Annotated in this window: 87 protein-coding genes and 1 tRNA gene (2 of these 88 cut by a window edge); 51 read left to right on the top strand and 37 right to left on the bottom strand. The window is 67.4% G+C overall.

Annotation, left to right across the window (positions count from 1 at the left end):
- From ON34_RS32440 to ON34_RS32485, 10 genes are all read left to right on the top strand, one after another.
- Positions 1 to 25, top strand: the 3' portion of a protein-coding gene (locus ON34_RS32440; protein WP_040787083.1) for an MlaD family protein. It extends 944 nt beyond the left edge of the window; 25 of the gene's 969 nt are visible here — the last part of the coding sequence; its start codon lies off the left edge, out of view; its stop codon occupies positions 23 to 25.
- Between the two features lie 39 nt (positions 26 to 64).
- Positions 65 to 682, top strand: coding sequence for a hypothetical protein (locus ON34_RS32445; protein ID WP_051023454.1), 618 nt, complete (start codon positions 65 to 67; stop codon positions 680 to 682).
- A gap of 30 nt (positions 683 to 712) precedes the next feature.
- Positions 713 to 1,690, top strand: a complete 978-nt coding sequence (locus tag ON34_RS32450; protein ID WP_245548304.1) for an alpha/beta fold hydrolase — start codon at positions 713 to 715, stop codon at positions 1,688 to 1,690.
- Positions 1,687 to 2,583 carry an alpha/beta fold hydrolase gene (locus ON34_RS32455; protein WP_040787084.1) on the top strand — a complete coding sequence of 299 codons (897 nt, stop codon included), beginning with the start codon at positions 1,687 to 1,689 and terminating at the stop codon, positions 2,581 to 2,583. The genes ON34_RS32450 and ON34_RS32455 overlap by 4 nt, the downstream gene beginning before the upstream one ends.
- Positions 2,580 to 4,166, top strand: a complete 1,587-nt coding sequence (locus ON34_RS32460; RefSeq protein ID WP_051023456.1) for an FAD-dependent oxidoreductase — start codon at positions 2,580 to 2,582, stop codon at positions 4,164 to 4,166. Before ON34_RS32455 ends, ON34_RS32460 begins: the two co-directional genes overlap by 4 nt.
- A 199-nt stretch (positions 4,167 to 4,365) precedes the next feature.
- Positions 4,366 to 4,569 carry a hypothetical protein gene (locus tag ON34_RS32465; RefSeq protein WP_157172563.1) on the top strand — a complete coding sequence of 68 codons (204 nt, stop codon included), beginning with the start codon at positions 4,366 to 4,368 and terminating at the stop codon, positions 4,567 to 4,569.
- Positions 4,570 to 4,917: 348 nt separating this feature from the next.
- Positions 4,918 to 6,075, top strand: a complete 1,158-nt coding sequence (locus ON34_RS32470; RefSeq protein WP_281032477.1) for an MFS transporter — start codon at positions 4,918 to 4,920, stop codon at positions 6,073 to 6,075.
- A 435-nt stretch (positions 6,076 to 6,510) separates the two neighbouring features.
- The gene (locus tag ON34_RS32475) at positions 6,511 to 7,146 is read left to right on the top strand and encodes a 1-acyl-sn-glycerol-3-phosphate acyltransferase (RefSeq protein WP_245548305.1); all 636 of its coding nucleotides are present in this window, start codon (positions 6,511 to 6,513) and stop codon (positions 7,144 to 7,146) included.
- A gap of 181 nt (positions 7,147 to 7,327) precedes the next feature.
- The gene (locus ON34_RS36660) at positions 7,328 to 7,561 is read left to right on the top strand and encodes a transposase (protein WP_083889966.1); all 234 of its coding nucleotides are present in this window, start codon (positions 7,328 to 7,330) and stop codon (positions 7,559 to 7,561) included.
- The gene (locus ON34_RS32485; protein ID WP_157172564.1) at positions 7,558 to 7,875 is read left to right on the top strand and encodes a hypothetical protein; all 318 of its coding nucleotides are present in this window, start codon (positions 7,558 to 7,560) and stop codon (positions 7,873 to 7,875) included. The genes ON34_RS36660 and ON34_RS32485 overlap by 4 nt, the downstream gene beginning before the upstream one ends.
- 87 nt (positions 7,876 to 7,962) lie before the next feature.
- On the opposite strand, the gene ON34_RS32490 is transcribed toward ON34_RS32485, so the two are convergent.
- Positions 7,963 to 8,036, bottom strand: a tRNA-Pro gene (locus ON34_RS32490).
- A 302-nt stretch (positions 8,037 to 8,338) separates the two neighbouring features.
- Here ON34_RS32490 and ON34_RS32495 point away from each other — a divergent pair.
- From ON34_RS32495 to ON34_RS32525, 7 genes are all read left to right on the top strand, one after another.
- On the top strand, positions 8,339 to 9,991 hold the full coding sequence (locus ON34_RS32495; RefSeq protein WP_051023459.1) for a S8 family peptidase: 1,653 nt from the start codon (positions 8,339 to 8,341) through the stop codon (positions 9,989 to 9,991).
- Between the two features lie 150 nt (positions 9,992 to 10,141).
- Positions 10,142 to 10,549: a hypothetical protein gene (locus tag ON34_RS32500; protein ID WP_085997180.1), complete on the top strand. Its 408-nt coding sequence runs from the start codon at positions 10,142 to 10,144 to the stop codon at positions 10,547 to 10,549.
- A 147-nt stretch (positions 10,550 to 10,696) separates the two neighbouring features.
- On the top strand, positions 10,697 to 11,047 hold the full coding sequence (locus ON34_RS32505) for a hypothetical protein (RefSeq protein WP_040787087.1): 351 nt from the start codon (positions 10,697 to 10,699) through the stop codon (positions 11,045 to 11,047).
- 557 nt (positions 11,048 to 11,604) lie between these two features.
- Positions 11,605 to 13,269: a fatty acyl-AMP ligase gene (locus ON34_RS32510; protein WP_040787088.1), complete on the top strand. Its 1,665-nt coding sequence runs from the start codon at positions 11,605 to 11,607 to the stop codon at positions 13,267 to 13,269.
- A 30-nt stretch (positions 13,270 to 13,299) separates the two neighbouring features.
- Positions 13,300 to 13,566, top strand: a complete 267-nt coding sequence (locus ON34_RS32515; protein WP_040787089.1) for an acyl carrier protein — start codon at positions 13,300 to 13,302, stop codon at positions 13,564 to 13,566.
- Positions 13,563 to 17,852: a type I polyketide synthase gene (locus tag ON34_RS32520; RefSeq protein ID WP_040787091.1), complete on the top strand. Its 4,290-nt coding sequence runs from the start codon at positions 13,563 to 13,565 to the stop codon at positions 17,850 to 17,852. Before ON34_RS32515 ends, ON34_RS32520 begins: the two co-directional genes overlap by 4 nt.
- A 146-nt stretch (positions 17,853 to 17,998) precedes the next feature.
- Positions 17,999 to 19,606 (top strand): carboxylesterase/lipase family protein, encoded by a 1,608-nt coding sequence (locus tag ON34_RS32525; protein ID WP_040787093.1) that lies wholly within the window; start codon positions 17,999 to 18,001, stop codon positions 19,604 to 19,606.
- 24 nt (positions 19,607 to 19,630) lie between these two features.
- On the opposite strand, the gene ON34_RS32530 is transcribed toward ON34_RS32525, so the two are convergent.
- The 5 genes from ON34_RS32530 to ON34_RS32550 all read right to left on the bottom strand — a co-directional run bounded on the left by ON34_RS32530 (position 19,631) and on the right by ON34_RS32550 (position 22,199).
- Positions 19,631 to 20,044, bottom strand: a complete 414-nt coding sequence (locus tag ON34_RS32530) for a hypothetical protein (protein WP_040787094.1) — start codon at positions 20,042 to 20,044, stop codon at positions 19,631 to 19,633.
- Between the two features lie 31 nt (positions 20,045 to 20,075).
- Positions 20,076 to 20,588, bottom strand: coding sequence for a DUF2231 domain-containing protein (locus ON34_RS32535; RefSeq protein WP_040787097.1), 513 nt, complete (start codon positions 20,586 to 20,588; stop codon positions 20,076 to 20,078).
- 152 nt (positions 20,589 to 20,740) lie between these two features.
- The gene (locus tag ON34_RS32540; RefSeq protein WP_040787100.1) at positions 20,741 to 20,923 is read right to left on the bottom strand and encodes a hypothetical protein; all 183 of its coding nucleotides are present in this window, start codon (positions 20,921 to 20,923) and stop codon (positions 20,741 to 20,743) included.
- Between the two features lie 53 nt (positions 20,924 to 20,976).
- The gene (locus tag ON34_RS32545; RefSeq protein ID WP_040787103.1) at positions 20,977 to 21,189 is read right to left on the bottom strand and encodes an Rv3202a family protein; all 213 of its coding nucleotides are present in this window, start codon (positions 21,187 to 21,189) and stop codon (positions 20,977 to 20,979) included.
- Between the two features lie 590 nt (positions 21,190 to 21,779).
- Entirely contained in the window at positions 21,780 to 22,199 is a 420-nt protein-coding gene (locus ON34_RS32550; RefSeq protein WP_040787442.1) for an Hsp20/alpha crystallin family protein, read from the bottom strand.
- A 170-nt stretch (positions 22,200 to 22,369) separates the two neighbouring features.
- Here ON34_RS32550 and ON34_RS32555 point away from each other — a divergent pair, with 170 nt between their 5' ends.
- Complete coding sequence (locus tag ON34_RS32555; RefSeq protein WP_051023460.1) at positions 22,370 to 23,197, top strand: SDR family oxidoreductase; 828 nt, start codon at positions 22,370 to 22,372, stop codon at positions 23,195 to 23,197.
- 205 nt (positions 23,198 to 23,402) lie between these two features.
- Complete coding sequence (locus ON34_RS32560; RefSeq protein WP_051023461.1) at positions 23,403 to 24,089, top strand: PAS and ANTAR domain-containing protein; 687 nt, start codon at positions 23,403 to 23,405, stop codon at positions 24,087 to 24,089.
- A gap of 31 nt (positions 24,090 to 24,120) precedes the next feature.
- On the opposite strand, the gene ON34_RS32565 is transcribed toward ON34_RS32560, so the two are convergent.
- Entirely contained in the window at positions 24,121 to 25,197 is a 1,077-nt protein-coding gene (locus ON34_RS32565) for an Rv2629 family ribosome hibernation factor (RefSeq protein WP_040787105.1), read from the bottom strand.
- 318 nt (positions 25,198 to 25,515) lie between these two features.
- Between ON34_RS32565 and ON34_RS32570 the strand changes: the two genes are divergently transcribed.
- The 3 genes from ON34_RS32570 to ON34_RS32575 all read left to right on the top strand — a co-directional run bounded on the left by ON34_RS32570 (position 25,516) and on the right by ON34_RS32575 (position 29,207).
- Positions 25,516 to 25,716 (top strand): hypothetical protein, encoded by a 201-nt coding sequence (locus ON34_RS32570; RefSeq protein ID WP_040787107.1) that lies wholly within the window; start codon positions 25,516 to 25,518, stop codon positions 25,714 to 25,716.
- Positions 25,717 to 26,043: 327 nt separating this feature from the next.
- Entirely contained in the window at positions 26,044 to 26,202 is a 159-nt protein-coding gene (locus ON34_RS36665) for a hypothetical protein (RefSeq protein WP_157172565.1), read from the top strand.
- A gap of 245 nt (positions 26,203 to 26,447) precedes the next feature.
- Entirely contained in the window at positions 26,448 to 29,207 is a 2,760-nt protein-coding gene (locus tag ON34_RS32575) for a hypothetical protein (RefSeq protein WP_040787111.1), read from the top strand.
- Here the strand turns inward: ON34_RS32575 and ON34_RS32580 are convergent.
- Positions 29,186 to 30,661 carry an MFS transporter gene (locus ON34_RS32580; protein WP_040787114.1) on the bottom strand — a complete coding sequence of 492 codons (1,476 nt, stop codon included), beginning with the start codon at positions 30,659 to 30,661 and terminating at the stop codon, positions 29,186 to 29,188. The two genes, ON34_RS32575 and ON34_RS32580, sit on opposite strands and share 22 nt — an antisense overlap.
- Positions 30,662 to 30,776: 115 nt before the next feature.
- Here ON34_RS32580 and ON34_RS32585 point away from each other — a divergent pair, with 115 nt between their 5' ends.
- Positions 30,777 to 31,433 carry an EthD domain-containing protein gene (locus tag ON34_RS32585; RefSeq protein WP_040787117.1) on the top strand — a complete coding sequence of 219 codons (657 nt, stop codon included), beginning with the start codon at positions 30,777 to 30,779 and terminating at the stop codon, positions 31,431 to 31,433.
- A gap of 3 nt (positions 31,434 to 31,436) precedes the next feature.
- On the opposite strand, the gene ON34_RS32590 is transcribed toward ON34_RS32585, so the two are convergent.
- Complete coding sequence (locus tag ON34_RS32590) at positions 31,437 to 32,315, bottom strand: LysR family transcriptional regulator (RefSeq protein ID WP_040787120.1); 879 nt, start codon at positions 32,313 to 32,315, stop codon at positions 31,437 to 31,439.
- Between the two features lie 70 nt (positions 32,316 to 32,385).
- Here ON34_RS32590 and dapA point away from each other — a divergent pair, with 70 nt between their 5' ends.
- Together dapA and ON34_RS32600 are read left to right on the top strand one after the other, a co-directional pair.
- A complete protein-coding gene (gene dapA / locus ON34_RS32595; protein ID WP_051023462.1) occupies positions 32,386 to 33,321 on the top strand; it encodes a 4-hydroxy-tetrahydrodipicolinate synthase in 936 nt (311 codons plus the stop codon).
- Positions 33,318 to 34,856: a DHA2 family efflux MFS transporter permease subunit gene (locus ON34_RS32600; RefSeq protein ID WP_040787122.1), complete on the top strand. Its 1,539-nt coding sequence runs from the start codon at positions 33,318 to 33,320 to the stop codon at positions 34,854 to 34,856. The genes dapA and ON34_RS32600 overlap by 4 nt, the downstream gene beginning before the upstream one ends.
- 408 nt (positions 34,857 to 35,264) lie before the next feature.
- On the opposite strand, the gene ON34_RS32605 is transcribed toward ON34_RS32600, so the two are convergent.
- Positions 35,265 to 35,696 carry a type II toxin-antitoxin system Rv0910 family toxin gene (locus tag ON34_RS32605; RefSeq protein WP_040787123.1) on the bottom strand — a complete coding sequence of 144 codons (432 nt, stop codon included), beginning with the start codon at positions 35,694 to 35,696 and terminating at the stop codon, positions 35,265 to 35,267.
- Between the two features lie 451 nt (positions 35,697 to 36,147).
- On the opposite strand from ON34_RS32605, the gene ON34_RS32610 reads away from it, so the two are divergent.
- The 7 genes from ON34_RS32610 to ON34_RS32640 all read left to right on the top strand — a co-directional run bounded on the left by ON34_RS32610 (position 36,148) and on the right by ON34_RS32640 (position 43,316).
- Positions 36,148 to 37,518: an ATP-binding protein gene (locus ON34_RS32610; protein ID WP_040787125.1), complete on the top strand. Its 1,371-nt coding sequence runs from the start codon at positions 36,148 to 36,150 to the stop codon at positions 37,516 to 37,518.
- Entirely contained in the window at positions 37,518 to 37,943 is a 426-nt protein-coding gene (locus tag ON34_RS32615; protein ID WP_040787126.1) for a roadblock/LC7 domain-containing protein, read from the top strand. Before ON34_RS32610 ends, ON34_RS32615 begins: the two co-directional genes overlap by 1 nt.
- Positions 37,944 to 38,096: 153 nt before the next feature.
- Positions 38,097 to 38,447, top strand: coding sequence for a DUF742 domain-containing protein (locus tag ON34_RS32620; protein ID WP_040787128.1), 351 nt, complete (start codon positions 38,097 to 38,099; stop codon positions 38,445 to 38,447).
- Positions 38,422 to 39,027 carry a GTP-binding protein gene (locus ON34_RS32625; protein ID WP_040787131.1) on the top strand — a complete coding sequence of 202 codons (606 nt, stop codon included), beginning with the start codon at positions 38,422 to 38,424 and terminating at the stop codon, positions 39,025 to 39,027. The genes ON34_RS32620 and ON34_RS32625 overlap by 26 nt, the downstream gene beginning before the upstream one ends.
- A 290-nt stretch (positions 39,028 to 39,317) precedes the next feature.
- A complete protein-coding gene (locus tag ON34_RS32630; RefSeq protein WP_051023463.1) occupies positions 39,318 to 40,616 on the top strand; it encodes a cytochrome P450 in 1,299 nt (432 codons plus the stop codon).
- Positions 40,617 to 40,817: 201 nt separating this feature from the next.
- Complete coding sequence (locus ON34_RS32635) at positions 40,818 to 42,077, top strand: cytochrome P450 (RefSeq protein ID WP_040787133.1); 1,260 nt, start codon at positions 40,818 to 40,820, stop codon at positions 42,075 to 42,077.
- 9 nt (positions 42,078 to 42,086) lie between these two features.
- Complete coding sequence (locus tag ON34_RS32640; RefSeq protein WP_040787135.1) at positions 42,087 to 43,316, top strand: cytochrome P450 family protein; 1,230 nt, start codon at positions 42,087 to 42,089, stop codon at positions 43,314 to 43,316.
- 42 nt (positions 43,317 to 43,358) lie between these two features.
- Here ON34_RS32640 and ON34_RS32645 read toward each other — a convergent pair whose 3' ends face one another.
- Entirely contained in the window at positions 43,359 to 44,306 is a 948-nt protein-coding gene (locus ON34_RS32645; RefSeq protein WP_040787137.1) for a pyridoxamine 5'-phosphate oxidase family protein, read from the bottom strand.
- 307 nt (positions 44,307 to 44,613) lie between these two features.
- On the opposite strand from ON34_RS32645, the gene ON34_RS32650 reads away from it, so the two are divergent.
- Entirely contained in the window at positions 44,614 to 45,114 is a 501-nt protein-coding gene (locus ON34_RS32650) for a flavin reductase family protein (protein ID WP_040787140.1), read from the top strand.
- An 18-nt stretch (positions 45,115 to 45,132) separates the two neighbouring features.
- On the opposite strand, the gene ON34_RS32655 is transcribed toward ON34_RS32650, so the two are convergent.
- Both ON34_RS32655 and ON34_RS32660 read right to left on the bottom strand, forming a co-directional pair.
- Positions 45,133 to 45,993 carry a TIGR03619 family F420-dependent LLM class oxidoreductase gene (locus tag ON34_RS32655; protein WP_040787453.1) on the bottom strand — a complete coding sequence of 287 codons (861 nt, stop codon included), beginning with the start codon at positions 45,991 to 45,993 and terminating at the stop codon, positions 45,133 to 45,135.
- The gene (locus tag ON34_RS32660) at positions 45,990 to 46,379 is read right to left on the bottom strand and encodes a MerR family transcriptional regulator (RefSeq protein WP_051023464.1); all 390 of its coding nucleotides are present in this window, start codon (positions 46,377 to 46,379) and stop codon (positions 45,990 to 45,992) included. Before ON34_RS32660 ends, ON34_RS32655 begins: the two co-directional genes overlap by 4 nt.
- Before the next feature lie 151 nt (positions 46,380 to 46,530).
- On the opposite strand from ON34_RS32660, the gene ON34_RS32665 reads away from it, so the two are divergent.
- A complete protein-coding gene (locus ON34_RS32665) occupies positions 46,531 to 48,783 on the top strand; it encodes a hypothetical protein (RefSeq protein ID WP_245548306.1) in 2,253 nt (750 codons plus the stop codon).
- A gap of 130 nt (positions 48,784 to 48,913) precedes the next feature.
- Here ON34_RS32665 and ON34_RS32670 read toward each other — a convergent pair whose 3' ends face one another.
- Complete coding sequence (locus tag ON34_RS32670) at positions 48,914 to 49,774, bottom strand: alpha/beta fold hydrolase (protein ID WP_040787147.1); 861 nt, start codon at positions 49,772 to 49,774, stop codon at positions 48,914 to 48,916.
- A 63-nt stretch (positions 49,775 to 49,837) separates the two neighbouring features.
- Between ON34_RS32670 and ON34_RS32675 the strand changes: the two genes are divergently transcribed.
- Positions 49,838 to 50,422: a TetR/AcrR family transcriptional regulator gene (locus ON34_RS32675; protein ID WP_040787456.1), complete on the top strand. Its 585-nt coding sequence runs from the start codon at positions 49,838 to 49,840 to the stop codon at positions 50,420 to 50,422.
- Positions 50,423 to 50,606: 184 nt separating this feature from the next.
- On the opposite strand, the gene ON34_RS32680 is transcribed toward ON34_RS32675, so the two are convergent.
- On the bottom strand, positions 50,607 to 51,203 hold the full coding sequence (locus tag ON34_RS32680; protein ID WP_040787150.1) for a TetR/AcrR family transcriptional regulator: 597 nt from the start codon (positions 51,201 to 51,203) through the stop codon (positions 50,607 to 50,609).
- A gap of 65 nt (positions 51,204 to 51,268) precedes the next feature.
- Here ON34_RS32680 and ON34_RS32685 point away from each other — a divergent pair, with 65 nt between their 5' ends.
- Together ON34_RS32685 and ON34_RS36670 are read left to right on the top strand one after the other, a co-directional pair.
- Positions 51,269 to 52,567, top strand: a complete 1,299-nt coding sequence (locus ON34_RS32685; RefSeq protein ID WP_040787153.1) for a YhgE/Pip domain-containing protein — start codon at positions 51,269 to 51,271, stop codon at positions 52,565 to 52,567.
- Positions 52,568 to 52,841: 274 nt separating this feature from the next.
- Positions 52,842 to 53,828 carry a TrbL/VirB6 family protein gene (locus ON34_RS36670; RefSeq protein WP_157172566.1) on the top strand — a complete coding sequence of 329 codons (987 nt, stop codon included), beginning with the start codon at positions 52,842 to 52,844 and terminating at the stop codon, positions 53,826 to 53,828.
- A 5-nt stretch (positions 53,829 to 53,833) separates the two neighbouring features.
- Here ON34_RS36670 and ON34_RS32695 read toward each other — a convergent pair whose 3' ends face one another.
- The gene (locus ON34_RS32695) at positions 53,834 to 54,742 is read right to left on the bottom strand and encodes a tetratricopeptide repeat protein (RefSeq protein ID WP_040787157.1); all 909 of its coding nucleotides are present in this window, start codon (positions 54,740 to 54,742) and stop codon (positions 53,834 to 53,836) included.
- 176 nt (positions 54,743 to 54,918) lie between these two features.
- Positions 54,919 to 55,533, bottom strand: a complete 615-nt coding sequence (locus ON34_RS32700) for a TetR/AcrR family transcriptional regulator (protein ID WP_040787458.1) — start codon at positions 55,531 to 55,533, stop codon at positions 54,919 to 54,921.
- 105 nt (positions 55,534 to 55,638) lie between these two features.
- On the opposite strand from ON34_RS32700, the gene ON34_RS32705 reads away from it, so the two are divergent.
- Positions 55,639 to 56,175 (top strand): maleylpyruvate isomerase family mycothiol-dependent enzyme, encoded by a 537-nt coding sequence (locus ON34_RS32705; protein WP_245548307.1) that lies wholly within the window; start codon positions 55,639 to 55,641, stop codon positions 56,173 to 56,175.
- Between the two features lie 2 nt (positions 56,176 to 56,177).
- Here the strand turns inward: ON34_RS32705 and ON34_RS32710 are convergent, their stop codons facing one another.
- From ON34_RS32710 to ON34_RS36675, 6 genes are all read right to left on the bottom strand, one after another.
- Positions 56,178 to 56,519, bottom strand: coding sequence for an ArsR/SmtB family transcription factor (locus ON34_RS32710; protein ID WP_040787160.1), 342 nt, complete (start codon positions 56,517 to 56,519; stop codon positions 56,178 to 56,180).
- The gene (locus ON34_RS32715) at positions 56,506 to 56,937 is read right to left on the bottom strand and encodes an SRPBCC domain-containing protein (RefSeq protein ID WP_040787162.1); all 432 of its coding nucleotides are present in this window, start codon (positions 56,935 to 56,937) and stop codon (positions 56,506 to 56,508) included. Before ON34_RS32715 ends, ON34_RS32710 begins: the two co-directional genes overlap by 14 nt.
- A gap of 205 nt (positions 56,938 to 57,142) precedes the next feature.
- Positions 57,143 to 57,553 (bottom strand): RNHCP domain-containing protein, encoded by a 411-nt coding sequence (locus tag ON34_RS32720; protein WP_040787165.1) that lies wholly within the window; start codon positions 57,551 to 57,553, stop codon positions 57,143 to 57,145.
- A 10-nt stretch (positions 57,554 to 57,563) separates the two neighbouring features.
- On the bottom strand, positions 57,564 to 57,947 hold the full coding sequence (locus tag ON34_RS32725; RefSeq protein WP_051023490.1) for an RNHCP domain-containing protein: 384 nt from the start codon (positions 57,945 to 57,947) through the stop codon (positions 57,564 to 57,566).
- 244 nt (positions 57,948 to 58,191) lie between these two features.
- Positions 58,192 to 58,755, bottom strand: coding sequence for a TetR/AcrR family transcriptional regulator (locus ON34_RS32730; RefSeq protein WP_040787169.1), 564 nt, complete (start codon positions 58,753 to 58,755; stop codon positions 58,192 to 58,194).
- Between the two features lie 40 nt (positions 58,756 to 58,795).
- Entirely contained in the window at positions 58,796 to 59,281 is a 486-nt protein-coding gene (locus ON34_RS36675) for an OmpA family protein (protein ID WP_157172568.1), read from the bottom strand.
- A gap of 322 nt (positions 59,282 to 59,603) precedes the next feature.
- On the opposite strand from ON34_RS36675, the gene ON34_RS32740 reads away from it, so the two are divergent.
- A complete protein-coding gene (locus tag ON34_RS32740; protein ID WP_040787170.1) occupies positions 59,604 to 60,149 on the top strand; it encodes a potassium channel family protein in 546 nt (181 codons plus the stop codon).
- 57 nt (positions 60,150 to 60,206) lie between these two features.
- Here ON34_RS32740 and ON34_RS32745 read toward each other — a convergent pair whose 3' ends face one another.
- The 3 genes from ON34_RS32745 to ON34_RS32755 form a co-directional block, all read right to left on the bottom strand.
- A complete protein-coding gene (locus ON34_RS32745) occupies positions 60,207 to 60,605 on the bottom strand; it encodes an NUDIX hydrolase (RefSeq protein WP_040787172.1) in 399 nt (132 codons plus the stop codon).
- Between the two features lie 53 nt (positions 60,606 to 60,658).
- Entirely contained in the window at positions 60,659 to 61,426 is a 768-nt protein-coding gene (locus tag ON34_RS32750; protein ID WP_040787174.1) for a glucose 1-dehydrogenase, read from the bottom strand.
- Between the two features lie 75 nt (positions 61,427 to 61,501).
- Positions 61,502 to 62,356 (bottom strand): helix-turn-helix transcriptional regulator, encoded by an 855-nt coding sequence (locus tag ON34_RS32755; RefSeq protein WP_040787176.1) that lies wholly within the window; start codon positions 62,354 to 62,356, stop codon positions 61,502 to 61,504.
- A 92-nt stretch (positions 62,357 to 62,448) separates the two neighbouring features.
- Here ON34_RS32755 and ON34_RS32760 point away from each other — a divergent pair, with 92 nt between their 5' ends.
- Positions 62,449 to 63,174: an MBL fold metallo-hydrolase gene (locus ON34_RS32760; RefSeq protein WP_040787177.1), complete on the top strand. Its 726-nt coding sequence runs from the start codon at positions 62,449 to 62,451 to the stop codon at positions 63,172 to 63,174.
- A 76-nt stretch (positions 63,175 to 63,250) separates the two neighbouring features.
- On the opposite strand, the gene ON34_RS32765 is transcribed toward ON34_RS32760, so the two are convergent.
- Positions 63,251 to 63,667, bottom strand: a complete 417-nt coding sequence (locus tag ON34_RS32765; RefSeq protein ID WP_040787178.1) for a hypothetical protein — start codon at positions 63,665 to 63,667, stop codon at positions 63,251 to 63,253.
- A 171-nt stretch (positions 63,668 to 63,838) separates the two neighbouring features.
- Between ON34_RS32765 and ON34_RS32770 the strand changes: the two genes are divergently transcribed.
- The 3 genes from ON34_RS32770 (at position 63,839) to ald (ending at position 66,068) form a co-directional block, all read left to right on the top strand.
- On the top strand, positions 63,839 to 64,246 hold the full coding sequence (locus tag ON34_RS32770; protein WP_040787464.1) for a TIGR03668 family PPOX class F420-dependent oxidoreductase: 408 nt from the start codon (positions 63,839 to 63,841) through the stop codon (positions 64,244 to 64,246).
- A gap of 79 nt (positions 64,247 to 64,325) precedes the next feature.
- The gene (locus ON34_RS32775) at positions 64,326 to 64,757 is read left to right on the top strand and encodes a nitroreductase family deazaflavin-dependent oxidoreductase (RefSeq protein WP_040787180.1); all 432 of its coding nucleotides are present in this window, start codon (positions 64,326 to 64,328) and stop codon (positions 64,755 to 64,757) included.
- Positions 64,758 to 64,961: 204 nt separating this feature from the next.
- Positions 64,962 to 66,068, top strand: a complete 1,107-nt coding sequence (ald, locus tag ON34_RS32780) for an alanine dehydrogenase (RefSeq protein ID WP_040787467.1) — start codon at positions 64,962 to 64,964, stop codon at positions 66,066 to 66,068.
- Positions 66,069 to 66,089: 21 nt separating this feature from the next.
- Here ald and ON34_RS32785 read toward each other — a convergent pair whose 3' ends face one another.
- From ON34_RS32785 to pruA, 5 genes are all read right to left on the bottom strand, one after another.
- The gene (locus ON34_RS32785) at positions 66,090 to 66,575 is read right to left on the bottom strand and encodes an Lrp/AsnC family transcriptional regulator (protein WP_373291999.1); all 486 of its coding nucleotides are present in this window, start codon (positions 66,573 to 66,575) and stop codon (positions 66,090 to 66,092) included.
- 85 nt (positions 66,576 to 66,660) lie between these two features.
- A complete protein-coding gene (locus ON34_RS32790; protein WP_040787185.1) occupies positions 66,661 to 68,064 on the bottom strand; it encodes an amidase in 1,404 nt (467 codons plus the stop codon).
- A gap of 197 nt (positions 68,065 to 68,261) precedes the next feature.
- Positions 68,262 to 69,716: an amino acid permease gene (locus ON34_RS32795; protein WP_051023466.1), complete on the bottom strand. Its 1,455-nt coding sequence runs from the start codon at positions 69,714 to 69,716 to the stop codon at positions 68,262 to 68,264.
- 407 nt (positions 69,717 to 70,123) lie between these two features.
- Positions 70,124 to 71,083: a proline dehydrogenase family protein gene (locus tag ON34_RS32800; RefSeq protein WP_040787188.1), complete on the bottom strand. Its 960-nt coding sequence runs from the start codon at positions 71,081 to 71,083 to the stop codon at positions 70,124 to 70,126.
- Positions 71,083 to 72,720 carry an L-glutamate gamma-semialdehyde dehydrogenase gene (gene pruA / locus ON34_RS32805; RefSeq protein WP_040787190.1) on the bottom strand — a complete coding sequence of 546 codons (1,638 nt, stop codon included), beginning with the start codon at positions 72,718 to 72,720 and terminating at the stop codon, positions 71,083 to 71,085. The genes ON34_RS32800 and pruA overlap by 1 nt, the downstream gene beginning before the upstream one ends.
- Positions 72,721 to 72,871: 151 nt before the next feature.
- Here pruA and ON34_RS32810 point away from each other — a divergent pair, with 151 nt between their 5' ends.
- Complete coding sequence (locus ON34_RS32810; protein WP_051023491.1) at positions 72,872 to 74,131, top strand: PucR family transcriptional regulator; 1,260 nt, start codon at positions 72,872 to 72,874, stop codon at positions 74,129 to 74,131.
- 1,024 nt (positions 74,132 to 75,155) lie between these two features.
- Here the strand turns inward: ON34_RS32810 and ON34_RS32815 are convergent.
- Complete coding sequence (locus ON34_RS32815) at positions 75,156 to 75,629, bottom strand: hypothetical protein (protein ID WP_040787196.1); 474 nt, start codon at positions 75,627 to 75,629, stop codon at positions 75,156 to 75,158.
- Between the two features lie 35 nt (positions 75,630 to 75,664).
- On the opposite strand from ON34_RS32815, the gene ON34_RS32820 reads away from it, so the two are divergent.
- Together ON34_RS32820 and ON34_RS36680 are read left to right on the top strand one after the other, a co-directional pair.
- Complete coding sequence (locus ON34_RS32820; protein WP_245548308.1) at positions 75,665 to 77,446, top strand: ABC transporter ATP-binding protein; 1,782 nt, start codon at positions 75,665 to 75,667, stop codon at positions 77,444 to 77,446.
- Positions 77,447 to 77,755: 309 nt separating this feature from the next.
- Positions 77,756 to 78,121 (top strand): hypothetical protein, encoded by a 366-nt coding sequence (locus ON34_RS36680; RefSeq protein WP_157172569.1) that lies wholly within the window; start codon positions 77,756 to 77,758, stop codon positions 78,119 to 78,121.
- A 268-nt stretch (positions 78,122 to 78,389) separates the two neighbouring features.
- Here the strand turns inward: ON34_RS36680 and ON34_RS32825 are convergent, their stop codons facing one another.
- The 4 genes from ON34_RS32825 to ON34_RS32840 all read right to left on the bottom strand — a co-directional run bounded on the left by ON34_RS32825 (position 78,390) and on the right by ON34_RS32840 (position 82,711).
- Entirely contained in the window at positions 78,390 to 79,028 is a 639-nt protein-coding gene (locus ON34_RS32825) for a DUF4241 domain-containing protein (RefSeq protein WP_051023467.1), read from the bottom strand.
- A 795-nt stretch (positions 79,029 to 79,823) separates the two neighbouring features.
- Positions 79,824 to 81,371, bottom strand: coding sequence for a hypothetical protein (locus tag ON34_RS32830; protein WP_157172570.1), 1,548 nt, complete (start codon positions 81,369 to 81,371; stop codon positions 79,824 to 79,826).
- A 275-nt stretch (positions 81,372 to 81,646) separates the two neighbouring features.
- Entirely contained in the window at positions 81,647 to 82,126 is a 480-nt protein-coding gene (locus ON34_RS32835; protein ID WP_157172571.1) for a hypothetical protein, read from the bottom strand.
- A gap of 171 nt (positions 82,127 to 82,297) precedes the next feature.
- Positions 82,298 to 82,711, bottom strand: a complete 414-nt coding sequence (locus ON34_RS32840; RefSeq protein WP_157172572.1) for a peptidoglycan-binding domain-containing protein — start codon at positions 82,709 to 82,711, stop codon at positions 82,298 to 82,300.
- Positions 82,712 to 83,869: 1,158 nt separating this feature from the next.
- Between ON34_RS32840 and ON34_RS32845 the strand changes: the two genes are divergently transcribed.
- The 5 genes in view from ON34_RS32845 to ON34_RS32865 are tightly spaced (at most 41 nt apart) and all read left to right on the top strand, a layout consistent with a single transcriptional unit that may run on beyond the window.
- On the top strand, positions 83,870 to 84,643 hold the full coding sequence (locus ON34_RS32845; protein ID WP_245548317.1) for an ESX secretion-associated protein EspG: 774 nt from the start codon (positions 83,870 to 83,872) through the stop codon (positions 84,641 to 84,643).
- Positions 84,644 to 84,684: 41 nt separating this feature from the next.
- Positions 84,685 to 86,760: a hypothetical protein gene (locus tag ON34_RS32850; protein WP_040787204.1), complete on the top strand. Its 2,076-nt coding sequence runs from the start codon at positions 84,685 to 84,687 to the stop codon at positions 86,758 to 86,760.
- 15 nt (positions 86,761 to 86,775) lie between these two features.
- Entirely contained in the window at positions 86,776 to 87,081 is a 306-nt protein-coding gene (locus ON34_RS32855) for a WXG100 family type VII secretion target (protein WP_157172574.1), read from the top strand.
- Positions 87,082 to 87,108: 27 nt separating this feature from the next.
- Positions 87,109 to 87,678, top strand: coding sequence for a YbaB/EbfC family nucleoid-associated protein (locus ON34_RS34080; protein ID WP_083889970.1), 570 nt, complete (start codon positions 87,109 to 87,111; stop codon positions 87,676 to 87,678).
- A gap of 6 nt (positions 87,679 to 87,684) precedes the next feature.
- On the top strand, positions 87,685 to 115,343 hold the beginning of the coding sequence (locus tag ON34_RS32865; protein ID WP_157172575.1) for an alpha/beta hydrolase. It continues 56,101 nt past the right edge of the window; only the first 27,659 of its 83,760 coding nucleotides appear in the window; the start codon lies at positions 87,685 to 87,687; the stop codon falls past the right edge of the window.

The raw sequence follows: 115,343 nt of genomic DNA on the forward strand, positions 1-115,343 counted from the left end.
GCGCTTGCAGATCAACGTCAAATAGCGGACTCGCACAGATCGAAACAACACCGCAGGAGTGCACATGACCATCGAGACCAACGACCGAATCGGCGAGGAAACGACAACCGACCGGCCTGCACCGGCAGGCGACCGATCCGTAGCGGCTGGGCGGGCATCGTGGACGGTGTCGATACGGCCGTCCGGAATCGCACTCGCAGCCGCGTTCATCGCCGTCGTAACGGCGATGGGCGTCTTCGCCGCGCTGTGGCTTTCGACTCGTAGCCAGCTCAGCGACCGCGACGCCGCAGCCGCGGCCCACCGCCGTGCCGAGCAAGTCGCCACGGATTACGCGGTCGGCGCCTCCACCATCAACTTCCAGGACTACAACGCGTGGATCACCAAGCTCAAGGCGAACACCAGCGCGCCGCTGGCGAACAAATTCGACGCCACCGCTCCGAAACTGCAGGAGATCCTGGTGCCGTTGAAATGGTCCTCGACCGCCACACCGATCAATGCCGTCGTCGCCTCCGAGAACGGCGGCGTGTACAAGGTGAACGTCTTCTTGAACGTCAACTCCACCAGCGCCCAAACTCCTGACGGAGGCCAGACGACGGTGACCTACAACGTCACGGTCGACTCGGGTGCGGGATGGAAGATCACGGATGTCGGAGGTATGGACGGCGCTCTGCCGTTGAAATGACCACTCCTGGCGACCTCGTTCTGGTTCATCATGCTGCCGCCGACGATGGTCGCTTCGGGATGGGCGGGCTGGACATGCGATCACCATATAACGGTCACAATGTTGCCATTATCACTTGACCGGAAGGCGTATATCGGCAACACTGTAACCATTATGAGTAGACGAGTAGCTGTCGATGACTACATCGATCCTGATTCGCGCTTCGTGAGCGTCGAGGGCCACAACGTTCACTACAAGCGGGCGGGGTCGGGGCGATCGGTACTGCTCCTACACGGCAGCGGCTCGTCGCTGCACTGTTTCGACCAGGTGGCCGCGACCTTGTCGTCGTCTTTCGACGTGATTCGCCCCGACCTGCCCGGGTTCGGTCTCACGGGTCCGCGCACCGACCGCGACTACCGGGTGCAGACATATGCCAAGACCGTCGCCGCCTTCTTGAATTCCCTCGGAGTGGTCAATGCTTCGGTGGTAGGCAATTCGCTCGGCGGCAACATCGCTTGGAATTTCGCACTGGATTACCCGCAGCGTGTGGATCGGCTCGTGCTGATCAATGCCACCGGCTATCCGGGCAAGTCGCTGCCGTTGGCGCTGCGGCTGGCACGCAATCCGATCGGTCGAGTGTTGTTGCCCCGCTTGGCTTCTCGGTCGGCCACCGCACGCAATTTGCGCTCGGCGGTCGGGTCACGATCGTCGGTGGTGGACGACGAGATGATCGACCGGGTCTACGCGATGCTGACCAGGCCCGGCAACCAACAGGCATTCATCGACTTCGCCAATACCGACCAGATCGACCGCACCGCCGAGATTCCGTCCATCACTGCGCCCACTCTCGTGTTGCGTAGCGCGTCTATCGACGGCCAGCACTTCACCCGCGATATCCCCGGCAGCCACGAACGAGTCCACCCCGGCGGCGGCCACCTGCTCCCCGATGAAGATCCGGCGTGGGTGGCAGGCGCGGTCCTGGACTTCCTGACCACCGAGGTGACCGCACAGACGAAGGAAAAGCGATGAAGTACTTCGTGGCCCGCGGCGAGACCCGTCGCTTGGACGGGCTTACCCGGCATGAGCTACGCGGTGAGTTCCTCCAATGCGGCGATGGAATCAGTCACTACGAGCTGAGCGGGCCCGCCGGGGCAGAAACCGTCGTCTTCGCGGGCGGTCTCACTGTCCCCCTGTTCTACTGGGATGAACTCGCCGCCGAACTCCACCGGCGGGGATTCCGCACGCTTACCTACAGCGCCTACGGACGGGGCTATTCCGATCGGGTGCAGGCACGCTACGACGAGGCGCTGTTCGTGCGGCAACTCACCGACCTGACCGAGCGCCTGGAGTTGTCCGAGCCGTACCACCTCGTCGGAACTTCGATGGGTGCGCTGGTGAGCATGGCTTTCGCCGAGCGGCACGTCGACCGGTTGGCTACCTTGACGTTGGCGGGCCCCGCTGGGTTGCAGCCCGCACCTGCCGCCGCACGGCTGTTGCGCCACGAGTTCTTGGGAACCGTCCTGGCCAAGAGTCTGGGTAGCAGAATGCTCGACCGGCACCTCTCGCACAACGTGCGCGATCCGCAGCAGTCCGCGGCACTCACCGCAATGGTGCGGGAGTGCTACCAGTTCGAAGGCTCGATCTACGCGTTGGCCGCCACGATCGCCGACTTTCCGCTGGGCGGCCGCCAGGATCTCTACCGGCGAACCGGCCACCTGCCGGTGCCGAAGATGCTGCTGTGGGGCGATCGAGATCAGGTCACTCCTATCAGGAGCTTCGACGAGGTGTGCGCGTTGCTGATGCCCACCGAGTCGCACATCTTCTCGCCCTGCGGGCACATGGTCCCCTATGAGGAGCCCGTCCAAATGAGTTCCCGATTCGCCGCTTTCGTCGACGCCGCCAAGGAAGGGACGCACCGATGACGACCCAGCCGAACACCGATATCGTCGATGTCCTCGTCGTCGGCGCCGGGCCGACCGGCACCGCCTTGGCGATCGATCTGACCCGTCGCGGACGGGCGGTGCGGATCATCGACAAGGCCGCGCACGCCTTCGAGGGTTCGCGAGCGAAGGGAGTCCAGCCGCGCACCCTGGAAGTGTTCGAAGACCTCGGCGTCCTCGATGGCATTCGCGCCGGCGGAGCCGACTACCCGCTGCTGGGCATCCATGCGGGTCGGCTGAACATTCCTTGGCGCATGATCTCGCATACCGACGTGAGTTCGGATGTGCCGCACCCGAATACATGGTTGATCCCCCAATTCCGCACCGACGCCGCACTGCGCGCCGGACTGTGGCGGCTGGGCGTGTCCGTCGAATCCAACTGCGAACTGGTCGGATTCGAACAGCATCCGGATACGGTCGTGGCGACGGTTTCCGGTCCCGACGGTGTGACCGAGATCGGCGCTCACTACCTGGTCGGTGCCGACGGTGGCGCCAGCACGGTCCGGAAAACCGCGGGCATCGGCTTCGAGGGAACAACGGACGAAGCCGATCGGGTGATCATCGTCGACGCCGTGGTGGACGGCCTTTCCCGGGACCGCTGGCATGTGTGGCCGCGTCCGGGTGGCCGGTTCGTCGGTGCGTGTCCGCTGCCGCATTCCGATCGGTTTCAGGTGATGATCCGTCTGCGCCCCGATGAGGAGCCCGATCTCGACGAGGACAGCCTGAACGCTCGCATCCGCAAGCAGACCGGCGACAAACACATCCGTTTGTCGCATATCAGCTGGAAGTCGGTGTTCCGCCCCAACATTCGCCTGGCTGAACGCTACCGTTCGGGTCGGGTGTTCGTCGCCGGTGACGCCGCTCATGTCCATCCCCCCACGGGTGCGCAAGGACTGAACACCGGTGTGCAGGACGCCTACAACCTGGGCTGGAAACTCGGTCAAGTGCTCGCCGGCGCACCGGACAGCCTGCTCGACACCTACGAAGCCGAGCGTCAGCCGATCGCGGCCGGGGTCTTGGGCTTGTCGATCGAGAAGTATCAGGGTTTGTCCAAGCTTGACCCGTCGTCCATCAAACGCGGTGATGACGAACGCCAGCTGGGCCTCCATTACCGCGGCGGCCCCCTGGCGGCGGATGATGCCCAACGAACCGCGACGCTGCGGGTGGGCGATCGCGCACCGGATGCGAGGCTGCTCAGCACGACAGGGGGATCGCAACGGCTGTTCGATCTCTTCGCCGGACCGCATTTCACCGCAATCGCCTACGGTCCCGCGGCGGCCGAGGACCTGGCCGCACTGCCGTGGCCCGCGAGGGGCGCGGGGCTGAAACGGGTCACCGTCGACAGTGGTGATCAGGCGGAGGCGGATGTGGTCCTCGCCGACATCACCGAGTCCTTTGCCCGGATCTATGGCCTGACCGACTCCACCCTGCTGCTGATCCGCCCCGACGGTTACATCGGCTCGATCGCCACCACCGACTGGACCGCGCGCACATTGAAGTCCGTCATCGCGATGACCCCGGCAGTCGGATCCCCCGTGACACACATCATCGGGAGGGAGGAGTGAACCGCGGCGGCTCACCCGTCCTGGTGGGCTCAGCTATGGACGAGGGGTGCGCGATCACGCTGCGGCGACATCCCGTGTGGTGCGGATACCTCGCCGACTTGACGAGGTTCGGGTTTCGAATGCCCGAGGAAGGTCCGGCTGCCGCCATCGGCGTCGCTGAGGGCGCGTTCATGAGATTGGGAATGCGATGTTGTGGCACTTGATGGTCGATTTCGGTCTGGGTTCCCCGTTGCATTTCGTCGCCTCTCGCGAGGCGGCCGTAACGTTCGCGCGGGAGGTGATCGATAAGGGCTGGGCGCGGGCCGCCGCCGTCGATGATCGCGTAGACCAGAGCTACCCCACGATGCCGTGCCAATTCCTGTATGCGCCGGCGAGTGGGATGAACCCCGCGCGAACCTTCTGAAACGCCCGATAGATCGAGGCTGCGCGGTGAAGCACTTCACCGCGCAGCCGTTCTAGCAGCGTAGGTGAATGCGTGGGCCGTGATTGGCGGTCCATCCAGGTGGTTTCGTGACCGAAGCGCGCCACATGCCGCTTCGACCTTCTCGCCCGCAGTAGTGCGGATATTGCCAAGTAATATCAGCCACACCGTTGCCGATTCGATTGGACAGAAGCGATCGATAACGGCAACGATGTTGCCATTATGGTCACTCGATTAGCAATGCACGACACCCTTCCCTCGTATCCGCACTGCCCGATCGCGCGCGGACCCCGCATCAGGTCGATGGCTCAAATCGCCTACGCCTTCGCCGTGGTCATGCTCGGCACGACCCTGCCGACGCCGCTGTACACGCTGTATGCCGCCCAACTCGGCTTCTCCATCGGCATGTCCACCACGATTTTCGCCGCCTATGCCGCCGGAGTCGTGGCGGCGCTAATTCTGTTCGGCCGATGGTCGGACACGCTCGGACGCCGACCACTACTCATTGCCGGACTCGCCTGTTCCGCAGCCAGTTCGCTAGTCTTCCTCACCGCCGGGCCGGTGTGGCAGTTGCTGGTCGGACGGGCGCTCTCGGGACTGTCGGCCGGCATCTTCACCGGTACCGCAACCGCAATGATCGTCGAAGCCGCACCTGCGAAATGGAAGAACCGAGCCACTACGGTCGCCGGCGTCGCAAATATCGGGGGATTGGGCATAGGGCCAACACTGTCGGGGGTGCTGGCGCAGTATGTCCCTTGGCCACTGCACAGCGTCTTCGCTGTGCACCTGGCGATGATCGGGGTAGCTGCGCTCGCGATCGGGCATGTAAAGGAGACCGTTGCGGCGCAGCCCGGAGTTCTGCTCACCGTGCAGCGGCTGTCCATTCCGCCTCAGGCGCGGGGGGTGTTCACTCGTGCGGCGCTGGCCGCGTGCGCCGGGTTCTGCGTAATCGGTCTGTTCGCGTCGGTCGTGCCGACGTTCCTGAATGAATCCCTGCACGTTCATGACAAGGCTATGGTCGGCTTGCTGGTTTCCGCGGCGTTTGCCGCGTCGGCGGGTACCCAAGCGTTCACCAGGACGCTACCTGCCTCCAAGGCCATGATCCTCGGTTGTGCGGCCCTGATACTCAGCGCCGCGCTGCTCGCCACAGCGTTGAGCACTCGGTCGGTGGTCGTCCTCACTGCGGCCGCGCTGATGACCGGCCTCGGGCATGGCGCGAGCTTCGGCAAAGGGCTCGGCGCGGTGGTGGAAGCGGCTCCGCAATCGCAGCGCGGCGAGATCGCCTCCGCCTATTTCGTCGTGGCCTATTTCGCGATTTCCGTGCCGATCCTGGGTGTCGGCTTCGCCGCCCAGCGCTGGAGCCTGTCCCTCATCGGAATCGTTTTCGGTGTAGTGGTCGCCGCCGTGGCCACGGCGGCGCTGGTCGGTGCGCTCTGCGCCGCCCGGCCCCGCGAGAATGTGAGACGCGAGCCCGCTATTCGGGCTTGAGTGAATCACTCTGCGGCGCGCCCTCCGAGCCCGTCCACGAGTCGTTCTCGTCGACGGCACTGGCTTTCACGCCCTCCGCGCTCGGAACCGGCATCGCCTGTTGACATCGAGCTCAATAATGGCAACACTGTTACCATTATAATGGATGCACTTTGCCCGTCGCACTTGTGTCGGATCGGAGGCGGTCATGAATCCTGACCGTCGCTTGTTGCTGCGTGTCAGGGAACTTCCCCGTCGCCAGCCGTTCGTACCATCTCTCGGAAATCCCTATCCCTTCTGACGATTAGGATTTGAAGGCTCGCCATGCTCGGCCGATCAACCAAAACTCGCGTATCGGGTGCCCCCGCTGTCACTTTCGGCAATCGGGACGCGGTTTACGATTTCTACCGCGAGCATCGTCCAGACCTGCTGCGAGCAAAGCTGTCCTGCGCCGTCATGAGCCATCGCTTCCGGCCCAGGGTGGCGTATGCAGACGGCGCCCGCGCCGAGTTGGCGCAGCTGATCCGCGCGGACGCGCGCTTGATCATCTCCATCAATCACCTCAGCACCCAGGACCCCTACCTCTTGGCTGGACTCGCCTGGCGCAGCGTGTTCCGCCCGAGGATCGGCCGCATTCGAGTGCTGGCGAAGGACGAGCTGTTCAACGATCCACAGCACCGCACCCGAATCGACGCGATGGGCGGCATCCCCGTCTTCCGTGGCAAGGACCACGGGATACGCGCCGCGCACGCCGCCGGAATGCAGCTGATAGATACCTGCGTATATCGTTTGGCCAGCGGCGATGACCTGGCGATCTTCCCGGAGGGAACCTGCAATGAAACCGACCCGACCCGAGTGCAGCCGATCGGCACCGGTATCGGGCACATCCTCGCACGTGCACGAGATGCCGGTATCGCACCGACATTGGTGTGTATCGGCCTCAGCTACGGTCTCGACACCGCCGACGTGGAGTCGGCCAGCTTCTACCTCGACTCTCCGTGCACCAACCTTCCCAACCGTCCAACAGAAATCAGTCGAATGGCCTCCGCGCGCATGCAACAAGCCCTCGACGGCGCACTACGAAGCTACTGAGGCAATCTCACGTACGCTGTCGGCGTCGAGGCACGACCCAGTTCGTCGGTAGACGAAGCGCAAACTTTTGCCGATGACCAGCAGATTCTGGCTGCCACCTCGAGCGCCCACCAACTAGCCGTTGCCGGCCCGAGGCGGTTCATCCCTGGCCCGTGAGGGCGGTACTCCGGAGCCGGTCCCGGTGGTGTTGACGCCGACCGGGCCACCCCAGTACGGCAGGCTCGGGTTCACCGACCCGGCGAGTTCGGGGGTGATCTTTACCAGCGCGATGTCGGTCTACAAGCACCGCAACGTGGTCGAACGCTGCTTCAACCGACTCAAACAGTTCCGTGGCCTGGCCACCCGCTACGCCAAACGCGCCGCCTACTACCACGCCGAACTAACCATCGCCGCGATCATCCTGTGGCTGCGGTGAATTACAGGACAGGCGCTAACCCGATGGGCTTGTTGTTCCCGGCACGCAACGGGTCGCTACGCAACCCGAACAACTTCGGCCGCACCTGGCGCGCCGCCCGCGGCGAGGACTTCGCATGGGTCACTCCGCGCACCTTCCGCAAGGGCGTGGCGACCGCGGTCGATCACGCCTTCGATGACCCCGAACGCGCCACCCGCCAGCTCGGCAACACTCGCGAGGTCGCCAAGACCCACTACATCGACGTGCCCGAAACGGTGCCCGACAACCGGGCCGTGCTCGAAGCCTGGGCACGCGGGGAGAGCCCGAAAACGTGAGATTTCTGTGAGATGGGTCGAATCCCGAGCCCTTGCTGCTGAATGAGAAAACCCCTTCCGATGCAGGTCGGAAGGGGTTTTCCGGTGTCGGGCTGACAGGATTTGAACCTGCGACCACTTGACCCCCAGTCAAGTGCGCTACCAAACTGCGCCACAGCCCGTTGCGTCCGCTTCGCGGTGCTCGAAGAGATTACCGCACGAGCCGGGACGGGAGCTAATCGCCTAGTCAGAGAGGGTTCGGGACGGTGGTCCCGGTGGGGGAGTGCGCCAGCCGGTCGGGGCCGAGGAGGAGGGTGCGGGCGGCTGGGTGGGCGTGTGCCGTCACCCGTGTGAGGTGCGGCTGTGTCATCACCATCCGGGGCGTGCGCCGAGCACGAATAGCGAGTACCGCGCTACTCGGGATTTGGGTGGTTGTGGGGGCTAGGTTCATGCTGGTGCTCGGTCGGCGGGGAAGGAGATCACGGTGCCCACGGTGAATTTCGGTACGAAGGATGATCCTGGGTTCGAGCTCGAGGAGAGTCCGGATCTGATCGTGGTGCGGACCCATAGTGGGCGTGGGATCCGGCGGAAAACCGGGTCGGTGGCCACGCCGCTGGCCGGTGAGCTCGATGACGCCACATTGGTGCAGGCCTTCCCGGAGGCGGGGGTGGAGGTGTATCGGCTGCCCGCGGGGGCTTCGGTGGAGGAACGCAAACCCGTGCTGAACGAGGCGCCGGAGGTGCGGTTCGCCGGGCGTGTGCTGGTGGATCCGGGTACCGAGGAGCCGGTGCTGTACACGGAGAACATCTTCGTGAAGTTCGTCGACCGGGTCGATCACGAACATTGTCTGGACGTCTTGGCGACAGCGGGTCTGCGGGTCAAAGAGGTGGTCACGTATGCGACGAACGCCTATTTCACCGCGGCGCCGGAGGGCACCGGTCAGCGGGTGTTCGATATCGCGAATTCGCTGCTGAGTCGCGACGACGTCGAGTACTGCCACCCGGAGCTGATCCGGCGCCGTTCCCGCAAGGCGATCTTCCCGCAGCAGTGGCACCTGAAGAAGACGGTGATCGGCGGCGTGCCGGTCGACGCGCACGCCGCGGTGGAAGCGGCCCACACCGTCACGCGCGGGGCCGGGGTGACGATCGCGATCATCGATGACGGTGTCGACATCGACCATCCCGAGTTCAGCGGTGGCCGGAAGGTGGTCGCGCCGCGCGACGTCACCATGCAGATCAACGATCCGCGGCCCAAGGACATGTTCGGCACCGGCCCCGACCGCGGTGAGAACCACGGCACGGCGTGCGCGGGTGTGGCGTGCGCGAACGGCAAGGCGGGGGCGTCGGGAGTGGCGCCGGAGGCCGCGCTGATGCCGATCCGGCTCGCCTCGGGCCTCGGATCGCAGGCTGAGGCGCGCGCCTTCGTGTGGGCCGCCGATCACGGCGCCGACGTCATCTCGTGCAGTTGGGGTCCGCCGGACGGCGCGTGGTTCCGGCCGAACGACTCGCTGCACAACAAGGTGGTGCCGCTGCCCGCGAGCACGCGGTTGGCCATCGAACACGCCGTCACCACCGGACGCGGCGGTAAGGGTTGTGTGGTGCTGTTCGCGGCGGGCAACGGCAACGAGTCCGTCGACAACGACGGCTACGCCAGTTTCGCCAAGGTCATCGCCGTCGCGGCCTGCAATGACACCGGAAAACGCAGTGTGTACAGCGATTTCGGGAAAGCGGTGTGGTGCGCCTTCCCCAGTAGCGACTTCGGGCACAGGCCGTTCGGGCATCCGGCCCCGCTCACTCCGGGCATCTGGACGGTCGACCGGCGCGGCCGCGACGGCTACAACCCGGGCGATCCCCAGTCGGGCGATGGAGCGGGCAACTACACCAACGACTTCGGCGGCACCTCCAGCGCTTGCCCGGGAGCTGCGGGCGTGGTGGCTCTGGTGTTGTCGGTGAATCCGGATCTGAGGTGGCACGAGGTCAAGAACCTGCTGAAAGGGGCCTGCGACAAGATCGATCCGCAGGGCGGCCGCTACGGCGTGGACGGGCACAGCGACAAGTACGGGTACGGCCGACTCAACGCGCTCACCGCGGTTCGAGCGGCCCGGCCCGCGGTGCCCAGTCCGCTGCCGGTGCGCTGAACCGCCGTCCGCCGAACCGGTCAGGACAGGTGTCAGGTGAGGCGGGAGTAGGGGAGGCGCTACTCCGTAATGCGGCCGACGTGTCCCACGGCGGGTCGCGGCGTGTGTCCGCGTTCCTCGGCTGTTGGTCCGGGAGAGACTGAGTAGGTGATGCAGGACAGCGATCAGCTGATCGTGGTGGACGCCGCGAATGTCGTCGGCTCGCGCCCCGATGGATGGTGGCGCGATCGTTCCGGTGCGGCACGGCGATTGCTCACGAAAATGTCCGGGCTCGAAGAGCGCTTGGAGCAACCGGCCGAGTTGATCGTCGTGCTGGAGGGAGCGGCGAAGGCCGCGGTCGCCGGTGCGTCGGATCCGGAATTCGCCGACCTGCGTGTCGTGCAGGCGGACGGTTCGGGAGATGACGCGATAGTCGGTGTGGTGGCCGCGGCGTTCGCGGCGAACGGCAATCGTCCGATCACAGTCGTGACGGCCGATCGCGGTCTCCGTGACCGTGTCGAGGCGATCGGGGCGAAGACGGTCGGTCCTCGCTGGCTACTGGACCGCATCGGGTCGTAGCGGTGGGGACGGCGGCAGCGCGAGCCCGGCTGGCTTGCGGCACGACCGCTGCCGGGCAGGTCAGGGCTCGAACCGATATGTCGCGGCTCGGCACACCTTCGGCGTTTCACCTGTCCGTCCAGTCCGTTTTGGTGCACTCTGTGCGGTATGACCGCCTCCGACGCCGTGGGGATGCCTCTGCTGTACCTGGTCGAGATCTCCGAGCCAGGGTATTTCAGCCAGCCGTGGTGGAAGATCGCCAGCGCGGGCGAGCCGAGCCAGGTCACTGCCGCGCTGATCGAGCTGGCCGTGCGGACCGAACGCGATATCCAGCGTGGTCGAAGCCACGGACGCTGCTGGTACCGCTACGACGTGCGGTGGTCCGACGGCGCCATGCTGGAATGTTTCCAGGGTGCCATCCGATCGGTGCTGATCCCGGGGGAGTTGCGCTGTCTGGCGCTCGCCATTTCCTCGGCCTCGGGCGCCACCTTGCGCTCCGCTGAGCGGCCGCCGCAGTAAGGGGCGTCCGTCGGGAACCGCGATGTGTGTTGCCCGGCTACTTCTTGGGGCGCTACCGCAGCAGAACACTTGGCGAGCAGGTCGGTGAGGCCCCTGCCGAGTTGACGGCTCGGCGCATCCTGACTCGATCACCCCGCCGCTGCGAGGGCCGGAATCTCGGTCCGCGAAGCCGTAGGACGCCGCCCTTGCCGCCGTCCTTTGGCAAACAGTGCCGGTTCTGGTCTGGGCAAATCTCTCCAAGGGCGCAGATGTGTGCGGAGGTCGGCGCGGGCAAGAGCGGCCCGCGCCAATGACAAGTGGTCGCGCGGCGGCTGAGTAGGTTGCGAACACGCTCGTGTATCGGCGCGCCCCGTCCTCCACGCAGGCGAGGGTGCCATGCCTGTGGGTGTCGGTGCGCGGAGCCCAGCGACATGACGCGGCCCCACCGCACACCAAGGGTGGGACTGTGCCCACCCCTAGGGTTTGCTGGATGATCCCTGAGGTGCCTGGTTTCGAGGTTGTGGACGGCAGACAGTAGTAGCTGACCCAAAACGCCGTCCCTACCGAGGAACCACGAGATGCAGCCGAGCTACGTTCACCACGTAAGGCAGCAAATTTTCGAATACGGGGAAACCAGGTCCTACACCTACCTTCACGAGGCGGGGCGCGAGCTTCGCGAGGAGGTCCTCACCTATCTCGAACTCGACCGCGACGCCAGGGCTGTCGCCGCCTGGCTGGCGGACCGTCCGGAATCGGCCGAGCCGGTCGTCCTCCTCTATCACGACGGGCTGGCGTTCCTGCGGGCATTTCTCGGGTGCCTGTACGCGGGCGTGATCGCCGTTCCCGCGCCTTTGCCGCACGATGAGCGCAGCACCCGGCGGTTGGCGGGCATGATCGTGGACTCCGGGGCGCGACTGATCCTCACCACCCGCGACGTCCAGCCCCTTGTCGCGGCCGCGACCAGCGAGGTCGTCGCCGCGACCGACGGTCCGCTCGGCGACCCGGACGCGTGGCGGATGCCCGACATCGACTCGGGGACCATCGCCTTCCTCCAGTACACGTCGGGCTCGACGGGTACCCCCAAGGGCGTCGTCGTGACGCACGGCAACCTCATGCACAACCAAGCCGCCATCGCCTCGATCGGGCTGACCGATGCCGCGACAGGGGTCAGCTGGATTCCGCACTTCCACGACATGGGCCTGATCGGTTCGCTGCTCGGGACGTTGTACGTCGGAGCGAACCTGGTGTTCATGGCGCCGACCACCTTTCTCAAGCGTCCGGTGCGCTGGCTCCGGGTCATCGACAGCTACCGGGCCACCTTCACCGCCGCACCGAACTTCGCCTATGACCTGATCGCCCGCCGGGTGACCGATGAGCAGGTGGCCGAACTCGATCTCAGCACCCTCGACATCGTGATGAGCGGCGCCGAGCCGGTGCGGGAACGGACGATCGCGGCCGTGCTCGAGCGTTTCGCGCCCGCCGGCCTGCGATCCACCGTCTTCCTGCCTGCCTACGGGCTGGCCGAGGTGACGCTGCTGGCCAGCGCAGGATCCATCGCCGCCGCGCCCGTCTACCTGGATCTCGGCCGCGAGACCCGGCTCGTCGGCTGTGGCCGGGCCGCCCGCGGTCTGGACATCCGCATCGTCGACCCGCGCACGCGGCAGCAGCTTTCGGAGGACGAGGTCGGCGAGATCTGGATTCGCGGTGACAGCGTGGCGGCGGGCTACTGGAACCGTCCCGAGGCGACCCGCGAGACCTTCGACGCGTACATCGGCGCCGAGGGCCCGTTCCTGCGCACCGGCGATCTCGGCCTGCTGCACGAGGACGAGCTGTTCGTCACCGGCCGCAGCAAAGATCTGCTGATCGTCAACGGCCGCAACATCTATCCGCAGGACATCGAAGAGCTGGTCCGCGAACTGCATCCGGCGCTCGCCGCCGCCGGTGTCGCCGTCTCCGTCGACGCGGAAGGACGGGAGCGACTCGTCGTGCTGCAGGGCGTGAAGACGGACCGGCAAGACGGCGCGACGCTCGCCGAGCTGTCCTCGGCGATCAAGAAGGCCGTCGCCCGCGGATTCGAGGTGGCCGCACCGAATGTCGTTCTCTTGGAACCACGATCGGTGCACCGCACCACCAGCGGCAAGGTCCAACGCGGCTCGATGCGCGAAGCGTTCCTGTGCGACCGCGTCGGTGGCGTCCTGCACGAAGATCTCGAACCGGCGCTGAGCCGATCTCTGACCGCCTGACCGACCGATACCCCGTCGAGGAGCCCGAACATGTTCAGCACCGCCGTTACCTGCCCGGCAACCATCCAGGGTTGGCTCGTGGAGCGCGTGGCCGACTACACCGAACGCGCACCGCACCAGGTCGATCCCGCGGTCCCGCTCGCCGAGCTCGGCCTGGACTCCGTCTCGGCGGTCAACCTGTGCGGCGAGATCGAGGACCAGTGGTCGCTGGACGTGGATCCGACCCTGGTCTTCGATTACCCCACCATCACCGACATCGCCGCTCATATCGCGGCCGAATTCGCCCTGGCCGCATGACCGATATCGCCCTCGTCGGCCTCGACTGCCGATTCCCGCAAGCACCCGATCCGGCCGCACTGTGGCAGCTGCTGATCGACGGACGCGACGTGATCTCCGACGTCCCGGCAAACCGTTGGAACGCCGACGACTTCCACGACCCGGCCGGTGCGCCCGGCACGATCAACACCCGCAGCGGCGGATTCATCGACGACGCCGATGCGTTCGACGACGAGTTCTTCGGCATCACCCCACGAGAAGCCGAGGCGATGGACCCGCAACAGCGGTTGCTCTTGCAGACCACCTGGCGGGCGCTCGAGGACGCCACCCTCGATCCGCGCGGCGAGGCCGGTTCGCGGACCGGGGTCTTCGTCGGGGTGATGGCCAACGAGTGGGCCAACCTGCAGATGAGCGACTATGCGGCGATCACGCCGCAGCACGGCTCGGGCAACGGATACTTCATGACCGCCAACCGGCTGTCCTACCAATTCGACCTGAAGGGCCCGAGCATCGCGGTCGACACCGCCTGCTCGTCCTCGCTGGTGGCGATCCACCTCGCGTGCGCGGCATTGGCTTCCGGAGAATGCGACCAGGCGATCGCCGGGGGCGTCAACCTCGTGCTCACCCCGGCCGTCGGGGTGTTCTACACCCAAGCCGGGCTCTCCGCGCCGGACGCGCGGTGCAAACCGTTCAGCGGCAACGCCGACGGCATCGTGCGGGGCGAGGGCGTTGCCGTGCTGGTGCTGCGGCGGCTGGCCGACGCGCAGGCCGCGGGCCTGCCGATCTACGCGGTGATCAAGGGCAGCGCGGTCAACTCCGACGGGCGAAGCAACGGCATCACCGCACCGAACCGCTGGGCGCAGCAGCAGGTGATCGGCGAGGCGTGCGACCGGGCCGCGGTCCTGCCCGAGGAGGTCGATTTCCTCGAGGCGCACGGCACCGGAACAGTGCTCGGCGACATGATCGAAGTCAAGGCGCTCGGGCAGTTGCACGCGAAGAACCGCGTGCGTCCCTGCGGAATCGGTTCCATCAAAGGCAATCTCGGCCACACCGAGGGAGCCGCCGGTGTCGCGGGCCTGATCAAGGCCGCGCTCGCGCTGCACCACGGGGTCGTTCCGCCGTCCAGGTTCGCCGACCAGGAGAACCCCCGGCTGCGGATGGCACAGCACGGCTTGCGGCTGCTCGCCGAACCGATGCCGCTGGAGCGGCCCGCGCACGGCGGTGTCAGCAGCTTCGGCATCGGCGGCACGAACGCCCACATCGTGCTCGGTAGTGCACCCGAGACGGCATCTCCCGCGTCGTCCGGCGTCGGTGTGCTCACCCTGTCGTCGAACGACACGGTCGGGCTGCGGCGCAACGCGCATCGCATGGCCGAGTCGTTGGCGGCCGTGCCGCCGGATCGCTTCGCGCAGCACTGCTGGACCAGCAATCGCGCCAAGGCGTCGGACCGACACCGGCTCGCGATCGTCGCCGCCGACCGCGACGACGCGATCGCACGTCTGCGAGGCGAGCTGGAATACGGTGTCGCGCAGCCGCTGCGCGTCGGCTGGATGTTCACCGGCCAAGGCTCGCAGTTCGCGGGCATGGCCAGGGCGTTGGACTCGGCGAGCCCATTGTTCCGGCGCGCCCTCGCGACGGTCGACCAGGCGATGACAGCCCACCTCGGCCGCTCGGTGCGCGAGCTGCTGCTCGACCAGCGCGCCGACATCGACCCGACCGAACTCGCGCAACCCGCGATCTTCGCCATGGAGTACGCGCTCGCCAAGTCGCTGGCCGACGCGGGCGTCCGGCCCGCATGGCTGATCGGACACAGCATCGGTGAATTCGCGGCCGCCGCGGTGGCCGGGGTGTTCGACCTGGACGACGCCTGCCGACTGGTCGTCGCACGCGGCGCACTGATGCAGCGGTTGCCGGACGGCGGCGCGATGCTCGCCGTGCGGGCCACCACCGAACAGATCGCCGAGCTGCTCGCGGACGAACCGGACGTCGCGCTCGCCGCCGTCAACGGACCAGGAGAACTCGTGCTCTCCGGTGCGGCCGCCGCGGTGGGCCGGATTCGGGATGCGCTCACCGCGCGTGCGGTGAGCACCAAGGAACTCACCGTTTCGCACGCATTCCACAGTCCGCTGATGACGCCGATGCTGGAGCGGTTCGCGGCTGTCGCCCGCGAATGCATCTATCGCGCACCGGTTCTTCCGATCTACTCGACCGTGCACGGCCGACTGCTCGGTGAACACGAAGCGATGGACGCCGCGTACTGGACCGAGCACATCCGTGCCACCGTCCGGTTCGGCGATGCCGTCGAGGCCGCTCTCGGCACCGATCCCACCCACGTGATCGAAGTCGGTCCGCGCCGCGTGCTCGCCGCTCTGGTCGGACGGATGCGTCCCGGCCTGGCGGCGCGCTGCCTGGCGCCGAGCCCGGGGCCCGCCGCGACCGGCGGCGAATTGGCCGAGACCCTGGCGGCGCTGTACCGCGACGGACTCGACCCGAACTGGGACGAGCTGTACGAACCGGCGCAGCGCGTGCGCCGCCGCCTGCCGGTGTACGAGTTCGGCACCGAGCACCGGTTCTGGGTCGAACCACCCACCGTCGGTTCGACTTCCGCCCCTACCGAGGAAACGACCATGGATCAGCTGATTTCGTTCTTCCGCGAGCAGAACGCGGTGCTGGCGAGCCTTGTGGCGGGCACGAGGCAAGACGGCGCGCCGCAACCGGCCGCCCCGCAAATGGTGGCGCCCCAGTCGCTCGCCCCGCAGACGGCGGCCGGGCCAACGGCCCTCGCGCCGGACGCGGCCGGTGTGGTCCGCGCGGAACTGGCCAGGGTGAGCGGATTCCCGGTCGATCGACTGCGCGACGCGCAGACCCTCAGCGACGACCTAGGATTCGACTCGCTGATGCTGACCGACCTGTTCGCCGGGCTCATCCGCAGGCTGCCCGGACTGACCATCGATCCCGCCTGGTTCAGCCGGACGACGACGCTCGGCGACGTGATCGGTTACGTCACCGGTCAAGTCGGCGCACCCGGTTCCGAGATGCCCGCCGCCACGCCGAGCGCGACGGTTCCGAGCGCGTCCGAACCCAGGCCCGCCGTCGAGCCGGAGTACCGGATCGGCGACTTCGCGGAGGTGAAGGCGATCGCCGACCGGGTCTCCGGGGTGGAAGCACTCGGCCTGTCCAATCCCTACTTCCTCGTCAACGATGGGATCACCGGCGACACCTCGGTGATCGACGGGGAGCCGGTGATCAACTTCTCCAGCTACAACTACCTGGGTCTGTCCGGCCATCCGGCGGTCGTCGCGGCCGTCCAGGACGCCGTGGCGCGCTACGGCAGTTCCTGCTCGGCCAGCCGGGTCCTCTCCGGGGAGAAGCCGGTGCACCGCGAGCTGGAGGCCGAACTCGCCGCCCTGCTCGGCACCGAGGACGCCATCGCGCTCGTGGGCGGCCACTCCACCAATGTCACGATCATCGGGCACCTGGTCGGTCCGGACGACCTCGTCATCCACGACGCCCTGGCGCACGACAGCATCCTGCAAGGCTGCAAGCTGTCGGGCGCGACGCGGCGGCCGTTCCCGCACAACGACCACGCCGCACTCGACCGGCTGCTCACCGAGATCCGGCATCAGTACCGGCGGGTGCTCATCCTGATCGAGGGCGTGTACAGCCAGGACGGCGATATTCCCGATCTGCCCGCGATCATCGCGATCAAGAAGAAGCACAAGGCGCTGCTGATGATCGACGAGGCGCACAGCGTCGGCGTGCTCGGCGAAGGCGGCGGCGGAATCGGCGAGTACTTCGGCGTCGATCGCGGCGATGTCGAATTGTGGTCCGGCACCATGTCGAAGGCGCTGGCCGGTTGCGGAGGCTATGTCGCGGGCAGTGCGGAGCTGATCCGCTTCTTGAAATACACGACGCCTGGATTCGTCTACAGCGTCGGCATGACGCCGATGAACGCGGCCGCCTCCGCGGCGGCGATCCGCCAGCTGCGAGCCGACCGCGAGCCGCTCGAACGCCTGCGGCGCAACGCCCGGCTGTTCCTGCGCCTGGCCAGGGAAGCGGGGATCGACACCGGCGACAGCCACGACACACCGATCATTCCGTGCATCGTGGGCGACTCGCTGAAGACGCTGAAGCTGTCCAACGCACTGCTGCGCCGAGGCCTCAACGTCAACCCGATCCTGTACCCGGCGGTGCCGGAAGACCTTGCGCGCCTCCGGTTCTTCGTCACCGCCTGCCATACCGAAGAGCAGATTCGCGACACCGTCAAGATCCTCGCCGATGAACTCGGCATGCTTTCGGAGAGCTGATCCGCGCCGGGCTTGCGAGAGTGCCACCGAGACTTGCGCCGTGCACGTCGACGCGCCGGTGGCCGCTGTAGCATCGGGCTTGTTGTTGGGCTGATGAAGGTCGTTGCTGCCGACCGTAGCGACCGCATCGGAGGTACCCGGCAGCAATGATTCGCTCGATCATGCGCTCCGCGATCGCGGGGATCGCGGCAATCGGCCTCTCGACCGCGGGCGTTCCGGCGCCCGGTGTCGCGTCGGCGCCACCCACCGTGGTCGTGACCGGCGGCGAGATCTCCGGGTTCGCCGCGAATGGAGTCGTCGAGTATCTGGGTATCCCGTTTGCCGCACCCACCGGCGGCGACGCGCGATTCCGTCCCCCTCGGCCCCCGGCGCCGTGGCCCGGCGTCCGGCCTGCCGTCGGTCACGGTCCGCTGTGTCCGCAGAACGGATATCTGCCCGGCACACCTCCGATGGGGCCTACCAGCGAAGACTGCCTGACCATCGACCTCTACGTGCCCGAGGGCGCACGCGACGGAGATCTGCCGGTCATGGTGTTCTTCCACGGCGGCGGTTACGTCACCGGATCCAACGGCCAATACGACGCGCCGTCCCGGATGGTCGCCGAAGGCGACGTCATCGTGGCGGTGCCCAATTACCGTCTCGGCCCGTTCGGATTCATGTCGTTACCGGAACTGGCCGAGGAGTCGGGCGGAGCCACCGGAACAGCCGGTATCCAGGACCAACAAGCCGCCCTGCGGTGGGTGCGCGACAACGCCGCCGCCTTCGGTGGCGATCCAGGCAACGTCACGATCTTCGGTGAATCGGCCGGTGGTGGAAGCGTCTGCACACATCTGGCCGCACCCGGCTCCGACGGCCTCTACCACAAAGCCATCGTCCAAAGCGGATCCTGCGCCCAGTCGCCCCTGGTCCCCGGTAACCGCGAGGATGCCTTCGCGCGCTCGCAGCGCTACGCCGACAGCGTCGGATGCGGCGATCCCGCGACACAATTGGCGTGTTTGCGTGCACTGCCCGCCGCGAAACTCCTGGATTCGCCGACCGTCCAATTCGACGGGCCGATGCCCATCTGGGTGCCCAGCATCGATGGTGTCGTCGTTACGCGCACACTCGACGTCGCACTGAAGGTGGACGAGCGGAAAATCCCCTTGATCATCGGAAGCAACAGCAACGAAGGGGCGTTGTTCGTCGCCGAATCCGACTACGCGCGCGGTCATATCCCGGATGCCGCAAGCTACGAACGCTATGTACGGCAATCATTCGGCGCCTATGCCGACAGAGTCCTCGCCGAATACCCGGTCGAGCGCTATCCCGGACCCGCCGCCGCTCAATCCGCGGTCATCACCGACGGTCTGTTCGCCTGTCCGGCGCTGCTCACCAGCCGCGTGGCCAGCGGTACCGGACATCCCCTGTGGCAGTACGAATTCGACCAGGCGCCATTCGGCGACGCAGACCCCGTGCTGCCGGGCGCCTTCCATTCCGCCGAACTGCCCTACCTGTTCACCAGTCTGATGGGCGTGCCGATCCCGTGGACCGGCGCGTCCGATGCCTTCGCCCGGCAGATGCAGCGATGGTGGGCGACTTTCGCCCACACCGGCGACCCGAACGGACCTGGCTCGCCCCAATGGTCCGCGTGGCCGGAACCCGATGGTCCGAGCTCCGACGGCGCGGTGCTGGTCATGCGCGCGACCGGCAGCACCATGTCGCACGACTTCGCCGCCAGGCACAGGTGCGGATTCTGGTCCGAGCTTCCGGGCTGAATCCGCGCGCCACCGGGCCGCAGGTCATTCACCGACGCCGAGAGCGGTCAGTAACACCAGAACCACTGTCGTCACCGCGAAAACGCCGTGACCCGCGACGACCGCCACGGGAAAGTGGCTCTCGGCGGCCTCCTGCGTGCCGGATGCGGCTCGGTCGCGGTATACGGGCAGCCAGCGGGTGAACATGAACAAGCCGAGCAAGGCCACCGGGAGCAGGAGGATGAACGCCGTCCACGCGAGCGCGTCTTTGTCGGCGAAAAGATAGATGATCCACACGATCAAACCGGCGACGGCGAGGATGAAGTGACCGAAGACGACCGGCGGCGGCAGCTGCGTCGTCTCCGGTTGGCGGGTAGCACCTTTCGAGATCCAGGTGGTGAGCAGGACGAAACCGCCTGCCGCGGTCAGCAGCCAGGTGATCAATGCCGCGATGGCCATGACGATTCCTTTCGGTCCGAACGACTAGGGATCAGCGCTGGAAACCGGCGGTCTGGGTGGCCTCGTCGGCCACGCGGACGCCGTAGTGGTAGGCGAGCTTTCCGCCGAGGAAGCCCGATACACCCAGCACCGCCAGACTCGCCGCGGACAGCAGCAGCGGGCCGAGGGCGACCGGACCGCGCGGCCCGTCACCCGCCTGTCGCCACAGGAAATCGATCGCGAAGGCGACGGTGATGGCGAGGTTCAGGCTCATGTGCAGCAGACCCGTCCGGAACGCTCGGGTGCCGCTCGGGATGGCCAGCAGATCCAGGAACCCGATCGCCGCCGCGGCCAGTGCCCCCACCACTCCGATCGCGATCAGCCACAGCGCGCCTTCGGCGAGAAAATCCGGATCGTCCACGACCCGCGAGCCGATGTCGAACACCAGGCTGGCCACCCACGCGCCGATCGGCACGGTCACCAGGATCGGATGGAACGGGTGTCCATATGGACCGGCCAGCAGCGCGCTCACCGGCCGCTTCGCCTGTTGTGGATCGCTGGTCACGACAACCTCCGAACTGGGCGGGATGGTGCTTCGCGGTGCCGAACAACGTCTCGGCAATACCCACTGCCCCGCGGATATCACGATCGGCGTCGGCCCAGTTCGGCGGTGATCGTCAAGGCGCGACGTCAGCCGCTAGCGGACGGTCGGCGCGTTCATGCTCGCGGGTGGCGGGTGGTGGAACGGAAGGAGTTCCGCAACGGGACGGCGAGGATCGCGCAGGCCGCCAGCACGGAGAGCGCGAGCAACGTGACGGGTGGGACGCCGAGTGCGGCGAGTGCGGCGATGGCCGAGAGGAAAACGAGAACGTACTGGTGTGCGTGTCGCGCGAATGCCATCGGATGCCTTTCATTCGAGACGAACGTCGGGGATCGGTGGCTGACCGCCAGCGTCAGTAGGCGAGGGGATAGTCCTCATCGGGAAGCGGGGTGAGAAAGGACTGCTCGATGCGGTCGGTGGTTTCGGCGGAGTCGAACGCGGCGCGAATGCGTTCGGCCAGCGGTGTGAGCGCGGTGGTGTCCAATCCGGTGTCCTGGTCGGTCGCGCAGACAAGGGTGTGTTGCTCGGCGTAGTCGGCGTCGTTGCTGGAGGGGATCGGGGCCATGACGGATCTCCTTTCGCTGTCGCTGCTGATCGGCCGGGATATCGAGCCGGGGAGGGGCCTGCTGCCTCCTCCCCGGCGAAAAAGAACGGCGTACCTGCATATGAGCCCGCGTAGCGATGCCGTCGTCCCTGCCATGCCACAGGTGTGGCGATGCGCGTAGAGCAGGTCGCACGCTGTGCTCGAATGCGCCAGGTACAGGGCCGGCGACGGCATCACGCGGAACTCGTTTCTAGCGGTCTGATGCGGGCATCACCTCGCTTTCCCTTCATCGCTCTGGTCGATTTGCAGCCCAACTGCGACTGCGTCCCTGCGGAGGACCACGCTGGGTAGCGCGCCCGGTCTCGGGGCGCCGGTCACGCGGCCCCAGCGGGTCCTGGACGGAGTGCGGGCCTTTCGCGCGACGCGGCCTCGGCGCCGGAATCCACCGGTGCGCGGGCCCCCGCATGCGTGCTCTGGCTTCGCACAGGATCGCATCGACCTCGGCGAACAGCTGTTCGAGATCGGGGTCGAGCAACCAGACGTCCAGGTCGTCGGGCGACTGCGAGCGCGGAACGAGACCGGTCATGACCTGCCTCCACTCGAGTCACGGGTCAGGCGTCGATCGCCTTGCGTCCGTCGCCGCGAGCGATTTCGATCCTGCGCGGCTTGGCCTTCTCCGCGAGCGGAATCGCGAGGCGGAGGACGCCGTCGCGATAGTCGGCGCGGACATGCTCGGTGTCGACATTGTCGCCCAGGAACAGCTCGCGGCTGAACTCCCCGCGTGGGCGTTCCGTGGCGACCATTTCCCGATTGACGCCGAGGTCCGGGCGGCGCGCCTGAACCGTCACGACGCCTCCTTCGACCTCCAAGCCGAGGGAGTCCCGGTCGATACCGGGAGCGTCGATCTCGACCACGAACTGGTCACCCTCGCGCCAGGCGTCCATCGGCAGCACCGTCGGCCCCGCCGCCGTGCCGAACACCTGCTGCGTCAAGCGTTCCAGATCGCGGAACGGATCGGTGCGCATCAGCATGGTCGTCACCTCCAACTCACTCTATTCTGCATAGAACGAATCAGAAAACCTGTGCCAAATGACACAGATTTCTTATAGCACCAACCTTCGTCCGGCGCAAGAGTCCGGCCGGAAAAATATCGCGACACCGGGGCGGGTGTGAGCCGTGGACGACCGGGTAGCCGCAGACCATGCGTACGACAGCTCCCTTACCGGAGGATCGCGCGGGCGCGCCGCTGCGGGCCGTGGTCACCGGAAGCGACTCCGGTATCGGCGCGGCGGTCGCGGTCGCCCTCGCGGGCGGTGGAACCGATGTCGGGCTCACCTTCCACAGCGACCGGGAGGGGGTCGAGAACACCGCCGCGCAGGTGCGCGAACGAGGCATGACCGCCGCGATCCGCCAGCTCGATCTGGCGGATCTGCCGACCGCCGCCGCCGTGATCGATGAACTGGCCGACGAACTCGGCGGTCTCGACGTCTTGGTGAACTGTGCCGGGACCGGCTCGGCCCAGAAGGTCATGGACATGGACTTCGACACCTGGCGGCACGTCCTGTCGGTCGACCTCGACGGTGCGTTCCTCTGTGCGCAGCGCGCCGCCCGGCACATGATCGCCGCGGGCAGAGGCGGGCGGATCATCAACATCACCAGCGTGCACGAGCACGCGCCCCGGGTCGGCGCCGCGCCGTACTGCGCGGCCAAGGCGGGACTCGGGGCGTTGACCAAAGTGCTGGCGCTGGAACTGGCCGAACACGACATCACCGTGAATTCGGTGGCGCCGGGCGAGATCTCGACACCGATGACCGGTCAAGAAGATGTCGATCCGCGCGAGCAGTATCGGCCTGGAGTGCCGCTGGGCCGCACCGGTCACGCCAAGGAGGTCGCCGCCGTGGTGGCGTTCCTCGCCACACCGGCCGCAGGCTACGTCACCGGCGCCTCGTATGTCGTCGACGGAGGAATGCTCCTGATGGGCCCGCAGGCCAGCACTCTGCTGCCGGACGAGAAGTGGCGAACGCCTTAGCTTTACGCCGGGGTCGGGATACGCGACCCGAGATCGGACGGCGGAGCCGAGCGACGGACAGGTGAAACCGGTTCATCGCACCCCGGTGCGGAAGGTCCGGTGGCATGATCGTGCTACCGGGCCGAGCAGGAGCGTGTGCCCCAGACGCCCGCGCGTGCGGGACTACACTGATAGCCCCAGTAGGAGCTAGGAGCACACTCACGCGATGGACGAATCGGGCGAACCGATCGTGGACACGGCCGAAGGAACGGTAGCCCGGGTGGTGGGGGCGGGCACGCCCCAAACCGCGGGAGGCTTCCGGTTCTGGTTCGGCGATCAGCGGTGGGAATGGTCGGACGAAGTCGCCGCGATGCACGGCTACGCGCCGGACTCGGTGACGCCGACGACGGAGTTGTTGCTCGCGCACAAGCATCCCGAGGACCGCGAGCATGTCGCCGAGGCGATCGAGAAGTCGGTCCGCAACGCCGAACCGTTCTGCAGCCGCCACCGCATCATCGACACCGGCGGGTCGGTGCATCACGTCATCGTGCTCGGCGACACCATGACCGACAAGGACGGCACCGTGGTCGGCACCGCGGGGTACTACATCGATCTGACCGCCACCATCGCCGAGGAACGTCAGGACCTGCTCGACGACACGCTGCCGAAACTGGTCGAGTCGCGCGCGCTGATCGAGCAAGCCAAGGGCGTGCTGATGCGCGTGTATCGGATCAACGCCGACCAGGCGTTTCACGTGCTGCAATGGCGTTCGCAGGAAACCAACGTCAAGCTTCGTGACCTGGCCGCGCAGATCATCGCCGAGATCGACCGCATCCCCCCGGCGCCACCGCAGGTGCAGACCGCCTTCGACCACCTGCTGCTCACCGTCCACGAGCGCGTTCCGAAGCGGTGACGCTCGGCGATCCGATCGCCGAGCGCCGGACTCACCGGTGCCGCAGCAGCGCGCCGACGCCGTCGCGCAGCGCGGTCGCGTCGTCCACCACGGTGATCGCGGCGTCGGTCGCCAAGGCGGCCACCGGCAGCGCCTCGTCGGCACGGCGCATCTCGCCCGCCGTGGTGTCCGTCGGGGGGCCGATCAACGGGTTCGGTGTGGTCCCGGCCAGGACCAGCCGGTCGCCCAGCGCTCCGCGGTGCAGCAGCATCCGTTCCACGTTGGCCGCACGCAGGGCGTTGGAGGTTCCGGCGAGCCCGTTCACCGCCAAGCCGTCCGGACGCCCGAGCTCGGCGGCGAAGCGGTCGAGCACCTGCCTGCGCCGGTCGGTCGCGACCCGGCGCAGGATCTCGCGTACTTCGGCGTCGAGCGCTTTCGGATCGGAATTCGGTGCCAGCGTGCCGGATTCGGCCTCGATGACCTCCCGTCCCCCCGCGCCGATCTCCGCGCGCAACTCCGAGCGGGCCTGCACTTCTCCGGCGAGCACGATGACGTCCGCGTGCACCGTGTCGGCCAGGCGGTCCACCTCATGGGCGAATTCGCGGATATTGCGCCGGGTGGTGTTCTCGACTCGCTGCTGAATCGTGCGATGGGACCAGCCGCCGCGGCGGACCTTGTGCACCGGATGATCGGCCCCGCGCAGGGCCTCGCCGAATTCGGCGCCGTGCTCGTCGAGCGAGTAGAGCTCCGAGCCCACCCGGTCCACGACCGCGACCACGTGCGGTATCTGTTCGGACTCGATCTCGATCAGCGGCAGCAGGTAGGGCAGCGGCGATACCCGGACGGTCTCGGCGTCCGGCGGGCTCGGCAGTCGCTCGTCGGCGAGCACCTCGGTCTCGTCGGCGATGAGCAGTCTGCCGCACCGTCCCTGCATCGGGGGATGCCGTTCGATCTCCTGGGCGAGCAGCCTGCGGATCCGGGGCCGCGCTCCGCTGCTCTCCAGTTTGGCGTCGATCGAACTCCACCGCAGCTCGAGTTGACGCGCCGCGTCTTCGGTGTCGTGTGAACTGTCGAAACAGACCGATGCGAAGGGGCCGTGCTTTTCGATTATCCGCCGAAGGTCGGCCATCGGTATCACCTGTTTTCCCTTAGCGCACGAATATGCTCGCCGCTGATGCGCGCCTCCGAGGCGCGGAGCCGCGGTGGTTCGCCACCAGCGGGACGCTGGACGAGTACCCGCGTATCCGGGGGCGAATCAGCGCTCGTCCGTGCAGGCACGAGCGTGTTCCGTGCCACACTCACGCCGCCGTACCGGTTGTGCGCGAACGGTTTTCGCAGAAATTTCGGCTTCGCGACGATTGGTCGGGATCGCTTCGGGTAGCGCTGTCGGTGTGGCCGTCGCCGACGGTCACCGATTTGGTACCAACGCACCGAAGGAGGATCCACGATGCCTGACCCGAAGAACCCTGGTCAGTTCGGCAACCGTTCGGATACCGAGGAGCAGGCGCGTCGTGGCGGCCAGGCCAGCACCGGTAGTTTCGGCGAGAGCAACTCGGCCGATCCCCGTGCGGCCGGGCGTAAGGGCGCGGAAGCACAGCCGACCGAGGCGAAGGTCCGCGGAGGCGAGCACAGCCGCGCCGGTCGCTGACGCCAAGAGCTCGAAGGGCCGGGTGGCGCGTGGCCGCCCGGCCCTTCTCCCCGCGGTCGAGTGAGGATTTCTGCTGGTCGAGTGCCCCGGAGCGGGACCGGGTGCCCTGCGGCGGCACCTGTCGAAAACCGGAAAGATCGGTTTGTTCTGCCTTCCGCGTGGTAATGGTTGTATATATCGGACCGACAGTGCGGTCGTCCGAACCACGGGCGAGGAACCCGCGCTGCTCGACGACCAGCCGATTCGAAGCGATCCGTCGCGAACCACCGGCGCCGCGCGAACACGAGGGCCCTCCGCACATACAGCTCAGCGCAGAGGAACGTCATCGTGATCGAGAAACCCAAAGCGCGCGTCGCAGACGACGACGATCGAGATCCCATCGTGTGGCCCGACCCCAGCCCGTTGAGCGGTTGGTGGGCCGAGGTCATGGCCCACCGCCGCATCACCCGCCCGCGAACCCCGACCTCCGACCCGATCCGCAACTGATCCGGCCCGGCGCGACCCTCGCTGATGGATGTGCTGGTCAGCGGGGCTGCTGGGCGTGTCCCAGTCCGTCGAGCGCCACTCTGAAGACGAACACCGCGGTGCCGGTCGGGTAGGGCGCGCACGTCATCGGAATGTCGGATGACCGGTACGTCGACGTAGACCGAATCGGCGAAGGCCCAGCGTGCCAACGAGTTTGGCGTCTGCTTGAATGGGAGATCACATTCGGCGGAGGACACGGGGGCGTCATGTCCGGCACCAGAGTCGTCTCCTTCCGGGGAGTCGATGTGCTCGAAGATTTGCTGCGCTGGTTGGTGCGGCGGCCGCCGCGCGGCGAACGGACACTGCCGATGGTGGGCCTGTCCGGTGATCGCACCAACGTCGAGGCCTGCCTGGAGATGTTCGCCGCGGCGCTCGGCAGCGCGGTGCACGTGACCGTCGATGCGGCGCGTCCGCAACCGTTGCCCGAAGGCAGCTCCCTCGTGGAAGACACGACGCCGGGGTTGACGGCATTGCGCCAACTGCTCTACAGCCTGTGCAAGGGGCTGTCGGCCGATCGTTTCGGGCGGTTGCGCCCGTTGCCCTTTCGGCGCTACCGGTTGGCCGAATGGCTGATGGCGCGCAAGCTCGAATCCGACAACGAGCTCGACGAGCTGGCGACGATGCTGCGCGAGAACCTGGGCCGATGGGGCGAGGAGCTGCTCGGCGAAGCGGAGCACTCGGTGGGGCCGCTGCAACGCATCCTGTTGGGGATGTTGCGAATCGTGTTGCCGACGGCGGTGTTCCGTGCGCGTACCGGCGGACGGATCCCCGGCGTCGGGCGCGAGTTCCGCTGGTTCATGCGTCAGCAGTATCTGGCGCCGGAGCAATCCAGCCAGTTCGTGGGATTCGCCCACCGGCTCACCGAGGGCGCCCGCAGGCACGAGCACGCGGAGCAACTGGCCAAACTGCTGGTGCACGCGTTTCTCGAGGATCTGCGGGTGGCCTACCGCCGTCGGTGGTGGAGCGTCGGCGCGGCGCGGCGAACCACCTATCCCGTCGTCGTCCTGCGCGCTCTCGACGCCGAAGTCGGTCAACGGCTGGTGGATCTGATCAACGACATCCGCAACGAGACCGGCAAGGACGACCCGCTGCTGGTGGTGATCGGCGCCAGGACACCGCCGCCCGACGTGGCCGCGCGACCGGCGTATCGAGTGCGGCGGATATACGAGATCTGGGTGGACGAACTACCGGTCGCGCGGCAGCGCCAGCGACCGAGGGCCTGGCAGCTGTGGTTCGCGGTGCCGGCGACCGGACCCGACGATGACGAGCCGGATCCGTTCCGCCGGATCCAAGCGCCCGCGCCGCCGTGGTGGGCGAGCCGGGCCATGTCGATGAGCATCGTCCTGCTGGTTGTCTTGCTCGCGGTGGCGGCGGGCGGATTCGCGGTGTGGCGGCCGTGGCGGTCGGGGCCGCCCGCGTGCGACGCGGGCGAAGCCGTGCGGTGGGTGCGCGTCGTGCCGGGCGAGGACGGCAACTGCATCGGTTTCAGCGCTTACGATCCCGATGATCCGGCCACCGGCGGTCGCGGCTTCCTGTTCGCCGGAGACGAGCCGGGCAGTCGACGCCTGGTGGAGGCGCAGCGGCGGGTGTACGGGCAGAATCTGCGTGCCGAGCAGCTCGCCCGTGCGCAGCCGGCCCGGCCGCTGTTCACGCTCGTCTATTTCGGCCAGCTCACCGGTGTTCCAGGCGACTACCCGGCGCAGAGCGAGGACATCGAGGGACTCGCGCTCGCCCAGTACCACGCGCTCGAATCGGTGGCGCCGTCGGAGGCGGTCACACCGGACACCGTCCCGCTGATCCGGCTGTTGCTGGCCAACACCGGTCCGGCCAACCTGCAGGGCGAGCAGGTCGTGGATCTGCTGGACCCGCTGATCCGCGCCGAGCCGAGCATCGTCGGGGCGGTCGGACTCGATCAGAGCCGTACCGCCACGCTGGCCATGATCAACGCGCTGACCGGGCTCGGCCTGCCGATGGTGGCGCCGAGCCTGTCGGCCGACGAGATGGTGCGGTCCTCGCCGCTGTATTTCCAGATCGCCGCGCCGAACTACGCGATCGCCGACATGATCAGGCAGTATCTGAACTCCCTTCCCGGGCTGGCCGGGCGTGGGGTGCGGATCTACCACCGCCCCGATCCGACTGATCTCTACACCGAGAACATGGCCCAGGACCTGCACATCCTCGCCGACGACGGGCGTGCGATCTGGGACGGGTCGTGGGACCTGCGCGACGCGTTCGTCAGCGCGGACGGCACCGACGCCTGCGAGCAGGTGCTGTTCTTCGCCGGGCGGGATTCGGAGTTCCCCGATTTCCTGCAGAGCCTCAACAAAGCCTGCGGCGATCAGCGCGTCATGCTGATCGCGGACGATTCGGTGAACCGGTTCATGGCCAGCGCCGAGCGGCGGAGGGCGGCCAACAGCGCACGCCCGCTGGTCTATGTGGCCAAAGCCAGCCTGGTCACCTGCCGGAACAAGGGCCAGGGATTCCGCAGCCGCGTCGAGTTCTACAACCTCGCCACCACCGTGGATCCGGAGATACCCAGTTGGAACGCCTGCGCCGAGACGGACAAGCCCTTGGGGCAACGGGTTCAGCTGCATCCGCTGGGCGAGCGCGTCGCGTTGACCTATGACGCGGTCGGCTTGTTCGTGCGGGCCGTGCAGGCGTTGGCCCCCGCCGTCTCCAGCGCCTGGACCGAGCCGATCCCGATCAGCGCGGCCGCGGTGTGGGCCGCGCTGCGTGATCTGCCGCGTCAACCGGTGATCGAATCCAGCAGCGGCGTGCTGGATTTCTCGGTCAGCCAGGGCGCGTACGCGGGCCGGGTGGCGCACGACAAATGGGTGGGCCTGCTCAGTGTGGAGCAGATCTGGGACCCCTCGACCACCGCCGAGCCCGTGATGATCTACGGCTGCGGCCGGGCCACCGCGACCGACACCGCGCAGTGCCGTCCCTACCCGCTGGGCCGCGGCTGAGCGGCGGCCGCGCGGGTCGGCTCGCGGGTCGCGCTGAGCGGCTCGGCCAGCTCCTCCAGCGATCGCCGTTCGGCACGCACGCCGTACGCCAGCTCGACCAGCCCCGCGGCGAACATGGCGACCGCGCCGATGGTGAACGCCAGCGCGGTCCTGCCGGGGTCGCCCTCGTCGGACAGTTCGGCGAACACCAGCGGTCCCGCGACACCGCCCGCGACAGTCCCGATCGCGTAGAAGAAGGCGATGGCCATCGCCCTGGTCTCCATCGGAAAGATCTCGCTGACGGTCAGATACGCCGCGCTCGCCCCGCACGAGGCGACGAACAGCACGGCGGTCCAGCAGGCGGTGAGCGTCACGGCGGACAACTGGCCCGCCGCGAAGAGCCATGCGGTGGCGAGCAGGAGCACGGCCGAACCGAGGTAGCTGCCCGCGATCATCGGTTTGCGTCCGACCGTGTCGAAAAGCCTGCCCAGCAGCAGCGGGCCGAGGAAGTTGCCGAGACAGAGGACGGCGAAGTAGTAGCCGACCCGGTGGTCGGGAACACCGAACGCTCTGGACAGGATGAGCGCGTAGTTGAACGTGATGGCGTTGTAGAGGAACGCCTGTCCGATGAACAGCGCCAGCCCGAGCGCGCTGCGGCGCGGATGATGCCGCACCATCACCGCCGCGATCTCGCGGAAGGAGATGGTGCGCCGCTGCCGGATGACGATCCGTTGCTCGGAGACGTCGTCCAACGCCGCGCCGGTGCCCGCGCGGACCTGCTGTTCGATCGCGGCGACGGTCCGCTCCGCGTCGCCCTCGTGGCCGTGGATGAACATCCAGCGCGGGCTTTCCGGAACATGCCTGCGCACCACCAGGATGACCAGCCCGAACACGGCGCCGAGCGCGAAAGTCAAGCGCCAGCCCACATCCGGCGCGAACAGGTCGGTGTTCAGCGCGACGATGGACAGCAGCGCACCGCCGACCGCGCCGAGCCAGTAGGTGCCGTTGACGACGATGTCGACACGTCCGCGGTAGTGCCGCGGAATCAGCTCGTCGATCGCGGAGTTGATCGCCGCGTACTCGCCGCCGATGCCGAAGCCGGTGAGAAAGCGGAACAGCACGAACCACCACATCGACAACGACAGTGCCGTCAGCGCAGTGGCGCAGAGGTACACCGCGAGGGTGACCAGGAACAGCTTCTTGCGGCCGAATCTGTCGGTCAGCCAACCGAAGAACAGCGCACCGGAACCTGCTCCAGCGACGTACATCGCCGCCGCGACACCGGAAACCTGTGCCGCCGTGATGTTCAGGCCGCTGCCCGGTTCCGACAACCGGCTGGCCACGCTGCCGACGACGGTCACCTCGAGCCCGTCGAGGATCCATACCGACCCGAGCCCGATCACGATCATCCAGTGCCACCGCGACCACGGCAGACGATCCAGCCTGGCCGGAATATCGGTCGATATGGTCCGCACGGCTCACCACCTTCGCCAAAGACTGACGATCGGTTACCCGGAGCCGCCGCGACGAACCGTCTCGGTGGGCTAGGCTCGGTCCCGAGTGAAACGTGTTCTAGAAGGTGGTCCGCCGATGAAGACGATCTTCGCGCTGTGGGGCGTTCGAGACCTGCTGCACGCCGATCTGGCGGCGCGGTTGCCCGGGACGGACGCTGTGCAGCTGAACGTCTCGGACGCCGCGGTCACGACGGCGATGCTGCGGATCACGACGTTCGACACGCCGGTGCAGGCCGTCGTCAGTGTGTGGTGGACCGCGGATCCGCGACCAGCCGAGGCGGCCGGAGTGCTCGGCGCGGTCGCCGAGCGGGTCGCCGGTTGGCACGTCGAGGAGGCAACTCCGATTCCGCCGCCGGTGGTCGCTGCGCTGGAGCGTGCGCCGGGGCTGTCGAACATCGCTTTCCTGCGCAAGCCGGACGACCTGCCGCACGCCGAATGGCTGGACCGCTGGCGCGGCCGTCACACGCCCGTCGCGATCGAGACCCAGGCCACGTTCGGCTATGTGCAGAACGTCGTGACCGGACCCGCCACCGACGACGCGCCCGCCATCGCGGGCATCGTGGAGGAACTGTTCCCGATCGAGGCGCTCACCGATCCGCACGCCTTCTACGGCAGCGGCGGTGACGACGCGGAGCTGGCGCGCCGCGTCGACCGGCTGATGACCAGCGTGGCGACCTTCGGCGGCGACCGGAACCTGGACGTCGTGCCCACCAGTCGATATCGGCTGCGGTGACGCTCAGCGGTCGGAGGAATGTCCCGCCGATTCGCGTAGCGCTACGCGTGCGGCGCGCACCGCGGGATGGTTGCCGGTGCCGCGTCGATAGGCCAGGCGGGTCCGTCGACGCGTCGGCAGCGCGCTGAGTACGACGTCGGCCGGACATTCCCGCGCACCGAGTTCCGGGACCAACGCGACACCCTGTCCCGCGGCGACGAGCGCGAGCACGGTGCCGAAGTCGTCGGCATGGTGACGGATGCGGGGTGTGAACCCGGCCGCCTCGCAGGCTCGCACGGTCATCGTGTGGCACAGCGTGCCGGGAGTGCTTGCGATCCAAGGGCTTTCGCGGTGCGCCGCGAGCGGCTGCGTGCCGCGTGCGGCGAGATAGACGACCTCTTCGAACAACGGCTCGCTGTGCAGCGCGGGGTCGGCGGCGACCGGCACGTAGTCGTACTCCTGTACCAGCGCCACATCCAGCGTCTCGGCGCGCAGCGCGTCGGGCGCCAGCGCCGGATCCAGTTCGGTCACCCGCAGTTCCAGCCGGGGATGCGCGGTGCTCAGGGCGACGAGCGCGGAAGAGAGGAAGGTCCGCACCGCGGTGGGGAACGCTCCGATGCGCAGCGTTCCGGTCAACTCGGTGTTGGCCGTGGCCAGCTCGGCGGTGGCCTGCTCGAGTACCGCGAGAATCGTCTCCGTGTGCTCGACCAGGGCCAGGGCCGCCGGGGTCAGCGTCACCCGTCGGCCGGTACGCGCCAGCAATGGCACGCCCGCCTCACGTTCCAGCGCGGCGAGTTGCTGCGAGACGGCGGACGGTGTGTAGGCGAGCGCCTCGGCGACCGCCGCGATGGTCTCCCGGTGCGCGAGTTCCCGCAGCAGGCGCAGCTTCCGGACATCGAGCATCAGCTCAGCTTAAGTTCTGCGATAGCAACGTGAACTGGTTCTGATGCATTGCTGCGGTCAGGCTGGTGGCATGACGCTCGCAGGTCTTTTCGTTCCGTTGATCACGCCGTTCACCGCCGATGACGCGCTCGCCGCCGACGCTCTGGAACGACTCGCTCACGAGGTGCTCCGCGACGGCGCGACCGGGATCGTCGCGCTCGGAACCACCGGGGAACCTTCGACGCTGACCGATTCCGAACGCGCGCAAGTGATCGCCATCTGCGCGCGGGTGTGCCGGGAGCACGATGCGCCGCTGATCGTCGGCGCGGGATCGAACTCCACGACCGGCTCGGTCGAGGCTCTGGCGCGGCTCGACCCGGACAGCACCGCCGCGCTCACCGTGGTCCCGTACTACACCCGGCCCTCCGAAGCCGGGGTGGTCGAACATTTCCGCAGACTCGCCGCCGCCAGCCCGGTGCCATTGATCGTCTACCACGTCCCCTACCGGACCGGTCTTCCGCTCAGCGCGGACACCCTGCTCGAGCTCGCCGATCTGCCGAACGTGATCGGCCTCAAGCACGCCGTCGGCGCCATCGACGACCCCACCATCGCGCTGATGAGCGCGCGCCCGGCAGGCTTCGCGGTGCTGGCGGGCGATGACCGCTTCGCGGCGCCGCTGCTCGCTCTCGGCGCGTCCGGCGCGATCGCGGCCTCGGCGGCCGTGCACACCTCCTCGTTCGCCGCCCTGGTCGAGGCATGGCGCGCCGGACCGATCGAGGCGGCCCGGCTGCTCGGCCACCAGCTGGCGCCCTTGTCGGCCGCGCTATTCGCCGAACCCAATCCGGCGGTCATCAAAGCGGTGCTCGCGGCGCAGGGCCGCATTCCGAGTCCGGCGGTCCGATTGCCCCTGCTACCTGCCAGCGACGGGGCGACGCGAGCGGCGTTGACGGCGATTGCGGAATTCTCGGAACGAGGAACCGCGATTCGCTGGTGCGAACGGCGTGAAGGTGCCACGCTGAAGCGGTGACACAACCTCCGGATACACAGGCGGCCGGGCCCGGCCCGACGGCCGACAAGCTGGACGCGGCCGTCTTCAAGGTCGCGGGCGTGGTCGTGCTCGGCGCGATCATGTCGATTCTCGACATCACCGTCGTCAGCGTCGCGATCCCGACCTTCCAGCGCGAGTTCGACACCAGCTACGCCATCGCGGCGTGGACGATGACCGGCTACACCCTCGCGTTGGCCACCGTGATTCCGCTGACCGGGTGGGCGGCCGACCGGTTCGGCACCAAGCGGCTCTACATCATGGCGCTGACCTTCTTCGTGCTCGGCTCGGTGCTGTGCAGCACGGCGTGGAACATCGAGTCGCTCATCGCGTTCCGGGTGATCCAGGGCATCGGCGGCGGCATGCTGATGCCGCTGGGCATGACGATCATGACGCACGCGGCGGGTCCGCAGCGGGTCGGCCGCGTGATGGCGGTGCTCGGCGTGCCGATGCTGCTCGGCCCGATCGGCGGCCCGATCCTGGGCGGCTGGCTGATCGAGAACTTCAGCTGGCACTGGATCTTCCTGATCAACCTGCCGATCGGCGTGGTCGCGCTGGTGCTGGCGGTCATCGTGTTCCCCGGGGACAAGCCGGAGCCGTCGGAGTCGTTCGACTTCCTCGGCATGCTGTTGGCCTCGCCCGGTCTCGCGCTGTTCCTGTTCGGCGTCTCCTCCATCCCCGGGGAGGGGACGGTCATCGCGGCGAAGGTGCTGATTCCCGCCGCCATCGGCGTGCTGCTGATGGTCGCGTTCGTGTTCCACGCGCTGCGCACCGAGCACCCGCTGATCGATCTGCACCTGTTCGGCAACCGCGCGCTGACCTTCGCGGTGCTCACCATGGTGCTGTTCGCGATCGCGTTCTTCGGCGCCGGTCTGCTGCTGCCGACCTATCTGCAGCAGGTGCGCGGTGAATCGGCGCTGCAAGCCGGTCTGCTGATCGCGCCGCAGGGCTTCGGCGCGATGCTCACCATGCCGGTCGCCGGTCGCCTGGTGGACAAGATCGGCCCCGGCAAGATCGTGCTCGTCGGCATCACGCTGATCTCGATCGGGACGGCCTACTTCGTCCAGCTCGACGCGGACAGCTCCTACGTGCCGATGATCGCCGCCCTGTTCGTGATGGGTCTTGGCATGGGCTGCACGATGATGCCGATCATGACCGCGGCCATCCAGACCCTGACCCACCAGCAGGTGGCCCGCGGCTCGACGCTGATGAACATCGTCAACCAGACCGCCGGTTCCATCGGCACGGCGACGATGTCGGTGGTGCTGACCAACCTGCTGAACAACGAGCCGCTCGCCCGCCCGGCGATCGCGGCGAACTTCGATCCCACGCTGGCGGGCAAGCTTCCGCCGGGTGCGGTGGAGACCGGTCTCCAGCAGGCGGCGCAGGCGTTCAGCCACACCTATGTGGTGGCGCTGGTGCTGATCGTGCTCACCTTGATCCCCGCGTTCTTCCTGCCGCGGACCAAGCCGACGAATCCCGAGGTCGCCGAGGCGGCGACCGCGGTACACGCGTAGCACTCTCTGTCCCGAGATCGCTTGGTCGCCAGGCGATCTCGGGACTTCGCGGGAGATGGGCCGGGCCGGAGCGGCGGGCGACGGGGTTCTGCGCCGTGTAGCGCGAGTATCGGACATTCGAAGGTCCCGCTGGTGGCACGCCCTTTCCCGGTCAGTGGTTGCGGAGACCGTCGAGCACGATATCCAGGCAGCGCCGCCATGACGGCGTGCCGCTGGTTTCACCGAGCAGCGACAGCGCCACACCAGGTTGACGACGTCCGCATCCTCGCATGGGACATGTACCGCAGACGAGATCGGGCCGAGGAGGTCGTCGACGCGCTGAGCGTGTGATCACCCTGGAGGGTCCATGCTCCGCCGGGAATGGACCGGCAATACCGGTTTGTTATAACAAAATTCGATGAATAGTTGTCAGGTGTAAAGGGCGATGAAACGGTCGAGGGATCGTTGGATATCCCCTTTGACGGCGCGGGCGACACCCGCGCCGATCGGGCCGAACAGCGGCGGGCCGCCGAGTTCGATGTCGACGGTGACCTCCGAACCCGAGCCCTTCGGGGTGACGAGCAGTTGCAGGCCCAGTTTGGTGCCGCCCTTGCCCGCGCCGGTCAGCCGCAGTCGATGTGGCGGTTCGGCGGCGCGCACGGTCCAGGTCACCCGGTTGCGCAGGCCCTTGACGAAGGCGATGCCGACCAGCTTCGTGCCGACGGTCAATTCGGTGGGAACCTCGCCGCGCCACGCTTCGTGCATGGTCAGCCACTTGTCGAGTTCGGCGAGGTCGGACGTGTGCGACCAGGCCTGCGCGGGCGAGATCGGGACGTCGACCGAGACCTTCAGCTTTGCCATGGGCGCATGGTATCCGGTACCGGTGGTCCGCCTGGTCGATGAACGCGCGTTCTGCCGGTGGCTTCCTGGGCGGTGATCGAGTTGCACGGCAGCCCAACATTATTGCGCATCTACGTCGCGATCAGCGGCACCTATAGTCCCAGTTCGGAGAATCCGAAAAGTGTCGGCAGGATCGGGCGAGACTTCGTTGGAATGCTGCTAATGTGCGAATGGTCGGGTTCTGGTAACCGTTCGGACACGATTCGGGCGGTCGGCGATTCACCTGTAATCGCCTGTCCCGTGGGCACTGTGCGGTAGGCGCTCGAGCGAGCGCCGGTGTCGACGCGGGGCTCCGGTGCTCCGACGCGGACCCAACCGACCGGTCCGTCCATGGTCGGCAGGCGAGGGAAGGCGAGCGAAGCAGGATGGCAGAGGGCCGATTCCTCGAGACCAGTCAACGACGAAAGAACTGATGAATCAAGATATCGCCGTGGTGCTTTCATGGATCCTCGCCGTCGCTGTGGTGATCGCCGTAGCGGGGGCGTTGTACGCAGTGCAGTATGCCAAGGCTCAGCGGGCAAAAGTCGAGGCTCTGACCAGGGAACAGCGCGCGACGGAGGACACGCTGGAGCGGTTCGCCGCCACCACGCTACCCGCGGTGGCCGAGTCGATCCGCCGGTTCGAGTCGCAGGTGCCGCCGGTCGAAGTCCAGGCGGGCATGGAGAATTCGCGACTGGCGCAATGCCTGCGCTGGATCTCCGAGCGGTACGCCGACGATCTGAGCCTGATGCGCTCGGAGACCAGGGAACAGACCAACGCCGAAGCGCAGCAGGCGATCAAAGCCGCCGAAGAGGCCGCGCGCAACGAGGTCGCCGCCGCGTCGCGCCAGGCGTCCAGCGCCGCGGTCCGCTCGTTCGGTACCTCCGTGGTCAGCCTCGGCGCCGACGTCAGCCAGGTGGTCAGCGCCGCGCTGCGCGAGCACCGCGATGACCAGGTGTACGAAACCCTTACCCGTATCGACCACACCGTGCAGCAGATGATCCGACAGGCGCAGTCCTACGTGATCGTCTGTGGTGGCCTGCCCGGCCGTCGCTGGCCCGCGCAGACGCTGACCGACGTGATCGGCGGCGCCATCGGCCGCGTCCGCGAGTACCTGCGGGTGCGGCCGGCGCAGCTCGATCGCGTGGTGATCAGCCGTGCGGTGGAACCGCTGGTGCACACGCTGGCGACTCTGCTCGACAACGCGTTGCGCTATTCCCCGCCGACCTCCCACGTGGACGTCAGCTTCCAGGAGGGCCACCACGGCGTCACCGTGATCATCGATGACGCGGGTGTGCGGATGAACGCCGAGCAGATGGAGGAGGCCCGCCAGGTGCTCGCGCACGAGCGGCCGGTCGACATCCACCAGCTCGGTCCGTCGCCGAAAGTCGGCTTCCCGGGTATCGCCGCGCTGGCGCGCCGCTACGGCTTCACCGTCTACATCGACGGCCCGAACGTCTACGGCGGTATGCGCGCGATGGTCTACATCCCGGAGTCGCTGCTGGTCACCCCGCAGAACGTCCAGGAGGTCGCGCCCGTGACGGAGGCACAACCCGACCCGGTCACGGTTCCGGCTCCGGACGCGCCGAGCGAGCGGTCCGCTGAGGACGAGCTGTCGCCTTCGGTGCACGAGATCACCAGTGGCGGCCTACCGAAGCGACGCCGTCGAACGGTCGCGCTGGCCCCGGTCGGGCCGCGCACCGAACCCGGTCTCGCTCGCCCCGAGATCGCCGCAGCTTGGCAGACGGGTTCCAAGAGCGGCCGCGCCGCCGCATCCGATGACACGGAAGGGATGACATCCTGATGGCCACACCCGTGACCGACAGCAGCAACAAACTGGGCTGGCTACTCGAAGATCTCAGCGTCTCCGGGGTCAGATTCGCGGTATTGCTGTCCGAGGACGGCCTGCGGATCGCGCACTCCACGGGGATCACCCGCGATGAGGCAGAACGCTTCGCCGCAGCCGCCTCCGGCCTGCGCTCGCTCGGCAAGGCGCTGGGCGAGTTCTGCGGTGACGCCACCAACGGTGTGCGGCAGAACATGACCGAATACGACCAGGGCATGATCCTCATCACCGCCGCGGGGGAGGGCGCTCTGCTGGGCGTCGCGACCACCAACGACATCGATGTGGCCCTCATCGCGCACCGGATGAACGAGCTGGCCGGCCGGGTCGGACGCGAGTTGGGCAGCCAGCCGCGCAGGCGCGTAGACGGCGGCGAAATGTCATGATCGAGCGCGGCGAGCGAGTCACAGGCACCGCGCCGCTGGGCAGTACGGACCGGAGTGACGGCGAGGTACCGTCGTGAGCGAGCGTCAGCGAGTGAACCGAGGACACAGCGCGCACTTGCGCATGACGGAGCCGAGCGCCGGCGAGGTGCAGTCATGAGCAAGCCACGGCGCGATCCGGACCTGGTCCGGGCTTACGTGCGCACCGGAGGACGCACCCGTCCTACTCGCGAGCTGGACCTGGTCACTTTGGTCCTGACCGCCAAAGATCCACTCCCCGGCGCGTCGCCCGACGCGCGCCGGGTCATGGCCCTGTGCAGCCGTCGGGGTGCGCTGTCGATCGCCGAGATCGCCGCGTACCTCGACCTGCCGCCATCCGTCGTCAAGATCGTCGCGGCCGACCTCATGGACGGCGGATATCTGGTCACCCCCACCCCGGCCGAGTCCCTGCCGGAGATCGCTCTGCTGGAGGAGGTACTCAATGGGCTCCGTGCTCTCGCCGTCTGATCGCGCCGTCGACTACGTGCCCGAGACCGTGACGCGCTCGGTGAAACTGTTGGTCGCGGGCAACTTCGGTGTCGGCAAGACCACGTTCGTGAGCAGTGTCTCGGAGATCAAGCCGCTGCGCACGGAGGAGACCATCACCCAAGCCAGTGTCGGCGTCGACGACATGGCCGGGCTGCCCGGCAAGTCGCAGACGACCGTCGCGATGGACTTCGGCCGCATCACCCTCAGTCCCAAACTCGCGCTCTACCTGTTCGGCACGCCGGGCCAGCAGCGTTTCGTCCCCCTGTGGGAGGAGCTGGCCCGAGGTGCCCTCGGTGCGCTGGTGCTGGTCGACACCCGCCGTATCGAGAAGTCCGACGAGGTGCTGTCGGTGCTCGAAGAACGCGGTGTCCCGTATTCGGTGGCGGTCAACCAGTTCGAAGGCGCGCGGCAGTACCCGCTCGAGGAGGTGCGCGATGCCCTCGACCTGGAACCAGGCACACCGCTGACGTCACTGGACGCGCGTGACCGTGGCACCTGCCTGCGTTCGCTGATCACGCTCGTCGAATTCCTGTTCCACCGTTTGGAGTCTCGTCTTTGACCACGCCCGAGTCCGCGTCCACGCGCACCACCCGGTCGGCGGCGGGTGGCCGTCCGGCGAGACCGAAAGCGTAGACCGCTAGGCGACGCGGGCACGGGCGCGGCAGGAACCGCCGTCTCCGCCCGCATTGCCGGTTTGGTACGAGATATGCTGTGCGCGAAGCGAATTCGGTACGACGCCGCGATCCGCCGGGCCCGCATCGACCATCTCGACGCACGTGACCGAGGCACGTGCCGCGCGCTATCGACCATGCTCGTCGAACGTTCTGTCCCCGTTTTGGAGTCACGTTTTTGACCACGCCACAGTTCTCGCCGCACACTTCGGCCGCCGCGAACGGCTGCCCTGTCAAGCACGGTTCGCCGATCGACACCGACGGCCCGCGCGTCGCGCTGTACTCGGAGGAATTCGCCGCGGACCCGCACCGCGCCTACCGCGAGATGCGCAGCAGGTACGGGCCGCTGGTGCCGGTGGAACTGGCGCCGGGCGTACCGGCGACGCTGGTCGTCGGCTATCACACCGCGCTGCGAATCCTGAACGATCCCGACCATTTTCCGGCCGATTCGCGGGTCTGGCAGTCGACGGTGCCCAGTGACTGCCCGGTTCTGCCGATGCTGGAGTGGCGTCCGGCCGCGATCCGCACCACCGGGGCGGAGCACACCCGCTACCGGCAGGCCACCGTCGCGGGCATCGAAGAGATCGACCTGTTCGGTCTGCGCGCCACGGTCGAGCAGATCGCTGTTCCGCTGATCAACACCTTCTGCGGGGATGGTTCGGCCGACCTGGTCGCGCAGTACGCGTTCCCGCTGGCCTTCGCGGTGATCAACGCCATGCTCGGTTGCCCGCCGGACATCGGGCAGCGGGCGGCGATGGGCTTGGCCGCGATGTTCGAAGGCATCGAGGCCGAGCAGGGTAACGCGATGTTCGCCTCGGCGATGGCGGACCTGGTCGCGCTCAAGCGATCCCAGCCCGGCGACGACATCGCCACCGGGCTGCTGCGGCACCCGGCCGGGCTCAACGACGACGAGATGATCCACCAGGTGCTGTGCGTGTACGGCGCCGGTATCGAGCCCACGAAGAACCTGATCATCAACACCCTGCGGCTGATGCTCACCGATCAGCGATTCGCGGGCGGCATTCTCGGTGGCAGCCTCTCCACCCGCGACGCGCTGGACGAGGTGCTGTTCACCGATCCGCCGCTGTCCAACTACTGCGTCACCTTCCCGCGGCAGCCGATTCTGATCGACGGTGTCTGGCTGCCCGCACACCAGCCGGTGGTCGTCAGCATGACCGCATGCAACAACGACCCCCAGATCAACACCGGTGCGTACACCGACAACCGAGCGCACCTCGCCTGGAGTGTCGGTCCGCACGCCTGCCCGGCCAGGTCGGTGGCCTATCTGATCGTCCAGGACGCCATCGACCAGTTGCTCGATGCCCTGCCCGAGATGCGGCTCGCGGTCGCGGCCGAGGAACTGGTCTGGCGGCCGGGTCCGTTCCAACGGGCGCTGGCCGCGCTCCCGGTCGTCTTCCCGGCATCTCCTCCGTTGAACGTATTCCCGGACGGTCCCCGAGGACCGTCGGCGTCATAGTCGCGATCCGCTCGCCAGAGAGGGATCGCCGCATACCGATTCAGAAGGGAGACAACCGCCCAGGGGCGCGTACATCGACGTACGCGCCGATCGACCTGGCAACCCGATACGCCTGTACCGAGTCGGCGTCCGTGACCGGAGCGCGTGCCCGCATGCTCCACCGCGGTCGCCGGCTGTCTGTTCGTTTCTGGAGTTACCTTCGTGACCACGCCTCAATTCCCGCCGCCCGCCCCGCGCGGTTGCCCTGTCCAGCACGGTTCGCCGATCGACACCGATGGGCCCCGCTACCCGCTGTACTCGGAGGAGTACGCCGCGGATCCCCATCGCGCCTACCGCGAAATGCGCCGCACGTACGGTCCGCTCGTTCCGGTCGAGCTGGCGCCGGATGTGCCCGCCACCTTGGTGATCGGCTACCACACGGCGCTGCGCATCCTCAACGACCCCGAGCACTTCCCGGCCGACCCGCGCACCTGGCAGAAGGGCATTCCCGGCGAGTGCCCGATCCTGCCAATGCTGGAGTGGCGGCCGAACGCGTTGCGCAGCGCGGGCCTGGAACACCTGCGCTATCGGCAGGCGAACGTGGCGAGCATCGCGGAGATCGATCTGCACGCCCTGCACAGCACGGTCGAGGGGATCGCCATCCCGCTGATCAACGCCTTCTGCCAGGACGGCGCCGCGGATCTGATCAGCCAGTACGCCTTCCCGCTCACGTTCGCGGTGCTGAATTCCATGCTCGGCTGCCCGCCGGATATCGGGCAGCAGGTCGCGACCGGCATGGCCGCCATCTTCGAAGGCGTCAACGCCGACAAGGGCAACGCCATGCTCACCGACGCGCTGTTCGAGCTGGTGCAGATGAAGCGGAAAGAGCCGGGTGACGACGTCACCTCGCGGCTGCTGCGGCACCCCGCCGGCCTGGACGACGTGGAGATGATCCACCAGCTGGTCACCTTGTACGGCGCGGGCATCGAGCCGATGCAGAACCTGATCGTCAACACCCTGCGGCTGATGCTCACCGACGACCGGTTCGCCGGAGACTTTCTCGGCGGGGCCCTTTCGACGCGCGACGCCCTCGACGAGGTCTTGTTCAACGACCCGCCGATGGCGAACTATTGCGTCAGCTATCCGAAGCAGCCGATCCTCATCGACGGCGTGTGGCTGCCCGCGCACCAACCGGTGGTGATCAGCATGACCGGCTGCAACAACGACCCGGCGATCGGTGTCGGCGACCGCACCGCCAGCCGCGCGCATCTGGCCTGGAGCGTCGGACCGCATGCCTGCCCTGCCCGGTCGGCGGCCTACCTGGTGGTGCAGGACGCCATTGATCAACTCCTCGACGCACTGCCCGAGCTGAGTTTGGCCGTCGCGCCGGACCAATTGACCTGGCGGCCCGGTCCGTTCCACCGCGCCCTGGTGTCCCTACCCGTCGTCTTCCCGAAATCCCCTCCCTTGACAGTGCTTTAAGGAGACCCGATGGACACACAGCCCCTAGTACTCGACCCGGCGGGCACCGATATCCAGGGCGAGTCCGCTCGAATCCGCGCGCGTGGACCGGTCGCCCTGGTGGAACTGCCCGGCGGCGTGCGTGCGTGGTCGGTGACCGACGCCGACCTGCTCAAGCGCCTGCTGGCCGACCCGCGGGTGTCGAAAGACGCCAGGCAGCACTGGCCGGCGTTCATCAACGGGGAGATACCGCAGGACTGGCCGCTGTTCCTGTGGGTGGCGGTGAACAACATGTTCACCGCGTACGGCGCCGATCATCGCAGGCTGCGCAAACTGGTCGCGCCCGCGTTCACCCACCGCCGCACCCAGGCGATGCATCCGCTGATCGAGGAGATCACCGCGAACCTGCTCGCCGAGCTCGCCGCGACCCCCGCGGGCGAAGCGGTGGACCTGCGCGAGGGCTTCGCCTATCCGCTGCCGATCCAGGTGATCAGCGCGCTGATGGGTGTTCCGGAAGACCTGAACGCCGGTCTGCGCAAGTGCGTCGACGGCATCTTCGACACCTCGCTCGGCCCGGAGGAGTCCCAGGCCAATTACCTGGAGATGTACCGGATCCTGGGGGAGCTGGTCGTCTACCGGCGCGAGACGCCCGGTGACGACATGACCAGCCTGCTGATCTCGCACCGCGACGAGGACGACGGTTCGCAGCTGACCGAACAGGAGTTGATCGACACGCTGCTGCTCGTCATCAGCGCGGGGCACGAGACCACGGTGAACCTGCTCGACCAGGCCATCTTCGCGCTGCTGACCCGCGAGGAGCAGCGCGCCCAGGTGACCGGCGGCGCTGCGGCCTGGACCGACCTGATCGAGGAGGCGCTGCGCTTCGAGGCGCCGGTGGCGCATCTGCCGCTGCGTTTCGCCGCCGACGACATCGAGATCGACGGCATCCGGATCGCCAAGGGCGAACCGATTCTGGCGTCGTACGCCGCGGCCAACCGTGATCCGAAGGTGCACGGCGCGACCGCCGACGACTTCGACGTGCGCAGGCCCACCAAGGATCACTTGGCCTTCGGCTACGGGGTGCATCACTGCCTGGGCGCGCCGCTGGCCCGGCTGGAAGCCGAGATCGCCCTGCCCGGCATCTTCCAGCGTTTCCCGAAGATGCGGCTGGCCGCCGACCCGGCCGACCTCGGCACCGTCTCCAGTTTCATCTCCAACGGCCACGCGAAGCTCCCGGTCTACCTGGAGCCCGCGGACTGACCCCGGCTGCCGCCGACGTGCCCGCGGATCAGCCCGGGCACGTCAGCGCACGGCCTCGGCTCTGCCGGACTTACGCGCGCGGGCGAGTCCGCGGCGCGCAAGAAACCCGTTGGCCAGCAACAGAATCGTCTTGTTCGGCGGCGCTGTGAAACCGGCGGCGGTGTGCGGCGCGTATACCGCCGCCGAGTCGGAGACCTCTAGCCAGCCGGTGTACTGCCGTGATTCCAAGCCGATCAGCTGCGAACGATAGGCGTGCGCCAGCAGTCCGGCGCGGCGCCCGCCCTGCGGCAGGCCCGCCGGGACGATGAGATGGACGCCGCCGCCGCTGGATCCGGCTACCCGCACCGGAACAACCGTGGGATAGCCGTCGGCCTGCCGGTAGCCGAGCAGCCGGTGCGGCAGCTTCGCCACCCGCGCCACGGTCTTCGCGACATCCACGCGCGCGCCGGTGCCCTTCGCGGGCGGATGCTGCGGGCCGGGCTCGGCGGACGGCAATGCGGCGCCGAAGATCTCGGGCGCGCCCGCGGCGTCGAGATCCGGCCACACGACGATCCGCTCGACCGTCACCGTCACCAGCACACGGTCGGCGTAGTACGCGCGCAGCCATCGATCCCAGAACACGCCGCGCCGCGGTGGGCCCAGATAGGGCGCCGACTGCTCGCCGACGCGGTCGAGCGTGTCCTGGTCCGGTGTCGGATCGAAGCTCGCCGTGCCCTGCACCAGCACGAATCGCGGGTTGTCCAGGTCGCCGACACCGTGCTCGCGAGCGTGGTACGCCAGCGCCACCTTCGGGTCCCGTTTCATGCGCTCGAGCTTGCGCCCGAACCCCAGCGACGTCGTGAACCCGACCGTGCCCGCCGCCCGGTCACGCAGCCCGATCGGCGCCACCGCGGACACCACCGCGCCGCCCGCGGGCGTCACGTACGCCACCGCGCAGGTCAGGTCGCCGCCGAGCACCTCGTCCACCTCGTCCGGCCAGGTGACTGCCATGGCCGGAGTTTACCGGCGCCGCATCCGTTTGTACCTGTAAGCGCAGGTGCACACGCAATGTGGCAATCGCCACTCCGCGTTTTCAGTGTAGGCGCGGAAGTCGTTGCGGTGGACTATCATCCACGGAACGTAGATCAGAAAGCGCTGACCTACGCAGCCGTCGCATGGGTACCGCACCCCGGCTTGGCGTCACCGTCCCAGACGATTTGCCGCCACAGTTGTAGGGTGGGCGGTGCCCAGCCCGGAAGGTTTGCCCGACAATCGCGCGGGCATCCGGGGAAGACGTCGCATCACGCTGGGAGGACCGATGGCTACCGAAGACCGGACCGCTGTGTTCGACGCGGTGGTCGCGGCGGCGGACTATCCCGTGCTGCTGGTCACCGTCCAGGCCGAGGGGCGGCGCGCGGGATGCCTCGTCGGCTTCGCGACGCAGGTGAGCATCGAGCCGCGCCGGTTCCTGGTCGGCCTGTCCAAACGCAACCACACCTACCGGGTCGCCCAGCGCGCCGAGCGGCTGGCGGTGCACGTGCTCGGCAGCGAGCAGCTGTCGCTTGCCCGGCTGTTCGGCGGTGAGACCGGCGACGACATCGACAAGTTCGTGCACTGCGACTGGACCCCCGGTCCCGGCGGCGTGCCGGTGATCAGCACGGTGCCCAGCTGGTTCACTGCCCACATCCGGGACCGCTACGACTTCGGCGACCACGTGGGCATACTGCTGGAACCGGAGGACGGCGCCGTGCCGCGCCGCGGGGCCGAGACGATGCACTATCACGCGGTGGCCGACCTGCCCGCCGGACACGCGGTCTGAGGCCGTTCGCCCGGCAGGTCAGGACGGTGCGCGCCCTAGTCCGAAGCGGTCGGCGAAGGCCGACAACTCCTCGCGCGCCTGCTGCGGCTCCCCGGTGCTCGCGCTCACCACGATGCGTGTGACGCCCTGCTCGGCCAGCCCTTCGACGCGCTCGACCGGCATGTCGAGCGATCCCCAGCGCGTGTATTCGAACGCGTCGATGCCCCGGTCCGCCGCCGCGGCGCGCGCGATCTCCAACTGGACGGCGCGTTCACCCGGACCGAGCGCGCCGCCGGGGAAGTAGCCGTCGCCACGGGCTCCGGCGCGCCGGGCGGCGGCCCGGCTGGATCCGCCGACATGAATCGGCAGGTGCTCGCTCGCATAGGGTTTCGGGAAGCTGCACAGGTTCTCGAACTGAAAGAACTCACCTTCGAAGCTCACCCCGTTCGCGTCGCCCGACCACAGCAGGCGCAGCACGTCGATGGCCTCGTCGGCCCGGCGGCCGCGAGTGCCGAAGTCGACCCCCACCGCGCTCGCCTCGCCGGGCAGAGTGCCCAGCCCCACCGTCAGCAGGCGCATCCGGCCACGGGAGAGCACGTCGATGGTCGCCAGCCGTTTGGCCAGCACCACCGGATGGTGGTACGGCAGCAGCAGCACCGCCGTGCCGAGCAGGATCCGGTCCGTCGCGGCGGCCACGAAGCTCAGCGCGTCGAGCGGGTCGGCGAACGGCACCGACGGCGTGATCTCCATCGGCCCGACCGTCGCGCCGGGATACAACGCGATGTGCTCGGGCAGGTAGACGGCTTCGAAGCCGCAGTGTTCGGCGTGCTGCGCATAGGCGATCAGCCGGTCGGGGTCCGTGCCGAAGAACGGAGTGCTGTAGCTGACGGCGAACTTCACCGGCACTCCTCGATCCGGTCGAACGCCATCCGGTCGAACTCGCAGGCCGCCGCGAGCTGGCCGCGCAGTTGATGGCGAACGCTCTCCAAGCGGTCGATGTAGGAATCGACCTCGGACAGTTTGCGCCGCAAGGTGGAGACCGAGTCCGGGCAGACATCGCCGGAGGGGTTGCCCGCCCGCAGGCAGGCGACGAACGGGCGGATGTCGTCGAGATCGAAACCCGCTCCGAGCAACGCGCGGATCTTCACCACGATCAGCAGCTCGGACTCGTCGTAGGAGCGATATCCGTTGGCGGCGCGGCGCGGCCGTACCAGGCCGTGCTCCTCGTAATAGCGCAGCGCGCGTGTGCTGGTGCCCGCCCGTTGCGCCAGTTCGCCGATTCGCATCCATCCTCCTTCACCCAGGTCACCGCAACGCTAAACCTTCTCGTCGACGTCAAGGCAAGTTCGCGTATTCCTTGTTCCGGCGACAAAACCCGGACAAATCGTGCGAACCGGTCGTGACGTGTTCACTCGTCGCCGCTAGACTCCGCGCCTTGTGAGAACTGCCGCGGCGCCCGGTGCGCGAAAAGAGCACTACGTCTGGGGTGCGGCCACCGTCATCGGAGTGATCGCCGGGTACGCGGCGGTGCTGCTGGGCGACGCCAGGCACTACTACACCGACGACACCGAGGCCCAGTACGCGCCGATGTGGGTCCGCCTCGGAGAGCTGTTGCGCGACGGTCTTTTTCCGGCCCTCGTGCCACACGAATGGATGGCGGGCAACTACACCCTGGAAGAGGCGGCGCTGTTCAACCCGCCGCAGCTGCTGGTCTACCTGCTCGCACCGTCGATGGACGATCTGGCAGCCTACGCGACGGCGGTGAAGCTGGTCTTCTCGATCATCGCCGCGCTCGGCGTGTTCCGCATCTGCCTCGCCTACGGAGCCCGTCCCCGCTGGGCGGCGGTGGCGGGGATCGCGTTCCCGCTGAGCGGTTGGTTCTTGTTCTTCGATCAGGCCAGCTGGTTCACCCCGCATGTCGCGACCGCGTGGATGGTGCACGCCTGGGCCTCGGCGGTGCGGTATGCCCGCGGTCGGAGTGGACCGCTGCCGCTGTTCGTCTTCCTGTATCTGACGCTCACCGTCCAATACGCCTTTCCAGCTGTGGAATCCGCGCTGATCATCGCCGCGGTCGCGGCCGGTGAGGTGGTGTATCAGCGCCGGTGGGCGCCCACGGTGCGACTGTGCCTGGCGGCGGGGTGCGCCGCGCTCACGGCGGCGATCGCGAATCTGTCCGGGATTCTGTCCTCGCAGGTGACCTGGCGGGGCAGCGTCCAGATCCACAACGATCCCTTCCTGACCGTGCCGTGGTCGGAGTCGCTGAATGCCAGCCTGCCCAGCACCACGCCCGCGTTCACCGCATGGTGGGGACATGTCCAGCCGCTGCCGATGGTCTACATCGCCTGGTTCCTCATCCCGGCGCTCGCGTTCGTCGACTGGCGTGCCGCGCGTGCCGCGGCGCGAGAGTTCAGCGGTCCGGCCTTCTTCGCGACGGCGGTGCTGATGTGGACGGCCGGGCCGGGTGCCATCGGGCCGCTGCGCTGGCCCGCCCGGGTCCTGCCGATGCTGGCCGTCGTCCTGCTCGTGCTGGTGTGCGTATTGCTCAGTCGTTACGGCGCGTTCGCCGCCTCGCGCCGTCGCGTCGCGGCCGCCGCGGTGCTCGTCGGGCTGTTGTTCGTCCGGTCGGTTTCCGCCGCGCCGGAGTTAGTGCTGCGCCATGTGGTCGCGGTGCTGGCGGTCGGCGCGCTCGGCGCCGCCGCGGTATGGCTGGCCCGCAACCGCGGGACCGTCGCCGCGTGCGCCCTGACCATCGCCGCCATGTTCCCCATCGCCTACGAGCAGGTGCGAGGGGCGCCGACGACGCCGATGTCCTACGACTTCCCGGAACGGCGCTCGGCGATGCGTGCGGCCTTCCCCGATTTCGACGGCCTCACCCTGCAACTGGCCGACCGCGCCGCCCTGCGCCCCGAGGACAGGAACCTCGCGGGCGCCTACGGCTCGCTGGCCATCGGCAACTACGCCAAGGCCGTCGGGCTCGACTACGTCAACGCCTACACACCCATCGGCCACGCCGCTTTCGCGGGCATGTTGTGTATGGCTTGGGACGGCAGCACCTGTCCCGACGCCTACCGGCGCGCTTTCGCGACCGAAACACTCACGGGGGCACCTATTGTCGATCTGATGAAGGTCGACAGGGTGGTACTGCATCGCGTGCAGTACCCCGACGCGCGCGACCGTCCCGCGCCCCCGGGCTGGCGATGGGCCGACTACCCCGGACACGAACGGCACATCTGGGTGCTGGAACGCGCCGATGGGCGGGGGTCCACGCGCAACGGCCCGATCGCGCACACCGCGGGCGTCACCGCGGTGTCGAGCAGTTCCCTGGACGACATCACCGCCCGCGCCGTGGTGAGCTCGGCCGATGGCGGGCGCGTCGTGTTCGCGCGGCTGGCCTGGCCCGGCCACCGGGTCACGCTGAACGGCCGGGAGCTGGCCGCCCACATGATCGGCGGCGTGTTCCTTGCCGTCGACATCCCCGCGGGCACCGACAACGCGGAGTTGGTCGTCGACTGGAGCCCGCCCGGTAGCCGGTTCGGCATCGCGACAACCGTTGCCGGACTCATCGGGATCGGCCTGCTCCAGTGTATCCACTACCGGACGCGGCGGCGCGGTCCGGACGAGTTCGCTGGGCTGTCCGAGATCCCGGAGATCTCCTCGGCTCCAGCCGAACTGGCCATCGCGAAAGTCTGAGCCGGATTCGGCGGCCGGTCGAGGTCGGCCCGGGGCCGTCGCCGTGCCTGTTCGCGCAATGGCGGTGCCCGACGAAAATTGTCTGCTCCGGCGCGAGGCGCAGGTGGAACCTCATGCCGCCCATGAACGTCTACCGCGTGTTCGGCCCCGGAGTGGCGCGGTGTCCGACGAGGAACGCCGACATCGCCTCGGCGACCGCGGCGGGCTGGTCGAGCATGGAAAGCACGTAGGCGTTGTCGATTTCCACCAGCCGCGCCCGCGGGATGAGTTCGGCGAGCCGCCGCCCGTGCTCGCGTGGCATCACCTTGCCCGCCGAGGACCACAGGATCAACGCCTCGCCCGAGAAGTTCCGCAGCGCTTCGGTATTGGCGATGAGCTCCCGCTTGCGCAGGCCCGATTTGGTGTAGGCGAGCAGGTCGCGCCGGATGCGGGCGTCCCGCAGTCCGGGTTCGGTCCAGCCGCGCACCAGCTCGTCGGACAGCGGTCGGCGCGCCATCCAGCCGAACAGCAGTGGTGAGCGACGCAGCCACGGCACGCGTAATTGCCGCAGGGCCAAGGAGATTCCGCCGGGCAGAGAGGTCGCGACGGTCGCCATCCTACCCGGCAGGCCGGGCGGGAAGTTGTCGAAGGCCTCGCACGGCAGCAGGATCAGCCTGCCGACGCGTTCGTCGAGCCCGTAAGCGGTGAGGAACAGCGCGCCGCCCCAGTCGCTGTGCACGAGGGTCGCCTCGCGCAGATCCAGTGCGGCGAGGAACTCGGCGACCAGGTGGTTCAGGCCGCGCAGGCTCAGGTCGACGCCCGGCTTCAGCGGTATGGGGTGCGCGCCGAGAGGGAGGTCCGGCAGCACGTACCGGAAGCCGCCGGGGAGTAGGTCGAGTACCTCGTCCCACAGCGTGTGGTTCATCAGCAGGCCGTGCAATAGGACGACGGGCGGTCCTTCGCCGCGTTCGACATAGTGCACCGGTCCTGCGGAAAGGTCGATGGTGGGCATGATGCCTCCGTTCGAGCGATCGCTCTAGAGTACTTGCTCTAGTCTGGTGGGGTGACCGAGAAGATGTCAACCAGCACCTCCGAACGTCTCGTCACCGCGACGGCGGAGCTCATGCGCACGCAGGGCTACGCCGGAACCAGCGTCAAGCAGATCACCGTCGCCGCCCGCGCGCCGATGGGCTCGCTCTACCACCACTTTCCCGGCGGGAAACCACAGGTTGCCGCCGCGGCGCTGCGCACGTCCGGGGCCGCCTACATCCAGTTGCTCCCGCTGCTGTTCGACCCGCACGACGACCTGCGCGACGCCGTCCCCGCCGCTTTCGAAGCCGCCGCCGAACAGATCGAAGAGACCGGCTGGATCAACATGTGCCCGGTCGGGACCGTCGCGGGCGAGATCGCCGACAGCGAACCCGCCCTCCGCGACGTCGCCGCCGAGGTCATCGGCTCCTGGATCGACGAGGGCACCGCCTACTTCGTCCGCCGCGGCCTGCCCGCTCCGGACGCCCGCGACTTCATCCTCGCCGTTCTGGCCGCCCTCGAGGGCGCCTTCGTCCTCAGTCGCACGCTCCGCTCGGCCGAACCCCTACGCGCCGCGGGCCGGTCGCTGCGCGCTCGCATCGACGAGCTGCTGGCGGGGGTGCGCAGCTGACGGGCGGGGTGCGAACCGGGCCGATCGCTGCCACCCTGGTCGCCGTCTCAGGGGACGGTTCCTGCGCAGTGGCCGCAAACGTTATCTCGGCAGGGCTCGGGCCGCTCAGGTTGGCCAGCCGCGGTTTGCCGGGTGGGCCGCGAGTTCGAAGGCTCGCCGATCGGTCCAGCGCCGTGGCGCGGCCTCACGGACGTGGGCGCAGCCCCTCGATCATGTGCGTGGTGGTCTCGTCCAAGAGTTCTTCGGCGGTCTCGGCGGCGATCACGCCTGAGTTGACGAAGGTGGCCAGGCCTTGCAGGACGGCGACCGCGGACAGCGCGATGCGGCGCGGATCGCCCGCGATCACCTCACCCCGCGTCTGCGCTTCGGCGATGAGCGCGACCGGTGTGGCGAAGACCGCGTCCACCGCCCGGGACATCGCGTCGCCCGCGGCTGGGCTGTGCCTGCGGGCGAACATCAGCGCGACGAGCGCCGGGTTCTCCGTCGCGAACCGGAGATAGATCTTGGCCAGCGCGCGGACGTGCCCGTCGAGCGAGCCCGTGGTGGTCTGCTGCAAGGCGGCGGCGAGGCGTTCGAATCCGAACACCGCGAGGGCATCCAGCAACGCCTGCTTGTCCTTGAAATGCCTGGTCGGGGCGGCATGGCTGACACCGATGTCGCGGGCGAGCCCGCGCAGCGACAGGCCGTCGACTCCGGACTCGCGCAGCGTCACCTCGGCCCGCTGCAGCAGCTCGGCGCGCAGGTCGCCGTGATGGTAGGGGCGGGCTGGGCTGATCGGCATGGTGTATGCAGGATAACAAAATGTAGTCGTTGCCTACTTTGTTGGCACTGACTACATTGACTCGCATGACGGTTCGGACCTTCACCGCCCCGATCGCGGTGCTGATGGTTTTCGCGGCGCTGCTCGCCACCATGTACCTCGGCTACTCCGGCAATACCGAGAAGAACCTGCACGACTTCCCGGTGGCCCTGGTCAACCAGGACGTGGGCGACACGATCGACGGCAAGCCCGCCAATATCGGCGCTCAGGTCACCGACGCGCTTGTCGCGGGCATCTCGCCGGACAAGATCGACCTGCGCGTGGTCGGCATCTCCGAGGCGCGCAAACAGTTGGGGGAGGGCGAGGTCTACGGCGCGATCGTCATCCCGTCCGATTTCACCAAACGGCTGGCCATCCTCGGCGCGGGCGCCGTGGTGCCCGGCGAGATCGAGCGCCCGGTGATCACGGTCCACACCAACCCCCGCGTCGGCCCCTACACCACCGGGATCATGCAGCGTATCGCCGACCGCGCGCTGAACCGCGTGGACGAGACGGTCGGCAAGAACCTGACCGATCAGGTGAACGCCGCCCTCGCCGCGGGTCCCGGCACGCCGACCGAGCCCAGTGGCGCCGCCCGGCTGATGCTCACCGACCCGGTGCAGATCGTCACCGCGCCCTACCATCCCATGGACGAATCCGCCGGGCAGGGCCTCGTCGCGTTCTTCTACACCTTGATCCTGCTGCTCGCGGGCTTCACCGGCGCCATGATCATCCACACTCTGGTCGATTCGGTCCTCGGCTTCACTCCCACCGAATACGGCCCGTGGTTCGTGCATCCCCCGGCCACCGGGATTTCCCGCTTCCGCACCCTGCTGGTGAAATGGGCGGTCATCGCCACCGCGGCGCCGATTCTGTCCGGGATATTCCTCGCCGTGGCAACGACATTGGACGTTCCGCTGGGCAGTCCGCTGCTGTTGTGGCTGTACGGAACCCTGGCCATCATCGCCGTCGGCGTGACCGCGCTGGCCGTCCTCGCCGCCTTCGGCACCGCGGGACTGATGGTCAACCTGGTGCTGTTCGTCGTTCTCGGCCTGCCGTCCTCGGCGGCCACGGTCCCCCTGGAAGCGACGCCCACCTACATCGCGAAACTGGCCGCGTTCGAACCCATGCACCAGATCTACTTGGCGGTGCGCGCCATCCTGTTCTTCGACGCGCATATCGAAGCCGGTTTGGGCCAGGGGCTGTGGATGACGGTGCTCGGCCTCGGCGTGGGCCTGCTCCTCGGCGCGGGCGTCACCTACGCCTACGACCGCCGCGGGCTGCACCGTGCCACTTCCCCGATTGATACCTCGGTGGTCATGGGCGCGCCCGCGATCGCTCGGTAATTGTGCTGTCCGCCCGAGCCGGGTGCGGGGGGCTCGGGTTCGGCAAGGCTGGCGTCGCTCGGTGGTTGCGACCGGATCGACGCCGGTACTTCGGCGGATTCCGGCTCCCCGCATCGATATCGATCGCTAACGGCGTGCCCGACGCCCACGATGGAATCGGTGAATCAGTGTGGTGGACAGGGGATCCGCGGACGAGCGCGCCGCCTCGACTGTGCCGACAGCGTCGGGCATCGACTATCACCTTGCCCCGTACAGCGCCATCCAAGGAGCCGCCATGAACCCGCAGCCACAGCAGCCCGCGCAGCCTCAGCAGCATGGGCACACGTTGCCGGGCATGGACTTTCATGCCGGGGCGATACCGCAGCACGGCGACCCATTGCCGGGGGCGGATTTCGGGGCCGAGCATCACGACGTGAACAAGCAGCTCATGGAGTTCAAACACCATGACCCGCTGCCGCCTGGGCCGCATACGCTGCACCATTTCGGCAAAGGTGACCAGTCGAACCATCCTTCGGCGGTGCCACATGCGGCGGGGCAGGAGTTTTCGGTACCACATGCGACGGCCGGTCCAATCGCTTCCACGGGGGCGGTGGGGAACAGCGGCCATGCGATAGGTGCCGGTCATGCGGGAGGCCCGGGGATTCCGGGCGGTGCTGGGCATGCGGTGAGCGCGGGGCAGGCCGGGGTCGCTGGTCACGCGGGAAGTGCCGGGCACGTCGGGGGCGCAGAACACGTGGGGCCGTCGGCCGGACATGCGGGTTCGACGACATCGGGGCACACAGCGGTCTATCAGGTCGGGAGTGTCCCCGAGGCGACCGCCGAGGCATTCCGAGCCCACTCTTCGCACCACCAGTCCACGACCAACCATCACTCGGGAAGTCACCCGCGCCCGCCCGCCGCGACTCCCGGTTCCGGCCAGCCGGATCATCAGTGGGACGGCCAGATACGTAACCCCGTCCACACCGGCGGGCAGCCGATCAACACGGAAGACAAGCCGGTCAAGACCTTCGAAAACCACTTCGAACACCAGAAGGAGTCGGCGCCACCGCTGGCGAGTGGCCCAGCCCATGGCCAGGCTGTCGGTTCGCCCGCGTCAGGCCAACCGGCGCACCTCGGCTTCGACTTCGGCGATCCGCTCGGAGACCACGGCTTCCACTCGGGTACCGGCGCACCGGGCCAGGGTTTCGAGCACACGGGTTCGCCGTCGGGTGACAGCGGATTCGGGGGTCCGGCCGAGTTCGGCCCGATGCCCGGTATGTGAGGCCGTCAGGTCCACGGCCCGCGAATCGGCAGCCGCTCCGGCGGAATCCGCGACTGCAGGAAGCCGCGCACCTCTTCGACTTCGCGGGGCGACCCGATGCCGCGGAGCTCGACGCGCCGTGTGGTGGACGCGGTGTCGTTGTACGACACGCTCAGTGACGCAGTATGTGTCAGGTAGTTCAGCGGCTTGCGGACATATGTCGGTGGTTCGGTGATCTGGTAGTACCAGACGAACTGCTTGACGCGGCGCAGCACGCCGGTGCTCACATCCATGCCATGGTCGTAGAGCTGAGCGGTGTACATCCGGGTCCGGATGAAGATGGTGAGCGGGGAGAGGAGGATGTTGGCAACGAGTCCGAGCGCGAGCAGGAACATCGGGTAGACCAGCAGCAACCCGCCCTCGACATCGATCAGCCTGAGCAGCGGTATCGCGAGGATCATCAGCACGAGAATCCCCGCCGACCTCAGCGGCAGGATGTGCCGCCCGCGCAGCCGCAGACTCTTGCGATCGTTGCCCTTGTCGGCGACGAAGGACTGCTCGATCATCCGCCGCACCGGCGGCACCGCCGTCGCCCGCTCGCACTGGTGGAGCCGGGCCTCAGCGTCGGCGAAGTCGTTCACCGCCAGTACCTTCCGGTATCTGGCGGCCGCACCGGCGAGGTCGCCCTCGTCCTGCTGGATCCTGCCGAGCTGGTACTCGGCCGCATAGTGTCCGGGATGCGCGTCCACTACCCGCAGCAGACTCTCCCGCGCCTCGCGGCGTCGTCCGAGATCGAGCTGGCACACCGCCAGCGCGTAGCGGGCGCCGATATCCCCGGGCCGATCGGCCAGCAGCTGGGCGAGCACCGCGCTCGCCTCGGCCGCCCGCCCGTCTCGCCGCAGCATCTTGGCATGTTCATAGCGCGGATCCGGCACGATGCTTCCCCTGTCCTGCGGCTGACCCCGTACTAGGTGTTCGTCACCCGAGTTCGACCCGTTACCGATGTTTCAGCGACGAATGCGAAGATGAAAAACGCGCCCCAGCAACCGGTTACATGGCCGAAAAAGTCGGGTGGCATCATGGCCGCAGAGGGCGAGTGGACCGCACCTGGTCAAAGCTCAGTGGGTGCGGGCAGTCCGGCCGCGTTGCGCATGGCGGCTCTTCCGCGGTCGGCGGCGGAACGATCGCCGAGCAACTGGATCTCCTGGTTCACCGCCATGGAGATGCCGATGAGGACGGTGGCGACTTCTTCGGCAGGTCGACGCAGGGCGGATGTTTCAGCTTGCGCCGCAGTGACTTCGGCGGTGAGGAAGATGCGCCAGTCGGTGACCACGGTCCGCAGCCGGTCGCGCAGGGGCCCCGGCCGTCCATCCAGTTCGGTCGATGCCGCGGTGACGAAACACCCTCCAGGAAAAGGGCATTCGGTCAGGTACTCGATCCAGATGTCGATCAGCCGTGCCAGGCGACCAGCGCCCGGTGGCAACTCGGCGAGTGGTTCGATGACGGCTGCGCGAAAGATTCGTCCAGCCTGTTCCAGCGCGGCGCGCTGCAGGTTCTCGCGGGATCCGAAGGGGCCGACGACACCGGCCTTGCTCATACCGAGCCGGTCGGCGAGTGCGCCGATCGTGAGGCCGTCCACACCGATCCGCGACGCGTCCTCGACGGCGACCCGGACGATCCGTTCCTTGGTGCGGGCCGCTTCGGCGTGTGAACTGCGTGGAGACACGAAGCCCATCATAACGTCCGGTCGTTCGCTAACCTGATAGCGAACGACCGGACGTTAATTTATGGAGGAACCTTGAGCGATCTACTGCGGCTCGACGCGACGGCCTTGGCGCTGATCGGCCACGATGTGGCCACCGTCTCCGATGTCGACCTCGGTGCGCCGACGCCGTGTACCGGTTGGACGGTCGCGGACCTGATCGAGCACATGAACGAACGACATGAGGCCGTCATCGCGACGGTGTTCGCGCCGCTCGAAGGCCATGTCGACGATCCACGCGATGGCTTCGCCCGCACCGCCGCCCGGTGGGTGGTGGCGATGGAACGGACCGGCGATGTCGTGCATCTGCCCGAAGCCGGCGCGATGGCGACCGATCTGGTGCTCTCGGTCCACTTCGTCGACATGCTGACGCACCGCTGGGACCTGGCGCGTGCGCTCGGCCGGCCCTGCACGGTGCCGGACCGTCTCACCGCGGCAGCGCTGCCGATCGCGCGGTCGATCACGGCCCCGGGTAGCCGGCTCAATGGTCCGGGCGGGGTTTACCATCCGTCGCTTGCGGAGGACCGAGCGCTGTCCGCGATGGACAACATCGCGGCCCTCCTGGGCCGGGACCCGCGCTGGCATGGTGCGGACGTTCCGAAGTAGTACTACCTGCCACGCTCGTCGAGGTGTCTCCGCAATGCGTCGAGCTGGCTGTCCCAATCGCGGGTGAGCGCGGCCAGAAACTGTTGCGCCACTTGCATCGGGCCGGAGTTCAGCCGGTAGCGGATCCGGCGTCGTTCTCCGGGTTCGGCGGTCACCAGGCCCGCGTCCGCCAACAGGGCGAGGTGCTTGGCGATCGCCTGCCGCGTGATCGGCAGGCGATCGGCCAGATCCGTTGCGGTAGCGGGGCCGCCGGCTGCCAACGCGGCCAGGATGCCGCGGCGGCTGGGGTCGGCCAGGGCGACGAAGACCTGCTCGGCGACCGCCTCGATGTCAGGCTGCGTCAAGGTATTCGACCAGTTCACCCAGCTCGCTCGCCCAGCCCTCGGTGTTGCCGTCGAAGGCCTTGCGGTGGTCGTCGGCCGACAGTTGAGCGAAGCCCGTTTCCGTCACTGTGAGCCGGGTCCCCGCGCCGACCGGTTCCAGCGTGAATTCGACGTACGTGCGGCGTGGGTCGTCTTCTGGCAATCCGTAGATGTGCCAGGTGAACCCGAACACGTTCGGCTCCTCGACCCGCTCGATCCGCATATCGGCGCTGTGGCCGTTCTTCCAGGTCATCTGCGCGGCGCCACCGGGACGCAGGTCGATCGTCGCCGAATGACCGAACCACGTGCCGAGGCCCTCTGTCGTGGTCAGCGCCGCCCACACCTTGGCGGGCGCGTGGGCGAGCTCGACTGTCCGCACGATCTGATCAGGGAATCCCATAACAACCTCCAGTGTATAGCAACCAATCGGTTGCCACTGACAGTATTGCAACCAGTTGGTTGCGTCAAGAGGTGTCTGTGTGCGCGTAGAGCCGATGTCGTCCGCGGCCGGTTGGAACCGGTCCGTAGCACTACGCCGGGTCGAGCTGATCGAGATGGCCGCTCGGGCCGAGAACGACTCGGCCCGAGCGGGTTTCACCGGTCGGTCACAGCGAGAGCAGTACCCGGCGGCCGATCCGCGGATCCGCCAGCGGGCGCAACGCGATCCGCATCAGCGCCACCGCGTTGTCGTCGCCCGCGATGCGGTTGGCCCGGACGCAGCCGCAGGCCAGGCACTGGTGGACCAGCAGCCATTCGCCGTCGTCCCGGGCCGACATGCTCACCGCGGCCATCCGGCCGCGGCAGGACTCGGCCCGGTCGCCCGGTACACGCCGGTCGACGTGCTTGCTGGCCAGGCAGTGCGGACAGTGATTGCGGTGCGCGGTGCCCGGCGCGACGACAGGGACCTCCCTGCGGCACGCCAAGCAGCGGAACATGTCGCCGGATTCGCCTCCGCGCCCGTGCAATACGTGCTTGGCGCGCTGGGGACGACGTGCCTCTGGCTTCCTTCGTGGCATCACGCACCCCCTACAGATCGCCGAACACTTCGAGCGGGAACGGCGGCTCGGCCAGCGGGCGCACGGCCATGCGCATCAGCATCAGCTGATTGTCATCGCCGCACACGGGGTGCAGCGCGAGCTCGTGACAGCGGGTGCACCGGTGCACCACGGCCCATTCGCCGGTGCGCAGAACGGCGATCGAGAGCGGAGCCATGCGGGCCCCGCAGTCGGACGCGCCGCCCTCGACCTGGTCGTGGGTGTGCCGGGAACTCAGGCAGCTCGGGCAGTGGTTGCGCCAGCTGTGGTCCGGCGCGAGCGTCGCGACGACGAGCCCGCAGCGGACACAGGTGAAAGTATCGGTCCGCAGCGACGGGCTGGGACCGCGATGGGACGAAGAGGTGTTGCTCGACACCCGGATCACTCCTAACTGAGCAGTGTGCAATGCAGCAGGAGAAGACCGAGCGCGCCTCGACAAGCGCTTGCGGCGTCGGCTGGGTCAGGCGTGGCCGGACGGGTCGTTCGAATCCACACGGTGAGGCGCGCTCGGCGCTCGCCGGGACATAAACCACTCCTTCACACGTCGGCAAACCCTCGCGCTGGCGAGGTCGCGCAACCCTACCGCCGCCCGCCGCGAGGCCACCACCGAATTTCCGGGGCTACCCGTTCGGGAGGTCGAGGATGAAGCTCCCGGCCCGCGCGACGACCTCCTCGCGGGTGCGCCCGCCGTGATCGGCGGCGAGGAAGTGTTTGCCGATCGCCAGGCAGAAGGCGAGCATGCTGCGGGCTTCGACCTCCTCCGGGTCCGAGCAGTAGCTGCCGAACAGCTCGCGCAAGTAGTCCATGCGCCGGTTGTCCACCCGGCGCAGCCGCTCGGCGACGCCGGGGTCGCGCCGGGCCCAATCGCGGACGGCGAGGTCGATCGGGCGCAGCCGGTCATCGGAGAAGGTGAGCAGACCCGCACGCCGCAGCTTCGCGCGCGCGTCTCCGCCCTCGCGTTCCACGCGGGTGATGACGTCGTCGGTGGTCTCGCGTTCCCAGGTGTCGAGCATCTCGGCCAGCAGCGCGTTCCGGTCGGCGAAGTGCCCGTAGAAACCGCCTTTGGTGACCCCGAGCGCCGCCGCCAGGCTCTCGATCCGCACGGCCTCCGGGCCGCCCGCCGCCAACGCCGCGAGGCCCTGTTCGATCCAGCTGCTGCGAGGGGTGCGTGTAACGGCGACCATGCCCCAAGTATGGCCGACGGTGTCGACGGCGAATCCGCGCCTAGTCGGCGACTACTTCGATCTGCGCCTCGTCGACCTTGACGTCCTCGTCAGTGGGGTTGGGCTCGGCCTTCACGCTGATGCGCGCCTTGTCGATGCCCTCGGACTCGAGCTCGGCCGCGACGTTGTCGCCTCTGGCCTCGGCCAAGGCTTTGGCGGTCGCGGCGTTCGCATCCTTGGCGTAGGTGGTGATCTCCACCTTGGCGTCGGTGCCCCGCAAGGGAACCGCTACCGCTTTGATGGTGGCGACGTCTCCGCCACTGAGGTCCGAGCTGCCGCTGTCGAAGGTGATCGGCGCGGCGGCCAGCGCCGCGTTGACCGCATCCTGGATCGCGTTCCGCGCGGTCGTGGCGACACTGCTGCGCATCGGGTGCGTCTGCTCGGTCGTCGGCGTCGTCTCCGCGCCGTCGTCGGTGCCGCATGCCGCGGTCATGAGCAGCACGACGGCCGTAGCGGCAATTCCGGTGACGCTTTTCCTGGATATCATCGGCCTACTCCTGGTCGGTTGGAGAATTCCGGTTTGCGTCATTCGATGTCTGGAATTGATCAGCATTTGTGCGGTATCGAATCCCGGTAACGGATCCGAGTACGTCGATCGATTACGCCGGTGCACAGATCCTTGCATAGTTGCCTCATCCGGACGGTCTTTTCGACGTCGCTCGATACCCGGAACACCGTCGCGGCCGGAATTCGGCACCGGAAGTGATCTACTTCGGTGGGCAGGGGCGGTAGCGTCGATCCGGCAGTAGGCATGCTCCTTGTGACCCAGCAGGCGGCCGGGCCGGACGCCGATGCGGAGGGGACCTTCGATGTCGACAGCGAACGGTGCGCACAGCGGATCAGCCGCAGACCGGCGGCGGGTGCTCCGCCGAGGGCTGCTGTCGCCGGTCGTCACCATCACCGCGTTGCTGCTGGCGTATTTCTCGCTGCCTTTCACCCACGTCAGCGACATACACACGCTGGTGCTTCTGCTGCTCGGTCTGGTGACAGTATGCGCGGTAGGTGCTTGGCAGATCCGGCAAGTGCTGCGTGCGGCCGACCCGGTCGCGCAGGCCTTGCAGGCGCTGGCGGCGACTTTCGGCTTCTATCTCGTCGGCTACGCGACGGTCTACGCCGTGATGTCCGATACCTCTCCCGGTGACTTCAGCGAGCCGCTGACGCGGGTCGCCGCCCTCTATTTCTGCGTAACGGTTTTCACCACAGTCGGATTCGGCGACATCGTGGCCACGTCGGAGGTCTCCCGGGTCGTTGTGCTCACCCAGATGCTGGGCAATCTCGTCCTGATCGGCCTGGTGCTCCGGCTGCTGGTTATCGCGGTCCGGTTCCGGCGGGAGCAACTACACCGATCCGGCTGATTCGGGGCCGGAAACGCGGCGGGCGAGTGAAGCGCGGTGCGCCGGGATCCTCGGCGGCTACCAGTCGACCGCGCCGAGTTCGTGCAGCCTGCGGAACACCATCATCGAGCCGGGGGCGACGTGGTCCATGGCGGCGTACTCGCGGACGGTGAAGTAGCGCAGCTCGGCGATCTCGCTGGTCGGTCGGGGTTCACCGTCGAGTTCGGCGGTGAAACAGGTCATGTGCAACCGGGTGCCGGGGGAGTGCCCGTACGCCTCGGCATGGAATACCCCGAGTTCGGCGTAGGAGACGACGCCCACGCCGAGTTCCTCGCGCACCTCACGACGCAACGCGGCCTCGGGCGTCTCCCCGGGGTCGATCTTGCCGCCGGCCATGTAGAAGACGTCCTTGCCGACCGAACGCGCCTGCAGCAGGCGACGATCCCGGATGTGGGCCAGCGCCGCGGTGCGAATCACCGGCCCACTGTACTGAGCGGCAGGAACCGGCCGTCAACCGGATTTCGCGCGGGCTACATCATCGGACGGGAGACGGCCGCGACCAGTCCGCCGTCGATGATCAGGTCCTGCCCGTTGACGTAGGACGCCTCGTCGGAGGCGAGGAAGGCCACCGCGTCGGCGACATCCTCGGCGGTGCCGAGCCGACCGCTCGCCACCTCGGCGACGACCGCGGTGTGCGCGTCCGGAGCGACGTTGTCGTGGAACATCGGAGTCTCGATGAACCCGGGACTCACGGAATTGACGCGAATTCCCTTGGGCGCCAATTCCGCGGCGAGGGTATGCGCCAGGTTGTGTACGGCCGCTTTGGTCGCCGCGTACAGGGAGGCGCCGGGCAGACCGCGGTGCAGTGTCCAGGAGGCGTTGATGACGATCGCCGCGTGCTCGGACAGCAGCGGCAGGGTCTTCTGGATGGTGAAGAACACGCCTTTGACGTTGATGGCGACGACCCGGTCGAATTCGTCCTCGGTGATCTCGCCGTACGGTCGGAAGGAGGCGACGCCCGCGTTGGCGAACACCACGTCCAGCCGTTCGTGCCGGTCGCGGATGGCGGCGGTGAGCGCGTCGAGATCGGCCGGACTCCCCGCGTCGCCCGGCATCGCCAGCACGCGGTCGTCGCCGAGTTGCTCGACCGCGGCGTCCAACCGGGTCTTGTCCCGGCCGGTGATGATCACCTGTGCGCCCTCGGCGAGCAACCGGCGTGCGGTGGCCAGGCCCATGCCGCTGGAGCCGCCGGTGATGAGCGCGATCTTGCCGTCGAATCGGGAAATGCTGTGCGTCATGGGAATCAGCGTGCCGAAGGGCGCACTGGGCGAACAGTGTGCGGTTGACCTAGGTGTGGTACCACCAGGCTACGGTCACGCCGGGGCGGCGAGCCGGACGCGCATCAGCCCTTCCACGCGGTCCGCGGTCTCGGTGCCGGGTTGCGGGTTGTACAGCACCAGGAACCAGTCCGGATTGTCCGCCACCGCAAGGGTCGTCGTATCGAAGAACAGGTCACCGGCCTCGGGATGACGCACCGCCTTCACGGCCTGCACCGGGGCGTTCACGTCGTGGCGGGCCCACATCTCGGCGAACTCGGGGCTGGCGGCGCCGAGTTCGGCGATCACCTTGCCGAATCGCGGGTCGCCGGGGGAGTGCGCCGCATCGGCGCGGAAGGCGGCGACCACCGCGGGCGCGATCGCGTTCCACTGCGTGTGCATGCCGCGGTACCCGGCATTCGTGAAGAACGAGACCAGGCAGTTGTAGTCGGCGTCGCCGAATCCGAAAACCGCGCGAGCGGTGTCGTTGATCGCGAGCAGATTCCAGTACCGGTCACGCAGCACCGCGGGCCGCAATCCCCACGCGTCGAGCAGCCGGTGCACCTGCGGGGTGACTTCGGCGTCGCCCGCCGGGCCCGGCTGCGGCGGGTTGAGCCCGGCGAGCAGGTACAGGTGCGTGCGTTCCGGCTCGGTCAGCCGCAGCGCCGCGGCGATCGCGTCGAGCACCTCGGTGGAGACGGTGATGTCGCGTCCCTGCTCGAGCCAGGTGTACCAGGACACGCCGACTCCGGCCAGGATCGCGACCTCCTCCCGGCGCAAACCCGGTGTCCGCCGCCGCCCCACCGAGGCCAGGCCGATGTCTTCCGGTGTGAGCCGGGCGCGGCGGGTGCGCAGGAAGTCGCGGAGTTCGGCGCGCCGGTGCAGTGCCGCCGCAGAGGATTCGCTGGCCATACGTCACGGTAACAATCGGGCCGTGCCCCGGTCTCTTTCGCTTGCGGCGGAATCCCTGCTGTGGCGGGTCCGGGCTGGCTAGCGTCGCGCTGGTGAGAATTCGCCAGGTCCATCCCCGCGTGCACGTGTTCCAGTTCCCGGAAGTCAACGACCTCAACGTGTTCGTGTGGAACGACGATGGCGAACTGACCGTGGTCGACAGCGGCCTTCCCGGCTCGGCGGAGGCGATCGGTCGCGGTCTGCGCGAGCTGGGGTTCGGGCATGCCGATGTGCGGCGGCTCGTGATCACCCACGCGCATGCCGACCACATCGGCGCAGCCGCCGAGATCGGCGGCTGGGGCGCCGAGGTGCTGGTGCACCGTGCGGACGCGGAGGTGGTCCGCGGCGGGCAGGCGGCCCCGCCGCCCACCCTGCGCGAGTGGGAGATTCCCATCGCCGAGGCGCTGCCGCCCATTCCGCCGGTCCCACCGGCCCGGGTGGACCGCGAACTGGACGGCGGCGACCGGATCGCGTTCGGCGGGGGAGCGGAAGTGATCGCCGTCCCCGGGCATACCGCGGGAAGTATCGCCGTGCACGTGCCGGAGCATCGAGTGCTGTTCACCGGAGACACGCTGGCCAACGTGGGGCGCGTGACCATGCCGGGCGTCTTCAACACCGACAGCGCCGCCGTCGAGCGCGCGGTGATGCGGCTGGCGGAACTGGATGTCGAGACCATCTGTGTGGGTCATGGCGAGGTGCTTCGTGGCCCGCACGCCGCGGCGTGGCGGGCTCGGCCTCTGCCGGAACGCGGCGACGTGTCGCCGCGTGGTGAGCGGTGAGATCGGCCCACCGGGCTGCCCGAGCCGTCCACCTGGTGGCCTTCGGGGGCCAATCCGAGCCGCTGCTTCTGGTCGATCAGAGTTGTGCGGTTTGCTCGGACGGGGGCAGTCCGTCGGCCTGGCGGAGGATGTCCGCGACCGACTCCAGGTAGAGCAGGGTGCGCAGCGAGACGCCGTCCACGGCCTGTCCGAGGCGGCGCAGGGCCGAATTGTCGAGGTGCGCGAGCACTTCGGCGTCCTCGGCCTGACCGGGCCCCGGGTCGAAGCCGAAGTAGTTGGGATCGAGGCCGAACACGTGCGCCAGCCCGGCGCGGGCCTGTTCGGGGAGCGTGGTGGCCTGCCCGCGCCGCACCTGCCCCAGGTAGCCGGGAGTCAGGTCGTACCCGGCGGCGGTCAGCCATGACGCGACCGTCTCGTCGGCCAGCGGGCGCCCGTTCGCGCGTTCCCACATCTCGAACGCTAGGTTCAGCCTCGTCGTGATATCGATGTCCACTACCGCCTTCCTTCTGGCGAAACGCCTGTTGACGGGTCAAACATTGACTCGACCGTAGCGTGGGAGTGGGCGATCGCCGGGATTTCACGGCAAATGTCCGGATGCATAGGGGCCGGAACGGACTCGATCCCCGATTAGCGGGTTCGCGACCTCTAGGAGGCGGGTGTGCGGCTGAATTCCGAGCAGGCGCGCGAGCGATTCGCGGCTAGTCCGGTCGCGCGGTTGGCGACCGTTTCAACGGCGGCGCGCCCGCATCTGGTTCCCATCGTGTTCGTCGTCGTCGGCGACCGGATCTACACCAGCGTCGACGCGAAGCCGAAGACGACCACGGCGCTGCGCCGACTGGCCAATATCGCGGCGAACCCCGCGGTGACCGTGCTCGTCGACCAGTACAGCGACGACTGGACGCGGCTGTGGTGGGCGCGCGCCGACGGTGACGCCCGCATCGCGGACACCGCCGAGGCCGATATGGCGAAACGCCGATTGGCCGCCCGCTATCCCGACTACCGGGATCAGCCGCCGCCGGGACCGGTGATCGCCATCGAGGTGACGCGGTGGTCGGGATGGTCGGCGCGGTGATCGCCTGCGGTACAGTCCGAATCGCCGCTGACGCCAGCCGTCGTGCCGAGTTGTCCGAAGAGAAGACTGTGAGGATCACATGCCCTCGAATTTCGCGCTGAAGGCCATGAATACGGCGCATCGCGCCCTGTTGAAACTCAGCTTCGGGAAATTCGGCAACGAGTTTTCGGGCATGCCGTCGCTCGAGCTCACCACCATCGGCCGCAAGTCGGGGCGGCCGCACGCGGTCATGCTCACCGCGCCGATCGTCGACGGCGACACCTATGTCCTCGTCGCCTCGCGTGGGGGCGACCCCGTGCATCCCGCGTGGTTTCTGAACCTGCGCGACAACCCGGACGTCGTCGTGTCCGTGCGCAGCGGCCCGAAGGTGCCGATGACGGCCCGGGTGGCGACGGCGGAGGAGCGGGCGACGCTGTGGCCGAAGGTCGTCGACGCGTATCCGACCTACGGCGATTACCAGAAGAAGACCACACGGGAGATTCCGCTCGTCTTGGTGACGCCGAAGAACTGAGGCGCCCGGAAACCGTCCGAAGATATTGCGGACGGTAGCCGGTGAAGCGTCCTGTAGTCGTGGATTTGGATGCAGATCGCACGTATTTGAGAATTATATTCAGATATATAGACCTGATCTTGCAGAATATTCATACTCCTGACGAGTGGTGATCGCGCTCCCGCGCGTCGCCGATACCCGTCCCATCGACGATCAGGAGTGCAGGTGCGAATCGGAATCCCCCGCGAGATCAAGAACCACGAGTACCGTGTCGCGTGCACACCGGCGGGCGTGCACGAACTCGTCTCGCGCGGCCACGAGGTGTACTTCGAGACAGGTGCCGGACGGGGTTCGGCATTCCCGGACGAGGCCTACACGGTCGCGGGCGCGCGCGTGCTCGACAGCGCCGAGGAGGTATGGGAGACCGCCGATCTGGTGCTCAAGGTGAAGGAACCGGTGGCCGAGGAATACGGGCGCCTGCGCGCGGACCAAGTGCTGTTCACCTACCTGCATCTGGCGGCGTCGAAGGAGTGCACCGACGCGCTGCTCGCCTCCGGGATCACCGCGATCGCCTACGAAACGGTGACCGGCGGCGACGGCTCGCTGCCGCTGCTCGCGCCGATGAGCGAGGTCGCGGGACGGCTGGCCGCTCAGGCGGGCGCCTACCACCTGATGCGCAGCGCCGGTGGACGCGGTGTGCTGATGGGCGGCGTGCCGGGTGTGCGTCCCGCGAAGGTCACCGTGCTCGGCGCGGGCGTCGCGGGCGGCAACGCGATCGCCGTGGCGCACGGTATGCGCGCCGAGGTCACCGTCCTCGATCTGAACATCGCCCGCCTGCGCGAGATCGACGCGCAGTATCGCGGCCGGGTGCGCACCGTCATGTCCAACAAGCTCGAGGTGGAGGCCGCGGTGCGCGAGGCGGACTTGGTGATCGGCGCCGTGCTGGTGCCGGGCGCCAAGGCGCCGACTCTGGTGTCCAATGAGTTGGTCGCCCAGATGAAACCGGGCTCCGTGCTGGTCGACATCGCGATCGACCAGGGCGGCTGCTTCGCGGACTCGCGGCCCACCACGCATGCCGAGCCGACCTATCAGGTGCACGATTCGGTGTTCTACTGCGTGGCCAACATGCCCGGCGCCGTGCCCAACACCTCCACCGTCGCGTTGACCAATGCCACACTCCCGCATGTCGTTTCGCTCGCGGATCGGGGATGGCGCGGCGCGTTGGCCGCCGATTCGGGACTGGCCGCGGGGCTGAGCACCGACCGCGGCGTGCTGCTGTCGGCGACGGTGGCGCAGGCGCACGGCTATGCGGCGAAAAGTACTGCCGCATAACGAACGGGCCGGACGCGGTGGTCAGTCGGTGCTCGACCGGGGCCGCATGTGCTCGAAGATGAGGATGGTCTCGGTCGAGGCGACCGCGGGATGCGCGCTGAGGTGATTCAGCACGAACGCGCGCAGTTCGTCGGTGTTCGCGGTGGCCACGTGCACGAGATAGTCGTCGGCGCCGGCGATGAAGTACACGTTGAGCACCTCGTCGAGCGCCGACATCCGCTCGCCGAACTCGGCCAGTTGCCTGCGCGCGCTCGCGCGCAGGCGCACCGCGATCATGGCTTGCAGGCTGCGGCCGAGTGCGGCCGGGTCGATGTCGGCGTGGAAGCCGCGAATGACGCCGCGCTGCACCAGCGCCCGCACCCGTCCCAGGCAGGTGGACGGCGCGATCCCCGCGGCGGCGGCGAGGGCGTTGTTCGTCATCCGCCCGTCCCGCGCGAGATGGTCGAGCAGGACCCGGTCGATGTCGTCGAGCGCGACGCCCGAGGGTGGATGGACGGAGGCGCCCATGCCTCCCGCCGAGTCGGTCTTGCGCATACTGCGAAGGTACCGAATTCTGTTCGCCAGTCCGGCTCATTCGATGAATGTTCTTCGGTTACCAGGCCCTCTCCGGGCGAGGTTGGGGTCGTGCCTGCTCCAGTTGCGCCGCCACCGGGAGAATCGTCGTCTCACCGTTCGTGGGAGCGACCAGCTGAACCGACAGCGGCAGCCCGTCCTCCCCGACACCCACGGGCACGGCGGCCGCCGGATGTCCGGTCACGTTCCACACCGCGGTGTAGGCGACCATGGGAACGGAGGTGAGCTGGGCGCGCACTGTGCTGGCGCCGTCGAGCACGCCGAGCAGCGGCGGGCGGATCGCGATGGTGGGGGTGAGCAGCAGATCGCATTCGGCGAAGATGCGATCGGCTTTGCGCGCCAACGCCTCGCCGCGCCGGATCGCCCATTCGATCACGGGTCGGCGCGCCCACGCGCCGACCCTGACCGTCTGCCTGGTGCGGCGTTCGAGCTGTTCGGGATGCTCCAGCTGGGGCAACTCGGCGCGCACGCCGCCGTAGAACTGCGGAAAGAAGGCGTGTGTCGTTTCCGGGTAATCCGGGTCGATCTCCAGCACCGTATGACCGAGCTCCGCCAGCAGTTTCGCGGTGTCGAGGACGGCACGCACATGCAGCGGATCGGGTTTCACCCACAGCGTGGGTGATTTCATGCAGTAGCCGATGCGCAGCGGTCGAGCGGGTGTGCGGGCCGCCGCCTCGAACGACGTCTCCGGGTCGGGCGCGCGGAATCGGTCGGTGCGGGTGCTGCCGCGGATGACGTCGTAGATCACGGCGGAGTCCAGCACACTCCGGGTGAGCGGCCCCGCGACGCCCAGCGCCCACCACAGGTGTTCGTTCGGGTCGAGCGGCACCCGTCCGCGCTGCGGTTTGAGTCCGAACAATCCGCAGCACGCCGACGGAATGCGGATCGAGCCGCCGCCGTCGCCGCCGAGCGCGGCCGGGACCAGCCCGGCCGCCACCGCCGCCGCGGACCCGCCGCTCGACCCGCCGGTGGAGCGGGTGGGATCCCAGGGGTTGTGCGTCATCCCGAAGGTGCTGGACTCGGTGAACGGCCATTGCCCGAACTCCGGCATCGCGGTCTTGCCGACGATGATCGCCCCCGCCGCGCGCAACCTGCGCACCATCTCGGCGTCGGCCGCGGCGGGTGTCGAGTTCGCCCTGGTGCCGAACGTGGTGACCACACCGGCGACGTGGAACTCGTCCTTCACCGCGATCGGGACGCCGTGCAGCGGTCCGACCGCCTCGCCCGCGGCGCGCTCGCGATCCCGTTCGGCGGCCTCGGCCCTGGCCTCCGCATGCAGCACGTGGGTGAAGGCGCCGAGGTCCGCGGCCGCGTCGATGCCGTCGAGTGTCGCCTCGACGAGTTGTCGCGCTGAGACAAGCCCCTGCGCCAGCAGTTCGCGCTGTTCGAGTACGCCTGACGAGACGACATCCTGGAGTTCCATCCGCTCCCGCTCCTCTCGGCCCCTGCGAGCCGCCACGTATGGCCCCCGGCATCGATGCCCGATATCAAGACCGTATGGAGTCGAGCGACCATTCTGCAAGGAGCACTCTCGGCGCGCCGGTTCGGTTCACCGGCGCTCTCAGGCGAGAACCGGGTGGGTGGCGGTCCACCCACCCGGCCGTCTCCGAGCGGCTGGCGTCAGTGCCCCTCGGAGGTTCGCGGGCCCGCCGGCGCGGCGGAACCGGTGCGCTCGAGCTTGGAATGCGTGCGCGAGTAGCCGAAATAGACGGTCAGGCCGACCACCAGCCAGACCGCGAAGCGTACCCACGTCTCCCACGGCAGCGACCAGATCAGGTACACCGAGAACCCGATGCCGATCAGCGGGATGACCGGCATGAACGGCAGCCGGAACTCGCGCGGCTCGTCGGGCCGGGTGCGCCGCAGCACCATCACCGCGACCGACACCACGATGAACGCCATCAGGATGCCGATGTTGGTCAGCTCGGCGACCACCGTGATGTCCAGCAACCCCGCCATCAACGCCGAGCCGATGCCGACGATCCAGGTCACCCGGGTGGGCACCTTCCGGACCGGATGGGTCTTGGCGAACCATTCCGGCAGCAGGCCGTCGCGGCTCATGGCGAACCACACCCGGGTCACGCCGAGCATGAAGGTGAGCACCACGGTGACGATGCCGACGATGGCGCCGACCGCGATGATGTTCGCGACGCCGGGCTGCCCGACCGACTCGAAGGCGGTGGAGAATCCGCTGGTCGGGCTGATCTCGGTGTATTTCTGCATACCGGTCAACACCAGCGTGGCCAGCACGTAGAGCACCATGGCGATGGCCAGCGAGTAGATGATCGCCTTCGGCAGGTGCTTCTTTCCGTCGGTGGACTCCTCGGCGGCGGTGCTCATCGCGTCGTAGCCGAACACGGCGAAGAAGACGGTCGCCGCGCCGGTCCACACCGCGCCCGCGCCGAACGGGAAGTACGGGGTGTAGTTGGAGCTGTCGATGTGGAAGACGCCGAGCACGATGATGAGCAGGACCAAGGCGACTTTGATGCCGACCGCGACCGTCTCGAACCGGCCGACGCTGCGGATGCCGCGCGAGAGCAGCCAGGCCGTGCCGAGGCAGAACAGCACGGCGAACACGTCGACCACGTGTCCTTCGCCGGTGCCGGAAGCGCCCATCATCCAATCCGGCAGCGTGATGTCGACCTGCTCGAGCAGGAACTTGAAGTACCCGGACACGCCGATGGCGACCACCGCCGCGACCGCGATGTACTCCAGCAGCAGGTCCCAGCCGATGAACCAGCCCGCGATCTCGCCGAGTGACACGTACCCGTAGGTGTAGGCGGACCCGGCCTTGGGCACCATCCCGGCGAACTCGGCGTAACACAGCGCGGCCGCGCCGCTGGCCACACCCGCGATGAGGAACGAGATGAGCACCGACGGCCCCGTGACGGAGTGGGCCACCGCACCGGCCAAAGTGAAGATGCCGGCGCCGATGATGCCGCCGACGCCGATCGCCGTGAGCTGCCACAAACCGAGCGACCGCGCCAGTCGCTCATCCGCGGGAGCGGACTCCTCCTCGATTTCGCCGAGAGGTTTACGGCGCATCATCTGGCTGCGTAGCTGCGCGAGGGACATGTACTTCCTTTCGTCCACTGCGGTACGCGGAGAGGCAGTAACGCAGATCACATTTCCAGCTGCCTACTCAATACGACCACAGTGCGACTGTGATCGTTCAGTTGGACAAATAAAGTTCTGTGGTTTTTGGCGCTGAACCGAGGCGCGGATAGGGAATGCTGCGGCGGTCAACCGCACCTCGATGTGCATGCTTCGGTGCTATGGGCGACCACACCGGTCCAGCTACCGCTTCCGAGCGAAGCGAGATCGAGCATTGCCTGTTCGCGGCCCGGCTCGCGTCCGAGCGGCCGCCGCGTCCGCGACGCAGTCGCCAGCGGCGGTCGCTCGGACGCGAGCCATAGATGGGCCGCGAACACGCCGCGACGAAGTCGCGGCCGAACCAGCACAGCGCCGCAGGCGCTGCAAAATCAGACAGAGCGGCCGAAAGAGCGCAGGAAGAACGCGATGTTGGCCGGGCGCTCGGCCAAGCGGCGCATGAAGTAGCCGTACCACTGGTCGCCGTAGGGCACGTAGACGCGCAGCGCGTGGCCCGCCGCGACCAGCCGCCGCTGTTCGGCGTCGCGAATGCCGTGCAGCATCTGGAATTCGAATTCGTCTGTGGCGCGGCCGGTTTCGTGCACGTACCGCAGCGTCTCGTCGATGAGCGCGGGATCGTGGGTAGCGACCATCGGATAGCCCTTGCCCTCCATCAGCACCCGCAAGCAGCGCGCGTAGGACTCGTCGACCGCGGCGCGGCTCTGATACGCCACCGACGCGGGTTCCCGGTAGGCGCCCTTGCACAACCGGATTCTCGATCCGGTACCGGCGAACATCCGGCAGTCGTCCTCGGTGCGTTTGAGATAGGCCTGCAAGACCGTGCCCAGCCAGGGGAAATCCAGGCGCAGCTCACGCACGATGGCCAGCGTCGAATCGGTGGTGGTGTGGTCTTCGGCATCGATGGTCACCCAGATGCCCGCGTCCCTCGCGGCGGTACAGATCTGCTGTGCGTGCTCGCGGGCGATGGCGTACCCGTTCTGGGGAAGCGATTGGCCCAGTGCGGACAGTTTGAGCGACACCTCCAGCGGTCGCACGGGTCGCTCGTCCTCGGCTACCGATTCCGACAGTGCCGACAGCAGCCGCAGGTAGTGCGCCACGGTGGCGCGGGCCTGGTCCAGGTCGGTGGTGTCCTCGCCGAGGTAGTCGATCGTCACGAAGCGTCCGGAGCGCAGCAACGCCGAGGTCGTGGTCACCGCGTCGTCCTCGGTCTCGCCCGCGACGAAGCGGTCGACGATCTTCTTGGTGGCCGGGAGGCGGGTGATCGTGCGCTCCATGCGCGGGGAACGGGAGGCCGCCAGCACGGCGGGCCGGAGCAGTCCGGAGAAGGCCATCACAGCTCCTGGTGCGGGTAACGGTGGTCGGTCGCGGGGACGAACGTTTCCTTGATCGTGCGCGCGGAGGTCCAGCGCAGCAGGTTCTGCGCCGAGCCTGCCTTGTCGTTGGTGCCGGACGCGCGCGACCCGCCGAAGGGCTGCTGCCCGACGACCGCGCCGGTGGGTTTGTCGTTGATGTAGAAGTTGCCCGCCGCGAAACGCAGCCGGTCGGTGGCGGTCACGATGGCCGCGCGGTCTTCGGCGATGACCGCGCCGGTGAGGCCGTAGGGCGACCCCTTGTCGATCAGGTCGAGGGTGGACTCGAACGAGCCGCGCACCGAATCGTCGTAGACGTGCACGGCCAGGATCGGGCCGAAGTACTCGGTGCGGAACGCCTCGTCGGCTGGGTCGTCGCCGAGCAGCACGGTGGGCTCGACGAAGTAGCCGACGCTGTCGTCGGCGTGCCCGCCCGTGGCGATGGTCAGGCTCGGGGTCGCCTTGGCGCGGGCGAGGGCGTCGGCGTTCTTCGCGAAGGCGCGCCGGTCGATGAGCGCCCCGCCGAAGTGGGTGAAGTCGGTGACATCGCCGTAGCTGAGGGCGGCGACCCGGTCGACGAACTCGCGGCCCATCCTGGCCCACACCGACTTCGGGATGAACGCGCGCGAGGCGGCCGAGCATTTCTGGCCCTGGTAGTCGAACGCGCCGCGGATCAGCGCCGTGGTCAGCACATCCGGGTCGGCGGAGTGGTGCGCCACGACGAAGTCCTTGCCGCCGGTCTCGCCGACCAGGCGCGGGTAGGTGTCGTAGCGGTCGATGTTCGTCGCGACCGTGCGCCACAGGTGCTGGAAAGTTGCGGTCGAGCCGGTGAAGTGGATGCCAGCGAGGCGGCGATCGGCGAGCGCCACCTTCGACACCTCGGGTCCCGCACCGTGCACCAGGTTGATCACGCCGGGCGGCAGGCCGGCCGCTTCCAGCAGTTTCATCGTCCAGTACGCCGCCACCGACTGGGTGACCGCGGGCTTCCACACGACGGTGTTGCCCATCAGCGCGGGCGCGGTGGGCAGGTTGCCCGCGATCGCGGAGAAGTTGAACGGTGTGATCGCGTAGACGAAACCCTCCAGCGGACGGTAGTCCACCCTGTTCCATACGCCGGGTGCCGAGATCGGCTGGTCCTCCAGGATGCGGCGGGCGAAGTGCACGTTGAACCGCCAGAAGTCGACCAGCTCGCAGGGTGTGTCGATCTCGGCCTGGTAGGCCGTCTTCGATTGGCCCAGCATCGTTGCCGCGGCGATGGTTTCGCGCCATGGCCCGGCGAGCAGGTCGGCGGCGCGCAGGAAGATCGCGGCGCGATCGGTGAACGACAGCGACCGCCAGCCCGGGGCGGCGGCGGTCGCCGCCGTGATGGCGTCTTCGACGTCGTTCGGTTCCGCCGTGGTGAGCGTGCCGAGGACGGCGGCGTGCCGGTGCGGCTGGACGACGTCGAGCCGCTGACCGTGACCGCGCCGATGCTCGCCGCCGATGACGTGCTGGATGTCGGTCGGCGTCGCGGCGAGCTCGGTCAGTTTCGCCTGCAGGCGCGCGCGTTCGGCGCTGCCGGGGGCGAAGCTGCCCACCGGCTCGTTGACCGGCCGAGGTGGCGACACGACGTTGTCCATGAGTCCTCCTGCTGGTAGGCGGCTGCCTCCGCCCTGCGTGTACTAGGTGATTTTCCGGTAGGGCGAAGTCAACACCGGAAAACTGCCCGAAGAATGAGTCAGTCGGACAAAGATGGGGCGAGTGCGTTGTCGAGTTGGCCGAAGGATGGACATGGCCGGGGATGAGGAGCTGGTCGTCGCGGACATTGATCTGTTCGGGCTGGCGCAGATGGTCGCGCAGAACGCGGGCGGGATGGTGTCCATCGAGGACCCGAACTCGCATGTGCTGGCGTACTCGGCATCCGACGAATCCGCCGACCAGCTGCGCGTGCTGTCCATCCTGGGGCGGGAAGGGCCGCGCGAGTACCTGACCGTGCTGCGGAAATGGGGTGTGTACGACCGATTGCGCAACAGCGACGAGGTCATCGACGTGCCCGCGCACGACGAGCTGAACATCAAGCGCAGGCTCGTGATCGGTATCCGGCATCCCGCGGACGCGAATGTCCGCGCCCCGCGAGCGCTCGGCGCGATCTGGCTCCAGCAAGGCTCTGAGCCGTTCAAGCCCGACGCGGCCGAGGTTCTGCGGGGTGCCGCGGCCATCGCGGGCCGCCTGATCTCCCGCACCCTCGACGCGCCGACCACCGAGGCGCGGCTGATCCGGCGGCTGTTCGGCGCGGAAGGCGGCGCGGTCGACGTGGCGGCGGTGGCGAGTGCGCTGAGTGTGCCGCCGACCGGTCCGGCCGCGGTGGTCGGGTTCGCACTCACGGCGACCGAGCAGGCCCCCGCCACCGAGCCCGCCGCCGTCGGCGGCATCCTTCGCTTGCGCGCCAGCTCTTTTCGCGCCGACTCGGTGACCGCCACGCTCGGTGATCGCGTCTACGTCCTGCTTCCCGGCTACCGGTCCGCGCGGACGGTGACGGACTGGACACGGCAGCTGGTCGAACAGCTGGAAACGAAGCGCTCGCTGGCGTTGCGAGCCGCAATCGCCTGCCCCGTCGCTGACCTCGGCCGGGTGGCCGATGCGCGCGCCGAGGTCGATCGCGTGCTGGACAACACCGTCGCGACCTATCCGAAGCATCGCGTGACCACCCTCGCCGAGTCGCGGACCGCGGTGCTGCTCGGCGAGGTGCTCGACCTCGTCGGCTCGCGCGCCGAACTGCACGATCCGCGCCTGCGCGCACTACTCGACTACGACCGCAAACATTCCGCGAGCCTGCGCGACAGCGTGGAGGCCTATCTACGCGAACACGGCGACGTCCGTAACGCCGCCGCGGCACTGCGCGTGCACCCGAACACGCTGCGCTACCGCATCCGTCGCGTCGAGGAAATCCTCGGCATGGACCTCGGCGACCCCGCCGACCGCCTGCTGCTGGACATCCAGCTCGCACTTCATCGCCGCGCACCCGGCCAATTGCCTCAGGGCTCCGCCTGACGATACCCTCGTCGAAACGGTAAGTACGGCAACGATTTATCGCGCACACACAGTCAGAGCACGTTCGCGGAGGCAGATCCGCTGTTTCGCGCAGTTCGCGGACGGTAGCGAACCGCAGGTCTGTCGAAAGCTCCGATTCGGATGACGGCGTCTATGCGTATACGTGTACTGCGAGTATGTTGGATCCGCTCAGCTCTGCTGTCGGTGCCGGTCTGGTCGGTATCGGCTGGGTATGTGGACGCTTCGGGCATCGGCGGCGAACTGGGTCGAGGGCGAAACTTCCCGCGCGCTGCGGTTGCGGTCACGACCTGGCGATGCACGACCGTGCCATAGGTACCTGTCACGCCGAGATCTCCTGCAAGGGCATCCACGGCATGCGGGAGTGGGTCAGCGGCAACTGCCGCCGCTACACCGGCCCCACCCCGCTGGAGGAAGTGTTCACTTCACCGATACTTCCGCCGGAGTCCTGCACGGACAGAAGGCAATTCACGGGCAGCCGCCGCGAGCATGTCACGGTCGAGGCCCCGAACGTTGGCCGACGTTCTGCGTGCATCGGCCAGGAGATTCGCTGAAATGACGTACACAGCGCTGTCCGAAACGCCACGGGCATGTTGGCGGCGGACGGGTCATGGCTCGATGTAGAGGCGCTCGGTAGGCAGGCGGGGGAGTTCCGGCCGCGTCGCCGTGGTGCACGGTCAATGTGCAGGAGTGGTGCTTTCGCGTCGCACGCACCTGCACGAACACCAGTGCGGCGGTCAGGCATGCGGCGAAATCCACGCGCATGTTCTCGGCGAGTTCGATCGACAGACGCACGTCCGGTTCCTCCCGGCGCGGTGATACGCCAGAGTGCGCCGAGTTCCTGCCTGCCCCGGGCGGGCAGGCAGGAGCGCACGGAGTTGCTCGCGCGCACGATGATCCGGTCCGGGTTCGACTTCGGCTGCGAGAGCGGCGACGCGCTTGTAGAACGCGACCCGTCCCGTCGCAGTCCCGAGATCCGAGGGGCGCAGTCCGATTCCGGGCGCACTCACCACAGGTCACCCACCGATCGGTCCGCCCCCGAAGGTCGCGGCGCGGGATACAGGCTGCGCCCGAGCACCACGTGTCCGGGCATGATTACACTGCACACCTGGGTGAGCACGGCCGGGACAGCGCCGCCCAGATGCGGCATGCCCGGAACGATCACCGCACCTGCCCTTGCCACATGCACACGCTCGATCAACCTGAGCAGTGCGCCCGAATCGAGGTGCGACTCGACCGTAAACAAGTGCGGCAATGCGTAACCGTGGCGAATCGCCAGCGCGCGAATGACCTCTGCGTCCCGTGCCGCGTCGGCATTGCAGCGGAAAGCGAGTGCTCCGACGAGCTGGTGTACCGGATCGGCGCGGCCGCCGTGGGCGGCGCAACCCCGGCGGCCCTGAGAGTTACGAGAGCGGACCCAGCCCGCGGTCGGCGGATATTCGCTGGCGGTAACCTCCCTGGACACGGGATCATTGCTCACTGCATCGCTCGTTCAACTCGAGACGAGGGGGGAGCATGAGTTCACGCGCGACGGCGGTCAAACTGGTGCTGCGTTTCTATGGCCGGGAAATGGCAGCTCGCAAGGCCACAACGATTTCGGCGCTGCTGGCGCCGGCACTCGGCAATATCTGCAACCTGTACATCGCACCGCTGATCGTCGCTGTGATGGTCGGTCGGGTCGCGGTAACCGGGGATACGAGCTTCCGGGCTCTGGCCTCCTATATCCTAGCCTTCGGTGCCACCCTGCTGCTTGCCGAGCTGCTGTGGCGCATCGGAATTCACTGTCTGAACCGAGTCGAAGCCTACGGTATCGAGCATCTTTACGTGCTCGCCATGGATGAGCTGCTCGCCAAGGACGCGGCGTTCTTCCACAACAACTTCGCCGGTTCGCTGACGAAGCGCTCGCTCAGCTTCGCGGCTCGGTTCGAACAGTTCGTGGACACCCTGGCCTTCGAGATCCTGGCGGCACTGGTGCCGCTGATGTTTGCCTCGGTTGTGTTGTGGCGCTACAACCCCATGCTGGTCGTCGTGCTGATGGGGATGATCGTGATGACCGCGCTGGTCATCATGCCCTTGATCCAGGCCCGCCAGAAGCTCGTCGACGCCCGGGAGGCCGCGATTGCGCAGGTTTCCGGGCATGTGGCCGACAGCCTGGCGAACATGCAGGTGGTGCGCGCCTTCGCTGCCGAACCGCAGGAGGCGGCCGAGCATCGGCGGCGGGTCGCCTCGTCGCGGCGAAAGTCGTTGCGTTCCTGGGATTACGCGAACCTGCGGATCGATACGCTGGTCGCGCCGTTGTTGGTGCTCACCAACGTGATAGGCCTGCTGATCGCGCTGGGCCTCAGCGGCGGAAATGCGGGGGTGGAGGCCATTGTGGTGGCATTCACCTACTACTTCAACGCCACCGGGATCATGTTCCGGTTCAATCAGATCTACCGGCGGCTGGAGACCGTGCTCACCGAGGCGGCGCAGTTCACGGAACTGCTGCTCGACGAACCACAGGTGCTCGATATCGAACATCCGGAACCACTGCGGCCCAACGGCTTCGACGTGCGGTTCGAGAGCGTGAACTTCACGCACGCGGGTGCGCGGCAGCTGTTCCGCGGATTGGATCTGCACGTGCCCAGCGGCGCCAAGGTAGGCCTGGTCGGACGATCCGGTGGTGGCAAGACCACCATCACCCAACTTCTGCTGCGGCTGATGGATATCCAATCCGGAACCATACGCATCGGCGGGCAGGACATCACCCGGCTCCGGCAGGCGGATCTGCGCAGTCTGATCGCCTACGTGCCACAGGACCCGGCCATGTTTCACCGGACCCTGAGCGAGAACATCCGGTTCGCGCGTCCGGACGCTACGGACGAGGAGATCCTGCGGGCCGCCGAGGCCGCGCACGTCATCGAGTTCGCGGACGCGCTGCCGCAGGGCATGGAAACGCTCATCGGCGAGCGCGGCGTGAAACTGTCCGGCGGCCAGCGCCAGCGGGTCGCGCTGGCCCGGGCTATCCTGCGGAACGCACCGATCCTGCTCCTGGACGAAGCCACCAGCGCCCTCGACTCGGAAAGCGAACTGCTCGTGCAGCAAGCACTCTGGGAGTTGATGCAAGGGCGTACGGCACTGGTGGTCGCGCACCGGCTGAGCACCGTGGCCGGGATGGACCGGCTGGTGGTGCTCGACCACGGGCGAGTCGTCGAGGAGGGGACACACGAGGAGCTGCTATACGCGCAAGGAACATACGCGCAGCTGTGGCGGCACCAGTCGGGTGGATTCCTCGGCGAGGACGTGGTCGCCCGTTGATCGTGGCCAGCCGTGCTGCACGTTGCCTATCCGCATCGTCGATGAACTCCGCTTCCGGAACTACGTGCGGCCACAGGTGATCTCGGCGATGTGGATGTCGCTGCGACTGGATCCCCGAAAACATCGGCTGGACGTGTGGGTTCTGCCATCCGTTGCGTCACAGGCACTCCGGGCCGTGAGCGGGGCCCGCAGTGGTAATCGACCTATTCGGTCGAAATGGGTGGTTCGGATGTTCGTGGTCCGGCGGGGTTACGCCGGTGGCGCAGATCCAGGGCTGGTGTGATGATCGGTGGGCACCGGCCGGGGTCGATGCCCACCGACGAAGAAGAACGCCGCCCACCCGGCAGCGAACGCCAGCGCGGTGACCGCGCTCTCGCAGGCGTAATACCGCAACCGTCGATCCAGCAGGCCCGCCTGCCGCATCCGCCACAACAAGACCGCGTATTCGCTGCCAACTCGTGGTGGCAACTGGGCGTCGCCCCGCTCTTGGCGGTGGTGTTCGCCCAGAGCATGCACGATTTCCGCGTTGACTTGATTGTTACGCCAGAAGATGTGATCTGGTGCGACGAACGTCGTCGGCCTGCGGGAATCATCTGGAACTCGTTGTCGCAGGAGAAGGTTGAGGCAATCCCGGCTCTCGCGGCACGTCAGTCGGCGGGCACGAGGCCGGACTGATGACTCGAGTTCATAGGGGCGACGGTTGGGTTCTCCCGAGACATGCCCCATGGGAGCACTGTTGATGGTGCAGTTGTTATGCATGTGGTTGAGCTACTGTCTGGTTAGCATCTTTTCCATTCGTGTCGCAGCGGCGTGTCGCCTGCGTGGGCTGGTCGCTGACGGCGATTTCTGATTCGAGGCATGGCTACTCGATTCCGGCCGAGCGGGGTCTTCGCCGTTGTACGGGACGACAGCTATGGGCTGCGCCCATGCCGTTCTGGAGCCGTCAACCGTGCAAGGACGGGGCGATCGGGTTCGGGTCGAGACGTTCGGCGTTGTCGAGAACGAGGAAATCGACGACCACGGAGGTGACATTGCCGTTAAGATCACGACCGAACCATACCGGGTAGGCGCCATCGCCGAATCCGGATTCGAACGCGGTCAACGACGGCTCGCCGGTAGGTCCCGCCAGCGTCACTGTATGGATCCCGGCAACGAGGTTTTCGGGCCCGTCTCCGCACAGGAGTTCGACCCAGCCGGTCGCGCCATCCGCACGGTCATCGAGGACCGTGGCGAAGTGATCCAGCAGCGAGGCGTCGAACAAGCACCCCATCCCGCCGTCGACCCCGAACCCGAAGAACTCGCCTTCGCCGAGTACGGTCGGATCTTGCCCGGCAAGCAACGCCTGCTCCCAGTGGACGGTCACTGCCTGCTGTTGCACAACGAGAACGGCCGCGCAAACCCGCACGTGGTCCGGATCCTCGACGAACCGCACAACCGACAGCGTCAGCGGATACCGCCCACCAGGTACTGTCTGCGTGAAGGCCTCGAAATCCTCCGGGAACACCAGCCCGGTCGGGTCACCAACGATGACGCGCCCGGTCGGCAACACCAGATCACCCTTGTCGTGAATTTCGCTGACCAAAAGCTTTCCGGCCGGCCCACGGAACCGTATGCCGCCGGTGCAGAACGCATCCGGATGAGCGGGTCTCAGTGCACCGGGAGATTCCGAAACCACCACGGCTTCCTTTCCACACCAGAAATCAGGGGAGTACCCACGCCGAGTACATCCACGTCGCCAACCACGTGAACCCAACCATGTACGGCATCAGTGAACATCTCACGCGCGGGCCCAACAGTATCCCCAAGTGCGACATCCCAGTGATCCACGATGTCAAGAGATTACAGGATCAACGTTCCTGGACACGGAACTGGGCAGTGTTTCGAACTCGAGGTAGCGGTTATTGATGGCGGTGATGTGAAGCGTGGCCAGGTACCGGACGGCGAGTTTGTCGAATCGTGTCGCCACGGCCCGATTTTGCTGATGCGCGCGCGGGCGTAGGCGGGATTGTGCAGTCGGGTGTGGGCGAGTTATTGCCGCTCTTCCCGGATGAGGTCGCGCGGGGTGGCTCCCACCTGCTGTAGGGCCAGTTGATACACAGGAATTAACTCCGCCGCCACTCATAGGGTTTGACTGGTACTCACTGAGTGGTGGAACGCTGACCGTCGACCGGGGTGGGATCATTACCGACAGTGGAGATACCGACGAACAAGGCAACGTCGCGGAATATTTCGGACAGCACCAGAGGCGGCACGGTTTCCATGCCGGTGGTTCATGCGCTGCCGATCGAGCACTTCCCCTCAACCCGCTGACCATCGAGAGGGGGTGCTGGTGGCAGGCTCCTCGGGCGACGCCGCCACCGGTAACCTCATCGATGATCTACACTCCGGTGCGCTGGCGCTCGCGGAAGCGCTTCTCGAATCCGGCGACGAATTTCGTGGGGGGAACCGAGGAGGAGGACGGTTCCAGCACGCCGTCGTCGGCGATGTAGAAGATGGCTCGGCCGATGGCGATTTCGCCCTGCGGCACAGGGACGTACACCATCCAGCCGCAGCTGATCCGGTCGGCGACGAGCTTGTCGAGAGGGTACCCGCTGGTGTCGAGACCGCGCCCGAGCACGTACTGCCGCACCCGGGCGATCGCGAGCGGCTCCGGCATCGAGTCCGGCACCTCGATCACCAACCCGGCCATGCGGAGTTGGTACAGGGCACCGTCGACATCATGAACAGCGTCCCCGAACATATTCGCCACGGTGTCGCGGGTTACCACACCCGCCTCCGCCGCGGTAACCAAAGTCATTGCCGCCGAGCGCTGCTCGGCACTCGGCTGCCGCGTCAGCAGGCGAGCCACGATATCGGATATGGTATCGGCGCTCCACACACCGGGGATCGCGGGGGCGCACTGCTCGGCCGCCGGGGACTCGCCCCGATACCACCGACCGGCCTCCCACCAGTAGCAGAACGACATCAGACCGGTCTCGGCACGCGGGTTCAACACCGGGTCCGCCACCCATTCCGGAGCTCCGGCAAAGAAATTCGGCATCTCGCCGCCGTCGTTGTAGGCGGCGTCCAAAGCCGGGGCATTCCACACGCCGCCCGACAGCACGGCACGGCCGTTCAGCAGTGAACACAAGGTGGAGCCGCTGCGCCGAGAACCTTCGAACCAGGCCAGTGACGGCATCATCCGCGGGCCCCACTCGGAGCCGACCGCGACGAACGCCGCCGCGATCGTCGCCCACCGTGCCCACATCACCGGGAACGGAGGGAGTTCGTTCTCCACCAGTTCCGACCACACCTCGGCGGCCCGGTCCGCCCGCGCCGCGACGGCGGCTCGCTGGGGGCTGCGCGTCTGCCTGCCGTCGTGCCCGATGTAGGCCGCCAACCACACAGGAAGCCGCTCACGCGGATACCGATCGATGTCCGCGCGGTACTCCGCGGGAGAGAACAGTTGCTCTTTCGGGAAGGGGCGTTCGCCGTAGTCCTGGTCGACGTCGACCACGCCGTCCGCGGTCACATGCAGCAGCAACCGCCACCACGGGCCCGAATCGTCGTCCGCCGCAACTCTCCGATGCGCGCGAACCAGTTCCAGAACCCCCTTCGACACCTCCGCCGCCACCTCGGTGTCGCCGACGGAGAACACGGCCTGCGCTGCGTCGGCCGTGACGGTCACCGCGAATTCCGCGTAGAGCGCACGCCAGTCGTCGGGCGCCGCGCTCGTCAACTGATCGACGATCCGCTGAATGACATCCGCAGGTTCGTCCGCGCCGCGCGGCTGCTCGGCGCCCTCCCCGGCGACCGATGCATCGTCGGCGTTCGCTCCGGAGATGGCGGGCTGCGCCTGCTCGTCGAGACCCGCCAGGGTGAACGGGACATCCGGACTGTCCTCCGCTGCGGGCTCGTCCCTGTCATCCTTGTCCTGTCCCGTCATCGGACGTGAAACCTTCCAGCCATTGCCGTTCCGCACACTTGCGCTCTCGAAATACACCGGCCGATATCGATGTCGCCCGATCGCGGACGAATGCGACCGGTCGATACTTCACCCATCGGGCTCCGGTTCATAAACATGGTTCCACGAATTTCCGCGCGCGGGTTGGCTCAACACAAGTGCCGCGCTCAAGGGACTGTAAATTCTCCATATATCGCACCACCGTTCGAATGGTGGCGCCAGGCTGCACGGACCACCGAACCGTAGATGCGCGGCGACTACACCGCCGAGCGACCGTTGACGAACGAGCACCGCCGGCATTCCGGTGTCGGCAGCTGCGAATTCAGCCGATGCGTGTATCTATCCAGTTCCGCCGCCACCAGCGCGAGACCCTCACTCCTGCATTCCAAGTCGACGGGCATATATTCCGTCCCCGCGAACATCGCCTCAGCCGCGGTGAAACCGTGCCATCCGGCTGGCAAGCGTCGGCGGCCCGCTTCGAATATGCCGCGGCGGGCGCGGCCTGTGGGAGCTGCTGGTGCAGGATGGGTAGTGAGTAAGGAAGTCGCCACAGTCCGGACCAGCGGGCCCACGTTATGGGTGAACTCGGTCCTAGCGGCGCCCGGATGACCGGCGACGGCGATCGCCTGCGCGCCGGCGGCAGCGAGGCGCTGCTGCAGTTCGAAGGTGAACACCCCGCCGCATCGAAGGTCGCCTATCTCAATGGGAGCACGCGGCGGCATCTGGTTGGCTGCCACGGTAAGTCCATTGCCGAACTGCGGGTCTCCCGGGTGGCGCGCTGCGCGAGATGTTCACGCAGGACGGAACTTCAACTGCCCTTGTACTGCGGCGTCAACATGGCACCGCCCGTACGAGCACACCGCCCATGGCCGCCACTACCGGGAGGGATCACGAACTACTGCTGGAGGCTAGACGCCGTAGGGGTGGCAGGTGGCCACGGCCTCGGCGAAGTAGGGCCACTTGATCTTGCTGAAGGTGTTGGGCCCATAGATGCCGTCGGCGGCGGTACCCGCATTCTTCTGGGCACTGATCAAGGCATCTCTGGTCCTGGGGCCGAATTGGCCGTCAATGGACAGATTGTGACCGTAGCACTGCTTCAACGCGACCTGGAGGGCTTTGACGGCGTCACCCGAGTCGCCCTGGCGCATTGTGCAGCCATCGCTGCCGCGCGCCGGCAGCTTGGCGACTCGGCCGTTGCGGTCTTCGTGGTGGAAGGTGGCGTGGCAAGCGTCGGCTGCGTTCGCGGGCGCCGCAGTAATCACGCTCAGCACGGTGCCGGTCAGCAGGGCGGCGGCGATGGACGCCGCCACCTTGGTGCGCATGTTTCCCATGGTTCCTCATTCTCGTTCCTGGGGCATTCGGATAGTTACTACCGCAATCGATAGTCCGGGCGGTCCGGCCGTTCCCGGCAGGATCGGTTCCGTCATCAATATCGTCACAACCGAGGTAAACGAAACGCTCGGAAGAGGTCTCAGTCGACTCTTTACAGTGCCTTTGGAAAGCTCCGGTCCCATATGGGTGCCCAAACTCAAGAGACCGTAAAATCTGCATCGAAGATCCATATGAATCGATCGGCTAGAGGTGCGGCCGGACGGTCCAAGATGTGACCCATCTCGATCGGGTATGAATCTCAAAGGGATGTAGTACTGGTCAGCGGGCTCGGATCGGTGCTTGCGCCGTGCTGCCGCCGATTCTCGGAAAGATGACGATTCTGACTTGCTCGCGCTGGAAGTCACCAGCTACCGGTTTGGCCTATCGGGAACCCGTGCTGCACAAATCAACGTTGCGACGAACCTTGTGCGTAACCTCTGGTCCAATGCCGTGATCTTCTGTGGGCACTTCCCGGACGCTGCTGATAAGTTCGATGTCGACCAACCTCGAGACAAGTTGGCCCTGCCCGACAGGTTTCTCCGTCGATCTGTCGATGACGCGCCCGAGATCAATTCGGAACGAAAGTTCCTCGGATCTCCCTACTTCCATGGTCCGGTACGCAGCGGTGGGTCCCTGTCAGCCCGGCGACAGGTAGGCGCCGTGGTCTTCGCTCTGCGCTCGCTGCGATCGGAGGTCCTCGATCGAGACCGGCGTTGTCAGGCGGCAACGCTCGGGAGTGTGAGAAATCGTGCAAGTCCGGGTGATTCGCCCGGGCCGCACCCACGTGTGATGGACGGGTTTGGTGGCCGCCCACGGCGAGGCGGTCGCGCGAACCGGGCAAGGGAGGGTGTCGGAACCCGCTGTCAGCTGTCGGAGGGTGACTCGGGCGAAGCGGTGATCGCGCTGCAGGGCTCGCTGAACCGGTGCTACAACGCCGGGCCAACTATCGCCAGGATCGGCACGGGTGCGAGAACCCGTTCGTAGCAACTGCCTCCTCAAGCAAATGTAAAGAACTTCGGTGTGCATGGTATCTGCGTTGACAGCGGTGCCCGCGCTGAGCGAGCGTTGCATGTACGTTCCGGGATACAGCGGGGAGGATGCTCGTGGTGATGCGGCGTTGGCGTCTCACCGGACTGGAATTCGTCGCGCTGTGGGAGGACATGCGCGAGTCGGGAGTGCTGCCGAGCCCTTTCGGGTTCACGTGTCGAATTCCACTGTACCGCGACTACCTGGAGGCGAAGAAGGCCGCAGGCGTGGCGGTACGGCGGCGGCTCGGTGACGGATTCGAGGACGTGCTCGATGTGGTCGCCAAGCCCGATATCAGAATCGTGACGAAGGGCGTTGATCTCACAGAGGAGGGGGCTCAGATCCGGCTGCAGGCGGCGCGTCGCGGGAGTGACGCATATCTGCTCGAACAGCTGTGGGGCGAGCCCGGTGAGCACGGCGGTGAATTCATAGTCGAGCAGCACCCCGTCCTGGAATTGGGTACCGCCGTGGCAGCCCGTATACCCGACGCCGCGGCGGGCGAACTCGGCAGCGTCGATCTGATTTCCCACACCGCGACGGAGCTGGATCAGGAATACGGGCGATCGCTGACTCGCGAGCCTGCCGAAGACCCCGGATGGCATCGGGCAGAGCGATTCCTTCGCTCGTCGGTCACGGGTATCGGAATCATCTCCGTCGAGCAGGGCATCTCCCGATTCGGGCCGCAGTATGCCGCCAAACGCGCACTTCAATGGCGCGATCTGGACGACGACGGCAGATACGTCATCACCGACCGGGACGATCCGATGGCCTTCGGGGTCGATGCGAATGGGCTGACCGCTCGTATCGATGCCCTCATCGCCGACGTGGTCAGGGCGATCAAGGACGGACGGCGATGAGATGGCCGCACTATTTTCGGTCGATGGGCAGGAGGTGAGCGGTGGACGACCACGATGACGATCAGTCGACGGCTCAGCAGGATACGTCCGAGACCGACGTGCCCAGCGAGGACTCCACCGAGACGACGGATCCGTTCGGCACCGGTGACGAGACCACCGCGCTGGGGTTGAATGATCTTATTACGCTGGCTACCGACGGCGAATATAACGCCGACGGCGAGCTGGAGCGCCTGTACCTCGAGGATGGTGCGGCGTACGAGTGTGCGGATTTGTGCACGGCCGCCATCAATGGGGTCGATGCCGTTCGCTGGTTTGCCGGGCACAACGGTTTCACCGATCAACCCTTCTCCAATCAGCCATCCGGTACGGGAATGGCTGATAAGTTCAACTTGTCGGGTACAATAATCGCTGACGGCCTGGAGATGCTGGGTTCAAATCTCCGCGCCCTGCAGGAGTTGTTCGTGGCGGCGCAGAAGGCGTACGAACAAGCTGAGGGTGAGAGTGCTGCGCACTTTGGCAAAATCGGTGATGTTGTTGTTCCTCCGACATTGTCGGATCTTTCGGCCAGTGGACCATTTGCGTTTTCGTACGTAGACTACACCGGGCTTTTCGCGCAGACCGATGTCAATCCCTACGGTAGCCCCGACAGTCCATCGGGTGAGGTTCTCGGATTCGGTCAGTATGGTGGATTCCTCAAGACTCCATCGGGGAGTGAAAATCCGTACGACTTGTCCTGGGGTGATCTTTACGAACTCGGTGAGGACATCAGGGCGCGGGATACCGTGAGTATGTCGTATGAGATGGCGCGGAATTGGGCGTCGGTGGGAAACGCAATACCTAATGTGGTCGACGAACTTATCGGACGTCTGAAGTCGGTAACCCAATCGAAGTGGGAGGGACCAGGCTCGGCGCAAGCCTTCGAGACGGTCAACGTCGTCGTGGCGGACGCTTGGCCTTTGTCCCAGGCCGCTCTTGCCCTGAGTGGTCTCTACGCTCACGTAGCGGCTTGCCTCGACAAGACGCAGGAGGAGATGCCGCCCGATCCGGATCCGCCGACCACCCTCTGGAAATGGAACGGTTGGAATCCCGAGGGGTTGTTTTTGTACCATTCCATCTCTGGAGTTGACGATGACGAAGTCAACAAATACCGGGAATACATGGAAGACTATTACGAGTCAAAGTTCGAATACCTGGACGATTATGTCCCCGAGGCTCCACTGCCGGAGAACCGTTTGGGCGGTGACTACGGAGGCGCCGGCGCGGGTACCGGCGATCAGACCACCCAAGACTATTTGAACGAACTCTTCGGTGCCGGAGACGATGGTGGATCGTCCGGTAGCGGTGGTGGATTGCCCGCCGCCGGACTCGAAACCGCCGGTTACGAGTCGGCCGATCCGGGCGCGTTGTCGCCCACCGATTACTCCGCGTACGAGGAGTACGCCGCCCAGCAGGAGGAGGCGGCGCGTGCGCAGGAGGAGGCCGCGCGGCAGCAGGCCGAACAGCAAGCGGCGAGTGCGATGCCAAATGCGCTGGGACAAGGGATTCGGGATGCGGCGAGTGCCGCGCAGCAACTGGCGAATCCGTCGCTCACACCGTCGTCATTGGCGACGCCGGCCCTCCCCAGCGGTTTGGACCCGAGCAGGGCGTCGAGTCTCTCGCCAAGTGGGTTGCGCGGCGGTGGCGCCGGGAGCGGTGTGGGCAGCGGTACCGGCACCGCGACACCCAAACCCGCCTATGAAGCGTCGAAGTTGTTCCCGCGCGCGAGTATTGCCGGTTCGGCGACGTCCTTCGGCGCGACGGCCTCGCAGATTTCGGCGGGGCCGACCGCGGGCATGCCCGGTTCCCCCGGTGCGGCCGGTGCGCCAGGTGCCAGGAACGGTCAGGAGAACAAGCACGAGCGGCCCCAGTACCTGACCCACGCCGACAACATGGATGAGGCGTTGGGCGAGGCCGTGGACATGACCAGGCCCGTGGTGGGCGAGGCAGCGCCGCGGCCGGAATCGACGCCCCCGCCTGCGGCCGTGGTCCCGTCGAACGGCGAGCGTCCGCCCGCTCCGGTCGCCCCGAGGCCGAGCAGGCGGCAGGCGCCGCCGCGGCAGGAGGCGCCGCAGTCATGACGAGAGGAGTCATCAATGGGTGAAGTCTGGGCCGACCCGGATGGGATGCGCAAGGCGAGTGGGCGTGCCGAGCTCGCCGCCGACTGCAACGACCGGCTCGTGCGGAAGCTCGAGGGCATCAAGGATGACGTGGAGGCTTGCGGCAGTGGGGACCGCTATCACCAGCAATTCTGGAAAGGCGGCGCCGAGGAGTTCGTGGACGCGCTCATCGAAGTGGTGGAGGCCCGTAGAGATGGGTTTGTCGCGATCTGCGACAACCTGAAGACCGGCGCCGATATGTACGACGTGACCGAGAGCGGATCGGCGTCGGGTTTTTCCTGATACGAAATCTATTGAGGCGTGGGTGCGATGAGGGACAGAATGTCGAAGGGTGCGGTGTCGGCGGCGATGGACATGCTGCAGGAGCAGTTGCGCGGCATCGCCGAATTCGAGCGGCAACGTACCGCGCTGACCTCGACCGCCACCGCTCTGGACGGAGCCGTCGAAGTAACCGTGAACTGCGACGGCCAGCTGACCGGCACGTACTTCGCCGACGACATCAGCTGGATCAGTCCCGCGGATCTCGCTGCCGCGGTGACGGCCGCGGCGAAGGCCGCCGCGGTCGATGTCGCGCGGCGCACCGAGGAACTGCGAGCGCCGCTGATGAGCGCGGGCGAGCAGTTGCCGACCGTGTCGGATCTCGTCCTCGGATTGCCTGATTTCGATATGGAACTGCCGGTTCCACCGCGCCCGCGCGCTTTCATCGAAGCCGAATCGGACCAAGCCGCCGCCGTGCCGACCGAGCTGACCCGTCGGTCGTCAGAGGTGCTGGCCGACCCCGACGAGTCGTCGCCGGCCATCGAGCTTTCCGACGCGGAGCCCTACGAGGAGGCGGCGGCCGACCGGGGATCCGAGGTCGCGGATTCGGGTTGGGGTTAGCCGCCCGTGGCAGTGTGGAACCCGGAGTTCCTCGGTCCGCTCGGCTGGGTCACCGGCGGTGTGGTGCCGCAGGACGACCCCGAGGACATGTGGTTCATCGGGGAATTGCTGGCGGGTGAACTCGCCGACTTGGTCGAGAACGGGGCCATCGCGGACGCGACGGTCCTGACCCTTCTCGATACGGTGGCATCGCTCGGTGGCGTCGGTGGGAACAAGTTCGCCGAGGTGCTGCGCCGGTTCCAATCGGGTGAAGTCGACCTGGCCGACGCCCTTCGCCTGATCGGGGAGATCTTCGCCCAGTACGGCGACCAACTCGAAGAGATGATCGTCGGCGCGTGGGTGGCGCTCGGGGTCCTGGCCGTGCAGCTGGCGTGGACGCAGTCCTTCGGCCCGGCCGGCACCGCTATCGGATGGGGGTTGATCAAGCGCGCCCAGAACTGGTTTCTGCGAATGGGCGAGCGGGGGATGAAGGTCGTCCAGTGGATCACCTCGCCGCTGAAGTCCAAGCACCCTGTCCCGTTTCATGTCACTTCGAATCTGTTGTTCCAGGGTTTGGAGGAGGTGGGGGAGGAGGTCGCCGAAACCATCGTCACGACCGCCATCACCGAGGCCGTGCTCGACGAGGAGCGGCCTGAGCACGAATTCGACCCGAAGGCCTTCTGGGCCAATCTCGGGTACGCCGCGCTCGGCGGCTTCACCGGTGGCGCTACCGGGTATGGGCTGTTCCGGAGGTCCTGGCAGTGGGATCTGCCGCTCACTCCGATGGGCGGCGCGGTCCGCGGTGGAATCACCGCCGGTGGTGCCGGTCTGGCGGGCCAGGCCGCGCCGTATCTGCTGAATGGCCTGATCACGGGGGACTGGGGTACGTCGCTACAGGAATGGGTCGGCAGCACCGTGTCGAGTGCTGGGCCCAATATCATTTACGGCGCCAAGGGGATGGACGACTTCAGCGGTCAGCCACTGGAAACGCTGACCAAGTTCAAGCCCTGGATGAGCGACGGCGAGGCACAGGCGCGCGGTGATCTCCTGCTGGAGCGACTGCACAAGGACATCGACGCGCGGTTCGGATCGGGCATCGAAGCCGATCGTGCCCATGAGGCAGTGGATTCGGCGGCGCAGGACGCGGCCGACCGCGCGACCTCCGCCACGGCGGAATCCGAGGGAGGCGACAGTGCGCGGGCGGGGGCAGCCGACCGGACCGGCGGCGATGTCGAGGCCGGGTCCGAAACCTCAGGCGTCGAAGTGCACCAGGGTCTGCGCCTGACCCTGCTGGAGCAGATCGAAGCGAACTATCGGGAACGCCTGGCGCACGGCGAATCGCTGGTCGGGTTGACCGTGGAGACGCCCGCTGAACTGTCGGCGGTTCGGGCCGATATCGACGAGGTCACCGGTCGGCTGTATCAGCATGTGTACGAACATGTTTCGGACACAGGCGGGCCGATGGACGTGCAGCAGGCGAACCTGGCGCAGCGGTTGCTGCAGGTGAACAGCGCGGTGCAATACATCAACAGCGGGGACATCGGTCCAGGAGCCGTCGACGCCGAGACCCGGTTGGCTCTGCTCGAACGCTATGAGCAGACTCTGCGAGAGGATCTCGCGAAGGGCGTGGTGCCGATTGACGCTGGGGCCCAGGGGTCCAAGGTATCGGCACGGGTTGTGGCGCCGGGCCCGTTCGGCGCTGCCCCGGAGATCGCGAAGGCGGTCGCCGCGGTGATGGCCGCCGTACCGAAGCTGCCAGATGCCGATCCGGCGGCGCTCACCCCCGACCAGCGGGCCTACCGTGAGGCTCACGCGCGCGAGCTGGCCTTCTTCGAACAAATGGTGACGCAGGCACTCACCGATGCCGTCACCCGCACCGGTACACCGGCGGCCGGCCTCCCCGGTGAGGTCCGTAAGGCCGATGCGGTCCAGATTCATGCTTCCGTCACGGCGAGCGGTGCGATCCAAGTCGGGGTGGTCGACGCGCGGCCGGACCGGTCGCTGCAAGGGGGCCGCGACTACTCCAGCCGGAAGATAGACCTGGTACGTCAGCATGCCGACCGCACCGAGATGGGGTGGGATGCGTCCGGTCGCCACCTCCTGATGTTCGAATTCGATCCGGCGGCAGCAGCGGCCGAGTTCGTTGCCACCGCGGAGAATGGCTCCGGAAGGGCGAAAGCCGCGGCCGGCGCGCAGCCGGCCTGGCAGGGCTCGGTCGGCGAGAACCTGGCGAGTTTGCTCGACCCGGCCGGGGCACGGCAGACGGCGGAAGCGGCGGACGCTGCCGCTCAGCGTCTCGTGCAACAGTGGTACGGCGAACTGGTCACCATGATCGACCCCCCGTCCGGTGTGTACGAGGTGACCGACCCCGACAGCCTGCGTGGCGTCGAGGACGGTCTGCTCTCGTTCGGTGTCGACTTGACCGCGACGACCGTGGATTCCGCTGTGGAACAGGCATTGCAGGCGGTAGACGCGATGTTGTCCAGCTGGCCGCCGGAGCGGGCCGCCGATGTGCGGGCGGCGGTCGAACAGGCCGCGCACAGTGCTGTGGCGTTGTCGGGCGGTCCGGTGCGCATCGAGGCCGCGATCGAAGGCAACGGCGTGCGCGTCGACGTGCTCGATCGCGGCACCGACATGCCGATCCACGTGTCGAGTGACCGCGAGGGCGGCGGCCGGTACGCGCCCGCGGTGGCGCGGCACGCGGAATCCATCGAAATCGACCCGTACGGTGTCGCGGACAGCGCGGGCAATGGCTGGCGTAACCGGCTCCGCTTCGTCATCTCGGAGAAGCCGGGTGACATTGCCCAGCGCGTCCCGAAGGACGTCCGCGACACGTTGACGGCTGCCTTGGCGGCAATGGCCGAATCCGATGATGTCGATCCCGAGACCAAGGCCCGGTTGCGGTCCTGGCTGGACGAGCTGGGTGACCGGCCGCGAATCTCGGTCGGCTCGGATCAGCCGGAGGAGCTCGAGAAGCTCGATACCGAGCAGCTGGCCGCGGTGGTGGCGAAGCTGAATGCCACCGCCGACGAGGTCGACCGTCTCGACACGGTCCTCGAGGAAGTCACCGCGCAACTCGCCCAACGCGAACACACTGCCGCCGCCGAGCCCGAACCGCCTCTCACCGGCGGGAAGGTGCCGGCCTCGACCCCGGCGCCGTCGACCGGACTGCGCGACCCGGCCGCATCGACTCCCTCGACTGTGTCGTCGCAGACCGAGAACGACAGGCTTCGCGATCGTCTGGCGCAGCTCCGCACCCAGCGGGCACGGGTACGGGCCGCCTGGTATGCCCTCGCCGATCGATTGCGGCTGAATCCGCCGGACCTCGGCGCGCACGAGACCGCACCGATGCCCTATCGGCTGTCGGAGTTCGTCACACAACTGGACGAACGAATCGCCGCCGCCGACAAGGAGATCGAGCGCCTCGACCAAGTCCGGGCCGACCCGGACGACCAGGCAACGTCGGCCGAACGGGTCCGCGAACGCGCCCGGCAGCAAGCGGAGAAAGAGCGTCTCCAGGCCCAACGGATGACGCTCGCGGCGGCACTCGGGCAGCAGGACACGCTGCGGCCCGACCAGCTGGGATCGCTCGCCGACACCTTCGCGCAGCGGTTGGCGAGGGCGAAGGAGTTCCACGACCGCGTCGCCGAACGGTCGGTGATCGAGCAACTGGTGGCCGAGACCCGGGGCGCCCTGGAACGCCCGGATATCTCGGATGGCACGCGCAGGATGCTGGTCGATGCGCTCGCCGAGTACAACGCCTACCTGGCCGGGGTGGCCGGGCCGGTCGCGCAGAAAGAGCTCGAACGGCTGGGGGGTATGCCGGTCGGCGACTGGGTGCGTGTCGTCGGTGGCCGGGTGGTGCAGATCGTCCCCGCCGGCGCGGAGGAGACCATCCTCGACGCGGGAGTGCGAGAGGCTCTTGCCCGGCGCGGCATCGCGGTCGAGCAGTACCGGGTCGGTGTCGACCATGCCGGTCGGACGGTGTTCGAGACGCGGAAAACGGATTCGGACGAATGGCAGCCCGGACGACCGAAACCGGCCGCACCTGCTGAACCGTCGACTCCTGGCGCGGCGCTCGAGCACGAGTACACCCTGCGCATGGTGCTGGAAGCGCTGACCGAGGAGGCGCTGAACACCCCGGACGGCCTCACGACTACCGCAGCGGTACAGCAACTTCCGGTGCTGTTCGCGATCGCCGAGACAGTTGACGGCCATGTCGCGGCGATCGAATGGATCAGCGAGCGAATCGCGTGGCTGGAGGCCGCTTCCGGCGGTCTCGACACGGCGGACCAGTCGAACGGCGCGGGTGAACTCGAGCAATTGCGTGAGCAGTTGTCGGAGCGGCAGTCGGAACTGGAGCGGGCGCGGTCCGACTGGTTCGAGGTGGCGCGCGAGCTGGGAGCGGTTCCCGCTACGGAAGACGACCGCGCCGACGTCCACGCCGGGAAGGCCGATCTGCTTCCGCACCGGCTGTCGCGATCGCTCGCGGCGATCGATGCGCGAATCGATGCCGTCAACCGTGAAATCAGCAGACTCACGAACGAACTCGAGAAGATCGATGGTCGCGCTGCGACAGATGGTGAGCTGACGGACCAGGCCGGGCGCGACAGTGCTCGGGAGCGTTTGAGCAGTGCGCTCCATGCCGCCCGGTCGGAACGGGACCGAGCTCAGGTCGAGCGCACCCGCCTGGCCGGCGCCATTGAGGAAGACGGGCTGCGGGAGCGGCTGGCGAAGCTGGACGTGGCGCGCGAACTGCTCGGCCGGACCGCCGAGGAGATCGGCGCGGACGCTGCCACGGAGTTCGCCGAACTGCGCCGCAGGATGGCCGAATTGGTCGACCATTGCCTCGAGAAGCAGACAGAGCGTGATGCGCTCCACGCGATGCTCGACACGATCATCGAGGGCGCGCAGAACCCGGACGAACACGGTGTTTCCGCCGACATCCGCGCGCTGCTCTCGCTCGAACAGCTGGGGCGCAATCTCGAGAAGTCCTTGGGCGCCACACTGCAATCCGTCGCACCGGTGGAGAATCCGACCACCCCGGCCGATCCGGAACCTGGACAACACATCCGCTCCCGTGTCGCGACGGAGGTCGCCGGACGGTTGATGGAGGCGCTCGCCCGGGTAGGTGTGCCGGATCCCGAGCGGCTGACGGCACTGGAGATGGTGGCGAAGGCGCGCAGCGCCATCGGTGCCGCCGCCAGCGCGGATTTCGAGCAGGATCAGTGGCGGGAACTCGCCGACGTGCTCGCCGACTACGACGAGGAGGTCGGTAAGCAGACGGCCTGGCTGAAGGCGCTGGAACGCGACCATCGCGAGTTGATCGGCGGCGCCCCGATCGGCACGTGGGGCCGGCTCGTCGATGGCCGGCTCGTCATCGTGACCGCCGACGCGGAATACAACCCCCTGCTCGACCCCGGGTTGCTGTTGGTGCTGGAGCAGGCCGGAGTCGTGATCGAGCGGCGGCGGGTGGACGCCTCCGACAGTGTGGCGATCGAGCGATGGCAGCGGGGCACTTGGGTTCCCGCGGCTGAATCCCGTCAGCCGCGATCTCCCATGGCGGACCGCGGCGCGGGCGCGCTCGCCGGAGACAACGACGCTCGCCTGGATCAGCAGCGACAGACACTCGACGCGGTGCTGAAGGCGTTGACGGCACACACGTTGCAGGCCGTTCCCGGCTCGGCCGAAGCGTCGACCGCGCTGGCGGAAGCCGAACGGGCGGTCAAGGCCGTCGATGAGCTGACGCGCCTGGACGCCCACCTGCGCGAGATCGACGCGACACTGCTGCGAGCCTCCGACCAGCTCACGGCCGTCGAGTCGGAACTCGCGGCGAACACCGCCGAACTCGATCGCCTGGAAGGAATTCCCACCGAGCAACTGGTCTGGGTCGATGGCAATGGTACGCACCGCGCTCAGCTGCGGGCACAGATCGAGCGGGGGCGTGCCCGGCAAGCCGAGCTCCGCGCCGAACTCGACGCGGTGCGTGATCGGAAGCCCGAGGTCGAGGCGCGCCGTACGCAATCGGCGGCGACGCTGGCAGGGATCGGATTGCTGAACGCCGACAGCCTCGGTCGGCTCACCGTGCTCGATACGGAACGCGTCGCGGCGCTGCGAGCGGTTCGCGATGCCGTCGCACGCGCCGACACCATCGAGCGTGACCGTGCGCAACTCGCCGCGACGGCAGCCGCGACCATCGACGACATGATCGCGCGGCTGTACCGGAAGATCGGCCTGCAATACTCGGATCCTTTGGTGCGCAATGGTATCCAAGCGCAGCTCGGTGCGATGCTGACGCCGCTCGACGCCGACGATGCCACGGTGTTCGACCGCCTGGCGAAACTGGAAGAGCTGTATCCGGCGCTGCAGGAGCTGATCGACACCGGCGGCGACACCGACGTGACGGCACCGAACGCGCAGGCGCTGGTGCAGGCGCTGAAGGAGGTGATCGCCTATCCGGAACGGTTGACTCGCGCGGAATTACTGGCGCAGGCGCGTGGGGTGGTGAGTGGGACAGCACTGCCGAGACCCATCTGGGAAGCGGTGGCGCGGGCGCTGGCCGAGTACGACGCCGCACTGACATTGCCGAATGGACTGCGGTCGGAAAACACAGACGCCTTGGACAAGGTACGCCTGGCGGATGCTCTCGACGGAGTGGTGGACGCCGCCGAACAATTGACCCTGGGCGAGTTGTTGGCCATTGCGCGTCAATCGGTTTCGGCGGAGTCCGAGGCCTCTGAGGAGACTCGCCAGACGCTCTCGCAACTGCTGGCCGACCGTGATGCCGCGCTCGCCGAGGATGCGCGGCGGCGTGCGGAACTGGCGGAGTCGGCCGCGAGGCAAGCACGGCAAGAACTTGGCGGGGTCGCGCTCGGTGAACAGGCGGTCGTGCTCGCCGACCGCGTGGTGGTGATCGTTGCGGACGGGGCGAACGATCTGGACGGGGCGAACGATCCGGTGATCGGCAGGTTTGAGGTTCAGGCGCTCGAGCTGGCAGGGGTGCGGGTCGAGTACCGGCGGGCTCGAGTCGACGCCGAGGGACGCACGGTTTTCGAGCAGCGTGATTCCCGTTCGGCGGAGTGGACAGCGTTGCCGGAAGGCGCAGCACCGGAGGAAGCCGATTCCTCGACGCAGCCGGAACGTGCCGCGACGCTGCATCGGCAGCTCGAGACCTTGCGCGCCGTGGTGAACGCGCTGGCGACTCAAAAGCTTTCCGTCACACCCGGACGAAGGGCGGGAGCGGCCGTCGAGCAGGTGAAGTCGCTGTTCGCCGCCGCGAGCACGGTCGATCGGCTCGACGCGGAACTGGAACGGGTCGATACGCGCATAGCGGAACTCGAGTCGGGCGAACAGTTTTCGGCATGGGAGCGAGCCGAGCTCGAGGAAAGGCGCTCGAGGGCAGCGGAACTGCGGCCCGAGTGTCTCCGGGCCCGCGCCGAGTGGCATGAACTCGCGGCCGGACTGCAGCTGGAGGTGCCCGATCTGGGAGACTCCGGCAGTGCTCCGCTGCCGCATCAGGTACCGGCGCTGGTCGCTGCGCTCGGGCAGCGAATCGCGCAGACGGACGACGAGATCAACCGCCTCTCCGCGGCCATCAGCAGTCTGGACGGTTCGGTACCGCGAGAGCAATTGTGGGCCGAACGGGCCGACCGGGAAGACGAGCGCCGCAGCTTGCAGAGGCAACACGACGAGCTGGCGGCCCGCCTCGGGCAGCCGGGCACCTTGCGGCCGGACCGACTCGGCCCGACGATGGATCAGCTGCTCGATCAGTTGACGCAACTTCGGTCCATCGCTGATCTCGCCACCGCGGCAGACGCGATCCTCGAAAAAATGGCCGCGGCCACCGAAGACACGCTGTGGGACAATGAGCCGCCGTCGGTGAATACCGTGCGCACCGCGACCGACGCCGAGATCGAAGACTTCTTCACCGGCGCCCGCAACGGGTTCCGGGTGAGCGTCGACCACATCGACCGCAGCGACCCCGACACGGTGTCGGTGTCGTTGCTTATCGAATCGGACGCGGGTGGAACCGGCTACGTGAGCCTCACCGTGTCGCCGAGCGAGAAGCTGGGGGCAAAGGTCGAGTTCGCACGCGGCGAAACGACCGGCGCTCTCGGTACTTCCGTAGATGTGCTGCGTTCGCGACTGTTGCAGTGGACGAACAAGTCCGCCGCGCTGTGGATGGAGGTCGATGGTCGCCGGGATGCGGCGACCACGCCGGGTACGGTGCCCACGCCGGGTAGGGCGTCGACCGGACCGGAATCCGAGGAGCGGCGCGGCGGATCCAGAACCGTGCACCTGATGGACCCGGGTGCGGAACTCGGCACGGTGTTCGACGCATGGGATTTGGGTGAGGTGCCCGAATCGGTCCGCCAACTGGTGGCTGCCGGCGTTGAGGCGCACGGCGGAGGCGTCCGGGTGTCACATCTTTCCGGTACCGACTCCGAAACGGTGACTATCACCGGGTATGCCGCCAAGGCTGACGGTTCCGGTGGTCGCGGCAAGCGCTGGTTGAGTGTCGAGATAGATATCCCCACTGGGGCCGTGCGCGTTCGATGGCGGATGCAGGGCACCGACGCACCAGCCGGATGGAGCCGACTGATGGCGGACTGGGTCAACTCCGCCGATGTGCTGGCGGAGGCCGACCGCCTGTTCCATGCGACGTTCGGTGACCTGTCGGACGGGACGACGCGGAACGTCACGGCGACATTGTCCGGGCAGGAGCCGGACAGGGTGGTGACCCTCACCGTCAAGGGAGTTCCGGAGAAGACGTTCCGGGAGTCCGTCGGCTCCGAGACGCGGCCGACGGAGCACACCGCCGCCGCGCCGACCGCCGAACCGGATTCCGCCGCGACTTCCGACGTCGCGGAGAAGTCGGGCGGATCTTCCGGCTCGGCGGACGACTCACGTCGCACCAGTGCCGAGCAATTGGCGAAACTGTTGCCCTTCGTGCCGGATTCGCCGCAAACCATCGGCGAGGCGGTCCCTCGTCCGGACGAGAAGTCACTGCCCAGCGAACGTGGCGACGAGTCGGACACGGCGCGGCTCCATCGGGTATTGGGCAGCCGGAAACGCACCATCATGGCCAAGGCCGGATCGGAGGGTGATAGCGAATCGGAGACAGATCCCGCATCCGGCGCCCAAGGTGACGAGGGGAATTCCCGTGCGGATTCGGGACGCGCCAGGCTGTCGGCCGCGGGCGCCGATTGGTTGATCGGAGCGTTGTCCGCCGAGGATCCGAGCTTCGGCGACCTGGATGAGCAGACACAGCGCAGGGTCGTGACCCTTCTCGCGGAGTTGGAGTCCGATACCCCGTCGGATGGTGCGACCACCTCTGCTCGCGAACTGTTGGAGCAGTATCGGCAGCTGCGCGGGTCGGTGTGGCGCGACCGCTTGCAGACCGCCTTGGAGACGGCGAGCCCGTTGGCGGCACGGGCTGATGGCGAAGGCATCGCCGATTCTGCCGAGCGGATACCCGCAGATTTGAATCCGTTCGACGGAAACCACGATGCAGGCGAGGGTTTCCCAGTGGAGGCCGTTCACCAGTCCGAGGAGGGGCTTCGACAGGGGTTGGTCGGGCGGGTGCGTTCGGGTTTGCTGCAGCAGTTGCATGCTTTGGTGTATGAGCCTGGTTTGGCGGATGCGGGGCCAGGTGAGATTGTGGCGGCGGCTGTTGCGCGGGTGCGGGATTCGGCGACGTCTGATGAGGATCGTGCTGCGTTGCTCGAGGCGTTGCGGTCGTTGCGGCGGGTTTTGGAGCGGGAGCAGCGGGCGCGTGGTGAGTTGCTGGTTTTGCTGGACCAGCGGGTCGACGTGGTGGCCAGCGATGTGTTGCCGGGTGAGATCAATGGGTTGCGGGAGGAGCAGGCGAGGTGGCATTCCGTCGAGCGGATCTTGAAGGGCCTGGACCAACCCGCCGGAATTCAGGCTGCGGATCGGGGTGCGCACGTATCGCGTTCGATGCGGCCGACCGATGATGGTCTGGAGTCGATCGAATCCGACGGCGGCCCTGACGGTTTGGGTGATGTGGTTGCTGCGGCGGCGGATCATTTGGAGCAAGTCGGTGGTTTCCGGGTCGGTACGTGGGCTGCGTTGCGGGATGGCCGGTTGGTCGTGGTGCTACCGGACGGTGTCGCGGATGCGGTGTTCGACGAGAGGATCGCGGAGGATGTAGCTGCTCTCGGGGTGCCGGTCGAGTACCGACGGGTGAGGGTGGCCGGCGGCGGGGTTGTGGTCGAGGTTCGCGATGACGAGGTCTGGGTGCCGTGGGATGCGGCGCAGGATCCCGGATCGGCGCGCCGGGGTGGCGAAGGCTCGCCGAGCATCGCCGTGTCGCGGGATCATCTAGAGCGTCTCGGGGACGTGTTGGCCCTCGCGCTGTTCGGCAAGTATCCCGACGAGATCACACCGGAAGAAGTGGACGCTGACATCGAGCGGTCGCTCGAGCGGCTCGAGGGGCAGTCCGGCACGCCGAAGCGGCGTGCGAATCATCAACTTCGGCTCGAACGGGCGCGGATGTTGCGGGATGTGGTCGCCGGGCTGGAGGCGGCGTCAGCGGAGTCTCGGCTGGTGCGATATGGCGTGGTGTCGTCGCGGGAGACGGCGCGGTGGCCATCGAACGGAAGTGGGGAGATCCGCGAGATCACGGTGCGTGATGGCCGGTTCTACGGGCCGGATGGCCAGCCCTACACGAGCGGTCCGGACGACCGCTTCGTCATGGGTACGGCACCAGGGCAATTCTTGGCCTCGGCGTCGGCGGAGCATGGTGATTTGGCTGAGCGCTTGCCGGAGGGGGCTGCGGGATTCGGTAAGTGGCAGATAAGGGATGGGTGGTTGGTCGGGGTAGATCTGACCGATCCGCGATTGGGTAGCGCGGGCAGTGATCCGATGTATGTGATGCAGTTGCGTCACGCGTTGGCGCAGGCCGAAGTGCTGGATGGGGTCGAGCAGTTCAAGGTTCTGGCCGCTCACCAGGGCAGGATGTGGAGTGGTCGTGGGGTGAAACCACTGTCGGTCGACAGATTCGCGTTCATCACCCGCAAGATATCCGTATACGAAGCGATCGACCGTGAAACGGCGGAAGAGTTTTCCGGTTTCGGTGATGGCTTCTCCGCACGGGCATACCGGGGTTCGGGGTTTCAGGGCAACCAGCACCTCGATTTCGATGTCCATCTGATCAACGGGGGATTGTTCACGGCGGGTGTGAGCGTGCTGCGGCGCGAAGACGGTTCGTGGCATGCATTTTGGACCAAGCCCGTGCCCAAAGGCCCCGAGCATCTGCTGGGTCCGGAGCAGGTGCGGGCGGTCATGGGCGAAATCCGGGCGCGGATGGAGGGGTGGCTGGGCGAGAACCAGATCACGTGGTGGGGACCGCGCGACGGCGCGATCAGTGCGGAAGACGAAATGATGGTCCAATTCGGCCACAAGTTCGGTCGGGATCTGCAAAGGATCATTGCCGGATTGCGGGCAGGCGGACCGGACCTTGCCGATGCTCAGCGGGCAGCGGAAATGCTTTTGGCGGAAAGCGCTCAGCGCCGCGAGGCAGGGCAAGGGTTCAACCCGCAGGTTGCCGAGGTGTTACAGGATGCACTCGATCGCTCGCGCGCAGCCAAGCCGGAGTCGACGCTCGGACCGGTGCCATCGGAGTCGAAGGCGAGGACCGATTCGGATGCCGTGGACGGGTCCGAGAGTCAGCAACGAGTCGAATCCGGGCAGATGAGCGAGGGCGGTGCTGAGACGAGCATGGAGCCCGGCGTGCTCGTGGAGGGGGCGGGACGAGCGGGTCCGGCTGCTGAACAACCAGCCGCATCGGAGAAGGAGCTTCGACAGGGGTTGGTCGGGCGGGTGCGTTCGGGTTTGCTGCAGCAGTTGCATGCTTTGGTGTATGAGCCTGGTTTGGCGGATGCGGGGCCAGGTGAGATTGTGGCGGCGGCTGTTGCGCGGGTGCGGGATTCGGCGACGTCTGATGAGGATCGTGCTGCGTTGCTCGAGGCGTTGCGGTCGTTGCGGCGGGTTTTGGAGCGGGAGCAGCGGGCGCGTGGTGAGTTGCTGGTTTTGCTGGACCAGCGGGTCGACGTGGTGGCCAGCGATGTGTTGCCGGACCTGTTCGGTGAGATCAACGGGCTGCGGGACGAGCAGGGGCGTTGGCGGTCGGTCTGGAAGTTGCTGCCGGAGGCGGATCTTGCGTCTGCGAGCAGTGCCGACTCCGATGGCAGCGTTGTTTCGGACGGCGGCGTCGATGCGGCCGGTGCCGACCGCGAAGCACCGCAGAATTATGTGGCGGCAGAGGATTCGGTGGTCGACGCTGCTGCGGAGCCTCGCGAAGACGAACCATCTCGAGATGTGCCACCAGCTACGAGGGTAGCTGTCGACGACAAGATCGAGAGGGTGCGCGAGCGGTTCGGGGTTCGGCTTATCGGCTTCGAGTCGGCTTCAGACGCAAAACTCGAGCAGGTGGAGTTGGCGCTCCAGTTGGCATCGCAGCACTTCGGGCGCAGTGCGTTGCCCTTGGAGATCCACGCGGCCGTCTTGCTGCCTAAAGAACACGAGCACGATGACGCGTTCGCCCGGCGCTTCAGCACTTCGCACACGCGCGGGCGGACCTACCAGTATCGGACGCTCGACGGACGTACGTGGTCGGTAGTTGTGCTTCAACGTGACCTGCTGGCCGACTCGCCACGGCAGGGAGCGTCCTCGACCGGCCAGTTGGTCGGCGACCCGAGCGACCTGCTCTATGTACTGCTGCATGAGCTGGGGCACTCGGCACACGAACAGGTGGCGGAGGAGGCCACGGTATCGGCCGCAGGCAGGGCCCTGCGTGGGCTGCCGGAGATGCGGAACAGCGGTCTTGAGCCCGGAGCTTGGCTGAGGGCCGAATTCCCCGAATACGGGTTGGTAGAGGACGAGGAGGGGAACGTAGAGCTGGACGAAGAGGCCTTCGCGGAGTCGGTTGCCGCGGTCCTGCACCCGGATATCGTCGCGACGGCGGGTCCGCGCACCTTGGTCGATGAAATCAAGCGGGCGCGGCGGGGCGCGCGGAAGTTGTCCACCAGGCCGCTGTTCGCTCTCGGCCCGGTCGACGAAGGTGACGGGACCACGACCTATGTCGCGCTGCCGCACTCGACACTGCCCGAAGGGGAGTTCGGCAAACTTCTGGATGGCTGGGGATGGGACGATATGTCCGATCTGCTCCGGAATATGGTGGCCAAGGACGCCGATGGCCCCAGGAGTGGCCGCACCGACGTAGTGAACCACCGAGACCCGAACTCGCCGCGTTTGTCCCTGGTCGGCAAAGACAGCAACCGCCATCGATTGACCGCGACTGTCGAGGGCGCCAAAGGCCGTAGGATCGCGGAATTCGGATGGGAGGTCCCGGCCGATGATCAGACGAGTTCGCAGAGGCTGTCCATCTCTCGGATCGCCCCGCTGATCACAGATTGGGCCAATGGAAACGAAGTAGGCCCGGACCTTTTTCGCCAGCTGAGGGCGGCGTTCGAAACCGTCTGGGCGGAGCCGCGCCCGCCCGGACCCCTGAAAGTCTCGGTGCGGACGTCCGGTTCGGTGGGGCGTCGGTCGATGGTCATCACCGTGGGCAGCCGGCGGATGACGTTCTGGGAATCATCTGTGCCGCAAGGTGCATTGTGGTTGGAGTCGCCGATTCCACCGATCAGTGATTTGCTCGGCAACGGTGCTACACCGGCCTATTACGAGCACCTGTTCACCGGCGCCGGTGATGACTTCCAAGTACGGTTCGTCCGGGCGGAGACCACGACCGAGGGTGTCTCGCTGTCGCTCACGGCGGATATCGCCGGCTACGGATCCGGCGGGTTCGAAATCCGGTTGGTCGATGGACCAGCCGGGCCCCAGATCCATCTCGAACTCGGTCGTCTCGATCGGAACCCGTTCGCCACGGCACTGCGTGACCGGCTGCAGTGGTGGGCCGACCGGTCGGGCGGCGTCCTCCTCGAATCCGCATCGGGTGCGTTGGACGGGCAGTCGTCCGCGACGGTGGCGACGTCGCGTGCCGACGTGGCGGAATCGACCGCGCCTGAGCAGCCATCGGCGGATCCGGCCGATGGCGATGTCGTGGCCGAGCCCATCGGGTGGTCGGAGGAGGAGCTTCGGCGGCGATTGGGTGGGCGTCGCCGGGCGGCGTTGCTGGCCGAACTGCATGAACTCGTCTACGAGCACACTCCGCCGGAACCGGGTCCGCGTGAGATCGTGACGTCGGCGCTCGAGCGTGTGGGGGCCCCGGAGACTGCCGATCAGGATCGAGCGATGTTGCTCGAAAAACTCAGGGACTTGAATAAGGTTCTGGCCAGGGAGCGTTCGACGCGGGCCGAGTACCGTGCCTGGCTGGATCAGCGGTACGACCAGGTGGACACAGCGAAGTGGGAGGGCCTGGACAGCACGAAGGAGGAGCTGGACGAGGCGGGCAAGCTGTGGCGGCCGATCCAGCGTTTGCTGTCGGATCTGCCAGCAGGCGATGCTGTTGTCTTGCCTAAGGGTGCGGCCACGTCCGCAGCAGCGGCGGTTGACGCCGAGGACGGTGCGCCGTCGCCAGCGAATGAGATCAATGGCACTGCAGGCCTGGATATTTCGCAGTCGGCCGACGATCTCAGAACAGAATCCGACCGATTGGTCGTGGCCGAGCCCATTGAACAGGGGGTGACCGCGCCGTCGGACGTGGAATCCGATTCTCAGCAGGCGCTGCGGCGAGTCCTGGGTGAGGTCTACGCCCACGAGGGCGCGATGCGTGAGCGTCTCGGCCAGCCTCGGGGTGATATTTCCGTGGTGGATGGCTGGGCCTGGGAGACCGTGTTGGAGACCGCGAAACAGCGGATAGCGGCCCCCGATATATTCCCGGATGATCGTCGGGCATTGCGCGAGGCGGTGCGGGCTTGGGAGCGGGAATCCGGTACCGAGGTCGCCTCCGACGTGGTGCTGGATCAGGAACGCGCGGCCGCCGCTCCAGACGAAACCGGCGATAATCCGCCCTCGGCGTCGCCATTCCTGCCGGACGGTTTCGCTCATCCTTACGGTCTGGACGGGGCATGGCCCAATTCCGACCGTGCTGCGACGGACATACGCTCCAGCGAGGCTGGGACGGTCGGTGACGTCCCGCCGGTGGTACCGGCTGAGGGTGATGTCGTGGCCGATTCTGCCGCGAGGTCGGAGGAGGAGATTCGACGCCAGGTCAAACATCAGCTCTCCACCGGGGACCGGGTGTCGCGACTCCGTGTCGGGCTGAACGGGCTCGTCCTCGACGGCGCTGTCACACCGGACAGGTTCGCGGAGATCGTCGCGTTCCTTGAGCGGGTGCACGGCTCCGCGACAGTGGCGTTGCCCCAGGTGATCTCGGTGGCGGAGCTCGACGGTGAGCAGCTGTACGAGACGCAGACCTATGGCGATGGTGACGGCCGGTGGTCGGTGATTGTGCTGAATCGGCGGATCTTCACCGAAGACGGCTGGTTGTCGGACATACTGGCCGGGGAGTCGTATTCGTGGGCGGGCGAGTCCGCCGACGTGACGACCGTGCTCGCACACGCGATCGGCGATGCGGCGTATCTGGTGGTCGCGTACGAGTTCCGTCTCGAAGACGATCCCGGCGCGTATGCCGACAACGAGGCCGATGAGAAGCTTCGCGAACACTATGCGCAGACGACGGACCGTTACGTCGACGAGGTCATCGAAGGCGACTTCCAGCTCTGGAAGAGCAGCAGATTCCCCGCGCACCCCAATGGTCTACCGCTGAAACTGCGGGACGCCGTCGCGGCGTCGGTCGCGAAATTGCTCGGTGGTCGGCTGGCGGTTGCGGACACGGAGAACGGCGGAGCCTTCGTTGGAGAACTGATCGGTCAGGACCTGACCGAAGTCGAAAAGGTTCTCGTCGAACGGTTCGCGGCGGGTCGATCCGGTGCGGCGACAAGCCACTCCCGAGACCCCCGGGACGGCATCGTGCACGATGAACGGACGGGCCAATCGAGCTGGGCCGCGTGGCCCTACACGCTACTGCGCGACGGTGAGCTGACCAAGGTCCTGACAACGATGTGGGGATTCGATGCCGACACCGCGTTGATGCTCCAGGAAGCGTTGTCCGGCAGCGTCAGTGGATATGTCGAGATCCGGTACTGGACGAAATCGCGTCAGCTCCGCATCGACGGATTCGGCGCCGACGGACTGGTGTTGAGCATTGATGGTAACCCCGATGCGCTGTCGTTCACCTGGACGCTCGAGCGCGACGACCGTGGTCGGCCGACGGCTTTCTCCCGCGCGTTGCTCGCCAAGCTGGTGACGGATTGGAGTAACGGTGCCGGCGATGTCGAGGGCGCTGTGGGGCTGCTCACCGATGTCTCCGCCGCCGATAGCCGGTCGGAGGTGACGGTCACCGTGTCCGGCCGAGCGCCGGAGCGGTCGCTGGAACTCAATGTGCCCGGGAGCACGGGGCAGCGAACGTACGCGGAATCCATTCCGCGGCAGTCGGAATCGGATTTAGACGCGTTGATTCCGGCGGTCGAGCTGCCAAAAGCCGACACGGCGCGACCCGATCCGACCGCCGGTCTCCCCGAGATCGAACAAGGCGGGTTGTGGACGGGCGACTACGACCAACTGCCGGTTCATCAGTTGCTCATCGGGTCGGTTGGTGCGGCCCGGTCGTTCTTCGCCGGCCGCGCAGCGGGTTCGGTGGTCGAGCTCGACGATATCGAGTATGTCGGGAACGGCAATGTGCGGCTGTACTTTTCGCTGCTGCTGGACAACGGCGTGTCGAAGCGATTCGTTGTGCAGGTCGGGCATGGCAACCACGGCCAGCTCAAGGGGTTCTACCCGCGCAAGTTCTACGGGCCCGACGCACCGAGCATCGAGGGGGCAGTACGGGCGCTGTCGATCGAGATGGATGCCTGGCTGAACAGCACTGGGTCGGCCGACAGCGCCGACGTGAGCCGGCAACCCTTGAAAGACCAGCTGGATCAGGCTGCGTACGCGGATGCGCTCGGTCCCGGCTCGATGGGGGCGGGGGCAGGTGAGGTAGTCCTCGGTGACAAGGACTTCGCATCGCTCGAAGGGCGGCAGGAGAACCCGTCCGACGCGCGATCGCTGTCTGATGCGGTGGAACTGCGCACCGGTGATGCGGGCACGAGGGTAGTCGTTTCGGACGTCGATGATGCGGATCCGGGGTCGCTGGATGCCGCCGAGCTGGCGCGTAAGGAGGGCGGCGGTACCAGCTCCGTACCGTCTATGTCTTGGGGTGTTCCCGTCCCTACCGCGGTGCCGAGTGATGGTAGTGCGGAGTGGGGTTCGTTGGATGAGTCGGTGGATGATCTGCCGGGTACGTGCGTGCAGAACGCCTGCGCGGTGATCGATGCGATGCATCCGGGTGTGGTGGATGCGTCGCGGAATCCGCGGTCCGGTTTGGCGGCGGAGTCGGTGCCGCAGATTCTGGCTCGCTTGCGCAAGCGAAATCCGGCAGCGGAGTTGGAAGGGTTCCTGCCGGAGCCTCAAGCGGGTCGTACCGCGCATGACAAGATCTCGGGGGCGCTTCGCCCGGGTGATATGGCGTTCGTGGCGGATCGCCACGATGGGTTGCTCGGTGTGGATGGCGACTGCTATGCGGTGATGAAGCTTCGCGGCGGCGCCGTCGTGGCGTGGAAGCGGATCGATGGTCGTTGGGAACCGATCGAGCATATTCCCGGTGGGTATTTCGGCGACGGTTCTCACGGGGTGCCGACCGCCACGTGGGCGACGATCGTCCGTGACGGCGACGTGGTTACCGGCGTCGGTGACGGGTCATCGTTGACTGAGGAGCTGTGGTTCGCGGGTCCGGGCATCGGCCCGTCACTTCCCGGAGACGCCGAGACCGGCTGGGCCGCGGATGTTCCTGCCGAGGCCGCGGCGAGAGTCTCCGACGAAACCAGCGTGGGCGTGCGTGGCCGCGTGCCGAATGGGCCGAATCTCTCCAACGAGATCGTTCTCGACGGTGTCGGTACGGATCAGTACTGGGAGAAGGCCGGTGAGGCGGCCGATTTCGTCATCGAGACGATGAGCGAGTCCGGGTGGCGTGACGCGGGCGGGAAGCTGTCCCAGGTGCGTGCGTCGGTGCGGGAGCTGGTCTGGAACGCGTTGCAGGACAGCGAGGGCGAGCCCGTGCGGCTCAAGGTGCGTGGGACTGTCGCAGGCGTGGTTTCCGGGTCGCCCTACTGGAAGTATGACGTCACGGTCTTCTACGACGGTGAATCCCCGCTGACACCGGAGCACAGGTCCGCCGCCGACCGGGCGGCGGGCCGCGGCGGATACCTGATCGCCACCCAGCAGGACTGGCAGTGGAACAGCGGTGGCCGGTACGGGGCCTCGGCCAGGTTCACGGTGAGCGAAAGGCAGCCCGGGATGTGGGGGGCGGGTCCCACTCCGCCCGGAGCGGCAACCCCCTGGGGCACTGACGCATACGGCACTGACATGTCCGCAGCCGACGCAGCGGCGACGTTCGGCGCCGCGGAGGCCCGCTACCTCCGGGTACACGGCGTGGATCCGGCGTCGACCGACCCGCAGTACGCAGACCATAAGGCCGATGCGATGGGCTATGCCTGGCGTTCGCTGACCCCGGGTGAGCAGCGTGCGTATTTGGCGGCGAACCCGGGTGTGGTGGACCGGCTCGCCCGCGTTCCGGCCCAGCACCGGGACCAGGCCTACCAGCGGATTGTCGAAGAAGCCCGCACCGATGCCGCAGCGATCAGGCGCGCGTGGCCCGAGGACCAGCGCACCCCGGCAGACCCGGCGGACCTGCACGAACTGCAGCGCGCCCTGGGCAGCGCCCGCGCCTGGATCGCCGAGTTACCCGGCAGGCCGGAGATGCGGGTATGGCGGGTCGATCCGAGCACCGGGGACGTGACGGTCGTCATCGGTGCGTTCGGTCCGGCTGGTCAGCTGGACGCCGACGATGTCGAAGCGCTGGCGTTTTCCGGCATGCCGATCCGGATGCTGGAGTCGGCGCTGGCCGTGGCCGCCAACCGCATCGAGCGGCGGGCCCTGAAACTTCCCGTGCGACGGACGGCACTGGTCGTGCGGTTCGGCCGTCAAGCGGCCGGCTCCGATACCGCCGCCGGGGAGCAGCTGCAGCGCGACCTCGACGATGTGATCCGGACCCACCACCCTGGCGGTCATCTGATTTCGCAGATCGAGGCGCTCGGCCACCGCGATATCGCCGAGGAGTTGCAGATCCGTGGGCGTGGCACCCTCGGTGGCCAGGTGTTGAACCAGTCGGATGACTGGTCCGCGTTGCCTGCCGACCCGGACAGGCCGCGGCGTGCGCTGGTGTACGGCCTGCTCGACAATAGTGGGGTCTCGACGGTGAACCGGAGGGTCTGCCAGGAGCTGGAGGCCGCCGGATACGAGGTCTTCCTGGTCAGCGGCTTGCCCTACACCGAAAATGACGAGGGCCTGACCGTGCACGGCCCGAGCGAGTACACTCCGCGCCTGCACCCTTGGGAGCAGCAAAGATTCGATTCGGGTAACCTGCCGCCGGGGACGTCGCTCGTTGTGGCGCATTCCTACGACCCGGCGGCGCAGCGGATGCGCGAGATGCATCCGGACATGACGTGGGTGCAGTTCGTGCACGGCGACTGGATCGCGGTCGGGAAGGTCTGGAGTGACTCCGAGGACGCCGAGACCGCCGAGACGTATGACGTATGGGAGCGGTCGCTCGATCCCGACATAAGGGCGGGGTTCGGACCGCTGTTGCGCGACACCGCGATGCGGCTGGAGACCGACGCCGAGGGCGGCGGCGAGGTCATCGAGGTGACTCCCGGATTCAGCTTCGCCGAACCCTTGTGGACCGCTCCGGCGGACGGCCCGCTGGTGATCCTGCTGTCCGGGCGGGTGCTGGACGAGCAGAAAGGCGCCGCTGAGATGGCCCAGGCCGTCAAGCTGCTCGGCGAGCAGGGCATCGAAGCCAAGTTGGTGCTGCGTGGCGCGCTGCCAGGCGAGGAGGAGAACCGGCTCCGGGAGCGGCTGACCGCATTGGTCGGTCCGGACGTCAACATCGAGTACCGGCGCTTCACCCAGGACGAGGCCGAACTCACCGCCGATTATCAGGGCGCACACGTCGTCGTGATGCCCGGCGGTGCCGAGGGCCTCGGCCTGGCGGGCGCCAAAGCCCTTGCCGCGGGCGGCGGAATACTGGTGATGGCGGATACCTGCGGGCTAGGGGTACTGGTCGACGACCTCGACCTGCCCGAGGAGGTGCGGCATACGCTCCTGGTGGAGCAGGGCTTCACCGAGAAGCCGGACCCCGTGCGGTGGGCGCGCAAGTTCGCCGAACTAGCGCAGGATCTGGCGGGCGCGCGGGAACGCATGCTCGAGATCGGTCAGTATCTGAACGACCATGACTTCACCTGGGCCCAAGGTGTGCGGTCGCTGCTGGACGCGGTCGACCGCGTCGAGGCGCGGCGGTCGATCCGCGACCGAGTCGCCACCGGGGCCGAAGCTTTGTCGTCTCGGGCGGCGTTCCTGCCGGGTTCGGGTGGTGCGCCCGCGCGGCTGATTGTGTGTGGCGTGGACGGTGATTCGCCCGCCGATATGCGCCGCGCCACCATCGCGGCGTTGGCGCACAACCCGCAGGCCGCCGACCACGTGCGGACACAGGCGGAGCCGGGCACGCTGTTGCCCGGCATTCGGCTGGAGTACTGGCAGGCCGCCGACGGTGAACCCGCTCAGATCGGTACGGCCACGGCCATCGTCGACGGCAGCCGGGTGTTCATCCGGGAAGACGATGGCATCTGCCGTGGTTACGGCGACCTGCTCGTCGACCCGATCGCCGACACCTTCGCCGACGAACTGGAAGCCGGTTCGAGCCCCGTCCGGCTGAAAGAGTGGCTGACCCGGTGCGGCTATGCGTTTCCGCCCAGGGTGGCGCGTCTTGTCGAGCGGGCCGTGGCGCACCGCAACGGCCGGATCCAGGCGGTGGTCACACCCGGCGGTGCACTGCGGGTCGAGGTGCACGACAATGCAGAGCACTTGGGCGACTCCGCTGCACGAGCCCGTTTGGTGGTGTCGGCTGCCGCCGGATCCCCGGAGACCCTCCGAGTGGAATCGACCGTGGCCCGAGGTGACACCGTCGAATTCGACACGGTGGCCGAATACCTCGCCGCGGAAACGCTATCCGGCCTACCCGATGGCGATCGCGAACGAGCGGCGAGACGCTGGGAACAGCGTCGGGGCCGGCTCGCCCACGCCGACATCCGGATGGTCACGACACGAACCCTGAGTCTGGACGTGCCCGTGCTGACCCAGCAATTCCCCGACGACGGCACGCTCCGGTTCGACTGCCTGCCGGATCCGTTGGGGGAGAGCGGCTGGTTCGGCGTGCGCCTGTCCGCCGACACCACCGCTATCGACAACGCGGTGGACGAACTCCGAAAGTGGGTGGCCGCGGGCCGGTTCGGCGACCCGGACGCCGCCGACCCGCTCGGCGGCACGATCGCGACACCGGTGGCGCGGCGCCTCCGCGCAGCCCTCGAAGGCGCCGCCCCGGACAGTGAGATCATCGCTTACGTAGACAACGGCGCGAATGGCCGCGAACTACACACCCACCTCGTCGACCCGGACGGCCAGGTGCGTTACACCCTGATCGTCGGACCTGACGGCGAAGTCACAGAGGGCAACGCGGATGTGTCGGTATCCCGCGGGGCCTACCAAAAGGATCCGCGCGGATTGTGGCGTGGCCCAGGCGATGAGGTGGTTCCGGCGCATGACCGCGGGCTGTTGTCCCCAATTGCGGCCCTGCGTGCCCGAGCGGTGGCCGCGGCCGCGCGCGCCGATGCCGCGATCGTCGACCTGGGCGCCGAGATCCACGCCACTCTGGCGGCGATGGGCGCCGATGCGGAGGTGTTGGCGGCATGGCAGCCGGATAGCGGCTTCTCGGACGGGGCGCGCTTCGATGTGCTGCCCGCCCTTGAGCACGGACTCCTCCCCGGACGTGACGACGAGTTCACGCAGCGGTATCTCGACCTGATCCGGCAGTACAAGCTGGCGGTATTCGAGTCCGCCCACCAGGTGCGGCGATCGACTCGGTTGGCCGAACTCGCCGGTCGGATCGCGCACGAGGCGCCGGGCTCGGTTCCCGCGGAACTGGTTCGAGCCTTCGCGGCGGTGGATGCTTTGCGGGAGGCAGCAGCAGGGGATATCAGGGAGAAGGCCGCGAACCTGTCGGTGTGGATCGATCCAGCGGATTTGGCGCCGGATCGGATCATTTCCGTGCTGCCGGATATTCGCGCGCGCATGATGGCTCCATCAGAAGATCGGTTAGTCGCCCCGGCTGCGGGTGAACCGGGGATCGATGAGTTGGCGACCGCTGCGCTGATCTATCGGCTCACCGATTCCGAAGCCGAGGGGCTCGCCGCATTGCCGCTGGATCCGGAGGCTCGGCGCTGGCTCACCGGCGAGGATGCGCAGGCCATTCCGGAAGGGTATGCGGCGGCGGTAGCGGCACAGTATCGAGGCAGCGCCGAGCTGGCCGTGTCGATGAAGCATCTTCCCGGCCCTCCGCCGCTCGATGTCGACCCGGATCGGCTCGCGCTGTCGGTCGCCGCGGCGGCGACCTCGACTGTGCAGGTTCGAGACGCGGGTACCGAAGGCACGGCGGGCAAGGCCGTAGGGGATCTGCTGTGGCGGGTACCGGCCGTGGCCGTTGCCGCCTGGCAGACCGCTTACTGCGCGGGACAACTCACGGAACTTCCTGCCGTCGCGATGCAGGACGGCGTTCCGGCCGCCGACGGCGATCCAGCCATGGGGCCGGAGGTCGCGGCGCTCTATGCGCAACTTGTGTCGGAACACGGGCAACTGACTCGGGTCGCCGACCACATCGCGGAAGACCTTGTGGGGGAGCCGAATCCGGAACGTGAGCAGCGAATCGCGGCCATCGAATCGGAGCTCCGCTCGATCGAAGACCTCGTCTTTGGCCAGACGCGCATGTCCGAGATGGCGGCGCTGACCGAGACGGCGCTACGGCATCGCGATGCGGCGGCGGCGCAACAGGATTCGAAAGCCCGGGTGTACGCGGCACGCTTGACAGATCTGCTCGGGACTCGTCGGCGGACGCGCTCCACCGAGGTGTCCGACGCCGTGGCGGCGCTCACGGCGGCGGTTGCGGCACGGCTCGGCGTAGCGGAACCGGTCGGACAGCGAGGGGCGGTCGAGGACACCGACGACGCAGGCGACGAGGCCCGCGGCGATGAACACCGGGCAGCGGGCACGCAGCAAGCGCAGCTGCGCGAACTCGGACTGCGCGTCCGCTACCGAGCGGCACAAGTTCTCGAATCACGTTCGAGGGACGCAATTTCGGAGTCGGTGCCGACGGACAGTGATACCCCCGGAATGCGCCTGTTCCGGCAACGGCGCGAGCAGCGCGACGCGGTGATCTACCGTGTGTACGAACTGGCGGCATCACTGTCGTCGTGGCGGGATCCCGGGACGACCCCCGACGATGTCGACGCCGCCGTACGGAGTCTGCGGCTGCGGAACCTCGATCTGCGCGAGCAGGAGGTCGTCGACGAAATAGCGCGTCTCGGGGCCGAGTATCGCCGCCTGGATGACGAGCTGCGGGTACTCAGGGTATTGCTGAAGACTGACGAGGTCGAAGTCTTCACCTCTGCGGCCGACCTTCGGGCCAGGACGGTCGGGTTCGGCGCCGGTGCGACGGCAGTGGTGCGCGTGGTGACGGACGGTAGCGTCGGCGACGAACTCCGGATGGACATCGTCGACGGCACGGACGGGCCGGAGCCGCACGGCATCGATCTGGTGCATGAAGACGAAACTGCCGACTCCGTACTATATTTCGCGAAGATCGTCCCGGCGCCGCTGATCGCCGACCGCTCGGACGGCCCCGGCGTGATCGCCGAGTTGCGCGGCAAGTACGCCGCGGAAATCGCGCGGCGAGCTCGGGCTGCGATGGGCGATGGCCGTGCCGCCGAAGCTACTGTGGCCGAGGTGTTCCATCGTGCCGGGCGCGGAATCGACCGGCTCGGCCCCGGGATCAACCCGGACAAGTGGCTACTCGACGATGTCGCCGGGCCACTCATCGCAGCCAACGCGCGAGCCGCGCGGTTCGGCCGGTGGCTAGCGGAGAACTTCGACCTGTCCGAGGCAGGCCGAGAGATGCTGACCGCGCGGGAATGGGCGCGTGTCCTTCGTGGGCTCGGTCAGGACGACAAGGGAGAATTCGACCTGCTGTTCGACCTGTACCAGCGCATCGAGCAGCTGGCGGGGCCGGGCGAGGTCGAGGCACTCGAAGCGACCGTGGCCGAACTCGACGCGTCGGTCGGTGCGCTGCACGTCGCATCCGAATCCGGTGAGACACCGATAGACAGGTTCGTCGCGCTTCTGAAGTGGAACGATCCGGTCGAAAGTGACGGAATCCGCCAACCGTGGGTGGAATTGCGTTTCGCCGGTGAGGGATTCGGACAGTACGCCGACCGCGTCCTGGCCCGTGGACTCGGGGATCTGCGTGCCAACCAGCGCGCGGACCTGCGCGAGCGGCTGCTGCACGCGCTGACCCAGCTGGACACCGACGATGCGGCGCCGGACGTGATTGTGCGGATCGGCCAGTACGACGGAGTTACCCGGATCCACCTCTTTGTGCAGGGGCAGCAAGAGCGCTCGTGGGATTATCATGAAAATGACGACAGCGCCTTCCCTCGCGTCCCCGCAGCGAGTAGCGACACCGCGTCCCATTTCGACAGCTTTGAGGCTCTCCGACGCCGGGCGTTGCCTGACGGACTCGGCTCTCTCGGGAGCGGATTGATCGGACCTGGCCCCTACTCGCGCTATCCGGAGCCCGATGACTCGCGGTCGGAATCGGACGCGAACCGAATGGCGGGCGATGGGGATCCGGCCGGCAATTTCCCGGAGCCGGTATCTCTGGATCTGTCTGTTCTGAGTGTGACCACCATGAAGGCAGCGGTTTCGCAGTTGAGCGCCGTGCGGTTCGCCGATCCCGTCGAGCTGGAATCGGCGGTTCAGGCGTTCTGCGATGAGTTGGCCGACCAACACTCTGAGCTGCCGCCCATGCCGATATTGACGCACTGGTTCGAACAGCTCGGTGATCAGCTGACTCGGCTGGCCGGCGAGTCGTCGCCCGCCGCCGATCTGCTCCGGCAGGGGCTCGCGTCCTATCGCGGCTGGTGCGCCGAGCATGGCCTGTTCCGCGTGCATCCCGACGATACGAGCACCGTGACGTCGGTGCGCGAATATCTGGCCGGTCTCGACGGCGTCGCGGGTGAGGCGGACTGGATGCTGCCGCTGCTGGAGACTGCGATGGCGAAGGTCGGCGGTGGTGTGGTCACGCTTGCCAGCACGCGTCCGGGCTTGCTGGAGATCACACTACGTGACAGTGAGGGGCTGGCTTGGCTCTCCTGCACGATGGACACCGACGCCTCGTCGAATGGAGCGTTGGTTCACCGCGCTGTGTCCATGAGCGGTGGGACAGCGGGACGTGGGCGGGTTGCCGTGGCGAATCGAGGGCTTGATCTCCTGGCCGGGGGCGGGCTGAGTATCGACAACCGTGACCCCCGGGCGGCGCTCGATGCCAGCGTCGGCAACGGCACCGATCCCGATCACTGGGTGCGGATTACCGCCGAATACCGCTACGACAACGGCCGGACGCTGTGGATCCGTGGAACCGGCGGGGCTCGTTTCGAGTTCCAGCTCACCGATCCCCCCGATCCCGACGCAGACGAAACGGTGGCTTCGCTCGTACGTGTCCTGGCGCAGCACAGCGGCCCTGCGAGCTCGGAGTCCGTGGCGGAACTTCGCCAGGCGCTGACGCGTCTGCGGTCTCGTGACAAGGCGAACGTGTCCCACGCCGTCGCTGTCTTCCAGACGGTGCTGGACGACCACCGGGACGTCGCTCCCGACTTTGCGCACTGGATCGAGTTGGTCGGCGAGGAACTGTCCAGGCTCGCGGAAGGTGAAGCCGCACGATATCTTCGGTTGGCACTAGCCGAGTATCGTACGCCGGCCGACTCTGATCTCGTTACGGTCCGAGGGTTGGTTGGTCCAGGTCCATACCAGAACACGATCACTCGCACCGGCCCACGTGCGGTGCTGGTCGATGTGAGTGTCGACCACCTCGGTCGAGCGTTCCTGGCAGGCACGAAGACCTCCCTGGCGGAGGTCGCCTCGCACGCCAACCGCTGCGAGGTCGCCCTGTCGGTACGCATCGTCGCCGACCAGGCCGGAATGGATGCCGCCCGGGCCCGAGCCATGGTGGGTGCGTGCGTCCTGGCGATGGACGGAATTGCACCGATCGCCGAGTTCGTCGCCGACGATTGGGCGCTGCTCGGCGCCGCCGAAGAGCTCGCGCCGGGCACGCCGCGGGCCTTCGAGTTCACCGTGAACCAGGTGATCGACGGCGAGCAGGTGTGGCAGGCGATGCACCGGCCGAACGTGCGGGCGATCGCGCGCACCAGCGGGGCAGCGAATATCGCGCGCGCGTTGGATCTCGGTGTGGACGGCATCGTCTCCACAGACCTCGACGAAGCCGCACGGGCGGTGGACGAGCGTCGTGCGGCCCACATCGGACGGGGGCACGCTACGGCCCCGACCACGCCGCCCTGGCCTGCGCCTGAGGTGCAGACTCGACTGGACGCGACCACTGCCGCCGGGGTGGAGCGAGCGCTGCAATCCGGCGCGAACGCCATTGAGGCAAACTTGGTGTGGGTCGAAGGCGTGCCGATGGTGCGTGTGGACGGCGGATTCGGCGACCTGCCACGGCAGCACGGACACGCTCGCTTGTTCGGGCTGATGTCGTTGGATGAGCTGGCGCGCCGGGCCGCAGGCTGGCCCGTGGGGTTGGTACTGCGGCTCGATGACCAAATGGGGCTGTACGGACAGACCGAGCATGCCCGCAACGCCGTGCTGGGCGCGGAGGCGATTCTGTCCCGCTACGGGATTGCCCGCCGCTTCGAGTTCGGCCACCTGTCGATGGATGCGGCACGGTGGATTTCCCGCGATCCCGCGACGCCGTTGGGCTTGCAGTGGTTCGACGCCGACGACATTCCGCTGAGTTCCGTGCGGGGAGCCGGATTCACCACCATCACCGTGTTGCCTGACCGCGCCACCGCGCGTTTCGTACGTGAAGCCGGCGAGCTGGGGATCACCGTGATCGCCGACAAGGTCAACAGTCCGGATGTCGCGCGCGGGATGATCCGCTACGGCCTCTCGGGTGTCACGACGTCCGCGCCGAACCGGATGGCGGTGATTCTCACCGACCATGGCTCCCAACCGCCCTCGGTGAGCGGGTTGGCCGGGACGCGGTCGATGCCGCCGAAGTCGTATCCGGTATCGGTGACGGCAGTCGGTGACAGCGACGGCGTCGAAGGTTTACGCCGGGTGCTGCGCGAAGGCGTCGACAAGGTGCGATTGCGCGTTGGCTGGACCGCGGACCGCGAGTTCATTGCTCTGGCGGACCGGGAGGTCGTCGTCGTTCCCGAAACCGTCACCGCGACATCGAACGAAACTCTTTTCGACCTGGGCAACCAGGGCTGCTTCACGTTGACCGAGGCGCTCGCGGTGATCGGCGATTCTGGTTGGCGCGGAGAAGTCGTGCTGGACATGGTGACTGCCGGTCTGAGCGATGATCAGATCCGACGATTCGTCCGTGACCTCAGCGATCGAATGGCGGACGTTCCGCACCGTTG

The organism is Nocardia pneumoniae NBRC 100136 (assembly GCF_000308755.1).
In the GTDB taxonomy this organism is placed as follows: domain Bacteria; phylum Actinomycetota; class Actinomycetes; order Mycobacteriales; family Mycobacteriaceae; genus Nocardia; species Nocardia pneumoniae.

Bases quoted from the DNA above. Each gene is read 5' to 3' on its own strand.
- ON34_RS32720 (WP_040787165.1), bottom strand. From the start codon at position 57,553: ATGCCACGAAGGAAGCCAGAGGCACGTCGTCCCCAGCGCGCCAAGCAC.
- ON34_RS32460 (WP_051023456.1), top strand. From the start codon at position 2,580: ATGACGACCCAGCCGAACACCGATATCGTCGATGTCCTCGTCGTCGGC.
- ON34_RS32605 (WP_040787123.1), bottom strand. From the start codon at position 35,696: ATGGCAAAGCTGAAGGTCTCGGTCGACGTCCCGATCTCGCCCGCGCAG.
- ON34_RS32670 (WP_040787147.1), bottom strand. From the start codon at position 49,774: ATGCCCACCATCGACCTTTCCGCAGGACCGGTGCACTATGTCGAACGC.
- ON34_RS32510 (WP_040787088.1), top strand. From the start codon at position 11,605: ATGCAGCCGAGCTACGTTCACCACGTAAGGCAGCAAATTTTCGAATAC.
- ON34_RS32550 (WP_040787442.1), bottom strand. From the start codon at position 22,199: ATGCTGATGCGCACCGATCCGTTCCGCGATCTGGAACGCTTGACGCAG.
- ON34_RS32810 (WP_051023491.1), top strand. From the start codon at position 72,872: ATGGCCGGGGATGAGGAGCTGGTCGTCGCGGACATTGATCTGTTCGGG.
- ON34_RS32645 (WP_040787137.1), bottom strand. From the start codon at position 44,306: ATGGCAGTCACCTGGCCGGACGAGGTGGACGAGGTGCTCGGCGGCGAC.
- dapA (WP_051023462.1), top strand. From the start codon at position 32,386: ATGACGCTCGCAGGTCTTTTCGTTCCGTTGATCACGCCGTTCACCGCC.
- ON34_RS32545 (WP_040787103.1), bottom strand. From the start codon at position 21,189: ATGGCCCCGATCCCCTCCAGCAACGACGCCGACTACGCCGAGCAACAC.
- ON34_RS32660 (WP_051023464.1), bottom strand. From the start codon at position 46,379: ATGCGAATCGGCGAACTGGCGCAACGGGCGGGCACCAGCACACGCGCG.
- ON34_RS32620 (WP_040787128.1), top strand. From the start codon at position 38,097: ATGAGCAAGCCACGGCGCGATCCGGACCTGGTCCGGGCTTACGTGCGC.
- ON34_RS32680 (WP_040787150.1), bottom strand. From the start codon at position 51,203: ATGCCGATCAGCCCAGCCCGCCCCTACCATCACGGCGACCTGCGCGCC.
- ON34_RS32785 (WP_373291999.1), bottom strand. From the start codon at position 66,575: ATGGGCGCCTCCGTCCATCCACCCTCGGGCGTCGCGCTCGACGACATC.
- ON34_RS32795 (WP_051023466.1), bottom strand. From the start codon at position 69,716: ATGTCCCTCGCGCAGCTACGCAGCCAGATGATGCGCCGTAAACCTCTC.
- ON34_RS32445 (WP_051023454.1), top strand. From the start codon at position 65: ATGACCATCGAGACCAACGACCGAATCGGCGAGGAAACGACAACCGAC.
- ON34_RS32675 (WP_040787456.1), top strand. From the start codon at position 49,838: ATGTCAACCAGCACCTCCGAACGTCTCGTCACCGCGACGGCGGAGCTC.
- ON34_RS32615 (WP_040787126.1), top strand. From the start codon at position 37,518: ATGGCCACACCCGTGACCGACAGCAGCAACAAACTGGGCTGGCTACTC.
- ON34_RS32610 (WP_040787125.1), top strand. From the start codon at position 36,148: ATGAATCAAGATATCGCCGTGGTGCTTTCATGGATCCTCGCCGTCGCT.
- ON34_RS32775 (WP_040787180.1), top strand. From the start codon at position 64,326: ATGCCCTCGAATTTCGCGCTGAAGGCCATGAATACGGCGCATCGCGCC.
- ON34_RS32685 (WP_040787153.1), top strand. From the start codon at position 51,269: ATGACGGTTCGGACCTTCACCGCCCCGATCGCGGTGCTGATGGTTTTC.
- ON34_RS32715 (WP_040787162.1), bottom strand. From the start codon at position 56,937: ATGGGATTCCCTGATCAGATCGTGCGGACAGTCGAGCTCGCCCACGCG.
- ON34_RS32455 (WP_040787084.1), top strand. From the start codon at position 1,687: ATGAAGTACTTCGTGGCCCGCGGCGAGACCCGTCGCTTGGACGGGCTT.
- ON34_RS32750 (WP_040787174.1), bottom strand. From the start codon at position 61,426: ATGACGCACAGCATTTCCCGATTCGACGGCAAGATCGCGCTCATCACC.
- ON34_RS32515 (WP_040787089.1), top strand. From the start codon at position 13,300: ATGTTCAGCACCGCCGTTACCTGCCCGGCAACCATCCAGGGTTGGCTC.
- ON34_RS34080 (WP_083889970.1), top strand. From the start codon at position 87,109: ATGAGGGACAGAATGTCGAAGGGTGCGGTGTCGGCGGCGATGGACATG.
- ON34_RS32625 (WP_040787131.1), top strand. From the start codon at position 38,422: ATGGGCTCCGTGCTCTCGCCGTCTGATCGCGCCGTCGACTACGTGCCC.
- ON34_RS32570 (WP_040787107.1), top strand. From the start codon at position 25,516: ATGCCTGACCCGAAGAACCCTGGTCAGTTCGGCAACCGTTCGGATACC.
- ON34_RS32560 (WP_051023461.1), top strand. From the start codon at position 23,403: ATGGACGAATCGGGCGAACCGATCGTGGACACGGCCGAAGGAACGGTA.
- ON34_RS32755 (WP_040787176.1), bottom strand. From the start codon at position 62,356: ATGGCCAGCGAATCCTCTGCGGCGGCACTGCACCGGCGCGCCGAACTC.
- pruA (WP_040787190.1), bottom strand. From the start codon at position 72,720: ATGGACAACGTCGTGTCGCCACCTCGGCCGGTCAACGAGCCGGTGGGC.
- ON34_RS32855 (WP_157172574.1), top strand. From the start codon at position 86,776: ATGGGTGAAGTCTGGGCCGACCCGGATGGGATGCGCAAGGCGAGTGGG.
- ON34_RS32565 (WP_040787105.1), bottom strand. From the start codon at position 25,197: ATGGCCGACCTTCGGCGGATAATCGAAAAGCACGGCCCCTTCGCATCG.
- ON34_RS32740 (WP_040787170.1), top strand. From the start codon at position 59,604: ATGTCGACAGCGAACGGTGCGCACAGCGGATCAGCCGCAGACCGGCGG.
- ON34_RS32640 (WP_040787135.1), top strand. From the start codon at position 42,087: ATGGACACACAGCCCCTAGTACTCGACCCGGCGGGCACCGATATCCAG.
- ON34_RS32650 (WP_040787140.1), top strand. From the start codon at position 44,614: ATGGCTACCGAAGACCGGACCGCTGTGTTCGACGCGGTGGTCGCGGCG.
- ON34_RS32530 (WP_040787094.1), bottom strand. From the start codon at position 20,044: ATGGCCATCGCGGCATTGATCACCTGGCTGCTGACCGCGGCAGGCGGT.
- ON34_RS32505 (WP_040787087.1), top strand. From the start codon at position 10,697: ATGACCGCCTCCGACGCCGTGGGGATGCCTCTGCTGTACCTGGTCGAG.
- ON34_RS36680 (WP_157172569.1), top strand. From the start codon at position 77,756: ATGCCCACCGACGAAGAAGAACGCCGCCCACCCGGCAGCGAACGCCAG.
- ON34_RS32540 (WP_040787100.1), bottom strand. From the start codon at position 20,923: ATGGCATTCGCGCGACACGCACACCAGTACGTTCTCGTTTTCCTCTCG.
- ON34_RS32820 (WP_245548308.1), top strand. From the start codon at position 75,665: ATGAGTTCACGCGCGACGGCGGTCAAACTGGTGCTGCGTTTCTATGGC.
- ON34_RS36670 (WP_157172566.1), top strand. From the start codon at position 52,842: ATGAACCCGCAGCCACAGCAGCCCGCGCAGCCTCAGCAGCATGGGCAC.
- ON34_RS32500 (WP_085997180.1), top strand. From the start codon at position 10,142: ATGCAGGACAGCGATCAGCTGATCGTGGTGGACGCCGCGAATGTCGTC.
- ON34_RS32845 (WP_245548317.1), top strand. From the start codon at position 83,870: ATGCGGCGTTGGCGTCTCACCGGACTGGAATTCGTCGCGCTGTGGGAG.
- ON34_RS32520 (WP_040787091.1), top strand. From the start codon at position 13,563: ATGACCGATATCGCCCTCGTCGGCCTCGACTGCCGATTCCCGCAAGCA.
- ON34_RS32525 (WP_040787093.1), top strand. From the start codon at position 17,999: ATGATTCGCTCGATCATGCGCTCCGCGATCGCGGGGATCGCGGCAATC.
- ON34_RS32830 (WP_157172570.1), bottom strand. From the start codon at position 81,371: ATGACGGGACAGGACAAGGATGACAGGGACGAGCCCGCAGCGGAGGAC.
- ON34_RS32475 (WP_245548305.1), top strand. From the start codon at position 6,511: ATGAGCCATCGCTTCCGGCCCAGGGTGGCGTATGCAGACGGCGCCCGC.
- ON34_RS36675 (WP_157172568.1), bottom strand. From the start codon at position 59,281: ATGATATCCAGGAAAAGCGTCACCGGAATTGCCGCTACGGCCGTCGTG.
- ON34_RS32800 (WP_040787188.1), bottom strand. From the start codon at position 71,083: ATGGCCTTCTCCGGACTGCTCCGGCCCGCCGTGCTGGCGGCCTCCCGT.
- ON34_RS32730 (WP_040787169.1), bottom strand. From the start codon at position 58,755: ATGGTCGCCGTTACACGCACCCCTCGCAGCAGCTGGATCGAACAGGGC.
- ON34_RS32575 (WP_040787111.1), top strand. From the start codon at position 26,448: ATGTCCGGCACCAGAGTCGTCTCCTTCCGGGGAGTCGATGTGCTCGAA.
- ON34_RS32790 (WP_040787185.1), bottom strand. From the start codon at position 68,064: ATGGAACTCCAGGATGTCGTCTCGTCAGGCGTACTCGAACAGCGCGAA.
- ON34_RS32555 (WP_051023460.1), top strand. From the start codon at position 22,370: ATGCGTACGACAGCTCCCTTACCGGAGGATCGCGCGGGCGCGCCGCTG.
- ON34_RS32590 (WP_040787120.1), bottom strand. From the start codon at position 32,315: ATGCTCGATGTCCGGAAGCTGCGCCTGCTGCGGGAACTCGCGCACCGG.
- ON34_RS32840 (WP_157172572.1), bottom strand. From the start codon at position 82,711: ATGCGCACCAAGGTGGCGGCGTCCATCGCCGCCGCCCTGCTGACCGGC.
- ON34_RS32450 (WP_245548304.1), top strand. From the start codon at position 713: ATGCTGCCGCCGACGATGGTCGCTTCGGGATGGGCGGGCTGGACATGC.
- ON34_RS32585 (WP_040787117.1), top strand. From the start codon at position 30,777: ATGAAGACGATCTTCGCGCTGTGGGGCGTTCGAGACCTGCTGCACGCC.